The sequence below is a fragment of the Rhizobium sp. CSW-27 genome (assembly GCF_018760785.1).
Taxonomy (GTDB): domain Bacteria; phylum Pseudomonadota; class Alphaproteobacteria; order Rhizobiales; family Rhizobiaceae; genus Neorhizobium.
This window is the reverse complement of record NZ_JAHHZO010000007.1, coordinates 1-114,982: the sequence shown is the minus strand read 5'-3', so window position 1 is coordinate 114,982 and position 114,982 is coordinate 1. Positions and strand designations below refer to the sequence as shown.

The window sequence follows — 114,982 nt, the reverse complement described above, 5'->3', positions numbered from 1 at the left end:
CCCGGTCTTCTGGTTGTCGAAAAAGCCGAAGGAGAGCTTTTGCAGATGATCGAAGGCCTTGCGGCGCATCTCCGTCTCGATCTTCAGGCCGAGCATATGCCCCCAATAGGTGACGATGACCTGCAGGCCGGCATTGGCGATATAGATGAGGAGCAGGCCGAGTGATGCGAGCGCGATGAGGCCCAGCCGGTTCGTCGGCAGCAGCCTGTCGATGAACAGCGTCACCGCCACGGGAAAGGCCAGTTCCAGCAGCCCGGCGGCGACAGCGGAGGAGAAATCGAGCGCAAACAGGCCGCAATGCGGACGATAGTAGGCCGCAAAGCGCTTCAGAAGACCACTCACGATGCCGTTTCCTTCATTTGACCCTCCTGCCTTCCATGACGAAGGAGAGGCTCTGATCCGGAAATATTTCCCGCTTTCGCGTCGCGGGGCATCGATCTTTCCTTCTGCAAGATCAGCGGCGTTCCGGCCACCGGGCCGGGAACAAGGACGAAGGGCAGACGCGTTAAAACATGTCGACAAAATTCCCGTTGTTCCGATGGAGATGCCGGGCGCCTGCCGGATGGCGGATTGACCGGGCGCCCGACTTTTGCCGCTCCCCTGTTGCGGAGCGACCTTTTGCGTGAGCCGGAACAACCGCCTCTTGCTGCCAGGCATCACCCTTCAGGCGCGTTCGGCGCCGGCATGGATGACGGCCCGCACGAACAGGGTGACGGTGGTTGCGATCCTGTGGGTGGGCATGACGCTTTCCTGCACCAGCAGGCCGTTCGACATCGCCATGATGCCGGCCACCAGCTGGTCCGGCGGCGCCGGAAGGGCCTTGCCGAAGCGCTCGAACAGACGGGTGAGCAGCACCGCGCCCCGCTGCAGATGCTCCTGCCAGACCCGCGCATAGCTTTCGGCGAAAGTCTGACTTCTCAGCGCATGCAACTGAAATTCGATCGACAGGATGGACAGGTCCCTGTCCTTGACGAGTTCCTGCAGCCAGGCTTCGATTTCTGCCAGGATCTCGTCGGCGGAACATCCCTCCTTGTCGACGATGACGGCCAGATGATCGTCCTGCAGGGCAATCTGCCGTGTCAGGAGTTCAAGCAGGACGGCCTCCTTCGACGGGAAGTTCGAGTAGAACGCCCCCTGTGAATAGCCGGCTTCCTCGGCGATTTCCCGCAGCGACGTGCCGCTGAAACCGCGCACCAGAAACAGTCCGCGCGCTGCCTCTATCAGCCGCTCACGCGTCTGGATCTGCGATTCCAGCCGGCTCAGCCTTTTTCGTCCCGTCGTGCTCATGCACCCCCCGTGCCGCAAAATTCAAATATCAAACGATATCTGAATATCGATTGATCTCCCTCAATGAGAGCCTCGGCGAAAGCGCTCTACTGACCCCGCTGCCGCACCGCAAAGGTGAGGCCGGATTATTGTGGAGCCGAGGCATGGCGATCAACATAGCAATCCTTAAGGAACGCAAAATAGGTGAAAAACGCGTTGCAATGGTACCAGAAGTGGTGCCGCGCGTAACGCGTCTTGGTGCGACGCTTGCGATGGAAAGCGGCGCGGGAACTGCGGCAACCTTTGCCGACGAGGTTTACAAGCAGGTTTCCATCTCTTCCGCCGCCCAGACGCTTCTGGCCGACGCCGATATTGTGCTTGCCGTCCAGCCGCCGACGGCGGATCAGATTGCGGCGATGAAACCGGGTGCCCTGCTGGTATCCTTCCTGTACGGCGCGGCAAATCCGGGCCTTGTCACGGCGCTGAAGGAACGGGGGATCACGGCGCTTGCCATGGAACTCATTCCCCGCATCAGCCGGGCGCAGTCGATGGACGCCCTGTCCAGCCAGGCGGCCCTTGCCGGCTACTATGCGCCGCTCCTGGGCGCCGTCCACATGCCGTGCATCCTGCCGATGATGACGACCGCCGTCGGTTCGCTTCGGGCAGCCAAGGTTCTGGTGATGGGGCTCGGCGTCGCGGGGCTCTCGGCGCTTGCGACGGCGCATCGCCTGGGGGCGATCACCGAAGGCTATGACGTGCGGCCGGAAACGGCGGAGCAGGCACAGTCGCTCGGCGCAAAATTCGTCGATACCGGCATCGATGCGCGTGGCCAGGGCGGCTATGCCCGCGAACTGACGGCAGAGGAACAGGCACAGGTCCGCCAGGTGCTGTCACGCCACATCGCCGATGCAGACATGATCATCACCACGGCGGCCGTGCCCGGCAAGCGGGCACCGATCCTGATTGCCGCCGATCAGGTGGCGGCCATGAAGCCGGGTGCGGTGATCATCGATCTCGGCGCCGAAAGCGGCGGAAACTGTGAAGGAACCCGGCCGGGTGAAACCGTGACGGTCGGACCGGCGACCATTGTCGGGCCGCTCAACGTTCCCTCGGCGATCGCCCGCCACGCCAGCGAGCTTTACGCCAAGAACCTCCTCAATCTCCTGATGCTCATCGTCAAGGACGGCGCCCTCACCCTCGATCTCGAGGACGAGGTGATTGCCGCAACCCTTGTCAGTCACGCGGGCGAAATTCGCAACGCAGCAGCGCGCAAAGCCATCGAAGACGCTGCGTCAACCAAGGAAGGGGCAGTGCAATGACGATCGATACATCCATGACCTGGCTGATCGCGCTTTACATCTTCATGCTGGCGGCATTCACCGGCTACGAGGTCATCAGCCGGGTTCCGTCCATCCTCCACACGCCCCTGATGTCGGGGTCGAACTTCATCCACGGCATCGTGGTGGTCGGCGCGCTGCATGCGCTGCTGAGCGCGACAAGCCTTTCTGCTGAGATCCTCGGCTTTCTCGGGGTCATCCTCGGCGCGGCCAATGCGGCCGGCGGCTATGTCGTGACGGACCGGATGCTCGCCATGTTCAAAACGAGCGACGAGAAGGGCAAGTGACATGGTTGCGCAGCATATCATGGGGCTGAGCGGCCTTGCCGCCGCAGTTCTCTTCATCTTCGGCCTGAAGCGCATGTCGTCTCCGACGACGGCCCTGTCCGGCATCGTCGTGGCAGGCGTCGGCATGCTTCTGGCAATCGCCGCAAGCTTCCTCACCGTTGCCGAACTGCTCCAGAGCGGCAATGCACGGCTGGAGACCAACATCGCGCTGGCGATCGCAGCACTCGCTCTCGGCAGCGGCTGGGCCTGGTGGCGCGGCAGCAAGGTCGGCATGACGGAAATGCCGCAGATGGTCGCGCTCTATAACGGCATGGGCGGCGGTGCGGCAGCCGCCATCGCCGCAGTTTCGATCTTTGGCGCGCAAGCCGATACGAGCCTTATCCGGGCGGTCACCGCCATCGGCGCGCTGATCGGCTCGGTTTCGCTCACCGGCTCGATCATCGCCTGGGCGAAGCTTGACGGAAAGATCGACAAGCCCTGGCGGTTTGCCGGCCAGCGCGTCGTCAACGGTCTCGTCTTCCTGACGGCGCTCCTGCTCGGCCTCGGCCTGATCGTGACCCCGGGCACGGCAGCCGGCCTTCCGCTCGCCATCCTGTTCTTTGCCGCAGCCCTTGGCTTTGGCGTGATGATGACGCTGCCGATCGGCGGCGCCGACATGCCGGTGGTCATTTCGCTCTACAACGCCTTCACCGGCCTTGCCGTCGGACTGGAAGGCTATGCGCTCCAGAACCCGGCCCTGATGATTGCCGGCATGGTCGTCGGTTCGGCCGGTACGTCGCTGACCGTGCTGATGGCCAAGGCAATGAACCGTTCGCTGGCAAACGTGCTGTTCTCGAACTTCGGAGACGCTGCCGTGCAAGGCGGCGCGGGTCCGCAGGGCGAGATGAAATCCTCCAGCGCCGGCGATGCCGCCATCGCCATGCGCTATGCCTCGAGCGTCATCATCATCCCCGGCTACGGGCTTGCCGTGGCACAGGCGCAGCAGAAGCTCTACGAATTCGTGAAATTGCTGCAGGCCGCAGGCGTCGACGTCAAGTTCGCCATTCATCCGGTTGCGGGACGCATGCCCGGCCACATGAACGTGCTGCTGGCCGAAGCCGGGGTGCCTTATGACGTCATCTACGACATGGACGACATCAACAGTGATTTCGCCAATACGGACGTGGCCCTCGTCATCGGCGCCAATGACGTGGTGAACCCCGCCGCTCGCACCGACAAATCCTCCCCCATCTACGGCATGCCCATCCTCAACGCCGACCAGGCCCGCCAGGTCTATGTCGTCAAGCGCGGCCAGGGCAAAGGCTACTCGGGTGTCGAGAACCTGCTCTTCTTCGGCGACAACTGCGCGATGGTCTACGGCGATGCGCAGGCAGTCCTCACGCAGATGGTTCAGTCCGTCAAAGATCTCGGCGCCTGATCGACGCCCCCTTACCCCAACAGTGTTGAAAATGGAGAACCGAAATGTCCTATGCAACGATCTCGCCCTATACCGGAGAAACGCTGGCAACCTTCGCGGATGCGACGGATGCGGAGGTGTCCGCTGCTCTCGACCAGGCGGATTCAGCCTTCCACGCCTGGCGGCAGACGAGCTTTGCGGAACGCGGCCGCATTCTGCAGAATGCCGCTGATCTTTTGCGCCGCGACTGCGATGCCTATGCCAAGCTGCTGACGCTGGAAATGGGCAAGCTGTTCAGCGAGGCCAAGGCCGAAGTGCAGTTGTCCGCCCGGATCTTCGAATACTACGTCCGTCACGCCGAAGCGCTGCTCACACCCGAGACGCTGCCGGTGCTGGATCCGGCGGAGGGCAAGGCGGTTCTCGTCTGCGAGCCGCTCGGCGTTCTGCTGGCCATCGAGCCCTGGAACTTCCCCTATTACCAGATTGCCCGCATCCTCGCACCGCAGCTTTCGGCCGGCAATACGCTGATCCTCAAGCACGCCTCCAACGTGCCGCAAAGTGCCGCTGCCTTCGAGAAACTGATGGCGGAGGCCGGCCTGCCGGAAGGTTGCTTCAAGAACCTCTATGCGACGCGCGACCAGGTCAACCGGATCATCAACGATCCGCGCGTGCATGGGGTGGCCCTGACCGGCTCCGAAGGCGCCGGCGCGCTGGTGGCGGCCGAAGCCGGCAGGGCGCTGAAGAAATCGACGATGGAACTCGGCGGCGCCGATGCCTTCGTGGTGCTGGCCGATGCCGATCTGCAGAAGACCATCGACTGGGCGGTGTTCGGCCGCCACTGGAACGGCGGTCAGGTCTGCGTCTCCTCCAAGCGCATGATCGTCGTCGACGCGGTCTATGACGCCTTCCTCGACGGCTACCGCAAGGGCGTCGCCGGGCTGGTCGCGGGTGACCCCTTCGATCCGAACACCACGCTGGCGCCGCTTTCCTCGCAGAAGGCGGCCGACGAAATCAAGGAGCAGATCCGCAAGGCGGTTGCCCTTGGCGCCAAGGCGGAAGAGGTTGGTCCGCCGGTTCCCAATCAGGGCGCTTTCGTGCAGCCGACGATCCTGACCGAGCTTGGCGACGAAAATCCCGCCCGCCATTGGGAATTCTTCGGCCCGGTCTCGATGCTGTTTCGGGCGAAGGACGAGGACGATGCGGTGCGCATCGCCAATGATTCGCCCTTCGGGCTCGGCGGCTCGGTGTTCACGACCGATGAGAAACGCGGCTTCGAGGTTGCCAAGCGGATTTCGACCGGCATGGTCTTCGTCAATCATCCGACGAAGGTGGAGGCGGACCTGCCCTTCGGTGGCATCCGGCGCTCCGGTTACGGCCGCGAATTGCTGGGGCTCGGCCTCAAGGAATTCGTCAACCACAAGCTGATCGATATCGTCGATATCGACGCACGGTTCTAGGCGCCGGACATCCGGGCGGCGGAGCGCAGAACGCCCGCCGCCCGGATATCTCATTCACCGCCTGCTTCGGCGGGCCGATGAGAGCAAGCGACCCTGCTCACCAGCGCGCCACCCGGGGGCCGAGGATCGCGCCAAGCAAGGCAAGGCCTGCAATCGCAATGGAATACCAGGTGGCAACGAAGAGCGGAGAATCGTCCGGGCAGTGCGCGGCATAGAAGGTTGCGGACAGGCCGCCGGCAAGCAGTCCGGCCACGGCGCCGGCAACCGCCGGGCGGGTGGGCGCCCCGTGACGAAGTGCAAGGAGAAACACAGCCAGCGGCGCAAGCCCGATCACCGGAATGAAGGTCAGGCAGGTGGAGATGTTTGTGCCCCACCAGACCGTGCGCCACTGGTCGGAGGGCACGGCGACGAGTTCCGCTAAGACGGCAAGAGCAAGGACGACAGGCGCTGCGGCCAGGAACAGTGCCGGCCGCACAACATTCGAGCCAGGCCGCGACAGCGCCCGCACCAGTTCGAAGGCGGCCGATGCCAGCATGAGCGTCGCCACGAACTTGAACAGGAAACGCGCGGTATGGGCCGCCGCAAGAAAATCCGGGCGCAGACCGAGCGAAAGCCAGAACACGACGGCGGCGGCAAGCGTCGCCCCCGCCAGGGCCACCCGCCAGGTGCGACCGAGGGACATAGGCTGTCGCGCATTATCCGCCTTCAGCGCATTGATCAGGTCTTCGGTCTGCATGTCAGCTCCGTCCAAATTTCTTCGCGATTGCGCGCAGTCCCCGATGCAGCGTCACCCGCACCGCCGTTTCCGTCATGTTGTATTTCGCGGCCGTCTCTCCGATCGAATGGCCCTCGATGGAGATTGCCGCAACCACCGACCGCTGGCCCGGCGTCAGCGCGTCGATCACCCGGCGCATGTCGCGTTCGCTCACCCTCTCCGTTTCCTGCTGGGCAACGGTGTCGATGATATCGTCGATTTCGATTTCCACGCGGCGCCCGCGCTTGCGAAAGGCGTCGATCAGCTTGAAGCGCGCAATCGCGAAAACCCACGGCAGAACAGGCGCATCACTCCTCCAGGTATGCCGCTTGGTATGGATCGCCAGAAGCGTTTCCTGCACGATATCCTCCGGATCGAGGCTACCGTCGATGATCCTGCGTCGGGCAAAGCCCCGCACGAGAGCCCCGGTTCGCCTCAGAAACGCGGCATAGGCCTTCTCGTCTCCGGCGATCGCGGCCTGCAGCAACATGGCGAGCTCTTCTTCGTCCTGGCCGCTCAACGCATGTCTCCTGTTCGTGCAGACCGGCCAGATTGTTACGCGCCGGCCGGGATCTTGTCCAATCACCCACGAAAGCCGCTCACGAACTCGTGTTTGCCGCCGGCCGTAACAGGAGGAATGCCGGAACGAAGACGTAGATACGCAGCCGACAACCGGCCTGCGGACGTCAAAGAGGAGATCATCCATGAACCGTTCCACGCTTACGCTCGCGCTTGCCGGCTCGCTCGCCAGTGCCATCGCATCCACCGCCTTCGCGGCACCCCTCGCCCCGGAAAAGATGGCCGGCAACGAGAAATGCTATGGCATTGCCCTGAAGGGTCAGAATGATTGCGCAGCCGGCCCCGGCACCACCTGCGCAGGCACCTCGACCATGGATTACCAGGGCAATGCCTGGAAGGCCGTGCCGGCCGGCACCTGCACCTCGATGAACGTCAACGGCCACAAGGGCATGCTGGCACCCGTGAAGAGCTGAACCTCGATCGGAGGCCCGGCCTGCCGGGTCTCCGTCTCATCCACGACCCTCGGGGAAACGCCAATGTCCATGTCGAAAGATCGCACCGCAGCCCTGCCGCAACGCGCCGGCCTTGGCCTGAAGCCGGAACATTACGCGACCATTCTCGCCGACCGGCCGGATGTCGGCTTCTTCGAAGTGCATGCCGAAAACTACATGGGTGCCGGCGGGCCGCCGCATCGCTATCTCGAGGCGGTCGCGGATCTCTATCCCCTGTCGCTGCATGGCGTCGGTCTGTCGATCGGCGCCGCGCGACCGCTCGACAGGGAGCACCTCAAACGGCTTCGCATGCTGGTGGACCGCTACCGGCCGCAGAGCTTTTCCGAGCATCTGGCCTGGTCGACCCACGATAGCGGTTTCCTCAACGACCTTCTGCCCCTGCCCTATACGGCGGAAACCCTGGCGCGGGTCATCGACCATGTCGATGAGACCCAGCAATGGCTTGGCCGGCGGATGCTGCTCGAAAATCCCTCGACCTATCTGCTGTTTTCCGAAAGCACCATCGACGAGATCGACTTCCTCGCGGCCGTCGCCAGCCGAACCGGCTGCGGGCTGCTGCTCGATGTCAACAATGTCATGGTTTCGGCCGTCAACCACCGTCTCGATCCGGTTGCCTATATCGACCGCTTTCCGATCGAACGGGTGGGGGAAATCCATCTGGCCGGCTATGACGAGACGTTCGATGGCGCCGGCGACCGGCTGCTGATCGATGCCCATGGCAGCGCCGTGAGACCCGATGTCGTGGAACTTTTCCGGCATACCCTCTCACTGAGCGGCCCCCTGCCGACCCTGATCGAGTGGGACAATGACGTGCCGGATTTTGCCACGCTTCACGCCGAGGCGGTTCGCGCGGATGCCATGCTGTCCGCTGCGGCCCCGCGCCGCAGTGTCACGCGGGCCGCATGACCATGACCTTCCAGGACAGCCAGAACGCCTTTGCGGCCGCCCTTCTCCATCCGGACCTGCCGCTGCCGCACGGCATCACGACTGCGCGCGGCACAGCCGATCCCCTGCGCTTCGCCGTCTATCGCAACAATGTCCATTTCAGCCTGACGACGGCGCTTGCGCAGCGTTTCCCCGTCACGCAGCGGCTGGTCGGGCCTGACTTCTTCACCGGCATGGCGCGCGCCTATGCGGCCGACCACAAGCCGGCCTCGCCGCTGATCATGCATTACGGCGACGATTTCCCCGCCTTCATCGCGGCATTTCCGCCGGCAGCCTCCGTCGCCTATCTGGCCGACGTGGCGCGGATCGAGGTTGCCTGGAGCCAGGCCTATCATGCGGCAGACGGCCCGCCGCTCGAAGTCGCGCAGCTTGCCGCCATTGCGCCCGAACGCATCGCCGATCTGGCGGTGACACCACACCCTTCGACCCGGCTGGTGCGTTCGGATTTCCCGGCGGGCTCCATCTGGAGCGTCCATCAGGGCGAGACGGTGGTGCCGGTCGGCGAATGGCGGGCGGAAGCGGTTCTCATCGTCAGGCCGCAAATGCAGGTGGAGATCCGGATCCTGCCGGAAGGCGATGCTGAATTCCTCGCCTGCTTGCTTCGTGGCGCCGCCCTCGGCGAGGCCGCAGAGGCTGCGTTTGCCGTGGCTGCAGATTTCGATTTCGGGTCGGCGCTGATCGGCCTGACCACACTTGGCGCCTTCAGCGCCTTCGAACCTCTGGAAGGGGAAGTTTCATGACCACCGACATCGCCTCCTCCCGCAGGCGCGGCGCAGCACTCGTGCAGCTTCATGACCGCGCCGAAGGCCTGCTTGCCGCCATTCCGCCATCGCTGCCGCTGCTGGCCCTGCGTATCGCCCTCGCGATCCCGTTCTTCAATTCGGGGCTTACCAAATGGGATGGGTTCCTGACGCTCTCGAACGGCGCCAGATATCTGTTCGAAGAGGAATTCAGGCTGCACCTGTTCGGCGGCGAATTTCCCTATCCCCTGCCGCTGACCATGGCGGCGGCAGCGGGGATCGCCGAACTCGTGCTTCCCGTTCTGCTGGTGCTCGGCCTGTTCACGCGCTATGCGGCCCTTGGCCTGCTGGCGATGACGGCCGTCATCCAGCTGACCATTCCGGATGGCTGGGCCAATTTCCATCTTCCCTGGGCGGCCATGGCATTGGCCCTCGTCGTGTACGGCAGCGGCCGGATCGCGCTGGATCCTCTCGTCCCGCGGCACCGGATCTGATTGAGATCGGCAGGCGACGGGACGGAGCCGGTTCGGAGGCCGAAGACGCCGGAACGCTTCATCGGGCGAGGTTTCCACCGCCCGGAGCGCCACCTCTGCCTTAGATAGACTTTTGCCTTCAGAGCGGATTGTCCCGATGCATCTGCTCCAGATATGGCATCAGCCGGTCGATCATCGCCCTTGCCTCCCGCTCCGCAGCGCTTTCAGGCCCGGCCAGCCGTTCGGCAATCTCCTGCATCACGCCATCGCGATCAATGGAGATGACGCGTCCATCGTCCACCAGCCTGTGCCCCTCCACGAAGACCTGGTGAATGGCGTCCTTCATCGCGCGATGCAGGATCGCCTCGCTGAGCGGCGTGTCGGGATGCAGCCAGGGCCGCGCCAGCCTGTCCTTCTTCAGCAGTACGATGTCGGCGCGCAGCCCTGGCTCCAGACGCCCCACCATGCCGTCATATCCGGCGCTGCGGGCGCCATGTTCTGTTGCCATCTGCAGCACGGCTGCCGCGTCCGGCCTGTCATTGAACAGGTCGGTGCCCCGATGCAGCGCCCAGACGAGCTTCATCTCGATCAGCATGTCGCGATCATCGGCCAGATTGGATTGGTCGATCCCCAGCGCAACGGGAATGCCGCGCTTGCGCATGGCGTTGACAGGCGCGACGCCGCTGCCGAGCCTGAGCCCCGAGCTGGCATTGTGGCAAAGGGTGCAGCCGCAATCGGCTATCAGGTCGAGATCGCTGTCTGAGGCCCAGTTGCCATGCCCGATCGTCAGTTCCGGACCGAGGCAACCGAGCGCCGCCAGATGCTCGACGGCCGAACGGCCGTAATGGGCACGGGCAAACGCCGCCTGCCGTTTCGTCTCCAGGAGATGCATGTGTACATTCGCACCGGAGGATCGCGCCGTCTCGAAGATCATCTGCAGGCTGTCATCGCTGCACCAGTGAAGGTTGGCCGGCGCCAGATGGTGCCGGACCCGCAACGGGTTGCGGTCCTGCCATTTGTCACGGCTCGCCTTGAAGAAGGCCATGTAATCGGCGGTGGGAACATCCGCCGCAGACAGCCTCGGCTGCAGCCATTGCTGCAGGTCTTCCGGCAAGCGGGCAAGAACGGCGCTGTCCGGTTCATAGGCGAGGATGTTGCGGTCACGCATCATGAAGGAATAGCCGACGCGCATGCCGATATCCCGGTAGGCGCCGAGCACGGCATCGGTGGCGCTGTCCCAGTCGTCCGGCGAGCCGGTGAGCCCGCTTGCAATGTGATGCACGGTGGTGGTGCCGCTTTCCAGCATTTCGATGGCCGAATAGAGCGTGTCGAGCCGCGGCCCGACCGAGCGCATCGCCCGGAACTGCGGCAGCCACAGTTCCAGCGGCACGAAGGGCACCCCCATCATCAGCGGCGTGAGACCGAAATGATGATGACTGTTGACCAGCCCCGGCATGGCGATCATCCCCGGCGAACCGTAGCGCGGCAGATGATCGTTGCCATAGCCGACCGCTTCCATCGGGCCGATCTGCGCGATCATGCCGTTCTGCACGCGGATCGCAACGTCATGACGCATCTGCATCCGGCCGTCTGCGGCAAGTCCGGTGAGTACCGTGCCCGCCTGGATGATGCAGTTGGCGCCGGCCGTGTTCACATCCTCATTCATTGCGGTAATCTCCGATGAGGCCGAGGCGCCTGGCTGCAGCGACACGATAGAGCGGATCGCCGTAAACCTTCATCTCCTCGAAGGCCGAGAAGGCGAAGCTGATGTCATGCTCGTCGAAACTGGCTGCGGCAGCGGCATGGATATCGTCCCAACCGGGCACATCGAGCTTGCGCCACCGGTCGACCATGCGCTCGTCCGGAAGGACCGGAAATCCCATCTCCGGTATCAGGGCGGCAATCGCCTGCCAGAAGACGCGCAGCATCACGTCGAGCGTCGGCCGCTCGCAGAAAGGCGCCACAAGACGGATCCAGTGCAGGCCGGTGACGACGTGCAGGGCCGCAAAATGCTGCGTGGCGGCAAAGGCGCGAATGGCAACGCCGGCCATCCGTTCCATCGCATCCGGCCCGATATCGAGCCAGTCCACCACGGGCCGGAATTCCTCCGTTGCCGTGGCGTCGCGGATGTTCTGCCAGAGGAGTTCGTGGAGAACAAGGTTATGCAGCGCCTCGATACCGGCCACCCGCCGCAGCACATCCGCCGGATCATCGGTGAGCGGAGCCGCACCTGTTGCCGGCGGCAGGGCCAGATAGGTGGCAGCCCAGTAGGCAAGGGCGACGGTAATGTCGGTATCATTCGCCCGCAACACGCCATAGGCGGTGCGCATCAGGGCGTGAAAGGCACTCGCCGCGATGCCCGGCGCAAGAATGGGCAGGAAGTGCCGCAAGGCACCGTCAATGCCGCGTTTCGCCACCTGACGGCTGAAGAAGAGGCGAAGATCCGGCTCACGGTCACGGTGCCCGATGGCGGATTGCCAGTCATCATCACCCAGCATCTGCGTCGGCACGGCAAAGGGGCGCAGGTTCTTGTAGGCGCGGTAATGGTCGAAGAAGCGGCGCATCTGTTGCGGGCTGCCGCCGATCCGGGCCAGCGCCGTCAGCACCATGGGGGCATGATTGGCAAAGGTCCGGTCGAATTCCGATCCCCAGCCGGGCATTTCAGCCAGCAGGGCCTCAGCCTCCAGCGGAAGGGGCGAGGAGAATGCACTCATGACGGCTGCTCCCAGGCTCCCCGGTGAATCGCGGCGGCCTCTTCATCGAGGCAAGGCCCTTCGACATGGATCGCCTTCTGTCCGGCGGCGAAAACTTCGCGACAGGGCATGTCCATCGTCGGGTTGTCGGGATGATCGCCGGTCAACTGCCGCAACCGCTTTTCCGAGAGGCCGTAGACCACACGGCCAATGCCCGTCCAGTAGATGGCGCCGGCGCACATGGCGCAGGGTTCTGCGGAACTGTAGAGGGTGCAGGAGGCAAGATAGCTCTCCGGATAGGCTTTCGAAGCCTCGGTGGCCACCAGCCGCTCGGCATGCGCCGTCGCATCCCGCTCGGGATAATAACCGTTTTCCCGTTCGATCAGAATCTCGCCCTCCGGCCCCGCCAGCAGGGCGCCGAACGGCATGTTTCCATGCCGCCGCGCCGCCTCGGCCAGTTCGAAACTGCGCCGCAACAGGTGCATCTCCCAGTCATTCATGTCGCTGTGCTCCCTTCCTTCACTGTGACACTGCACGCCATGACCTTGCTGACTCCGGCGCCGGCGGGGCGATGGACATCCGCCACCAGTTCGGTGCCGTCCGCCGTGGCGGTGCGGATCGTGGCTGGCTCAGAAACCGGCAGCATCATCGGATGCGGCGCGGCTGAACCGCGTGACTGGCGCAAGATGCGCGAGGTCAAATGCCCCGGTCGCCTCGATCAGCCGCACAAGATCGTCTGCGGCACGCTCCAGCACCCGCTCGCCCTTTTCGGCACTTGCGGCAGCGGCATTGCCGCAGACGCCGGCTTCGTGCAGATCCTGCGCCTGCCAGCCGAAGCCGACGGCGCCCTCTGCCGTCAGGGGACTGCCACTTCGCTCGATGGCAACCGTCAGCGGCACGAAGTCTTCGGCTTTGTCCATATCCACCAGATGCGGGGCGATGGCGAGCATCATGCTGGTTTCGATATCGCCTCCATGAATCCCGTGCGCAATCTCGCTGCCTGAAAAGAGATCGTCCACCGCCGTCAGGCGAAACCAGGAGCAGGAGATCGCCAGCATGCCGAAGCGAATGCGAATGTCGCGGCAGACGATATCCATCAGGGCCATCTGTCCGCCATGCGAGTTGAAGAAAACAAGGCGGCGAATGCCCGCGCGGTGCAGACTTGCGGCCATATCCAGCCAGACCCGGCGCAGCGTCGCGCCATCAATGGCCAGCGTACCCGGAAACGCCAGATGCTCGTCGGATTTGCCCACCGTCAACGCGGGCAGCACGAGAACATCATGCTCCGGCTGAAGACGGCCGACGCAGCGCTCGACAATGGCGCGGTTGATGAAGGCATCGACCCCGAGCGGCAGGTGTGGGCCATGTTGCTCCACGGCGGCGATAGGCAGAACCGCCACCGTCCTCGTCAGATCCCGCACCGCAAGTGCAGCAGTCGGGTGATCGGCCCAGTAGAAGGATCGCATCAGGAAGCCCTCGCGGCAGATGCCGTCGAACCTGTCGGCATGGTGGCAAAGCGCGTCTCGAAATCCTCCGGAACCGGCAGATCGTTGGAGGCATAGGCTTCGAGGCGGGCCACCAGCCCGCTTTCCTGATCGAGCAGCAGGCGGCGCTCGACGCCGCGAACCAGGCGCGGAAGCGCGTGCCGGTGACCGCTGATCGAGGTGGAATGCGGCCCCTGGCTGACGGCACTCAGGCTGTTGAAGGCAAAGATGCGCGAGAGCCATTCATCGGCCGGATCCTTCGGCTCGAAGGCGAAATGCCGGTCGAGATAGGGCAGCCGCCCCAGACGTTCGTCCTCCTCGCCGGCGGGCGGCTGGAAGCAATCGGCCCAGGTCCTGACGCGTCCGGCGATGCTGCGAAGTTCCGGCCTGAGTGACGGATCGACATGAAGGCCGGTTGCCAGGAGCAGATGGTCGAAGATCAGCTCACCCTGTGGCGTTTCCACCTGCACGACGCCGTTGCGCTCGCCGACCGCCAGCCACGGGGTGGCAGGCCGCAAGCGGAAACCGGGCATGGAGAGTGCCGTTTCGAAACTGCGCAGCGGCGGCGGCTGGTCCGATTTGCGGAAGAAGCGGGCGATCTGCCAGCGCGTCAGGTCCGAGAGTTCGGCAAAATGCGTCATCAGCGCCGGCGTCTCCAGCGCCCGATGCGGGTTTGTCCGCGGCAGCCTTTCGCGGCGGAAGCACAGATCGACAGAGGCGGCACCCGCCTTCAGCGCCTGAATGGCATTGTCGAAGGCAGAAGCCCCATGGCCGAGCACACCGACGCGCCGGCCCTTCAGGCGGTCGAAATTCACCGGCCCGTTGGTATGGTCATAGCGATGCGGCGGAAGCGCTTCGGCGATAAAGGATGGCACCTGCCACGCGCCAGCCCCATCGAAGCCGGTGGCCAGCACCACCGCTCGCGCCAGCCGACGCTCGGTTCGGCCTCGGCATTCAAGCGTCAGGGCCAGAAGCTGGCCTTCCGGGGCGATGTCGATGATCTTCGTTTCGTTTTCGATCCGGATGCCGAAGATGGAGGCATACCAGTCAAGATAGGCCTTCCAGTCGGTACGAGGAACGCGCGGCAGGGCCTGCCAGGCGGTCTCGCCGTGGCGGGCTTCGAACCAGCGGCGGACGGAGAGGTTTGCAACGTTGAATTCATTGCCGACGAGCGTCTTCGGTGTTCGCAGTTCCTCCATGCGGGCAAAGGTGGTCCAGGGCCCCTCGTCGCCGGCGGGGGCAGCATCGAACAGGCCGACGGAAAACCCGTCCCAGATCAGTTGGGCTGCAATCGTGATGCCGGACTGACCGCCGCCGACGATCGCAACATCATCGACCGGCACGCCGGGCGCTACAGACACGGGATCGAGCCATGGCGCGGCCGGGAAACCCAGCAGCGCAAGGTCGGCGCGGGCGGCTTCTGCCAGCCTGGTCAGGGCAAGATCGGCACGAGGATGAGGGTCAGACATGGGCAGTCTCCTTGCGCGGTGCCGGTGCGTGCACGCGGCGCCGACGGCGAAAATACTCGCCGATGAAAACGATGAGGCCGGTCAGAAACAGCACGACGACCTGCATGGCATTGAGATCGGGCTTCAGTTCGCGGCGGAACTGCGAAGCGACGATGAGCGACAGGGGCTGCGTGCGTCCGGCGAGGAACATGGAAATGGTCAGGTCCGCGAGAGATAGGATGACGCCGATGGAATAGGCGGCCCCGACGGCGCCCCTGATCTGCGGAAAGGTCACGCGGCGGAAGGTCTGCCAGGGTGTCGCGCCGAGGTCGCGGGCAGCCTCCTCCAGCCGGGGATCAAGCCGCACCAGCACGGCCGCGATGATGGTGGTCGTGAACGGGATGGCAACCAGCGTCTGGGCGGCAATCAGGGCGGTGGCCCCACGGCCCAGCCCCGCCCAGTTGAGAAGCATGGCCTGTGCGATGGAAAGCACCGTCTTCGGCACGAGAAAGGGCAGCACCAGCAGGGCGATGAAGACCGAGCGTCCGCGCAGACCGGGCGATGCCAGGGCAAGAGCCGCCAGCAATCCGATCAGTGCGGAGAGGATGCCCACCGGTTGCGACACCAGGAAGCTTGTCACGAAACCGTTCAGAAAGGCGGTATTGCCGGACAGTTCGCGGTACCAGTCAAGCGTGAAGCCATCCAGGGGGAAGGTCATCAGCGCCGAACGGTTGAAGGAGAACAGCGACAGAACCGCGATCGGCAGATAGAAGAAGGCCACGGCAAGCGTCAGCGTAATGGCAGCGGCGCGCTTCATCGCATGCCTCCGCGAAACACGGCACGCGCACCCTTCAGCCGCAGGACAAGCCAGGACATGACGGTGGCGCAGGCGAGCAGCACCAGAAGGAGACTGAGCGACAGAGCCGAGGCGAGTGGCCAGTCGAAGGCCGTGCCGAACAGATTGTCGATCATGCTCATCGGCGTGACACCCGAGGGACCGCCCAGCAGGCTCGGGGTCAACATGTCGCCGGCAGCCAGCGCGAAGACGGCAAACAGGCCAACCGAAAGGCCGGGCGTCGTCAGAGGCAGCGTCACTCTCAGGAAGGCGTGCAAGGGACGCGCCCCCAGATCGCGCGCCGCTTCGATCAGCCGCCGGTCCACCAGTTCGATCGACAGCCAGATCGGCAGAACCATGAAGGGCAGCGTGTTATAGAGAAGCACGAGGTGGGTCGTGAATGGCGTGAACAGCAGGAACTTGAGCGGTGCATGGATGACGCCCAGCCACATCAGCAGCGTATTCACCAATCCTTCCGAACCCAGAACGATCCGCCAGGCATAGATGCGCACGATTTCGCCGGTATAGAGCGGCGTCAGCAGAATGACGCTGGCGATCCCCTTCCATGCGGGTGCGAGCGAGGCGATGGCCAGGGCGACGGGATAACCGGCAAAGGCCGCCAGAACCGCCGTTCCAAGCCCGAACATCACGGCCTTGCCGATCAGAAAGGCGAAGACCGGCTTGGTCAGCATTTGCGCCCAGGCCTGCGGGGAAAAGGCCGGCACCATGACAAAGGCATCCATATCAACGGTGAAGACGCTGAAGACCAGCAGCAGGATGAGCGGCAGAAGGCATCCGAGAAACAGCAGGAAAGCGACGGGAATGGCGAGATGCGCGCGGCTGAGAGGCAGTTTCATTCGCCCGGCCTCGTGATGAAGGCGCGCGCGGGATCGAGGCCGATCGCCACGCTTTCACCGATCCGGGGCGGCATCAGGGCAGAAAGGCGCAGCAGAATGCCTGCGCATTCCGCCTCGATCATGTAGCTGCTGCCCTGGTAGACGACGTGACGGACAATCCCCGGCCATTCGGCGGGGAAATGGCGATCCGGCCCCTCGCGACGAAGCGCAAGATGTTCAGGACGCAGCACCAGCAACGCAGGATCGCCGGGGCTGAGGCCCTCGACGACCGGTGCCTGAATGATCCCGAGAGCGGTCTCCATTGAGGCCATGCCCTGGCCGGCGCTGCCGGACATCACGGTTCCGGCGACAAGCGTGGCCGATCCGATGAAATCCGCGACAAATCCGTTGGCCGGTCGCGCATAGAGCGTGGCTGGATCCGCCCGCTGGACGATCCTGCCACGATTCATCACCACGACGACATCCGACAGGGCAAAGGCCTCTTCCTGGTCGTGGGTCACATAGACGAAGGCGATACCCAGGCGCCTCTGCAGATCCTTGAGTTCGATCTGGAGGTGGCTGCGCATCTTGCGATCGAGCGCCGAGAGTGGTTCGTCGAGCAGCAGAAGATGCGGCTCGGCGACCATGGCGCGGGCAACGGCGACGCGCTGCTGCTGTCCGCCGGACAGCTGGTGCGGATACCGGTTGCCAAATTCGGACATGTGTACCGTCTCCAGTGCCCGCATCACCCGTGGCGCAGGATCGGGCGATCTTCGCCGAAGCGTGAGCGAGAAGGCGACATTCTCGAACACCGTCAGATGCGGGAACAGGGCATAGTTCTGGAACACCGTGTTGACCGGGCGCCGTTCCGGCGGCACGTCGATGAGCGAGCGGCCGTCGAGCACCAGCGAACCGCCATCCGGCTTCTCGAAGCCGGCGATCATCCTGAGGATCGTCGTCTTGCCACAGCCGGACGGTCCCAGAAACGTCGTGAAGGCACGTTCGGGAATGTCGAGATCCACGCCGTCAACGGCCCGGCTCGATCCATAGGCCTTGACTAGCCCCCGCGCCATCAGAAGCGGCGGCGGGGACATCGTTTCGGTCACAGGCAAGGCACCATGCATGGCTCAGCTTGCCTTGACTTCGTTCCAGATCTTCAGCCAGTCCGAGTAATTGTCCGGCGCCACCGGCCACATGAAGCTCTTCATCACATCCATATCGTCGATGAAGATGGTCGCCTGCTCTTCCTTGCTCAACTGATCGCGGATGACGGAGGAGGTCGTAGCATAGTGGCCGATCTTGGCAACGAGGCTAGAATAGGTGGGGCCGAGCAGGTAGTCGATGAACTTGTAGGCAACAGCGGCCTTGTCGTCCGGAAGGCTGGCGGGCATGGCGAAGCAGTCGCACCATCCCATCACGCCGGCCTTGGGCTTGGCCATGCCCATGGCCATCTTGCCCTGAAGCTCGTCATAGGGAACGCGCCAGGAGAAGGCGCAGGTGACTTCACCGGTGGCAAACAGGTTGGTGAGATCGCCGATCGTCTGCCAGTAGGCGCGCAAAAGCGGCTTCTGGGTGATCAGCAGCTTCTTTGCCTCTGCCAGTTCCTTGGCGTCCATGGTGAACACCTTGTCACGCGGCACACCCACCACCAGGCCGGCAATCGCGATGGATTCCAGCGCATAGTCGCGCATCGCCAGCTGGCCGGCATATTTCTTGTCGAAGAGCGTCGTGTAGTCGGGCTCCTTGTCCAGCTTGTCGGTGCGGTAGACGATCGGGTTGAGACCCCAGAGATAGGGAATGGCGAAGGTATCGCCGGCATCGTTTTGCACCTTTTTCGTGGTCCTGAACACGTCGTACATCTTCGCGACGTTGGGGATCTGCGAAAGGTCGAGCTTTTTCAGAAGGCCGGCCTTGATATAGCGCCAGCTTCCGTTGAGCGACGGATTGATCATGTCCCAGTCGGCGGCAGATCCCGTCTTCAGGGCTGCGAACTGCGCATCCTCGCTGGACAGATAGGATAGCTTGATGGTCGTGCCGGTGTCCTTCTGGAAGGGGACAACATATTCCGGGTGGCCGTTGGAGTCCCAGGTCGCCCACACCATCTCCGGGACGGCGGCCGAAGCGGTTCCCGCCCGCCCCAGCAGGCCCGCGGCAGCACCGCCAGCCATCGTCGCCAATGCATTGCGTCGTGTCATCGTGAAGGCCATCGCACTGTTCCCTGTTATGCTTGTTGCAGTGCACAGAGTGTGCGGAATTCCGGGCGCGATGCCTATAACGCAGACACAATAGTCTATATTGCCTTTCCGGATGTCATCGCCTCGGAGGCCGTGCGCGATGCGCTGTGCCAGATCTGCTGCGACGACGGCGGCAGGGGCGGCAACACGATCTCCTCCAGCACGCGCATGCGCATGGCAACCGCTTTGATCATGCCGCGCAACCAGATCTGTGCCGGCGAATGGTGCTTCCGGTCGTGCCAGAGCATGTAGAAATGCATGCGCCCCAACTCTTCCGGCGCATCGAGAACGGCAAAGGGAAATGTCTGCGCCACCTGTTCCGCAAAATGCCGCCCGGTGGTGAACACGAGATCCGATTGTGCCAGCACGTAAGGGGCGATGGCATATTCCGGAACCGTCGCCTTGATCCTGCGCTTCTTGCCGAGTTCGATCAGCCGGCCGTCGATCGGGCTCAGATGCGCATGGCGGTCGGAAGTCGGCGACAGATGGCCTTCCTCCAGATATTCCGAAAGCATCACGCGGTCGCGACGGTTCGCAAACCGGTGGTTCGGCCGGACGAGACAGACGATGTCCGTCGTCAGGATCGGCGAGAGCCGCAGATGTTGCGGCGGACGCGGCCAGTTTCCGATCACCGCATCGATGGTGCCGTCGGCAAGGCCCGCAAGCAGGTCATCCTGTTCCGGCATCGGCGAAAGATCGAGGCTGATCTGGGGCGCCACTTCGGCGATCGCGCCGACGAGCGGCGGCAGAAGGACGGTGCCCAGACAATTGGTGGCGACGATGCGGAACTTCGTTTGCGCCGTCTTCGGATCGAACCTTGCCCGCTCTCCTAGGCTGCTGTCGATACTGGTCAGGATGCCCTCCAGCGCATCCCGCAAGGCCAGCCCGCGATCGGTCGGCACCAGCGCGCTGCCGGAACGTACCAGAAGCGGATCGTTGAACATGTCCCGCAATCGCTTGAGCGTCAGGCTGACAGTCGGCTGCGCCTGACCCAGCAGATCGGCCGTGCGCGATACGCTGCATTCGGTAAGCAGAAGGAGAAGTGTCCGCATCAGACGGACATCAAGGCTGCCGATATCATGCGCAGTCATGTCTTGCCTCCACATCGTGGCCATGTGGATTGATAAAACGCAAGTCTCGTGCCAAGCGCCTGCTACGCGGTCACGATGCACGGGGGCAGATGCCGTCAGCCGTGTCAGACCGGATGGAAAACGGCGGGCCAGCCGTTCCAGAAGCTTTTCCTTCCCGCCTTCCAGCCGCCGACCACGCGGCTCACCTCGCGCACGGCGCCGGCGGGCTCGGGCGCATCCAGCAGCACGATGGTTGCCTCGCAACCGACCTCCAGCCTGGCAGGTCCTCGAGAGCGGCTGACGATCCGATCCGGCAGTGATGTCACCATGTTGAAGGCAAGCGTCATATCCTCCTCACGCGACAGCTGGGCGACATTGGCAAACAGATTGGCCATGCGGAGCAGCGAGGCGTCGCCATAGGGAGTGAAGGGGTTCAGCACGTTGTTGGTGGCAACGGCAGTGATGACGCCCTCTGCCGCGAGGCGATGCAGCGGTGCGACGCCGCGCGGCGTCAGAACCGGCGTCTGGCGTCCGGTGAGAAACAGATCCGTTGCCGGAAGCGCCACCAGTGCGATGCCTGCCTGCGCCAGTTGCCGGCCGATCGCCTCGACCCGTTCGGGCGGCATTGCGGAAAGATTGGTGACGTGGCCGATGGTGACCCGGCCACCCCAGCCCCGGCGCAACGTTTCGTCGATCACCGCCGGCAGATTGGTTGCGTCCGGATCAAGGTCGAAATCGAGATGAAAATCCACGTCGACATCGTGTTTCTCCGCCAGATCGAAAATCGACCGCACATGCCGGGCCGGATCGGGATCGGTATAGGGACAGCCGCCGACCAGATCCGCCCCCTCGCCAAGCGCGCGGTCGAGCATGGCAAGTGTCTCCGGCTCCTGCGTCAGACCTTCCTGGGCAAAGGCGCAGAGCTGAATGTCGAGGGCGAAGGCAAAATCCGCGCGGATGCGCTTCAGTGCGACGAAGGACCGGAAACCGGCACGCGGATCGATTTCGACGAAGCTGCGCATGGCGGTCGTGCCATGGACGATCGCCTTCTCCACCACGGCGGCGGCGCGACGATAGACGTCCTCCTCGGTGAAGCCCGCCTTGGCTTTCGCCGTCTCGCGCACGGCCTCGGCAAGCGTACCCTCGCAAATGCGGCAGCGACCGAGAATGCAGGCCTTGTCGAGATGCACATGCGCGTCGGTGAAGCCGGGAAAGGCAAGCGCTTTCCGCGCATCGACCTCTTCCACCGCCTCGCAGCGGAGATGTGACGCCATCGCGGCGATGCGGCCGTCGCGGACTGCGATGTCCAGCAGATCCGGCCCTGTTGCAAGACGTGCATTGCGGATGACGAGATCGAAGATCATGGAATGCCTATTGTTCAGGATGCGATGGCGCCGCCATCGCTGCGGGGATCGTGTGCGCCCTCGATCCTGCCATCGTCGTGGATGCGAATGATACCCGCCTGCCCGCCCAGCGGGCTGAGCGGCTCGAGATCGGAAACGACATGTCCCCTCGCCGCCAGGCTCCCAAAGACCGCCGCACCGGCATTGCGCTCCAGCTTCAGCGTATCGCGGCCGTCGGAGAAGGTCCTGCCGAGCAGGAAGCGCGGCCGCGACAGCGCCGCGGCGGGATCGAGATGATGGTCGATGAGCAGGCTGAGCAGAAGTGCAAGCGTCTGCGGCTGGCCATCGGCGCCCTGCGTGCCGTAGAGCAGATGCGGACGCCCGTTCTTCAGCGCAAGGCCGGGATTGAGCGTGTAAAACGGTCGCTTGCCGGGTTCCAGCCGGTTGGGGCTTGCCGGATCGAGGCTGAACGCCGCCCCGCGGTTCTGCCAGAGAATGCCGGTATCGCCCACAACGATGCCGCTCCCCCAATCAAAATAGATGCTTTGCAGCACACAGGCCACGCGCCCCTGCGCATCCACGGCTGCGAGGAAGGCCGTATCGCCGTGGCGATGGGCGTGCGGCCAGGCGAGAGCGTGAACGGGATCGATCGCGCCTGCCTTGGCGGAAAGCCGCATCGGGTCAAGGAGATCCTCCAGAGCGCCGGGGACGAGGAAATCCGGATCGGCGATCGCGCCGCGATCGAGAAAGGCCTGCTTCACCGCCTCCACCAGATGGTGATAGAAATCGGCGCTATCGCTCGCCATCGTGCCCGGCGCCAGTCGACCCAGCACCCCCATGATGCCAAGCGTGGTAAGGCCCTGCGTCGGCGGCGGCGGGGCGCAGAGCGTCAGGTCCCGGTAGGCGAGCTGCACGGGAGCTTCGAACCGTGCCTCGGTGGCCGCCAGATCCCGCGCCGTCAGGGGCGAGCCTGCGGCAGCAAGCCCCGCAGCAATGTCGGCGGCAAGCGCCCCCTCATAAAATTCCCGGGGTCCGTGCTCGGCAATCCGCCGCAGAGTGCGGGCCAGCGCCGGCTGCCTCTGCACCCCCTGCCCGCTGAAAACGGGCTCGAAGCCCCGCCATCCTGCACGCTCCGCCGCACGAAAATCCCACCAGAAGCGTTGGGACGGGCTGACGGTGAAACCGTCTTCGGCCAGTTGAACGGCGGGCTCCAGCAACTGTGCCAGCGACCGCCTGCCGCCCCATTCTTCACGCGACAGCGCCAGCAGCCTGCCCCAGCTTTCGACGAGGCAGGCGGATGTCAGCATGGAGGCGGCGCCGCGCGGCGGAAGCTCCTTGATGCCCGAGATATCCTGGGCCGACTGGCCGATGCCGAGCAGCGTCGTCACCTGACCCTTCGCATCCGACAGCATCCAGACCGCATCGCCCCCCAGACCGCAGAAATGCGGATAGACGACCGAGAGCGCCGCGCCGGCCGCAACCAGCGCCTCGATGGCATTGCCGCCCGCCTCCAGCACCGCATGTCCCGCCTCGCCGGCCTGCGCATGCGGAGCAACGATCATCGTGCTGCTGCCGCGGGCATCTCGACCGCCCTGCCGCCTGTCCGTGCCGTCCTGCCCGTCCGTCATCGTCCTCGATCCATCACTCTGCCCCGCTCGGCAGCGAGCTGCCACGCCCGAAGACGCGCCGAGTCTCTCGCACTGCAACAAACACTTGTGGAGCATGCAGCGCAGCCGGAGACAAGAAGCCTGCGCTTGCACCGACGGTGACGCCATCGCGCTCAAGACGCAAGACGCGCGCCAACATGGTCAGGATCTTGAAGATGTCTTCGTGCGGCAGACAACTTGTCTGGACAGAATTTGACAGAAATCCACAAACCTGTATAACAGAAATGACAACTAGGCAGTTGCCATAGCTGATTGCAGGTAGATTGATGATCATCACAGAGGTTTCCACGCGCGTTTTCCGCACGACGACCCGCCGCCACTCCGACAGCGCGGGCCACGCCCATCCCGGTCCGCCGCATCAAGTGGAGCAGGCAATTCTGACTGTCCGGACAGAAGATGGCCACGAGGGCCATTCGTTTACGGCACCGGAAATCGTGCGCCCTCACGTGATCGACAAATTCGTCAAGAAGGTTCTGATCGGGCAGGACTGCAGGGATCGCGAACGCCTGTGGCAGGATCTCGCCCATTGGCAGCGTGGCTCCGCTGCGCAGCTGACGGACCGGACTCTGGCGGTGGTGGACTGCGCGCTATGGGACCTTGCCGGCCGCGCGCTCGGGACACCTGTATACAAGTTGATCGGCGCCTATCGCGACAAGGTTCTCGCCTACGGGTCGATCATGTGTGGCGACGAATTGCCGGGCGGTCTGGCGACACCCGAAGACTACGGCCGTTTTGCGGAAACGCTGGTCAAGCGCGGCTACAAGGGTATCAAGCTGCACACCTGGATGCCGCCGGTCAGCTGGGCACCGGACGTCAAGATGGATTTGAAGGCCTGCGCCGCCGTCCGCGAGGCGGTTGGTCCCGACATCCGACTGATGATCGATGCGTTTCACTGGTATTCGCGCACCGATGCGCTGGAACTGGGCCGTGGGCTGGAAAAACTCGGCTTCGACTGGATCGAGGAGCCGATGGATGAACAGTCGATGTCGTCCTACAAGTGGCTTGCAGATAATCTGGACATTCCGGTCGTCGGGCCGGAAAGCGCGGGGGGAAAACACTGGCACCGCGCGGAATGGGTCAAGAACGGTGCCTGCGATATCCTGCGCACCGGCGTCAACGATGTCGGCGGGATCACGCCCGCCCTGAAGACGATGCGCATGGCCGAGTGCTTCGGCATGGAATGCGAGGTGCACGGCAACACGGCCATGAACCTGCACGTGGTCGCCGCCTCGAAGAACTGCCGCTGGTATGAGCGCGGATTGCTCCACCCCTTCCTGGAGTATGACGACGGGCATGATTACCTGAAATCCCTGTCCGATCCGATGGATGCGGATGGCTATGTGCATGTGCCGGACCGCCCGGGCCTCGGCGAAGACATCGATTTCGACGTTATCGAGAACAACCGCGTTCGGTGAGGGTCGCAATGAAGACGATCCTGGCCTTCGGAGACAGTCTGACCTGGGGTGCCGACCCGGTGACGGGCCTGCGCCACCCGCCGGAATTCCGCTGGCCAACGGCGCTGGAAGACCGGTTGGGAGATGGCTTTGACGTCATCAGCGAGGGTCTCGGAGGCCGGACCACCTGTTTCGATGATCATACCGGCCCGGCAGACCGGAACGGCGCGCGCAGCCTCGAAGTAGCGCTTGCCTCGCACATGCCGCTCGATCTCGTGATCATCATGCTGGGAACAAACGATCTGAAGCCCGTCCATGGCGGGCGCGCCGAGGCTGCGTTTTCCGGCATGCGCCGCCTTGCGCAGATTGTCGATGGCTTTCCCTACAAGCCGCGCAACGCACGGCCGAAGCTTCTGATCGTCGCGCCGCCGCCGTGCGTGCCGGGGCCGGAGGGCGCCCCGGCGGGAGGCCGCAGCATTCGTGAGTCCGAACGGCTCGCGCCACTCTTTCGCATGGTCGCGGAGGAAAGTGGCGCCTTCTTCTTCGATTCCGGCACGGTCGCCAGGGCGTCGGCCGCGGATGGGGTTCATCTCGACGCACAGGCCAGCATGGCAATCGGTCACGCCCTGGCTCAGCCGGTGAACAGCATTCTTGCATGAGCGGATCAGGTCCGTGGAGGAACGGATGGCCTGCCGCATGATCAACGGTCGCGCCATCAGCGCGCACATGGGAGGTAACATGAAACATTTCTTTGCAACTGCCGCATTGGGCGCGCTTCTGCTCGGAGCCGTGCCGCTTCCAGGCTTTGCCGAAACCCCGAAGGACCAACTGGTGGTGGCGACCACCATGAACAACATCCTGACGCTGGACCCGGCCGCCATTACCGGCCGTGAAACGGTGCAAGTCCTGAACAACGTGTATGACACGCTGGTGATGCTTTCGCCCGAGGACCGCAGCGTGCAGCCGCGCCTGGCCGAACGCTGGGAGATCGCCGCTGACGGCCGCTCGATCCGGTTTCACCTGCGCAAGGACGCCCGCTTTGCATCCGGCAATCCGGTCACGGCAAAGGATGTGGCCTGGAGCCTGAAGCGCCTCCTCGTCCGCAACCTTGCGCAGTCGTCCTTCCTGAAAACGCGCGGCTTCAAACTGGATGCAGCCGACAAGCTGTTCGTCGTCGAGGATGATCATACCTTCGTGCTCAACCTGCCGCAGCCGGACGACCCCAATCTCATCCTGATGATCCTGGCGCAGAACGGACCGGGATCCGTGATAGACAGCAAGACGGCCCTGGAGCATGAGAGGGATGGCGATCTTGGCGGCGCATGGCTCACGCTGAATTCCGCGGGGTCGGGCCCCTACACGCTCGGGCAGTGGAAATCCAACGAATACATCATTCTGACCCGCAATGACGGCTACTGGGGCGAAAAGCCGGCCATGCGCCGCATCCTGATGCGCCATCTGCCGGAATCGCAGTCGCAGCGACTGATGCTGGACAAAGGCGACATCGACGTTGCCTATTCGCTGCAGGCACCGGATCTGGCCGCCCTGGAAAAGGACGAGAGCATCGTCATCCAGTCCACGCCCGGCTCCGGTTTCTACTACCTTGCGGTCTCCATGAAGGATGAACGCTTCGCCAAGCGGAAGGTGCGTGAGGCGCTGCGCTATCTCATTGATTACAAGGGCATCAACGAGGCCATAATGCCCTATTACGGCACGCTGCACCAGCGGCCGCTGAGCACGGGCGTGATGGGTCAGCTGCCCGATCAGGGCTATGTGCTCGACGTGGAAAAGGCAAAGGCACTGCTGGCGGAGGCGGGCTATCCCGACGGCTTCGAGACGACGCTGCGCGTTCTCTCCGAAGACCCGTTCCTGAAGGCGGCAACGGCCATCCAGAACACGCTCGCTCAAGCCGGAATCAAGGCCAGCATCATCAGCGGCTCCGGAGACCAGATTTACGGCGCAATGCGCGATCGCAAGTTCGAACTGCTCGTGGGCCGTGGCGGTGGCGGGCAGCAGCCGCATCCCGACAACAATCTGCGCTCCATGGCCTATAATCCGAACAATGCGGACGAAGCCAAGCTGACGAACTATCAGAGTTGGCGCACCAGTTTCTTCGACGAGAAACTGAACACCCTGATCGAACAGGCGCTCGTCGAGCGTGATCCTGCCAGACAGGCCAAGCTCTATCAGGGTATCCAGACCTACATGGATGAGCTTGTCATGCCGATCCAGCCGTTCTCGGAGGTGATCGACACCGCAGCCTATCGCGCCGACGTCAAGGGCATGATCGTGAGCCCCTGGCTATCCCGCTTCGAAAAGATCACCAAGACCCGTTGAGCCGTCAGATCCTTCCTCCCTGGCGGTCCAAGGCAGGGCGCGTGGCAACACGCGCCCATTCTTCATGATGGCCTTGTGCGCGAAGGTCGAAAGGCAAAAAGTGCCGATAAGGGCTGGTTTTTGCCCGGTCGATCCGACCGAACGGTCAAAAGAAGACAAAGAAGACCCGGCGCAAAGGCCGGGCAGGTCGTGAACAGAGGCGGGCGGACGTCCCGAACAGCTGAGGGCAAGCTTCGCCCCCGGTTGAGGATGCCCTTGACGCTCGGGTCAGCCCTGCGCCCGGCGGGTGCCTTCATAGGCCAGCGAGGCGCCGACAAGCTCCCGCGCATAAGGATGCGTTGCCTGATTGCCCGCAATCGCATCGCGCGGCAGAACCTCCGCCACCTCTCCCAGCAGCATGACGGCAAAGCGATCACACATATGATCGACGACCGCCAGGTCATGCGTGACCATGATGTAGGTAAAGCCGCGCTCGTCCCGCAACCGTTGCAGCAGATTGAGAATTTCCGCCTGCACGGATACATCGAGCGCCGAAGTCGGCTCATCGAGCAGGAGCAGCGATGGCTCCAGAATCAGCGCCCGGGCAATCGCGATCCGTTGCCGCTGGCCTCCCGACAGCTGATGAGGAAAGCGATCGAGAAAGGACACCGGCAGGCCCACGTCGGTGATGGCCCTGCGCATGCGGTCCTCCCGATCATCGAGCTTGTGGATCGCCAGCGGCTCATGAAGCACCGTGCGGACCGATTGGCGAGGATGCAACGACCCGTAGGGATCCTGAAAAACCATCTGCAGCGTGCGGCAGCGTTCCCCCAGAGGAATCTCGCGCACGAAGCGTCCGCCAATGCGGATCTCTCCCTGCCAGAAATCCGTCAGCATGGAAATGCAGCGCAATACCGTCGATTTTCCGGAACCGGATTCCCCCACCAGACCGAAGCATTCGCCCGGCTGCACCGCAATCGAAACGCCCGGAAGCACCCTGACGGCCTGAGGGCCGGAACCGAAAACGATCGACAGATCGTGCACGTCAACGGAGACTGACATCAGGCATTTTCCTCCAGCCATTCGGGCTTGCGGTCGAGAACCGAAAGCGGCGCGCGCGGTCCGCCGATACGGGGCTGGGCGGCCAGCAGTCCCCGCGTATAGGGATGCTCCGCCCTTTCCAGGTCACCTGCCTTCAAGGTTTCCACCACCTGGCCCGCATACATGATGAGCACGCGGTCGCAGAAATTGCGGACCAGATTGAGGTCGTGGCTGATCATGATCAGCCCTATGCCGCGGTTGCGCACCAGATTGTCAAGAATGTCGAGCACCTGAAGGCGAACCGTCACGTCAAGCGCAGAGGTCGGCTCGTCGGCGATCACCAGATCGGGATCGGCAAGCAGCATCATGGCGATCATGATGCGCTGGCCCATGCCGCCCGAGACTTCGTGCGGATATTGCCTGTAGACGCGCTCCGGATCGCGGATCTTGACCGCCTCAAGCATGGCAAGCGCCCGCTCGCGGGCTTCACGCCGGCTGCATCTGAAGTGCCTGAGGTAGGTTTCCGACACCTGATCGCCGACCCGGCGGATCGGGTTCAACGAGAATTTCGGATCCTGCAGGATCATCGACATGCGACGTCCCCTGATCTTCAGCATCTCGCGTTCCGAAAGAAGGGTCAGGTCGACATCCTCGAACCGCAGCCGGTCCGCGGTGATGGTCGCGCCCGGCAAAAGCTTGAGAAGCGCGCGGCCGACCGTTGACTTGCCGGAGCCGCTTTCGCCGACAATGCCCAGCCGCTCGCGCCCGAGGGTGAAGGAGACGCCGCGCACCGCCTCGCGCGCGGCTCCACCATAACGGATGCGCAGATTGCTGACGTCAAGAAGCGTGTCCATGGGCTCACCGCCTGTTCATCTGCTTGGGGTCCAGCGCATCGCGCAAACCATCCCCCAATAGGTTGAAAGCGAGGCTGACGCTCAGGATGGCCAGCCCCGGATAGGTCACCAGCCACCAGTTGTCCAACATGTAGCGACGACCCGTGGCGATCATTGCACCCCACTCCGGCAGCGGCGGTTGCGCGCCGAGCCCCAGGAAGCCGAGACCGGCCGCCGTGAGGATGACGGTTGCCATGTTGAGGGTGAGCCGGATCAGAACGGAGGGAAGACACATCGGCATGATCGACTTCACGATGATGCGCAGGCGTGACGCGCCCTGCAGCCGCGCGGCGGCAATGTAATCGGCGTTGCGGAAGGTCATGGCTTCCGCACGCGCCAGACGCGCGATCGGCGGCCATGAGGTCAGCGCGATGGCAACGATCGCGTTGTTCAGGCTCGGCCCGAGGGCAGCGACGAAGGCCAGCGACAGAATGAGGCTCGGAAAGGAGAGAAAGATGTCGGTGATGCGCATCATGACGGTATCGAACCTGCCGCCGAGATAGCCGGACGAGGTTCCGATGACGAGGCCGATCGGCCCAACCACGATGGAGACGAGGAAGATGATCGTCAGCGTGATGCGTGCACCGAAGACGAGACGGCTGAAGATGTCGCGGCCAAGTTCGTCCGTTCCGAACGGATGCCCCTGCCCCGGGGCCTGCAGCGTGTTGCCGAGGTCCTGAACATAGGGATCGTGCGTTGCAAGCCAGGGCGCGAAAACCGCGGCGAGAACAAGCAGGGCCAGCACCAGAAGGCCGAAGGCCGAGGTCGGACTGCGCAGGAGGAACAGCACAATGTTGCCGAGCGCCCGCAGGCTGGCGGGCATGCGAATGGAATGGGTCATGTCAGTCATGAACGGGTCCTCGGGTCTAAGACGCGGTAGAGGAGGTCGGACAGGAGGTTAAGCCCGATGAAGATGACACCAACGATGAGAACGCAGGTCATCACGGCATTCATGTCGCCGATGATGAGATTGCTGGTGAGATACTGGCCGAATCCCGGCCAGGCGAAGACGGTTTCAATGAGAACCGCGCCCTCCAGAAGGGAGCCATAGGCAAGCGCCACGATGGTTACGAGCTGCACCCGGATATTGCCGAATGCGTGCAGCCAGATGGTCTGCGCCTGCGAAAGGCCCTTGACGCGGGCGGTCGTCACATATTCCTGATTGAGCTGGTCGAGCATGAAGCTGCGCGTCATGCGAGTGATATAGGCCGCAGACGAATAACCGAGCAGGCAGGCCGGCAGGATCACGTGGTTGACGGCAGACCAGAAGACATCCATCTCTCCGGCCAGAAGGCTGTCGATCAGAAGAAAGCCGGTCCGTTCCTCGACAAGGCCGATGTAGAACTGGTCCATGCGCCCGCTGCCGCCAACCAGACCCAGATGGGCATAGAAGACGATCAGGGCAATCATGCCGGTCCAGAAGATCGGCATGGAATGCCCGGTCAGGCTAACCACCCGGATGGCGTGATCGGGCCATCGATCCTTGCAGACGGCAGCGAGAACGCCCATGGGGATGCCAAGCAGGGCCCCGATGATGATCGCGAAGGTCGCGAGCTCGATGGTCGCCGGCATCACATGCAGAATATCCTGGATGACGGGCTGGCCCGTCCGGATCGAGGTCCCGAAATCGCCCGACGCCACATCCCGGAGATAATAGAGGAACTGCTCCCAAAGCGGACGATCCAGCCCGAGGTCGCGATAGACCTGCTCATAGGTCTCCCGTGTGGCATCCTCGCCGACCATGGCCCGAACGGGATCCGCCGGCATCAGGCGACCGATGAAGAAGGTCAGCATCAACAGACCGAGAAGGGTCACGGCGACGCTGCCGATCTGCCCTGCAGCCCGCTGGATGCGTAGAGTAAGGAATGACATGGATCCTCCACATGGTCGACGCTCCTCATGCGGCAACCCGCTCCTGTCATACAGGTTAGAGCAAACCTGTCACAGGCTTAAGAAGGTGTCAAGTGAAGCGATCACCGAATGACGGCAGCGCATCCACAACGGCCTGTGCGGGCACGCGAATGGTACGAAGGCGCGGCGCGAGGACACAGGAGAGCGGCGGCCAAGCCGAACGGGCGGACCGTCCCGCGAGATCGGAACGTCGAAAAGAGATGCCGCCGATCCTGGATGACAGACGCCTGATCAGACAGAGGCAGCGCTGGCGCCGGTACTCTGCGATCTCAGAAGCACGCGATAGCGTTCCAGGCTGCCCTTCAGATGCGCGCGCATGTGAGACCGGGCCAGTTCCGGGTCACCTTCGATGATGGCATCGACAATCTGCGCATGTTCTTCTCGCAGATGCAGATTGTAGTCTTTCGGCCGGCTTCCGGGAGGCGAGCCCTGCAGATCGCCACGCGGGATGATGCCGGTTCGGATCAGTCGCAAGAACTCCGGAAAGCGCTTGTTCTGGGTGGCTTGTGCGATGGTGAGATGAAAATGGAAGTCCGCGTCGCGTGTGGGCGCTCCCGCCGCCAAACAGTCGGTCACGACGCGATGGGCCTCGACGATTGCCTCGATCTGGGTGGCCGACCGCCTGGACGCGGCAAGACCCGCCGCCTCCACCTCGAAGACCGTGCGCAGTTCGAGAAGTTCGATCACGGACGAAATGCGTTCGATGTTGAGGTCCTGGAACGGCTGTTCGACGGCAGCCTTCACGTCGAGCGCAAAGACCCCGGCGCCTTTGCGTGCCTCGACGAGGCCGTCTGCACGAAGGATCGCAATGGCTTCGCGCACGACGGTGCGGCTGACGGAATATTCTCGGGTCAGCGCACTTTCGCTGGGAAGCTTGTCTCCGGCCCGAAAAACGCCGGATGTCAGGTCTCGGCGCAAGGCCGAACTGATCCGGAACGCCAACGATTTGTTCGGCTGCACGCCCGCTGTTGCCGCAGTGTCCATCGCAGTGCTCTTCCCCGATTACCTGTCAGGCATGTTTACGCGAGACACGGGGAATTGCCTAGACCCAAATCGGTATGGCGAGCACCGCCTTCCATCCCGACGAGGCTATGACAGTCGCCGGCGACACCGGTGACGATGTGCAAAACGGATCCTGCAAGCCGGAGTGCAGACCCTCAGGATGGCGCAGGGCGCGGCGGAAGCGGGCGGTGTCGAACCGCGAGCCTCCGCCGCACCCATCAATCACTTTGCGAGGTTTTCCCGCATGAATTCAAGGATATCCGGGCCCAGGCTTTCATCCGCCGTGCCGAAATGCTCGATGATCGAAATGTGGTTGTGTCCAAGTGCCGTCTTGTAGACGGGCAGCTTCCCGTCCCGCTCGAAAAGGGCGTCGAGAAGCCGCTTGTTCTGCCGCTGGATCGAAGGCATGTCGTTTTCCGCCACCGCCATGAACACCGGCAGCTTGCGACCGCCGACGTGCCGGATGATCGACATCCGCGGGTACTGGCTGGCATCCTCCCCGTAATAGACCTTGTCCTGCGGGCCGAGATCTTCCGAATCCGCCGTCGGAATGGAAATGAGGATGAGGCCGCGCACCCCGTCATCGCCACTGGTCGCAGAGGTGATGAAGCCATAGGTCGCGGCATGGGTTGCCCCGGCCGAATTGCCGGAGACGAAGATGGATTGCGCATCACCGGCATGGAGGGACGCATTACCGCGCAACCACGAAACCGCCTTGGCAACATCCTCACCACCCGAGGGGAAGTGCGCCTTTGGCGCGAAACCGTAGTTCATCAGGGCAGTCACGATGCCGTGCTGCCCGAAGTAATAGCCGAAATGCGCCACATCCTGCTTGTCGCCCCGCACGAAGCCACCGCCATGGGCAAACAGCAGGATCGGCAACCTCGCGCCGGAGGCCGCGTTCGTCGGCACATAGAGGTCAAGCTTCTGCCTCTCGCCATCGCCATAAGCGATGTCCCTCGTAACGGTCACCCCATCCTTCGAGGCTGCCTCATGCAGCGGATGGTAGAGTGCGGTGACGCCCTTCACGACATCGGGGCCAAGCCTGTCGCCAAAGGCGCGAACACCCTCTCCCACCTCGGGCTGGTTCGCCGACATTTGCGCCCGGGTTGCCGGCGCAAGCACAATGGCTGCCAGAATGGTCAGCACGCCCAAAACAGATCGCATGTTTTCCTCCCTCATGCCTGAAACATGTCAGGGCCTGATGCGGATCTTCCGCAGCGCGCCAGCCTGTCGACGCGCCGCGAAGGACCGTGATCAAATGAGGCCCTTCGGTGCAGCCCGGAAGCCGGCCTTTTCAATGCCGGCGATGGCGCAGATCTCGTCATTGTCGCCGATGTCTCCGGAAATCCCGACGGCACCGATCACGATACCTTCCGCGTCGACCACGAGAACGCCGCCCGGCGAGGGCACCATGCGTCCGCCGCTGACGGTGGACAGAACGGTGATGAAGGCGGGGTTCTTCGCCGCGCGCTCCGTCAGTTCACGGGTGCCAAAGCCCATGCCGAGCGAACCCCAGGCCTTGCCATAGGCGATATCGAAGCGGACGATGCCGGCGCCATCCTCGCGCCTATAGGCAATGAGGTGGCCGCCGGCGTCGAGCACGGCAACGGCCAGTGGCGCCAGGGAACGGGCGCGCGCCTCGACAAGCGCGGCATCGATGATGGTGGTGGCATCTCTCAGTTTGAACACGTGTCTCTCCGATAATCAGTGAACGTTAACGCGCGGCGGCCTGCCAGCGCAGCAGCCGTCGCTCGGCCATCGAGAGCAGACGGCTGCCGACCAGGCCGATTGCGCCGAGAATGACGATGCCGGCAAACAAATCCGCCGAACGGAAACTGCGGCTGGCCAGCAGAATGCTCTGGCCAAGCCCCTCGCGGCTGGCCAGCATTTCGCCGACGACCGCAAGAATCAGGGAAATGGTGAGGCCGAGCCTGAGGCTGGCAAGGATCATCGGCAGGGCGCTCGGCAGGGCGAGTTTCCAGATCACCTGCAGACGGTTGAGGCCAAGGACGGCACTCACCTCGTAAAGCCGGGGCTCCATCGCCGAAAAGCCGTGGATCGTTGCAAGCAGCATGGGCCAGAGCGCGCCAAAGGCGATGACCACTAGCACCATCTGGTCGGAAAAGCCGAGAAAGGCGATGGCGATCGGGATCATGGCGGAAGCTGGCAGCGGTCGCAGCAGTTCCAGCGTCGGTGCGATGAAGACACGCGCGCGGCGTGATATCCCGATCAAGGCGCCCAGCATGATGCCGACGAGCGAGGCGAGAAGCCAGCCGAGCAGCATGCGCTGGATCGTCTCGACGGTCTGGGCCAGAAGCGGGCCGCCGGCAAGGCCTTTCACCAGCGCGGCCCAGGTCCGTTCAGGGCTTGGAAAGAAAATCGGCGAGACGAGCTTCGCATCGGTGACCGCCTTCCAGACGAGGATAAAGGCCGCAAGGCCCAGAATCCCCAGCACCAGCTTGCGCATGGAAAGATGACTCATCGTGTTTCTCCCCTGGAAAAGGCCGGGAAGAACCGGCGCTGCACCGCGTCCAGCATCAGGCTGACCAGCCAGCCGATCGCCCCGATCCAGATGAGATAGGCAAACATTTCCGCCGGTCGCAGCGCCTGCTGCGCCATCATGATGCCGTATCCGAGACCGAAGGGGTTGGCGGTGATCTCCACCGTCACCGCGACGACGAGTGCATAGCCGGCGGCAAGCTTCAGCGACATGAAGAGTTGCGGCAGGATGGCGGGCAGCACGATCTTCGTCAGTCGGGCAGAAAAGCGAAGTTGCAGCACGGCGGAGACCTCCATCAGCCTCGGCTCGACGTCCTTGACGGCGGCTCTCGCCAGGACGACCGAGGGCCAGAGCAAGCCAAGGGCAATGATGACGATCTCCATGCGCGCGCCAAAGCCCAGCAGCATCATCACCACCGGAATGAGCGCGACCACGGGCACGGGCCGCAGCAGTTCGATCGTGAGATCCAGCAGGTCATCGGCCAGACGAAAGAGCCCCAGCACGACACCGAGCAGCGAGCCGGCGCACACGCCCAGCACGCAGCCGCAGAAGGCAGCCATCAGCGTGTCCTGTGTGGCGCGCATCAGCGATCCATCCGCCAGGATGGAGAAAAAGGCCGAAACGATGGCAAGGGGGCTTGCCAGACTGTCGCTTTCCAGTTGCGTGACGGTGGCGGCGATCTGCGCGACCAGTATAACGGCAACGGGAAGCAGGGCGGCCCGCCAGCTGTTCCTCAGCACCGCTTTCATTGGTGATCATCCTTGATGAGATCATAGAGTTCGCGCCGGAGACGCAGGAATTCCGGATCCTCCCGGGTCACGAGTTGGTCCCGCGGTCGCGCCAGCCGCACATCCACCATGCGGCCGACGCGGCCCGGATTGGGCTGAAGGCAGACGATGCGGTCTCCCAGATAAATCGCCTCCTCCAGATCATGGGTGACGAAAACCATGGTGGCACCGGTCGTGGCAACCAGCGAGAGCACTTCGTCCTGCAGCGCCTGGCGGGTCATCGCGTCCAGCGCGCCGAAGGGTTCGTCCATCAGAAGAACCTTCGGCTCCTGCGCAAGGCACCGGGCAATCTGAAGGCGCTGCTGCATACCGCCCGACATTTCCGAAGGGTATTTGTCCGCATGGCGGCCGAGACCGATCTTTTCCAGAAGCTCGCGGATGATCGCCGGCCTCTCCTTGGCCGGGCAGCCGCGCGCCTCGAGCGCCAACGACACGTTTCCGGCCGCCGTCCGCCAGGGCAGAAGCGCCTTGCCGTAATCCTGAAAGACGATTGCCACCGAACGATCCGGGCCGCCGAGCACCGATCCATCCAGCTCGACGGCACCGGAGGTTGGCCGCGCCAGGCCCGCCAGCATGCGCAGCAGGGTTGTCTTGCCGCAGCCGGACGGGCCGATCACGCAAATGCTTTCACCCGGCGCAATATCGATGCTGATGCCGCCGATGATCTGCAAGGCGCCATAGGAGAGGGTGACGTCCCGGATACGGATGCGGGGCTCATCGGCGCGCAAGACCGAACCTGCCATCTCATTCCGTCCGGCCTGAAGGATCGCCTGGGTCATGGCCATGTCAGGCTCCTTTCACGAGCGCGGCATGCGGACCGGCGCCCGTACCTTTTGGATAACCATAGGCATTCATCCGCGCGAAATATGGCATGCTGGGATGCGCCTCGAAACGGACGCGGCAATCGATCACCGCCGGAAGGCCGGACCGCATGGCCCGCTGGAGCGCCGGCTCCACCTCGTCCACCGCCGTCACCACCTCGCCATGGCAGCCGAAACCGCGGGCAATCGCCGCGTAATCGGTGCCCTCCAGATCGCTGCCGAAGGAGAAGTCGAAACTCTTGCGCTGGCCCATCTTGATCACGCCCCAGGAGGCGTTGTTGTGGATGATGTTGATGATCGGCAGGCCGTAACGCCGTGCCGTATCGAGTTCGGAGAGGGTGAAGCCGAAGGCGCCGTCGCCGCAAATGTTGAACACGGGTCGTTCGGGATGGAGCAGCTTCAGGGCCACGGCATAGGGCGTTCCAAAGCCGAGCTGGCACATGCCGGGCTCGTGAAAGCGCGTCCGCTCCACCACGGCCGGCGTCAGATCATTGCTCCAGAACGAGGTATGGCCGCCGTCATAGGCAATCAGGGCATCCTCCGGCAGCAGTTTGCCCAATGCGAGGCCAAGGCGTGCCGGGTGCATGACCGCGCCCTCGTCGCGGGCCATTGTCTCGAGCTTTGCCAGATATCCGGCATGGACACCGCGCAGGTGAGCGAGCCAGCCGGAGCAATCCGTCCTCGGACGGGCGGTAAGCGCCGCGATCAGGTCCTCCAGCGCATCGGCCGCATCGGCCCAGATGCCGAGCGCGTGGGGGCTGTTGGCGCCGAGGCTCATGGGATCGATATTGACATTGATGAGCGCTGCATCGCCCTTGCTCAGCGCACCGCCGTCGTCCCACAGCCAGGACGAAAACCGGCAGCCGATCGCCAGGATGACATCCGCCTCCCTGAACGCCGCCTGGATGGCGTCCCCGCCGATGATGCCGCCCTGCCCGATGAAATAGGGCGAGTTTGACGGCACGGTGCCGATGCCCATCTGCGTCGTCAGCGCCGGCGCCTGGACGAGGTCCATCAGCGAACGGAACAGATCGCCGCCATTGGCCGACACCACGCCACCGCCCGCCACCAGCAGCGGGCGCTTCGCCATAGCAAGCATCTCGGCGGCGCGGGCGATCTGTGCCGCCGGCGCACGCGGACCTTTGACCGACCGATACTGTTCCGGCGCAAGGGCAAAAGCAGCTTCGTCGAACGGGAAGCGACCGCCGAGGATCTCCTGCGGCACGTCGAGGTGAACGGGTCCCTTTCGCCCCGTCAGCGCCTGACGGAAGGCATCGCGCACCAGATCCGGCAGCCTGCGCCCATCGTGAACCACCGCACTCCATTTGGTGAGCGGCTTCAGCAGTGCATGGGTATCGAGATCCATGAACATGCCGCGGTTCGGATAGGAGGCGGCGAGATGATTGTTGGAGGTGATCAGCAGCAGCGGCAGATTGTTGTTGAAGGCCGTGCCGAGCCCCCCGACCAGATTGGAGGATCCCGGTCCCATCTCGCCGAGCGCCACGCAGACCCGTCCGCTTGCGGCGGCTACCGCGGCCCCCATCAAAGGGCCTGCCGCTTCGTGGCGAACGCCCAGATAGCGGATCGAAGGCTCGCGGGAGATGGCGTGCAGCAGCGGATTCAGCTTGCCACCCGCAATCCCGAAGACGAAGGGAACGGCTTCCGGAACAAGCAAACGGGTCAGCGCCTCGGCGCCGGTCATCTCAATCATGATACCACCTGTCTAAGGAAAGAAGCGCGGGCAAACGACCAGTCCCGCCCGCGGGGGAGCCATGTCCTGTCAGGGTGCGATCAGGCCCGCGGTGTCGATCTTGCCGCTCAGCATACCGCCGTCCTGCATCGCCTTCTCCAGATAGTCGAGCGCTGCAACCGTCGGAACCGGCTTGCACTCGGGCAGTTCGATCTTGCTCAGAACCTCGACCGGGAGACGCGTATATTTCGAGACGATCTCGCGCGTCCTGTCCGGGTTCTTGCCGATGAAATCCGCCGCCTGTGCAAAGGCCGTGCGGAACGAGGCGATAGTCGCCGTATTCGCCTTGGCCCAGTCGCGGGTTGCCACGAAGGTCGTGTAGGGCAGATCGGCCGGAAGTTCCGACATGAAGTGGAAAGCCACCTTGCCGTTCGACTGGCTGACCGCGCGTCCGAGCGACGGCTGTCCGGCGATGATGGCGTCGATCGTGCCTCCCTTCAGCACGTCGGCGGTGTTGGGGATCGGCACCTCGATGAAGGTGATGCTCTTATCGGACACCTTCTTCTGCTTCAGCCACTGGCGGAACAGGATGTCGAGCGTGCCGCCGATGCTCGGCGTGCCCACCTTCTTGCCGACGAGATCCTCCGGCTTATCGATTGCCGCGCCTTCACGCACGGCAAGGCCTACATTCTTGGCGGTGCGCGGTGCCGTGACGCCGCAATTGGCAACGACGACGAGATCAATGCCGCTATCCACCGCCTGCAGCAGGACGGTCGGCGAGACGGCCACGATCTGGTGCGAGCCGGCGACCAGGGCCGCGACCAGCGTCTGGTTCGAGCCGGTGGGCAGAAATTCGATATTCAGGCCGTTCTTGTCGAACAGTCCCTCGTCCTTGGCAACGAAAGCCGCCTCGACCTCGGCGATCGGGGGCGTGCCGATGGCGATCTTCGTTTCGGCGAGAGCCGGAATGGCAGCGAGCGCGAACGTGCCCGCGATGATGAATGCGCGCTTGAACATGGTGTCCTCCTCGAATGCGGGCTCCTCAACCCTTCGATCTACTATCCCCACCGGCTTGACTTTCATCAATAGACAGAACGGCAGTTCAGCTATAACTTCAATTGCATATCGATGAGGCGGAGGAGGCTCTCGTGAACCTGCGCAAATGGGAGTATTTCCTGAAGGTCGCCGAATTCGGCAATCTGTCGCGGGTGGCAGAAAAGCTCGACATCTCCCAGCCGGCGCTCAGCCGCCAGATCGCTGCCCTGGAACAGGAGATCGGCACGTCCCTCTTTCACCGCACGGGTCGTGGCCTGACCCTGACGCCCGCGGGCGAAGTGTTTCGCGCGCGCGCCGAGGCGATCCTGGAAGAGATTGCCCGTGTGCCCGGCGAAGTCACCCATGCCGCCAACACGCCCTCCGGCCGGCTCGCCTTCGGCGCCCCGCCCTTCATGGGGCGTGTGCTGACGGGGGAGCTCGTGGCGACCTATGTGGAGACCTATCCGCATGTGCGGCTTCGCGTGCGCGGCGCGCATTCCTTCCAGCTGCGCGAGGCGATCTTCTTCCGGGACATCGATATCGGCATCCTGGCCGCACCGCTGACGGAACCCGACCTGCACACGGAACCGCTGCTGACGGAGCAGCTCTATCTCGTCGGTCCGCTCGACAGCGGGCTTTCGACGGATCAGCCGATTTCGATCGACAGGGTGGCCGACTGCCCGCTCATCCTCACGCCGCGTCCGGATGGGCTGCGCACCCTGATCGAAGGGGAATTCGCCCGCATCGGTCGCCGCGCCAAGATTGCCGTCGAGACGGAATATGCGCCGATGGACGACCTCATCCGCCGGAAGGTGGGATACGCCATCATGCCCTATTGCGGCATGGTGAACTCGCCGCTGACCCGGTTTTCCTGGGCACCGATCGAGGGGCTCTGGGTCACCTGGCTGATCGCGACCCTCGACAACACGGAGCGCACCCTGGCCGCCCGGCGCTTCATCGACATGCTGCACAGCTCCGCCCGCGACAACATCCAGGCAGGGCGCTGGACGGCTCGCTATCTGGGACAGATCAGCGAACCGCCCCGTTGACGGGATTGGAACCGCCGCGATCCAGAGCGGAGGTGCTGCCGCTCGACTGGTCTTGTCGGCATCGTCGCACCTGGCGTCCCGTTGATGCTCCCGTACGCACTGCCGGCGCCGACGTCGATCCCGATGAAAGACTGCCGGGCGATCATGCCCCTCCTCCCGGTTCTGCGCGTCCGCGCGCCTCACAGATCCACGCTGTTCAGCAGGATCACCAGATCACGCCATGGCGGGGTCTCGTCAACATGAAGACGGCGGCTTCGGCCACCTCCTGTGGCTACATCAGGCTGCCACTCGCCAGAACCTGTTCCATCTCGGCCTTGGGCCAGTCGTCGAGCAGGGCCGTTGCGGTGGGGTGCCGTTGTCAGCCGTGTGCGATCATCACATGGCGGACGACCGTGTAATCCTCCAGGGCATAAATCGACATGTCCTTGCCATAGCCCGATTGCTTGAGGCCGCCATGCGGCATCTCGTTGCACAGCATGAAATGTGTGTTGATCCAGGTGCAGCCATAGCGAAGCTCGGCGGAGGCCTGCATGGCCTTCGAAAGGTCCTTGGTCCAGACGGAGGAAGCCAGACCGTAGTCGGACTCGTTGGCCCAGCCGACGACATCGTCATCATCGCCAAACGGCGTGACGGAGACGACAGGGCCGAAAACTTCGCGGCGGACGATCTCGTCGGTCTGCAATGCACCTGCCACCACGGTCGGCTGGTAGTAGAAGCCCGGACCGCTGGGGATCGCCCCGCCGGCCGTGACTTCGACATGCCCTGTCTCAGCCGCGCGCTGGACGAAACTTGCTACCCGGTCGCGCTGGCGCTGCGAGATCAGCGGGCCGATCTCGTTTTCGGTGTCGTCGGCAAGCCCGTAGCGGATCGAGGAAACGGCGGACGAGAGGTCGGCGACGAAGCGGTCATAGACCGACTTGTGTGCATAGATGCGGCAGGCGGCGGTGCAGTCCTGGCCGGCGTTGTAGAAGCCGAAGGCGCGGATACCGGAGACGGCCGCATCGATATCGGCATCGCCATAGACGATGACGGGGGCCTTGCCGCCGAGCTCCAGATGCGTGCGCTTGACGGTCCTGGAGGCTGCCTGCATCACCTTCTTGCCGGTGGCGATGTCCCCGGTGATCGACACCATGTCGATGCCCGGATGGTTGATCAGGGCATTACCGACGCTTTCGCCGCGGCCGAGGATGACGTTGACGACGCCTTCGGGCAGGATATCGGCGAGAAGCTTCGCCATCTTGAGCGCCGTCAGCGGCGTCTGCTCGGAGGGCTTGAAGACGACCGTATTGCCGCCGGCAATCGCGGGTGCCAGCTTCCAGGCCATCATCATCAGCGGATAATTCCACGGGGCGATCGAGCCGATGACGCCGACGGCGTCGCGGCGGATCATCGAGGTAAAGCCCGGCAGGTATTCGCCGGCAATCGCGCCGTGCTGGTTGCGGATGGCGCCGGCAAAGAAGCGGTAGCAGTCGACGATGGCGGAGATTTCGTCATTGCGCACCGCGTTGATCGGCTTGCCGCAATTGAGCGCCTCCAGGGCCGCGAACGCATCCGCATCGGCCTCGATGGTGTCGGCGATCTTCAGCAGGTAGCCTGCTCGCTCGGCCGGCGTCGTGCGCGACCAGGACTTGAAGGCACCTCGGGCGGCACTCACGGCTGCGTCGATCTGCTGCGGCGAGGCCTCCGGCAGGTTGAGGATCGTTTCGGCGCTGCGCGGATTAAGGATCTTTTCCTCCTGGTCCTCGCCCTTGGCGAAGGTGGCGCCGATGAGCATTTCGGTGTTCATGCCGATATTCATGACAGTTCCCTTTCCGTCTTTCATTTCCCGCCGCCGGCGGTCTCGGCGCCCTCGCGGGTGAGATAATAGGCGCCGAGGATCGGCAGAAGCGTGACCAGCACGACCGCCATGGCGACGACATTGGTGACCGGCCGCTCATGCGGGCGGATGAGTTCTTCCAGCATCCAGATCGGCAGTGTCTGCTGCTGTCCGGCGGTGAAGGTGGTGACGATGACCTCGTCGAAGGAGAGCGCGAAGGCCAGCATGCCACCGGCCAGAAGCGCCGTGCCGATATTCGGCAGGATGACATGCCGAAAGGTCTGGAAGCCGTTGGCGCCGAGATCGTAGGAGGCCTCGACCAGCGAAGGCGACATGCGCCGGAAACGGGCGACCGCATTGTTGTAGACGACGACGATGCAGAAGGTGGCGTGACCGAGCACGATCGTCCAGAACGAAAACGGGATGTTGATCAACCCGAAGGCGGAGCGCAGCGCAATCCCGGTCACGATGCCCGGCAGGGCGATCGGCAGGATGACGAGCAGCGTGATCGCCTCCTTTCCGAAGAAGCGCGCCCGGGCAAGCGCTGCGGCGCATAGCGTACCGAGGATCAGTGCCAGAGCCGTGGCGATGCTGGCCACCTGGACGGAGAGCGTCAGCGCCTGCCAGACATCGCGCCGCTCCCAGGTGACGGCGAGCCAGCGGGTTGTCAGCCCCGGTGGCGGCCACTGAAAGCTCTTTGCCTCCGTCGTGAAGGCATAGGCGAAGATCAGCAGGATAGGCAGATGCAGGAAGAGGAGACCGCCGATCGCCGCAAGCTTGAGCGCAACGGGTGCGCGGTGGTGATCAGAGCGCATCGAAGGCTCCCCGTTTCTTGGCGCCCCAGAGATAGAAGGCCATGATGACGACCGGCACGACCGAGAAGGCGGCGGCGAGCGGAATGTTGCCCGCCGTTCCCTGCTGCGTATAGACGGCCTGTCCGATGAAGAGGCGCGAGGTGCCGATAATGCCCGGCACGATATAGTCGCCCAGCGTCAGCGAGAAGGTGAAGATCGAGCCTGCGGCGATGCCGGGCATGGCGAGCGGCAGCAGCACGTGGCGGAAGGTCCTGCCCGGTGAGCCGCCCAGATCGTGGGAAGCCTCGACCAGATTGGCTGGCACCCGCTCCAGTGCGGCCTGGATGGGCAGGATCATGTAGGGCAGCCAGATATAGACGAATACGAGGAAGGTACCGGTTGCGCTGACCGAGAGGGAATTGCCGCCCACCACCGGCAGCGAGAGCCAGACGTCGAGAAGCCAGCCCAGATGCAGCTTGTCGGCAAACCAGCTGATGATGCCCTCCTTCGACAGGATCATCTTCCAGGCGTAGATCTTGACGAGATAGCTCGACCAGAGCGGCAGCATGATGCCGATATAGAAGAAGGCCTTCAATCGGCCTTTTGCATAGCGGGCGGCATAATAGGCGATCGGGAAGGCGAGAATGGCCGAGGCGATCGTGACCAGCGCGGCCATGACGATCGTGCGCTGGATGATGTCGAAATTCGACGGGCGGAAAAGTTCGGCATAGGTCGAGAGGGTGAACTCATAGACGACCTGCGCCGTGAAATCGTCGAAGGAAAAGAAGCTCTGCAGGAGGAGTGCTGCCAGTGAGCCGACATAGACAATGCCGAGCCACAGCAGCGGCGGGGCAAGTAGAAAGATGACGAGCAGGCGCGGACTGCGCCAGAGTGCACCCGAGAACCTGGAGGCGAGACTGTCATACGTGGGACCCGCGGTCATGGCACATCCTCCAGCAGGTTGAGTGCGGAGGATGCAAAGTAGACCGTAACCGTGCCGGCATCTGCCGGGACGGCGACAGATGCCGGCAGATTGGCATGGATGATGGTATCGCCGGCCCGCAGTGCAATGCGCCGGACCGGGCCCATGAAGCTCGACGCTTCGACCACGCCCGAAAGAGACAGCATGCCCGCACCGCCCTTGAGGCTGAAGGCTTCCGGGCGCAGGCTTAACCAGCCCCTGCGCCCGATCAGCCGACCGGTGAGGTCTGGAGGCAGGATATTGGCGGAACCGACGAAATCCGCGACGAAGCGCGTTCGCGGCCGATCGTAGATTTCCTCCGGAGAACCTGCCTGAACGATGCCTCCCTCGTTGAAGACGGCAACGCGGTCGGCCATCGAGAGCGCCTCGGCCTGATCATGCGTGACGAGGACAAAGGTGATGCCGAGCCGCTTCTGCAGGCCCTTCAGCTCTTCCTGCATGGCTTCCCGCAGTTTCAGGTCGAGCGCACCGAGTGGCTCGTCGAGCAAGAGCACGCTCGGCTTGTTGACCAGCGCGCGGGCGAGCGCGACTCGCTGCCTTTGCCCCCCGGAGAGTTGACCGGTGCGCCGATTGCCATAGCCGGAGAGCTTCACCAGCTCGAGTGCTTCCTCGGCCGCCTTGTGCCGGGTCGCCTTGTCGACGCCGCGCACCATCAGGCCATAGGCAACATTGTCGAGGATCGTCATGTGGGGGAAAAGCGCATAGTCCTGGAAGACCGTATTGACGTTGCGCTTCCACGGCGGAATGCCATTGGCGCTCTCGCCGAGGATGGAAATCGCACCCTCATCGGGCTGTTCGAAGCCGGCAATCAGCCGCAGACAGGTTGTCTTGCCTGAACCGGACGGGCCGAGCATGGCGAAGAATTCGCCCTCGGCAATGTCGAGGTCGACACGGTCCACCGCCTTGACCGCACCGAAATGGCGCGACACGGAGCGGAAGGTGACGGCTGCTGGCATGATGGTCTCCGGTCTTCTATTTTTCGCCTGTGGCGCATGGAAAGGTCTGCGCGTGTAGCACCCCGGCAGTCCTACAGGACATCCCCCGCAAGGGAGGAGATCGGCAAGACGCGCCCCTGCTGGCACTCGTCGCTAATGGCGTTCCATGTAAATGCGTCGTTGGAAAAGGTGGGAGCTGTGGCACAGCCCAATCTCCCCCTTGCGGGGGAGATGCCCGGCAGGGCAGAGTGCGGTCTCACACATGCGTGCCTGACCTTACTGCCCGCCCATCACCGCGATATAATCGCTGACCCACTTCGAATAGGGGACGCAGGTGCCCTGAGCGCATTTGGCGGTCGGCGTCTTCCAGAAGGAAATCTTCTCGAAGTTGTCGAAGCCGTTGGTGGCACAGCCGCCCTCACCGAGAAGCTCATTGCCCTTGCAGGCGGCCGGTACGGCAGGCACCGAACCGAACCAGGCGGCGACATCGCCCTGTACCTTGGCCTCGAGCGAGTGGTTCATCCACATGTAGGCGCAGTTGGGGTGCTTGGCGTCCGCGTGCATCATGGTCGTGTCGGCCCAGCCGGTGGCGCCTTCCTTCGGAATGGTGGATGCGATCGGCTGCTTGTCGGCCTCAAGCAGGTTGACCTGATAGGGCCAGGAGCCGGAGGCGACGACGCCCTCGTTCTTGAAGTCGTCGGTCTGAACGGTCGCGTCGTGCCAGTAGCGGCCGATAAGCGCACGCTGGCCCTTCAGGAGTTCAATCGCCGCGGCATATTGCTGTTCGTTGAGCTCGTAAGGATCCTTAATGCCCAGCTCGGGCTTTGTCGTTTTCAGGTAAAGCGCCGCATCGGCGATGTAGATCGGGCCGTCATAGGCCTGAACGCGACCCTTGTTGGACTTGCCGTCGGGCAGCGTCATTTCCTTGAACACGACATCCCAGCTCTCCGGCGCTTTGCCGCCAAAGGCCTGCGTATTGTACATCAGCACGTTCGGTCCCCACTGGTAGGGCGTGCCATAATGCTTGCCGTCCACCGTGTGCCAGGGCACGTCCTGCAGACGTTTGTCGACGGCCGACCAGTTCTTGATCAGGCTTGTGTTGATCGGCTGGACCTTCTTGCCGGCGACGAGGCGCAGCGACGCGTCGCCCGAGGCGGTGACGAGGTCGAAGCCGCCCTGGTTCATCAGGGTGACCATTTCGTCGGAGGTGGCCGCGGTCTTGACGTTGACCTTGCAGCCCGTCTCCTTCTCGAAGCCGGTCACCCAGTCATAGGCCTTGTCGGTTTCGCCGCGTTCAATATAACCGGCCCAAGCGACGATATCGACTTCGCCCTCGCCCTTGCCGATTTCCTTCATCTCCGCCGAAAACGCCGGCAGCGTGGTGCCGAGAACGAGGGTAATCGCAGTCGTGATGTTCAGAATGGACTTCATGATGTTCCCCTTTGCGGTCATGCCGGGATTTTTCCCTTGGCGCTGAGGGGATGATAGGCGGGCGTTTTGCTTTCGCAATTTCTTTTACCAGAATTCCGGTTTCGGAAATTCCGATATCGAAACCTCAGCGAAGCCGGGGCGTCCGCTGCGCCTGAGCGAGCGCTATGAAATTCTTCAGCGGCTGCGAGAGTGAGAGACCCCGCCGCCAGACCAGCCCCACATTGATGGCGGGTAGCGATGCCGAGACGTCGCGGGCTTCGATGCGGTCGCCTTCCAGCGACCAGGGGCGATAGATCATGTCGGGCAGGATGGCGACACCGGCGCCGGTGGCGACCAGCGAGCGCACCGCTTCCACCGATCGGGTTCGGAAGGCAACGCGGGGGCGTGCGCCGAAGACGCCGAGCAGCTTGCGCGTCGCCTCCTCGATCTCATCCGTCGTCAGCATGATGAGGGGCTGGCCGACAATGTCCTCGACAGTGATCGATTCCTGAGAGGCGAGTTCGTGCCCGGCCGGAAGCCACAGGCTGAAGGGCGACATTTCGAGCGTTTCGACCTGCAGTGCCTGTCGGTCACGCAGGTTGTTCAGAAGGACAACGGCAACATCGAGCTCGCCGCCGACGAGCAGGTGTTCGAGATAGTTGCCGTCATCCTCGATCGTGCTGACCTCGACGCCCGGGAAGGCCCGGCGATAACGGGCGAGAAGGTCTGAAAGCACATAACCGGCCACCAGCGAGGTGACACCGAGTTGCAGCGTGCCCTTCGTCATTTCCGGGTCAGTGTCAAAGACCTGGCGGGCCTCGGAAACGCTGGAAAGGATCTTCGTCGCGTGTCGGAGGAACTGGTGCCCCTGCTGCGTGATTGCGAGCCCACGCGGGTGGCGATCGAACAGTTGCACGCCGAGGTCCTGTTCCAGTTCCTTCACCGCCTCCGTGATGGAAGACTGCGAAATCGACATGACATGGGCGGCACCCGACACGGTGCCCTGCTCCGCCACCGCCACGAAATACTGCAACTGTCTGAAGGTAAACGCCACACCACATCTCCGATGTTGACTCGATCGGACCACAGCCCTGTTGTCATCGTCAAGCGGTCCATCGGGCGCTGACACTTTCTCTGAGTGCTGCCGAGGGGATCACGTTGCTTCCCGCTGAACACCGCGTGCTGCGGCAACAGCCTCGGTGTCGGCGGGGGCGGCTGCGCATGCGCGCCCCGCCGAGCCCCTGCCGAACTAGCCAATAATGAGGGCGCGCTTGCCCTCCGGGTCGAACAGGTTCGGTGCCGCGGCTTCATCCTCGTGTTTTCTCTCTCGACAAGCCTCGAATGATTTGCATAGGTTATCGATAACAATCAGAGATCAGGCATTCCTTGGGAGGCACTGTGCGGAGCCGGATATCGTGCGGAGGAGACCTTATCCAGATTGGGATCAGGTGCCGTTGGAGCCGAGCTTCCACATACGCTGCTCCTTCGAGGCGACCGACAAGGCGGCGTGCTGGCCGAGGTCGCGTAGCAGCCTGAAGGCGAACAGGCATTGAGGGAGGAGCTTCAGCCATGTCGTTTTTCGAAGTGATGGATCCGGTCTTTGCAACTTACGTTCTCGGCAATGCGCCGGTGAAGCGGCTGGCGACCGGGTTCGACTGGACGGAAGGCCCTGTCTGGTTCGGCGATGCCGGATGCCTGCTGTTTTCCGACATTCCCAACAACCGCATCGTCCGGTGGAACGAGGAGGGCGTCACGACCTATCGCCAGCCATCGAATTACGCCAACGGACACACCCGTGATCGCCAGGGTCGCCTGATCAGTTGCGAGCACGGCACCCGCCGGGTCACGCGGACCGAATGGGACGGATCGATCACGGTGATTGCCGACAGCTATCAGGGCAAGCGGCTCAACAGCCCGAACGACGTGATCGTGGCTCCGGACGACGCGATCTGGTTCAGCGATCCGCATTACGGGATCATGACGGATTATGAGGGGTCCAAGGCCGAACAGGAGCTGCCCTGTACGGTCTATCGGGTGTCGCCGGCCGGTGGTATCGAGGCCGTCATCACCGACATGCAGGCACCGAACGGCCTTGTCTTCAGCCCGGACGGAAACCGGCTCTATGTGGCTGATACCGGACGCATGTTCTCGTCCGATCCCCAGCATATCCGCGTTTTCGACATGGTCGATGGCTGTCCGGTCAACGGCCGCATCTTCCATGTCATCACGTCCGGGTGCGCGGATGGCATGCGGGCGGACAGCGACGGAAATCTCTGGTCATCGGCGGCAGACGGTGTCCATTGCATCGCGCCAGACGGGCACCTGATGGGCAAGATCCTGGTGCCGGAACTGGTGTCCAACCTTTGCTTCGGCGGGCACGCCAAACATCGGCTGTTCATCACTGCGACCACCAGCATCTATTCCGTGGTCCTCAACCGTCGCGGTATCCAGACGCCCTGACGCCTCTTGCCGTGTTTAGACGGTCTCGCCCGGAACAAGCCGTGTAGCCACCACGGTGACGGCCTGCACCGGCCCGCCCTTCAGCTTGGTAACAAGCGCCTCTGCGGCCGCCTTGCCGATGCTGGTCGTCGGCACGACGGTGGTGGTCAGGCGTCTTTCCAGGATGGATGCCGCCTCCATCCCGCCCCAGCCGGCGATTCCGAGATCCTCGGGCACGCCCAGCCCGCGCGACCGACAGAAAGCGAGGCCGCCGATCGCCATCTCGTCATTGTGGAAATAGACGACGTCGAAGTCATTCTTCCGGCTGAGCAGGGTCTCCAGCCCGTAATATCCGGCGTAGAAACCCGGCGCATCGTGCAGCATTTCCGCATCCACCAGCGGGTGGCCTGCGCGGGCAAGCGCGTCACGAAACCCTTCGAAGCGCGCCTGTCCCATGACGTCGGACCGGGCGAGCGCACCGACATAGCCGGCCTTGCGCCGACCGCGCGCCAGAAGATGCCGGGCCATTTCGGCGCCGCAATCAGAATGGGAGAAACCCACAGCCATATCGATAGGGCTGGTCGTCAAATCCCATATTTCGACAACCGGAATGGCGGCACTGCGCAAAATCTCGATCGTGCCCGGCGTATGATGGCGGCCCGAGAGAATGAGGCCGGCTGGACGCCAGCTGGCGACCTGCCGGATCCAGGCTTCCTCCTCGGTTGTCGAATGATCATTGGCGCCGATGATCAACTGATAGCCGAGACGTCCCAGCGCCCGGTCCACCCCATCCAACACATGGCCGAAGAGGCCCGACGTGAGGCGTGGCACGCACATGCCGACGAGTGTTTCCGCCTGGTCGGAGCCGAAGGCGGCGGCCAGGCGGTTGGGGACATAGCCCACTTTCTCGGCGATCTCCATCACCCGTCGGCGTGTCTCATCAGAAAAGCCGGAGCCGTCGCGAAGGACGCGGCTGACCGTCATCTTCGAAACGCCGGCGGCGCGCGCAATGTCTTCCAGATTGGCCTTCATCGGCGTTGCTGCCCCGCCGGCACACAACTCGGAATGGTGGTCATGTTATCGATAACTTTCTTCTTGACTTGGCTTTGGTTCGCGATACCCTGCATACGTTACCGGTAAACCTGACGCAAGATCTAGGGCCGGCATCATGGGAGGAGAACCATCATGCAACCGTCCCTAGACGGACTGCTGTTCGATCGTATCGTGAAATCCTTTGGCGGCACGCAGGCGCTGAAGGGTGTGTCGCTGAAGATCGAACGCGGCGAGATTGTCGCCCTGCTGGGCGAAAACGGAGCAGGCAAATCGACACTCATCAAGGTGCTCGGCGGCATCCACAAGCCTGACGAGGGGGGCGTCTTCATCGGCGGCGTTCCCTATGCCCACGAGGCCGGCAGGGCCGGTGGCCAGAAGGTCGCCTTCATCCATCAGGACCTTGGCCTGATCGAATGGATGAGCGTCGCCGAAAACATTGCCCTTTCACTCGGCTACGTGCAGAAGGGCCGGCGCATCGACTGGCCGGCGACCGAAGCGTCTGCCGACCGGGCGCTGTCGCTTGTCGAGGCGGATTTTTCGGCGACGGCGCGGGTGTCCAGTCTGACCCGGACACAGAAGTCGCTGGTGGCGATAGCCCGGGCACTTGCCGCCGATTGCGACTATCTCGTTCTCGACGAGCCGACGGCCAGCCTGCCCGCCGATGAGGTCGAACGTCTTTTCGCCGCCTTGCGTCCTTTGAAGGCGCGCGGGGTTGGCATGATCTATGTCAGCCACCGGCTCGATGAAATCTTCCGGATTGCCGATCGGGTCGCCGTCCTGCGCGATGGCCAGATGGTCGGGATGCGGGCAATCGAACACACGACGCCGGAAGAACTGGTAGGGCTGATTGTGGGCAGAAAGGCGCGCGAAATCGCAAGGCCCGCCACTCTGGAAGGTCCGGCCATCCTCAAAGTGGACGGCCTGGTGACGGCTGCCGTCGGTCCCGTCAGCTTCGAGATCCGCCGCGGCGAACTGCTTGGTCTCGCCGGCCTTCGCGGCGCCGGGCATGAGGATGTCGGCCGCGCGCTGTTCGGTCTCATTCCGCATGCCGGCAGGATTACGCTGGATGGTGCAGCGCCGGATCTAAAGAATGCCGGGGCTGCCATGCGCTCGGGCATCGGCCTCGTCGCGCGCGATCGTGTGGCGGAAAGTGTCGCCCCGGGCCTCAGCGTCCGCGAAAATGCATTCATCAATCCCTCCGCCACAGGACGGCGTCTGTTGAGCCTGCTGTCGCCCAAGGCGGAAGATGCCGTCGCCCATGAACTCGGCCGGCGGGTGGGCCTGTCACCCAACGATCCGACGCTTGCCATTGAGGCACTCTCCGGCGGCAACCAGCAAAAGGTTGTGGTCGGGCGCTGGCTCGATGCCGGCCGTCGCCTGCTGATCACCGAAGATCCGACGGCCGGTGTCGATGTCGGCGCCAAGGCCGAGATCTATCATCTTCTCTACCAGGCTCTCGCAAGCGGCATGGGCGTCCTCGTGGTGTCCACCGATTTCGAGGAGACCGCAAACATCTGCCATCGCGCCATCGTCTTCAGCCGCGGCCTACCCGTGGCGGAACTGAGCGGCGTCGAACTGTCAACCGAATCCCTGATCCAGGCCGCATCGGCCGGTGAAGCAGCCTGAGGACGCCATGCCCGGTATTCAATCCAACGCCGTAGAGCCTACCAAGGATGAACTGCGGGGTCTCTCCACCGGTCGCAAGCTCATAAGACTTGCGCCGACCTACGGTCTCGTCATCCTGATGTTCGGCCTGATCCTTCTCTTTTCGATCCTGCTGCCAACCACATTCCCGACCATGCTGAACCTGAGGGCCATCCTCTCGGACAAGGCGATCATCGCGCTACTGTCCCTGGCCGCAATGATTCCGATGGTGGCCGGACGCATCGATCTGACGGTGGGCTACGGCATCGTGCTGTGGCATATCCTGGCGATCAGCCTGCAGACGCTTTATGGCTTGCCCTGGCCGGCTGCCGTCGCCATCGTGCTGGTACTCGGTGTCGCGATCGGCGCCCTCAATGGACTGCTGGTGGAGGTCGCGCGCATCGATAGCTTCATCGCAACGCTTGGCACCGGCACGATCCTCTATGCAATCGCACTCTGGCACACGGGTGGCCGGCAGATGGTCGGCGCCCTGCCTGCCGCCTTCTATGCGATCAACGGCACCTTCGTCTTTGGTCTGCCAGTTACGGCAATTTACGTCCTCGTCATCACGGTTCTTCTCTGGATTGCGCTCGAATACACACCGATCGGCCGCTATCTCTATGCCATCGGGGCAAACCAGCGGGCTGCCGAACTGAACGGTATTCCGACCCGCAAGTTCGTCATCGGCGCCTTCGTGACCTCCGGCCTGATGACGGCTTTGGCCGGCGTCCTGCTCGCATCGAAACTTCGGATCGGGCAGGCCTCTGTCGGCCTCGAATTCCTGCTGCCAGCGCTGGTCGGCGCCTTCCTCGGCTCCACCACCATCAAGCCCGGACGGGTGAATGTCTGGGGCACCATCGTCGGCGTCATGATCCTCGCGGTCGGCATTTCCGGCATCCAGCAGTTCGGCGGCAGTTTCTGGGTGGAACCGTTGTTCAACGGCACGACGCTTTTGATTGCAATCGGCATCGCCGGTTACGCGCAGCGCAGGAAAGGCGCGAAATCCAAGTAATTCATTCAGCTTAATCTGGGAGGAAACCATGCTGAAGAGAGCAATTGCCGTATCCGTCGTGGCGCTGACGGCCGCCATGCCCGCCTTTGCCGACGCGATTTCGGATGCGAAGGCCGATGTCCAGAAATATGCTGGCGAGAAGAAGACCTGGGATGGCCCGACCAGCGGCCCGACGGCTGCCGCCGGCAAGAAGATCGTGGTGCTCGCCGCCGACATGAAGAATGGCGGCATTCTGGGTGTCACCAACGGTATTCGCGAAGCCTCAGCCAGGATCGGCTGGCAGGTGACGGTTCTCGATGGTGCGGGTTCGGTCCAGAGTCGCGCCGGCGCCTTCGGCCAGGCACTGGCGCTGAAGCCGGACGGCATCATCATCAACGGCTTCGATGCCGTGGAACAGCAGGCCGCCCTGAAACAGGCCTGCGACGCGGGCATACCGATGGTCAGCTGGCATGCCGGCCCGGTGATTGGTCCGGACCCGGCCAATTGCCTGTTCGCCAATGTCTCGACCGATGCCATGGAAGTCTCGGCTGCGGCCGCCAAATGGGCCTTCGCCGATGCCGGCGGCAAGCCCGGCGTCGTGATCTTCACGGACTCAACCTATGCGATTGCCATCGCCAAGGCGAACAAGATCAAGGAAACGATCGAGAAACTCGGCGGCAAGGTGCTGGAATATGTCGACACCCCGATTGCCGACACCTCCAACCGCATGCCAACGCTGACCACCTCGCTTCTGCAGAAATATGGTGCAAGCTGGACGCATGCGCTGGCGATCAACGACATCTATTTCGACTTCATGGGGCCGAGCCTTGCCGCGGCTGGCATTCCGGGAGACGGCGCCCCCAAAGCGGTTGCCGCCGGCGACGGCTCGGAATCCGCCTACCAGCGCATCCGCTCCGGTCAGTATCAGGCAGTGACTGTCGCCGAACCGCTCAACCTGCAGGGCTGGCAGTTGATCGACGAGTTGAACCGGGCCGTCAGCAAGGCCAAATGGTCCGGCTACACCTCCCCGCTGCATGTCGTCACCAAGGCGAACATTAACTCCGATGGCGGCGACAAGAACATCTTCGATCCGGGCAACGGCTACCGCGACCAGTATGCCAAGATCTGGGGCAAGTAAGCCTTCAGCCCCGCGGCCGGCGCAGGCTCCTTTGCGCCGGCCGCAACCTTCTGTCCGCGTGAACTGGAAGGGCGTGGTGAGTGAGTTTATGAAACCCCGTCGCAGCGGACTGACAAGGCGCGCTTGACATACTGCGAGCCGCAATGGAGGCGGCGTCGGCCATGGGCCAGCCGCAATGCGTCATCCTCCTTGACCGGAGCGGCGGCGTGTTCCGGTCGTTCCCGCAGCCGCATTTCCGTCTGGCTGCGTCCGACAACGGGCGGCTTGGCCGTCGGCACACTCGCCTTGATCACGCCGGCGGTTCTGTCTTCGGGACATTGAGAGATCCGAGCCTCTCCGGCACCGAGGCCGGGGATGGAGCCCCCCTCCCCTTTGTCCCGCTGACCCGTGAGCCTATGGAAGCGGTGCGCCGATCCTTTCGAAGGTCTCGAAAAAGGCTTTCGAAACGCCATCCGGTGCCTTGCCGACGCCCCAGCGCATCAGCGTCGAGGCGCCCGGGGAAAAGCACCAGTACTGGCCGACAATGACATCGCCGTTCAGCAGTTCGAGCACCTGGAACTCGTGGGCGGAAAGCTGGCGGATGCGGATTTCGTTGTAACGGGCATTGCCGGAGATGGGGCCGGTGACATCATCCAGCGTCGCATCGAACTGGTTGATGTAGAGCTTGTCGACATGCGTGTCGTTCACACCCTTGTAGGCAAGAAAGTTCGGCTCGAAACGCATGGTGAGTGTGAGGCGGAAACCCTTTGGGAAAAGGCCGTTGCTCCAGTAGCTACGGGCCTCGACGGAACGATAGACGCCGCTCAGATGCCCGTTGTCCCAGTGTCCGGCGGATGGTTCCAGAAGCGGAGCGCCCGTCGCCAGGCTTTCGATCAGGAAGTCGGTGTGGTTCATGATGAAGATCCCATCGGTTGGTGGTCGTGGTGGTGCCGTCGCGCCTGTCATTCCCAGCGCGGCGTTCATTCGACGGATGGAGTGGAAGCGTTCAGCCGGTGCGTGCTCCGGCACTGCGCAATGTCGGATCGAGCTGATCGCGCAGCCAGTCGCCGAGGATGGAGACACTGAGCGCAAGGCAGAAGATGATGCCGCCTGGAAACATCGTCAGCCACCAGGCTGTCGTCAGGCGGTCGCGGCCATTGCTCATGATCTCGCCAAGGCTGGTCATCGGCGGCTGGACGCCGAGTCCCAGGAAGCTCAAGCCTGTTTCCAAAAGCACGGTCAGCGGCAGGTTGATGGTGAACTGCACAAGGATCACACTGAAAATATTCGGCAGGATGTGGCGCAGATAGATGCGGCTGGTGGATGCCCCCAGAACGCGCTCGGCGGTCACATAACCGCGTTCCCTGACCGAAAGGGTCGCTGCCCGCACGAGACGCGCATAGGTTTCCCAGCCGGCAAAGCCGATCATGATGATCAGGAGTGTCAGGCTGCTCTTGAAGATTGCCAGAACAAACAGGGCAATGATGATGATCGGGATCGATGCCTGGACATCGACGGCCATCATGATGATGCCTTCGGCCCGTCCCCGCCTGCCGCCGGCTATGAGGCCGAGAACTGAACCGAGCACTGCGCCGATCAGCGTTCCAGTGACGGCGACCAGTAGGGTGACCTGCGCGCCTGCGGCAAGCCTTGCCACCAGATCGCGGCCGCGATCGTCGGTCCCGAGAAAATGGTCGGGAGAACCGCCCAGGAAGCTCGGCGGCTTCAGGCGCGCCAGAAGCGAGGTCTGGCGAAAGTCGAAATTGGTCAGCAGAGAGCCGAACAGCGCAAACAGCACGAACAGCCCGATGAAGGTGATGCTGATCCGCACGGCTAAGGGCATGGCGGACCAGATGATGGAAATGCGCTTCATGCCGAAGCCCTCCGGATTCTCGGGTCGAGGACCGTGTAGAGAATATCGACCAGCAGATTGGCGATCGTCATCGAAAGCGCCACCATCAGCACCAGGAATTGCACGACCGCAATGTCGCGCGTGGCAACGGAGCGGACGAGCAACTGCCCGACGCCGGGCCAGGCAAAGACCTGTTCGGTCACTACCGCACCGGCCACGATCCCGCCCAGACTGAGGCCCAGCATCGTCACCACCGGAATGGCGGCGTTCGGTACGGCATGACGCAGCAGTCGGCGTGTCGCCGGGACGCCGCGCGCCTTCAAGGCCCGCATGAAGGGCTGGTTGAGCGTCTCCAGCAGCGAAGAGCGGGTGAAGCGCGCGAAGGCGCCCATATGGGCAAGCCCTAGCGTTGCCGCTGGTGGCAGCAGCGTCAGAAGCGACATGCTGTTGCCCGCCGCTGCGCCAAAGAAGATGCCGAAGCCGAACGCGCCGACGAGAATGACGATCAGCCCGAAAAAGAAGTTGGGCATGGCAAAGGCAAAGACGGAAAAGCCCATGACCAGCCGGTCGATGACGCTGTTGCGCTTCAGCGCTGCGGCGGTGCCGATCGCCACCCCGCACACAAGCGCAATAAGAAGCGCCGTTCCGCCCAGCGCAAGCGTTGCCGGCAGGCGATCGAGGAAGATTGCCGCCGCCGACCGACCCGTGTGGATCGAATAGCCGAAGTCGCCGTGCGCCAGATTGCCGAGATAGCTCATATATTGCACCGGCAGGGGCTGATCGAGGCCCATCTTCACCCGGTAGGCTTCGACCACTTCGGGGGGCGCATCCGGGGGTGCCAGCGCCTCCGCCGGATCGCCGGACAACCGGATGAACATGAAGACGATCGTCACGACGATCAGCAGGGTGAGGATGGACCGGCCCACGCGAAAGAGGATCATGCGCGTCATGCGGGTTCTCCCACCGTTCCGGTTCTGTGGCGACGCTCAATAGCAGTCCGGGCAAGGCCCGCCTTGTCCGGAAGGCAGTCGAGCAGCATGTGTGTGTAGGGGTGTTGTGGATCGCCGAACACGGACTCTGCCGGCCCCTGTTCCACGGCCTCGCCCTTCAGCATCACCGTCACCTCGTCGCAGATCGCCGCCGCAACGCGCAGATCATGCGTGACGAACAACATCGCAAAGCCGAGCTTTCGCTGCAGTTCGGCAAACAGGCCCAGAATCTGTGCCTGGATCGACACATCGAGTGCCGAGAGGGCCTCATCGGCGATCAGGATTTCCGGCTCGACCGCAAGCGCGCGGGCAATGCAGATGCGCTGTTTCTGTCCGCCGGAAAACTCGTGCGGGAAGCGATCATAGGCCTGCTGCGGCAGGCCGACCAGATCCAGCATGCGGCGCGCTTTCTCCTCGGCATTGCGCGGAGAGGTGCCGTGGATGATTGCGCCTTCCGCGATGCTGTATCCGGCGGTCTGGCGCGGATCGAGTGCCCCGGCCGGATCCTGCTGGACCAGCTGGATGCGCTTGCGCATCGCGCGCGACAGACCGGAAGTGACATCGACGCCATCCAGCAGGACGGTGCCGCCCGACAGTGGCTCCAGTTGCAGCAGCCCCTTGATGAAGGAGGATTTTCCTGAACCGCTCTGCCCGACCAGGCCATGAGTCTGCCCGCGTGCAAGCCGCAGCGACAGGCCGCGCACCGCATGTACAGGACGCTTCTTGAAGAGGCCGACGGGCTGCTGATAGGTCAGCGAGATATCTCGTGCTTCCAGCAGCACATCACCCCTCCCCGCGTGCCGCGGCCGGTCATGGCTGCCGGGCAGGCTTTCCAGCAGCTGGATCGTGTAGGGATGCCGCGGGCGGGCGAAGATGGCATCCCGCGTTCCGCTTTCAACCACCCGCCCCTGCTGCATGACCATGACACGATCGGCGATATCGGCGACGACGGCGAGATCGTGGGTGATGAAGATCAGTCCGGCCTGGGTCTCGGCCTGCAGAGCGCGTATCAGGCGAAGGATTTCCGCCTGTGTCGTCACGTCAAGCGCCGTCGTCGGCTCGTCGGCAATCAAGAGCGAAGGATGCAAGGCCAGCGCCATCGCAATCGCGATGCGCTGCGCCTGTCCGCCCGACAACTGGTGAGGGAAATAGCCGTGGATACGCTCCGGATCCGACAGCTGCACCGCGGCGATCATCTCGAGTGACCGTGCGCGACGCAGGCGGGCGTCCCTGATGCCATGGACCAGAAGAAGCTCCTCGATCTGGCGCCCCACCGACATCACCGGATCAAGGCTTGTGCCCGCTTCCTGAAAGATCATGCCGATACGGCTGCCCCTCAGCTTCTGCATCAGGGCCGGCCTGCTACGGGGAAGCGCCTCGGCCTCGAAGCGGATCTCGCCGCCAGTCTGCGTCAGGCCGTCTGGCAACATGTCGAGGATGGCCTGGGCCGTGATCGATTTACCGGACCCGCTTTCCCCGACGATGCACAGGCACTCACCGTGCCGGACATCCAGATCGAGATCGCTGACGGCAAACGGGCGGTCGGCCTGTGGCGGAAGGCTGACCGTCAGTCCGCGAATGGAGAGCAGGCAGGGATCGTGCGTTTCCACACTCGGCCTCCGCTATTTGACGGTCATGAAGCTGCTGTCGAAGATCGTCAGCTGCGAGCCGCCCGGGTTCCACTTGAACTTGTCGGAGATTGCGAAAGTCTGCACGTTGCGCCACAGGTAGAAGCCGGGGGTCACGTCCTCCCAGTCCTTGACCAGATCGAGATAGGCGGCTTTCTTCTCCTCGAAAGTCTGCGCCCGTTCGAACCGTTCACCGTCCTTGATGAAGGGCTCGCTCGGAACCCATGTGCGATGGCTCGCCGTCACGCGGCTGGAGGATGGCCCCCAGTCCAGCCAGAGTGGCCGATAGGGATCGCCGGTGAATTCCGAGGACATCGACATGTTCAGCAGGTGGAAGGGCCGCTTGTAGGCAAGCGAGAAATTGTCGACGACGTTGAGCTGGACATTGATGCCGATCTCGCGCCACATCTCGACCATATATTCGGCCGCCGTCTCGTAATTGGGATAGAAGCCGCGCACGATGTTCCAGATCAGCGTCTCGCCGTTGTAGTTCGTCTTTGCGAGCAGGGACTTGGCCGCTTCCTGATCATAGGCGTACCGAGCCTTGCGTGACGGATCATAATAGGCGCCGTATTCCGGGAAGTTGAAGGGAGCCAGCGTGATCGTCAGGTCCCCCCACAGCGCCTTGGTGATTGCCGGGCGATCGATCGCCATGACCATGGCCTTGCGAAGATTGGCATCGACCAGGGGATTGGCGTCCATGCCGTCGATGGTGAGCGTGTTGAAGGCCGCCATCGGATAATTGCCGATCTGCGCGACGATCAGCGCCACATCCTTCATGGCCCGGACCTCGTTCAACTGATCAACGGGGACATCGACGATCATGTCGTAATCGCCGGAGGCAAGGCCGGCAAGGCGCGTGGAATATTCAGGCACGATCTGCCAGGTGACGCTCTTCAGTGGCGGCTTGCCTGCCCAGTAGTCATCGAATGCCACGCCCTTGGCATGGCTGGAGGGGTCGAATTCAGTGATCTTGTAAGGGCCGGTACCGATCGGGTTCTGGCCGAAGGCGTCGGTACCGGCCTGCTCGTAATAGGCCTTCGGCAGGACATAGCCGATCGGTGTCGTCAACCGGTTGACGAAGGTCGAATCCGGGAAGGCAGTCTCCAGTTCGACGGTGAAGTCATCTATGGCTTCGACACGCACAAGGCCGCGGGCATAGTTCTTGCCACGCGGCGCAAGCGGCTTGTCGCCCCACAGGCGTTCTGCCGACAGCGAGAAGGCCACGTCGTGCGCCGTCATGGCATCGCCGTTCTGGAACTTGACCCCCTTGCGGATATGCAGGGTCCAGACATTCGGCTTGGTCTGCTCCCAGCGCTCGGCAAGCCAGGGGACAAGCGTGTTGCCTTCCGCGTCCTTGTCGTAGTTTCGCCGGATCAGCGTGTCGAACACGTTGCCATAGACACGCCCGCCGGTCGTGGAAATGCCGATCACCGGGTCGAGCGTGGTCCAGAGGTTGTCGACGGCGAAGGTGAAGTCCGGCCGCTCGCCCTCTGCGGCGCGGACCGCCCCGAGAGGCAGCGCCGCACCGATGGGAGCGGCAAGGCTGAGAGCAACGAAGGTTCTACGTTTCATCATGGCATGCTTCCCTCTGAAGGTGTTTATACGACCGGTCATGAGCCTGACCGTTGATGTTGCGCCTGGTCAGGCGGCAGAAACGGGTTGCGTCTCCTTGTCATCCGGATGGAATGCGTAGCTGCGTTCATTGGCCAGCGACGGGACGGAGCGACGCGTGGCCTCGACCTGGGCAAGGTCAAGGTCCACGATGGACAGGCCGATCTCCTTGTCCATGTCGATCAGCACCCTTCCCCAGGGGTCCACCACCAGGGACTGGCCCCAGGTCTCGCGCCCATCATCGTGCTGGCCGCACTGGGCGGCCGCCACCACGAAACATCCGTTTTCGATTGCGCGGGCGCGCAGCAGCGTTTCCCAATGGGCGGCACCTGTGGACATGGCAAAGGCGGAGGGTACAAAGAGCACCCGTGCCCCCGCTTTTGCATAGCCCCGATAAAGATGCGGGAAGCGGACGTCATAGCAAATGCTCATGCCGAACGCCCCCCAGGGGGTGAGTGCCAGAACGGCCTCTCCGCCTGGCGCATAGCGGTCCGATTCGCGGCTCGGAGCCTGACCGGGAAGGTTCACGTCGAACAGGTGGATCTTGTCGTAGCGCGCGACTGTTGCACCCGACGGATCGATCAGATGGCTGCTGTTCGAGAATCGCTGGTCCGCTCCACGCGAGAGCGGCGTGGAGCCCGTATGGATCCACAGCCCGTAGCGGGCCGCGAGCCGCCGCGCGGCAGCCAGGAAGGGATCGTGTGCCTCGTCCGTCACCACCAGCCGGGCCGCGGCGACATCTCGGTTGAGAAGGCCGGAGGCCTCGGGCAGTGCCAGCAGTTCCACCCCGTCTGCATGCGCCTGCGCAGCAAGCGCTTCCAGCATCTCGATATTGCGCTGATGCGTGTTGGACGAGCACATTTGCGCCATGCCGAGTTTCAGCATCGCCCTGTCGTGCGATGCACCGGTTCCCACGTCACCCATTCTTCACCTCAGCCATATCTGCCCCAAAAAGCGGCGCGCCGAATTTTGCGTCACAAGCAGGCTAAGTCGAGAAATCCGGCAAAAAAAGTATAAAATTTGCGCTGTTCGTCTATATTGCTCACATGAATTCTGGTTTCTGAGGTAAATCCGTTGGCTAGGGATCGTCTGCCGCCTTTGCGTGCTCTGCGCATGCTGGAATCCTTCCTGCACAGCGGTTCCGTGACCGCGACCGCGCGGGAGCTCAACGTGTCTCATTCGGCGGTCAGCCACCAGTTGAAGCAGATCGAGGATTGGGCGGGGATACGGCTGGTGCGCCGGGACGGACGGCAGGCCGTGCTGACGGAGGCGGGCGAAAGCCTGTCCCGCGTCATCAATGAAAGCTTCGGGGCCATTCGCCACGAACTTGACCGGCTGACCATGCGCGAGGATCTGCCGGTATCGGTCGCCGCACTCAGGATCGTCTTCCCCAACTGGCTGCTGCTGGCCGTCAACGATTTCATGGCCGCGCATCCCGGCCACTCCGTCTATCTTCAAGAGCAGATATCGGACCAGCCCGTTTCTCCCGAGCCGGACATCGCCATCGGTTTCTCCCTGAGCGGCGAGATTCCGCAAGGCACAAGCCGCATCATTCCCGGCCGGGCCGTGCCTGTGTGCTCTCCCGCATTCCTGGCCCGCCATCCGATCGAAAGTCATGCCGACATCGCATCCTCGACACTCCTTCAGGATGAGGACAAGCGCATGTGGCGCACCTGGTTCGAGATGGCAGGACTTGACGGCGGTCCAGCGGGCCCAAGGGGAAGATGCTATCTCTCCGGCTCGGCGCTTGCGGTGGAAGCCGCCCTTGCCGGCCTCGGCATCGCGCTTTGCCGCGAGGCCCTGATCCGCCCGCATCTCGAAAGCGGCAGCCTCGTCGCCCTCTCCCGTCTCGGTATCGACGACCAGGCCTGCTACTATCTCATCGTGTCCCAGCGTGGCGAAAGCCGCTCATCGACTGCCAGACTGGCGCAGTGGCTGAAGGACGGTGCCGTCCGAAGTTTTGGCCGGTTGTCTGCCTGAAGGGGTCAGCGGGCAGCGCGAAGCCCGCTTCACACGACTGCGGAACACCTATCTGTCGGATCTGGCCCGGCGGTGTGCAGGCGGCACTTACGCGCCCGTGATGCTGGCCGGGCGGACGCTGCCGCGCCAGACCGGGGGGACGGCGAACAGGTGGTGCGCCTCGGTCCGCTCCGCCTCGCCGGATCGCTCCAGCAGGGAGGCGATGGCCTCGGCCATCTCGGCAAGCGGTTGGGCGAAGGTGGTCAGCCGGTAGCTCGACCAGCCGGCCATCTCGATATCGTCGAAGCCCACGACGCAGAGGTCCTGCGGGATGGAAAGGCCGAATTCCTGGCGGGCAGCGTCCATGAAGCCGCAGGCGATCAGATCGGTCGCGCAGAAGATGCCGTCCGGCCTGTCGCGGGCCGCCAGCAGCCGGCGGGCCGCCTCCACACCGGTGGCATAGCTGGTCGGACCGGCGCGCAGCACGCGGCATTCGTGACCCGCCGTCTCTGCTGCGGCCTCAAACAGGCGCTCGCGTGCCGTCAGGCTGGGCGAGCCGATGGTGGAGGAGATGACCGCCAGCCGCCGGCAGCCGGCGCGCGCCAGCATGTGATGCGCATCCGCCATGGCGCCGGCATGGTCGACGGAAATATGGTCGGCGCCTGCAAACTGGCCGGCGCGGTTGACCAGGATGACATGCTGGCCGCTCTTGACGCAGGTATCCACCAGCGAGGCGGGCGGCGTGCCGGACAAGACGATGGTGGCGGAGGCGCGGTAGTTCAGCGTCTGGCGGAGTGCTGCACTGGCGGTCGCCTCGCCGCCTGCCGTGTTGATCAGCATGACGGCGCGGCCGGCCAGTTGCAGACGCTGCGTCAGCGCATCCAACAGCTTCGACTGGTAGGGGGCGTTGAGATCGGCGCCGAGAATGCACACAGGCCGGCTGCGTTCGGTGGAAAGACCGCGTGCCAGATGGTTGACGTGGTAGTTCAGCTGCTCGGCTGCCGCCAGCACCCGTTCGCGGGTTTCCTCCGACACGCTTGCACCCGGCGTAAACGTGCGCGAGACGGCGGAGCGGGACACGCCGGCAAGGCGTGCCACCTCGGCGGCGCTGGCAATGGTCTTCGGCGTCTTTCCGGTCATCCGCAGTCCGTCTCAGAGGCCGTAGCCTGCCTGTTTCAGAAGCTTTGCCATGGCGGCGGCCCGTTCGGCAAGATGCACCAGTTCCGGCTTCGGCGTCTCATGCCATTCATCCGGATGCAATGATCGGGCCTGCCGCACATGCGCGATGGCATCGGCGAGCGCCGGATAGCGATCGGGAAATTCCAGATGCAGGAACAGCGCGACGAGCGAGACCGAGCGGCTGCGTCCACCCCGGCAATTGACCAGCACATGGCCCTTTTCGCGCAGCGGATAGGACGGCTTGTCCGGCAGTTCCTGATCGAGGAGGGAGCGCAGCAGGTGGTAGCCGGCCAGCATCATCACCTCGGGATTGCCGGGACCGTCGACGAGGCCGAGCTTGTAATAGCGGACATGGCCGGCGCCGTGCCGCAGAAGGTGGGTCGAGACGCCGGTCTTCGCCACATCGACCAGGTCGATGTCGAGATTGACGGCACAGTTCAGCACCACCTTGATGCCGTGTTCGGCCAGAAGCTCCGCATCGGCCGCGCCATCGGAGCCGCCGACATAGAGATTGATGCCCCAGCCGGGCAGGTTTTCGGCGATCAGGCTGATCGGCGGGCGGGGATAGTGCTTGGTGGCATGCGCAGACATTGTATTGTCGGCCTTTCGATTGGGTCAGGGAGCAGACGGAGCAAGCGGCATGGCTATTGCCGCTGAAAGCGCTTCCGCGATGGCGGGGGCCGCAGCAATGATCGGGCCGCCTTCGGCAATGGCGGCATGCGAGGCCGGAAACAGCCCGATGCGGCCGCCGGCCTCGTGCACCATCAGCAGGCCCGCCAGACAATCCCAGGCGTTCATATGGGCTTCGATATAGGCATCCGTGCGGCCCTCGGCGACCCAGGCCAGCGCCAGCGCGCCCGAGGCGCCGCGGCGGATGTTGGCGCCGGTTTCCAGAATGGCCGCGAAGGTTTTCATGTACGCGGCGTTGCCGATGCGCGGCGACCAGCCGAGCTCGATGGTCGCCTGGGCCAGGTCCGGCGTCGCGGCGATGGAGAGCTGTCTGCCGTTCTTGGTCGCGCCATGGCCGCGCCTTGCAAGATAGAGTTCGTCCGTCACGGGATTGAAGGTGGCGCCGAGTTCCATCACACCTTTCCGGACGAAGGCCATAGAGACGCAGAAATGATCGATGCCGCGGGCGAAATTGGCGGTTCCATCGATGGGATCGGCGACCCAGAGGTTCGACCTCTCCACCGTGCCGCCGGTTTCCTCGCCGAGCAGCCCGTCGTCCGGCAGAGCCATCGCCAGTTCGGCGCGGATATGCGCTTCCACCAGACCATCGGCCTCGGTAAGAAAATCCTGCCGGCCCTTCAGGCTGAAATCGCCCGGCTTGCGGCTGCGATAACAGGAGAGCGCGAGCGCTCCGGCCCTGTGGATGATGTCACGCAGCACGGTCTCGCGTCGGTCCATCTCGTGCTCGGCGCTCTGGGCATGCACCAGGATGTCGGTCTGGGTATGGGTCAAGGGAATGTCTTTCCGGATTTTGAAGGGCCGCCCGAAGCGTTCCGGACGGCCCGTCCCTGAAGGGGATCACTTTTTGTAGTTCAGGCTCCACAGGTCCTGCCAGTCCTGCCGGCGCTGCCAGTCGTCTGCGGCAGTCGCGGCGTCATAGCCCATGATCTGGTTGCTGATCCTGGCGATGCCGGAGGGTTCGTCGGCCGGCAGCGTCACCTTGACATTGGTGGACATCTTGCCGTCGTCGGCCTGGGGCGCAATGCCCTCGGCGGTCATCATGTAGTGGATGAACAGCTTTGCCGCATTCGGGCTCTTCGAGCCGCTGGCAATCAGGCCGAGCGAGGGATAGCTCCAGCCGGCAAAGGGCTGCAGGCCGGCGCAGATGCCGAGCTTCATGCCGTTCTTGTTCTCGCGGTACTTGGCGGTGCTGACGAGGCCGACAAAGGCCTCCTTCACATCCGGGGCACCGACGGCATCGGCTGCCGCACCATCGGAATCTGTCAGCAGCGGGCCATTGGCGGCGAGCGCCTTGACGAAGGCGGCGGTGGCGCTTTCCTCGCCGGCCGGCAGCGGCTTGCCGAATTCGGCCTCATAGGCCTTGGCCAGGTCCTTGTCGTGATGCTTGGCCATCTGGTTGAACCAGTCCGTATAGGAAGGCTTGCCCACCGGGTCCTGCATCGAGACCTTGCCCTTCCACTTCGGCTCCGTCAGCTGCCAGATGTTGGTGACCGGGCACGACGCGTTCAGCGCCGTGTTGTAGGTCCAGACATTCGGCGCCAGGATCACGGTCAGCGGGTTCTGGTAGGTGGCCGGAATGTCGGCGGCGAGATCACCGGGTACCCAGCTCGTCGCATAGCCCTTGGCGATCAGCTGTTCCTGGGCGGCCGGGGCATCGGAGATGATTGCGACATCGGCCTGCACGTTCTTGGCCTGCGCCTCGCGGCTGACGATTTCGAGGATATCCGGCGCCTTGGCTTTGGTGCCGATCGCCTGCACGCCATACTTGGCGGAAAAGGCCTTGGCCTGTTCGACGATCTTGCCGGTGGAGTCGTAGACATGGATCGGGCCTTCCTTGCGGGCGGCGGCGATCAATGCGTCGAGATCGAAAGGTTCGGCGGCCGTTGCGCCGGAAACGGCGGAAAGGCAGGCCGCGAATGCCAGAAGGCTGGTCTTCATGGAAAAGGTCATGGTCGTCTTCCGTTGAGGTTGAAAAGGGGACTGACCGGATGTTCGGCCAGGCATGCTGGCGACCGCGGCCTGCCGCGGCCACCGTGTCAGGCGGCTTCGCAGAGGCCGTAGCCGGGAATGGCAAGACGCCGGCCCTCGGCGTCGAACAGGTGCAGCGCCTCGTCGGGCAGCAGGCAGCCGATCCGTTCGCCGGGCTTCACCTTCGGGCGGCTCTGGGTGGAGAAAAACAGGCGATCGGCGCCATGCGCCAGTTCGATCACCCAGCTGCCGCCGGTCGGCATGATGCCGGCGACGGTGACGCACAGCGCATCGCCGGAAACTTCAGGGACGAGCCGGATTTCCTCCGGGCGGATGCCGCAGACGCTTGCGCCCGCGGCCTGCGGAAGGCGCGCGGCAAGATGGGCCGCAACGCTCTCCCCTGCCCTTGCCGGCGTGTCCGCGAGGTTCACCATGTTGATGCGCGGATTGCCGATGAACTCGGCGACGAAGCGATTGGCGGGACGGGCATAGATCTCGTCAGGCGAGCCAACCTGTTGCAGGCGGCCGCGATCCATCACGGCAATGGTGCTCGCCAGCGTCATTGCCTCCCACTGATCATGGCTGACGAAGATGATCGTCGTGCCGAAGGTTTCGTGAATGCGCCGCAGTTCGGCGCGCATCTCCAGGCGCAGGGCCGCATCAAGATTGGAGAGCGGCTCGTCAAGCAGCAGGACATCCGGGTTGATCGCCAGCATGCGGGCAAGCGCCACGCGCTGCTGCTGCCCACCGGACAATTGGGCCGGATAACGCTCCGCATAGTCGGCGATCTTCAGCTTGGTCATCACGTCGCGGCAACGCGCCTCGCGCTCGGCGGGCGAGACATTCTGCAGGCGCAGGCCGAAATCCACATTGCGCGCCACCGTCATGTGCGGCCAGAGCGCATAGTTCTGGAAGACGAGGCCAACGCGGCGGCGCTCCGGCGGCACGAAACGCGCCTGATCGACACTGTCGACCGCCTCGCCATCCATCAGGATGGTGCCGCCCGTGGCGTGCTCGATGCCGGCGATCATCCGCAGGATCGTCGTCTTGCCGCAACCGGAAGGGCCGAGCAGGCACAGAAATTCGCCGTGCGGCACGGTGAGGCTGACGCCGTCGACGGCAGGGGCCGCGCCCTTGCCATAGGTCTTGGTCAGGCCTTGAAGAAGGATGTCCGGCATGTCAGCTCTCCAGTCCGCGGGCAAGTCCCGTGCCGCAGATCCGCTGGATCAGCACGGTTCCAAGCCAGGCAATCAGGGCGATCATCAGCACCACCGCATTGGCGGCCTGATCGTAGTTGTAATCCAGCAGGCGCAGCGAATAGGTGGTCAGCACGTCGGTGGCCGGCACGGCCAGGATGACGAAGAGGCTGACGCCCTTGATGCCCGAGATGAAGGGCAGCAGGATTGCGGTTGCGAGCGGCCCGGCCTGGATCGGGATGACGATGCGGCGCATGCGGGTGAGGAAACCGGCGCCCGCAACGCGCGCCGCCTCTTCCGGCTCGCGGCCGAGCTGGGTCATGGCCGCAATGCCGGAACGGCTGGCAAAGGGCATGTTTTCCGCCACCAGCGCCAGGATCAGGATGAAGGGCGTACCGTAAAGCGCCGGGATCGGTCCGCGGCTGACGGCAAACAATGACAGGAAGGCGGCGGCAAAAGCGATGCCCGGCACCAGATAAGGCAGGAAGGTGATCTGCCGCAGCACCTGGCCGATCAGCCGCACCGGGCTTCTGAGCACCGCATAACCGACCAGCAGGCCGAGCGTGCCGGAAATGGCCGCGGCAATGCCGACGATGCGCACGGTATTCCAGGCGGCAGCCCAGAATTCCGGTGTCAGCAGGATGCCATTGCGCAGCGCGACCGTATGCAGGTTGCTGCCAATCCAGAAGTCGAGGGTGAAATTATCCGGCGTGAAGCGGCCGGGCAGGATCATCACGGTGGAAAGAAACAGCGTCAGCAACGGCAACGCCACGCCGATCAGCACCACGGCGGCCGGCAGCAGAGCCGCCAGATGCCGCAGCCGGCCGAGCGACTGGCGGCGCTGCAGGCCGCCCTTGCCGCCGACGGTGACGAAACGGCGCGCCTCGCGCATCATCCGCAGGTCGATCATCAGCGTGACGACACCCATGATCATGATCGCGCCGGCGAGCACCGCGGCGACCCCTGTCTGGCGTGAGGAAAGCGCCCGGTAGAGCCCGGTCGACAGCGTGTCGTAATTGACCGGCAGGCCGAGAATATAGGGCACCGCGAATTCGCCGATGCAATCGGCAAAGATCAGCAGCGCCGCGGACAAAAGCGCGGGGCGAACCAGCGGCAGCACGATGGAGAAGGCGATCATTCGCGGGCCTGCGCCGAGGATGCGGGCGCATTCCTCCATCTGCACGTCGAGCCGGTGCAGCGCATTGCCGACGATCAGGACGACCAGCGGCGTGTAATGCAGCACCAGGATCACAATGATCGGCAGCGTGCCATAGGCCAGCCAGTTGGGCGTCGCAAAACCCATGGCCTGCAGCCAGCCCGGCTGACCGCCCACGACGCCGTTCTTGAAGATGGTGGTCCAGGCCAGCGCAAAGGTCCAGGTGGGCAGCATGAAGGGCACGACGAGGGCTGTGGCGAACCAGCCGCGGCCGACGAGATCCGTCCGGTTGACCAGCCAGGCGAGCACGACGCCAAGGCTGACCGACAGTGCCACGGTGCCCGCGGCAATGGTCAGCGTATGGACGAGCGGTCCCCAGAGCAGGATGCCGGACATGCGCGAGGCAAAGGCGCGGGCGAGATAATAGAGGGTGAATGCCCCCTCCCCCTGATGCAGGCGGGCCGAATCCCCCGGCTGCACCACGACCGCCTGCAGCAGGATCGAAACCACCGGCGCAACGATCAGATAAGCAAAGGCAAGGGTCAGAACAGCGCCGATGGCCAGTGCCGGCTCGTGCCGCATGACGGCGACCATGCGTGCAAGACGTTGAAGCGGTGCCGGATGGCGAGCGGTGGGTTCCAGCGCATGTACCATCCTCCGGCTCCTTCTCTTCGTGTCAAACATCTCGAGCGGCAGGGCGTCTTCCTTCGTCCGCCGGTCGAGGGACGGTTAAGGCCGCGAGATGACAGGGCGATGACAATTTGCACCTATGTGCAAAATTTATCCGCCATCTGGATCTCTTACATGGGCTGCACACCAGGAGTTCTGCGACTGTCTCGCAGGATATCAGTCGGATTTGAGGCTATCTTCTTGCATGCGTGTGCACGGATGTTGTGCAGCAGATGCCCGTTACCCCCGCCGGTCAGTTGCCGTCTCGCGGTGCGCGGGCCGCCTCCAGAATGGCGCCGCGCAGCCAGCGATGCGACGGGTCCTCGTCCAGGTAGCGCGGCCACACCATCACTTCGCAGACAGGCTGCATGTCGAAGGGGGCTGCAAACAGCCGCACGGGAAAGCGCCGCGCCATCTCCTCGGCCATGCGGCGGTGCATGGTGACGATGCGCTCGGTTCCCATCACCAGAAGCGGTGCGATGCTGAACTGGTCGATGGTGCATTCAACACGGCGCTGCCGGCCATAGCGCGGCAGGAACCATTCCTCGAAGGCCAGGCTCGTTTCGTCGCCCAGCCGGATCGACACGTGGCCGCGATCGAGATAGGCGTCCATCGTCAGGGCGGCGATGTCGCGGGCCGCCTCGGCGCACATCATGCAGACATGCTCGTCGCGCAGCACCTCCACCTGCGGATGCTGCAGGCGGCTGGCATATTGTTCCGGAATGATCAGCACGTCGATCATGCCCCGTTCGAAGACCTCGATCACCTCCAGCGGCGCGCGGCGGATATCAAGGCGCATGCCGGGCGCGGTGGCGGCAAGCCCGCGCACCACTTCGGCAAGCAGCACGTCCATCATGTAATCCGAGGCGGCAACCGAGAAACTGCGCGACACCGATGCCGGCTCGAAGACCGGCCGAATGGCGATCGCCGAACGCGCCCGCATCAGGGCATCGCGCACCGGTGCCACAAGGCTCTGTGCCAGCGGCGTCAGTTCCATGCGCCGTCCCACCTGCACCAGTAGGCTGTCGCCGAAATAGTCGCGCAGACGGCCCAGCGCCGCGCTGGTGGCCGACTGGCCGATATGCAGGCGTTCGCTCGCCCGCGTCACGTTCCGTTCCTCCAGCAGCACGTCGAGAACCACCAGAAGGTTGAGATCAAACCGGTCCAGCCGCATGCCTGCCTCCTCTTCCGCCTGGTATCGATACTATCAATGGTTTGGATGAATACAATCTGTTTCCTTGGTTATTTGACGAAAGCTAAGTTTGCGACAGGTCACGGGCCGGCGGGAGGAGAAGCCGGACGGGCCGGAGTTTCGTGCACGTGAGGATCGCCAGGTCGAAGGTCGATCCGCCGTCGCCGCAGCCCCATCGGTCAACGGAGGAGCACATGAACAAGCTGAACAGCATGGCCAGCTACACGACGCTGAGCCTCTGCCACATGGCAGGCATGATCGATCTGGCGGCACTGCCGCTGTGGGTCGGCAGCCTGATGAATTTCTACGGTCTGACGGCACCCCAGGCGGGTCTGGTCGTCACCACCTTTCTGGCTGGCGTGGTGGCGGCGAGCGCCATCTTTGCGCCGCGGTTCAACCGCCTGCCGCACCGCATCGTCGTGCCCGGCGGCTTTGCCGTCTCGGCCTGCGCCTTTCTGGTCGCATCCTGGCTGAAGGCGCCGGCCGTCGACGTCTATCCCTTCCTGCTGCTGCATGCGATTGCCGGGCTTGGCGCAGGCGCGGCCCTCTCCGTCACGCACGGCACGATCGGCCTGACGACCAATCCGCACCGCCTGTTCGGGGTGGTCAACGTCACGCTCGGCCTGCTTGCCATTGCCATGTTTGCCGTCCTGCCGGGGCTGATTGCAAAGCTGGGCGGACAGGTTCTGTTCCAGGGCATGGGTGCGACCATGGGGCTTGCCGCCCTCGTTTCCCTGGCGCTGTTTCCGAAGGTGACGCCTCCGGCGGCAACCGACAGCGGGGCGAGCCGCGAGACCGCGCGCCGACCGCTGCCCAGGGCCGCCTGGCTGATGATCCTCACCGTCATCTGTCTGACACTCAACCAGTCGACGGTCTTCTCCTTCGTCGAGCGGATCGGGATGGACAATGGCTTTGGCATGGAGCGCGTCCAGTTGATCCTGGTGGTGATGGGGTTCGTCAACCTCGTGCCGGGCGTGCTGGCGGCTGTCTTGCAGAAGCACCTGTCACCGATTGCGGTGGGCGTTGCCGGTCCGCTTCTGCAGGCGGTCTGCGCTCTCAGCATGACGGGTTCCACGGCCTTCGCATCCTATGCGGTGCCGGCGGTATTTTACGTGTCGCTCGTCATCTTCACGCACACCTTCCTGTTTGGCCTGCTGTGCCGCATCGACACGACCGGCCGGGCCGTGGCGGCGACGCCTGCGATGATGATGTTCGGATCGGCCATGGGGCCGGTGCTTGGCGGCATGATCGTTGCGGCTGTCGGCTACCGCGGCCTTGGCCTTTCCGTCACCTGCTTTGCCGCCATTGCCATCACTGCCGTGCTCCTGGTGCGTCGGGACCTGGCGCGGACGGCGGCGAAGCCGGCCATGGCAGCGGCCTGACATCACCCTCTCCGATAACCTGATGGAGGATCATCATGAACCAGCATGTCAATCTGCCCCCGGGGCTGCAATTCCCGGATGACGTCGTATTCAACGGTTATGCCGCGCCGGTGCGCATCGAAGGCGAAGTGCACGATCTTGAAGTAATCGGCCGCATTCCCTCCGAGCTTGAAGGAATGTATATCCGCAACAGCGCCGACCACACCTATCCGCCGCTGCACGGCAAGGACATCTTCCTGAACGGCGACGGCATGGTGCATTCCGTGCGCATCCAGAACGGTCATGCGGACCTGACGATGCGCTATGTGCGCACCCGCAAGTTCCAGCTGGAGCGGGCTGCCCGCCGTGCTCTTTTCGGCGCCTATCGCAATCCCTTCACCGATAGCCCGGAAGTGAGCGGCGAGGATGCCAACACGGCCAATACGTCTGTACTCTGGCATCACGGCAAGCTCTATGCGCTGAAGGAATCCGGCCGTCCCTACGAGCTTGATCCCAACGATCTGACCACGCGCGGCGAAGTGGATTTCGGCGGCCAGCTGAAAAGCCGCACCTTCACCGCCCATCCGAAAATCGACCCCGTGACCGGGGAATGCGTTGCCTTTGCCTATAACTGTGAGGGCATCGCCAGCGACGAGATCGAGGTCTATTCCATAGACAAGGAAGGGCAGTTCACCCGCACCGAACGCTTCAAGGCCCCCTATTGCTCGATGGTGCATGACTTCCTGGTGTCGCGCAATTTCATCGCCTTCGTCATCTGCCCGATGGTCTGCGAATGGGACCGGGTGAAAAAGGGCGAATCCTACTGGCACTGGGACAACCAGAAGCAGACCTATATCGCGGTCATCCCGCGTGACCAGGGTGTTTCCGCCATCCGCTGGTACACGGCGCCCAAGATCGCCATGCAGACGCATACCTTCAATGCCTGGGATGACGGCAGCCGGCTGGTGCTCGATCATTTCGTCAACGAATCCGGCTGGCTCAGCCAGTTCCCGGATATTCACAACCCGCATGCGCACGAACTGCCGCCGTTTGGCGAACGCTGGATCGTCGATCTCTCCACCAAGGGCGGCGACGTCACGGTGGAGCGTTTCATCAACCACATCGGCGAGATGCCGGTGGTCGATCCGCGCTTTTCCATGCGCCGCACGCGCCATTTCTGGTTTGGCACCAATCATCCGGCCCGCTGGCCGATGCTGCCGCCCGGCCCGAAGGGCCCGCCCTTCACCTGCCTTGGCCATTTCGACGAGGAGACCGGCAAGATCGAACTCTTCTACGCCGGACCGGATTCCTCGCCCGAAGAACCCTGCTTCGTGCCGCGCAGCCCGGATGCGGAGGAAGGCGACGGCTGGCTGATGACCATGGTCGGCCGCCGCGCGGAAAACCGCACCGATCTCGTCATTCTCGATGCCCGCAACCTCGCGAAGGGGCCGGTCGCCATCCTGAAATTCCCCTGCCGCGTGCATGAAGGCTTCCACGGCATCTGGGTGCCGGGCAACGCTTTGGGTTCGGACCGCGGTTTCTGACGACAGATCAGCCGGCCGTGCCACTCGGCACGGCCGGATCATCAGGGAGGAAAACACCATGATAACCTTGTATGGCGACGTCACCCGCACCCGTGCCAACCGCTGCAGCTGGATGCTGAACGAGACCGGCATCGAGTATCACCGCGAGCCGGTCTGGTTCCATCCCGGCGCGCCCAAGCCAGAGGCATTCCTGGCGCTCAATCCGAACGGCAAATGCCCGACGCTGGTGGATGGCGAAACGGTTCTGTTTGAATCGCTTGCGATCAACCTCTACCTGGCCAAAAAATATGGTGGCCTTCTGGGGCCGCAATCGATCGAGGAAGATGCCCTCATGACGCAGTGGTCGTTCTGGGTTGCCACCGAAATCGAGAAGCCATTGCTTCTGACATCGGCGGTCCGCTACCTGTTCGAGCCGCACGACCCGTCTGGTGACGAGACCGAGATAACCTTGCGCAAGCTTGCCCGGCCGTGGGCGGTGCTCGATGCGCATCTGAAGAACCGGGATTTCATGGTTGGCGACCGCTTCACCGCTGCCGATCTGAATGTCGCTGCCGTCATGCACTTCATCCCGATCGCCGGGATCGACATTTCAGCCTGGCCTGCCATGCAGCGCTGGCTCGACGCCTGTCTCTCCCGCCCCGGCGCCATCGATACGCGAAGCGTGGCCTTCCGTGTTCCGCGTCCCTCCACATCCCGCGATATTTTCGCGATGTTCATCTGATCGTCGCCTTGTCACACATTGGAACCAGAGCTCATCATGCTGTCACTCTCAATCGCATCCGCCATCATCGACGAAGCGCTGGCCGAGGCCCGCAGACGCAGCTTTCAGCCGCTTGCCGTTGCGGTGCTGGATGCCGGTGGCCATCTGATCGCCTACAAGCGTGAGGACGGTGCCGGCATCGTCCGCTTCGACATCGCCTACGGCAAGGCCTGGGGCTCGCTCGGCATGGGCTTTGGTTCGCGTGAACTCAGCCAGCGGGCGGCGAAGAACCCGACCTTCATCACCACGCTGACCTCCGTCAGCGGCGGGCGGATGATCCCCTCCCCCGGCGGCGTCCTGATCCTTGACGCCGACAAAAAAGTGCTCGGCGCCATCGGCATCTCCGGCGACGTGGGCGACAATGACGAGATTGCGGCCCTGGCGGGTATCGCCAAGGTCAACCTTTTCCCCGCGCCCTGACCCTCACCTCCCGGGACAGGATGCGAAGAAGCCCCCTGCGGCCGTGAACGATCCGGCTGCAGGGGGCTCATTTATTTCGGCATACCGAAACAGTTCGCGAATGCGTCGGCAAGTTGGCCGAACAGAGCGCACACCGACTGTTTTTGATGCTGGAGTGATTGCCGTTCTTTCTGCCAGAGCTTGGAGCGAGAATTCGACCGCGACAACGGAGCCACATGATCGTGCGGCCCCGCTGCGCTGTCGCTCTGTCTCAGGTCAGCCCTGCTCGTCCGTGATCGGATTGCGCAGGACACCGAGCCGGTCGATCTCGACCTCGACAATGTCACCCGGCTTCATCCAGAGCGGCGGGGTGCGCTTGGCGCCGACGCCACCGGGCGTGCCGGATGCGATCACGTCGCCGGCTTCCAGCCGTGTGAAGCTGGAGCAATATTCGATCTGCCGGGCGATATCGAAAATCATCTGGCTGAAGGTTGCGTCCTGCACCACCTCGCCGTTGAGGCGCGTCTGGATGCGCAGTGCATCGAGCGGGCCGAGTTCGTCCGGCGTCATCATCCAGGGGCCGAAGGCGCCCGTGTCGGGGAAATTCTTACCCGGCGTGAACTGGTGCGTATGGCGCTGGTAGTCGCGCACGCTGCCGTCATTGTAGCAGGCAAAGCCGGCGATGTGGCCAAGCGCATCCGCGCGGGAGATGTAGCGGCCCGGCTTGCCGATGATGACGGCGAGTTCCCCTTCATAGTCCAGTTCGGTCGAAACCTTCGGCCGGATGATCGGCTTCAGGTGACCCGTCTGGCTGTTGGAATAGCGCGCGAAAATGGTCGGGTTCTCGACTTCGGCGCGGCCGGTTTCCTTGCGATGCATCTCGTAGTTCAGCCCGACGCAAAGGATCTTGTCGGGGTTCGGAATGACCGGCAGCCATTCGATCTCCGAGAGGGGGAACGCGGCGGCCTTCCCCGCAGCCTCGGCAACACCTTCGAGGCCTGAGGTCACGGCCGCCTTCAGGTCCGCATACCGGTCGGCCAGGACGGCACCGGCATCGCGGAAGGTCTCGCCTTCGATCACGCCCCAGGTGGTGCGTCCAGCTAGTCTGACGGTGGAAAGTCTCATGCGGTTACTCCTTCAAATCGGTTGAGCGGATGCCGGGTGTCTCAGGCGAGACGCGCACCGAGATCCTGTATCTGTTGGTGAAGAGCATCGAGGTCGGCAGCGGCCCCGAAGACGTAATGATCCGGCCGCACGAGCGCGGCGACGGCGCCATGCCGTTCAAACCAGCCGGTCAGGACGCCATCCTTTTCGTGCAGCGCCGCGCCGTCGGCCGTATCCGCGCCCTCGGGGGCGACGGCAACAACCCTCAGCCCTTCGATTGCGGTCGCAAGCGCCTTGCCCTGCGCCTGCGTGACCCGGCGACCGTCCAGCACCAAACGCCAGGTCGGGCCGGTGAAGTGATCGAGAAGGCGGCTTTCGCCGTTCTCGAGGATCGCCGGCTGCGGGAAGAGCAGGCCGCGTGCCGGCGTGCCTTCCGCGGCGATCAGACCCGCCTCGATCGGCGGCACGATCTCCTGGCGGGTGATCACCAGCGGCTTTCCACCGCCATCGGCAAGGATACGAGCATCGCGGGCAGCCGCAGCCTCGGGGTCGCGTTCGCAGATCGCCTGACCGATGGCCTTGATCCGGCCCGTCAGCGTCTCGACATGGCGCTTGCGCTCCTGCGTGTAACTCGCCAGCAGGCTTTCCTCCGACTGGCCTTTCAGGATGCGGTCGAGCCGCCAGATCAGGTTGGACACATCACGCAAGCCCTGGCACATGCCCTGGCCGATGAAGGGCGGCTGCTGGTGGGCGGCGTCGCCGGCAATCACCACCCGGCCCTTTGTCCAGTCGTCTGCCACCAGGGCGTGGAAGCGATAGGCGGCGGCACGCCACAATTCGCCATCCTCAGGCGTCAGCCACGGCGACAGAAGCCGCCAGACATTCTCCGGCAGGGCCATTTCCCGTGGATCTTCACCCGGCAGAAGCATGATTTCCCAGCGGCGATGGTTTTTCGGCCCCATGACGAAGCTTGCGGGACGGGCGGGATCGCAAAACTGCGCAGAGGTCTCCGGAAGCTTGGCAAGCCCCGCCTCATTGACCAGCACGTCGATCACGAGCCACGGCTCGTCGAACACCAGATCCTCCAACTTGATGCCGGCAAGCTCGCGCACCCGGCTCGATGCGCCATCGCAGCCGATCAGGTAGCGTGCGGCGACCATCCGGGTCTCGCCCGTGGCCTCTTTCAGCGTTGCGACGACCTCGTCTTCGCGGATGTCGAGGTCGATCATCTCGACGCCGAGCGAAACCGTGACGCAATCGAAACTCTCGGCATGGCTGCGAAGCACCGCCTCGACGGGCGGCTGGGTGAAGACCATGCTCGGCGTGTAGCCGAGCGGGTAGGGTTCCGGCACCATGTCGATGCGGCGGATGAGCTGGCCCTTGGCGCCGAAATGCTGCGAGGCGGTGAAGGGAGCGATGTAAGGCATCACCTGATCGGCAACGCCCATATTGTCGAAGTGGCGCAGGATCTCATGGTCGATCGCGATGGCGCGCGGTTTGTCGTAGATGTCGGTCAACCGGTCGACGACCAGTGTGGAGTGACCGCGCGCGCCCAGCATGCCGGCGGCAACGGCGCCGGCGGGGCCGAAGCCGACCACCAGCACATCATAACGGTCTGTGATTGCAGTCTCTTTCGTCACGGATAAGCCTCTTGCATAACGGGGACGGCGGCCTCAGGCGCCGGAAAATCCGATGGAAATCTGGGCCTTCTTGCAGGCCTCGCTCTTCGGCGGCGCAATGCCCCAGTGGTCCGTGCGGCCGGGCGGCCAGACCCACTCGTCCGGCCCCTTCACGCGGTAGCTCTCGTCCACCTGCAGGACTTCCGCCGTGTATTCGATGACGACCCCCATCGGATCGACGAAATAGGCAAACACATTGTCGCCGGGGCCGTGGCGGCCAACACCCCAGCCGATCGGAGTGCCATGATCGATCACGCGGCCGGAGCCACGCATCACCGATTCCAGATCCGGCATCAGGAAAGCGATATGGTTCAGCCCATGTGCCGCGGCTTCGGCCAGCACCACGGCATGGTGATCGCTGTTGCAGCTGAGAAACGCCATCATCTTGGAGCGGTCGGTCAGGCGGAAGCCGAGCACCGCGCGGTAGAAGTCCGACAGTGCCTCAACGTCGGCGCTGTTGATGTTGACATGCGCCAGTCGCAGCACACGATTGGGCATGACAGCCGTTTCCTTGCGCCGGTCACCATGCACGAATTCCAGAACCGAACCCTGCGGTTCGCGCACGACGAACCTGCGCCCGCCGGTCAGCGGATCGGCAGCGCCCGGCGCGCGCAGCACCGTGCAGCCAAAGGCCACCGTCCTTTCGTAAAGCGCGGCGAGATCCTCCGCCGAGCGGACCCGAAAGGTGATCTTGCGCAGTTCAGAGCGGTCGCTCTGCTTCAGTTCCAGCACGTGGCAATCATCACCCGTCGCGGCCAGGAACACCTTGTCTCCGGCTTCAGCGACCTTTTCCAGTCCCCAGACGCGGGTGTAGAAATCCACCGATGCCGCCAGATCCGGCGTTCCCAGTTCAACGCTGCGCAGGGCAGTCACGGGAAAGTCCGTCATGTCCATCAAATCTCCTCATCGAGCGCAAGGAAGGCCAGCGCATTGCGGAACGTCAGGCGTTCGCGCAGGGCAGCGTCATCAAAGGCCTGTTCGATCCGGGAAATCGGCGCCTTTTCCCGGAAGTTGAATGGGTAGTCCGTGCCGATCATGACCCGGTCCTCACCGAAGACGGAGACGATGCGCTTCAGCATGTCCTCGTCGAAAACGAGAGCGTCCACATAGAGCTTGCGGGCCTGATCGACCGGCGTCTGCGCCAGGCTGTCGCGCACCGCCGGAAAGGTGTGGTAGCCCTGTTCGAGACGTGGCAGCAGGGCTGCAAATGTTCCGCCGCCGTGGCTGAAGGCGATGCGCAGTCCTGGAAATTTCTGCAGGAGCCCGCCGGTGATGACGGAGGCGGCTGCCAGCCCGACATCGGTCGGATAGGCCAGGATCTGCTGCAGGGGAGCAGGGCCGACCAGCCGATCCATGCCGGTGGGGCGCACCGCATGCACAAAGATTGCAGCACCCAGCCGTTCGGCTTTCGCGAAAAAGGGATGGAAGTGCGGATCGCCAATAGTGGTGCCATTGATATTGCTGCCGATCTCGACGCCCCGAAATCCGGGCAAAGCCATGAGCCGCTGCAGTTCCACAATGGCGAGATCGATATCCTGCATGGGCAGGCCGCCGAGGCCGATGAAACGCCCCTGCCCTTCCTGCACCAGTGCGCCGATGACATCGTTGACATGCCGGCAGAGTTCCGCCGCTGCCTGCGCTTCGATCCAGTAGCCGAACAGCTCCGGCATCGGAGACAGAGCCTGGACGGCGATGCCGGCGCGATCCATTTCCTCGATGCGCCGCTCGGCCACCCAGCAGGCATCATTCACTGTGCGGTAGGGCTTGTCGTCGATCACCACGGTCGCATGGCAATCCTGCGCAGGTGTCATCGACGGCCATCCGGAAAGCGAACCTCCGCCGGGCGCTGCCGGAAAGCTGGAAGGGACCACATGGCAGTGGACGTCGATGCCGACACAGCCACAACCGCTCCTGAAGCGCCCTGCCCTGTTCAAGCCTGTGCTCATGCTGAACTCCTCCGCTGACCTTGTCGTAATATACAAACTTTTTGCGGTAAAGGCATAATTTATAAATTTTGCGTGTGCGCACGATGGTGTATATAAAACCGGACGAAAGCGGTGGAGCCACATGAACATCGACCTGCCGAACAGAGCGGCCGACAGTCCCGCCACGCGGGCAACCAGCATCTATGAGCGCCTGAAGGCGGATATTCTGTCGGCGGCACTCGAGCCGGGCCGCAAGCTGCAACTTCGCTTCCTGATGGAACACTACGATGCGGGTCAGACGCCGCTGCGCGAGGCGCTGAACCGGTTGACGACCGAAGACCTCGTGATCGGCAGGGAGCAACGCGGCTTCTTCGTAAAGCCGATCAGCCTTGAGGAACTCGGAGAACTGACGAAGACTCGCTGCTGGGTCGAGGGGCTGGCACTCAGGGAATCGATGGCCAATGCGAATGCGGCCTGGGAGGAGGCGCTGCTTGTGGCGCATCACCGGCTGGAGCGTGCGCCACGCTCGCTCAATCCCGAGCGTTTCGAAAGCAATCCGGAATGGGAGCGTCTGCACCGGGCCTTTCACGCCAGACTGATCGACGGCTGCGGATCACGCCCGCTGATCGGCTTCTGCGAGCAACTGGCCGACCGGCTCAATCGCTATCGGGCGCTCTCCAGCCGCAAGGCGTTTCGTGTGCGCAAGGTGAGCCAGGAACATGGCGAGATCCTCAAGGCGGTGCTGGATCACGCGACGGATGAAGCGGTGCACCTGCTTCAATGTCATTACGAGCAGACGGCAGCTTTCATCCGTGCGGATCTGGATGGAACCCAGGCTGCGAGCCCCCCTCCCCCATCCTCGCCGTGAGGGTCTGGACACCAGGCTGACACGGCTGCACGACGCGTCCGTGTTGCGGGCAATGCCCACCCTCACCGCGGCCACCTGCTGCGGGTGCAAAGCGCTGTCACTGTCTGGAGCTCATTGCCGCTGACTGACGGAGCGATGGCCTGGCCCGTCGGAGTTTACCAGCAATCCGCCTGCGGACGCACGCGTTTCGCAGGGGGGCTCGGCCGCTGCGCGTCAAGGTTCCGTTAACCAAGTAGTGTTTGACGAAAGGGCAAATTTCAGCAACAGTGCCTTCGACGGAAATTTGCTGATGATCGAGAAAAAACCGTCGCGAGGAAAAAATGACAAGCCATCCGTTACGCTCCGAACCCGCAGAATCGTCCGCGATCAAGATCAGCCGGCAGTCCCAGCTATTGTCCGCACAGCTTCAGTCGATCCGCGAGCGGCTGTACGAGCCGGAATCCGCCAAGACGCTGAAGACCTTCACCTCGCGCGAGGTCGCAGCGCTTCTCGGCATCGCGGAATCGACATTGCGGCAGATGTCGCTGGACGGGGAAAGTGTGATCCCCGACCGGCAGGACAATGGCCGGCGCATTTATACGCTCGCGCAGGTGAACGAGATTCGGGAGCATCTGGCAAACAAGCGGCCGGCCGAAGCGCTCGACTTCCTTCCGCGCCGGCGCGGCGACGAAAAGCTGCAGATCATTGCGGTCGCCAACTTCAAGGGCGGCTCCGCCAAGACCACCACCACGCTGCATCTGGCGCATTACCTCGCCATCCAGGGCCTGCGCGTTCTGGCGATCGACCTCGATCCCCAGGCCTCCCTGTCGGCAATGTTCGGCTACCAGCCGGAATTCGACATTGAGGAAAACGAGACGGTCTATGCCGCCATTCGCTATGACGACCAGCGTCGTCCGGTACGGGAGGTCATCCGCAGGACCTATTTCGAGGGCATCGATCTCATTCCCGCCAACCTTGAACTGATGGAATACGAGCATGAGACGCCGCAGGCCATTGCCGAGGGCTATGGCCGGGGTGACGAGATCTTCTTCCGCAGGCTGTCGGCCGTGATTGCCGAAGTGGAGGCGAATTATGACGTCGTACTGATCGACGCACCGCCGCAACTCGGCTACCTGACGCTTGCGGCGCTGTGTGCGGCTACGGGGCTGCTGATCACCATTCATCCGGCGATGATCGATGTGGCCAGCATGAACCAGTTTCTCGCGATGATGAGCGATCTGATGGGCGTGATCGAAGAGCGCGGCGGCACGCTCAGCCACGATTTCATCCGTTATCTGATTACCCGCCACAACCCGAATGACGGGCCGCAGGTGAATGTCGTCACCCTGCTGCGCTCCCTTTTCAAGGAGGATGTGCTCGCCCCGGCCGTCGTCGAGACGACTGCGATCGCAAGTGCCGGGCTTGAGAAGAAGAGCCTTTACGAGCTGACGCGCGGCAGCGTCGGGCGCGATACGCTGAGCCGCGCGCTCGAATCCATGGATGCGGTCAACCGCGAGATCTTCCTTCACATCAAACACGTGTGGGGCCGGTAATGGTCAATCCGAAAGAACGAAATCAGCGAATGAGAAGCCTGTTTGCCAATGTCGACGCGCAGGCGCTCGAAAAGCAGACTCCCCCCTCCCCCCAGGAGCTGGAACGGCGGCGGGTCGGCTCCTCCGCCGTCAAATCGATGGACCGCGCCTTTGTCTCGATCGAGGACGAGAACAGACGGCTTCATGACCAGCTGCTCTCGGCCGAGTCGGTCGTCGAACTCGATCCCGAGCGCATTGTCCCGTCCTTCATCAGCGATCGTCTGGATATCGAGGGCGACGAGAGCTTCCAGGCCTTCGTGGAGGGCATCCGCGAGGCGGGACAGAAACTTCCCATTCTCGTGCGCCCGCTTGCGGGCAAGCCGGGCCATTATCAGGTGGCTTACGGACACCGGCGCCTGCGGGCCTGCCAGATCCTCAAGAGACCGGTGAAGGCGATCGTTCGCGACATGAGCGACGAGGAGCTTGCGGTTTCGCAGGGTATTGAAAATTCGGCGCGCCTCAACCTGTCCTTCATCGAGCAGGCGCTGTTTGCCCTGAAGCTCAAGGAACGGAAGTATTCGCGGGAAACCATCTCGGAAGCGCTTGGCCGCAAGGATGGCCAGCGCCTCGCCTATATCTCCATACTCACCAACACGGCCTCGCTCATTCCGGAGGACCTGATCCGGCTGATCGGTCCCGCCCCTTCCATCGGTCGTCCGAAATGGGAGAAGCTGGGCGCCTTCATCAAGGAACGCACGCTTACCGACCGTCAGGCACGCGCCGTGGCGGATGTAACGGAATCGCCGGAATGGTCCGTGAGCGGCAGTGACCGGCGGTTTTCGCTTGTGCTGAACGCACTCGATCAATCCGTTCGCCTTCCGGCTGACGTGAAGGACCTGACGCTGGCGGAGGGTGTGGTGATCGGCGTGAAGCGGACCGATGGCGCAACCCGCCTGTCCATTCCCGACAAGCGCCTGCCCGGCCTTTCGGACTGGCTGCTGCAGCGACTGCCGGAACTTGTCGAGGAGTTCCAGCGTCAGCGCAACAGCTGATCGGGAGCGGGGCTTCCCGAAGAGATGCGAGGGCCTGTCGGCAGCAACCGGCAGGCCCTTTTTGCTGGCGCCTCGCTGTCGCCCCTGCCCGGTTTCGTCGTTCTCAGACTGGCTCGGTGACTGCCCTCTCCGCCTCGCTGCCGGCGGAGCAGGGTAACAGCTGTTACTTTTTGCGTGGGTTGATGTCTGTTGCAGCAGCCGGTTCCGGCTTTCGATGCGCAAGCGGTGGCCTGTCGGATGACGTGGTGCGGATCCGCGCACGGCGCTGGTTCTGCGGTTGCCGAAGGCGATGCGGATGGACCGGATCGCGAAAGGTAACAGCTGTTACCCTTTCCTGAAGCCGATTCCGATGCAGGGTTGCCGGGGCTTCGTCCATATCGCCCGCTTGCTGGCGACGGACGTGTGGACTTGACAGCAGGCTGCAGCGACCGTGAAGAAAAGGGTCAACGCCGCGTCGCGGAAAATCCGGAAAAAAGGGGAGGCCTGCATGCCGACCGCTCACGACCTTTACGGCCTGATGAAGTTTCTTGCGCGGCCGGAATGGCGCGCGTGCTTCGAAGAGGTGTTTCGTGACCATTTCGGCCCCGCCCTGGAAGCCGCCGACATGGACTTCGAGGATCTTGCCGACCTGCTCGGTGACGGTCTGGCCATGACGCTCTGGGGCTGCGCCTTCGAGGATTTCCTGACCCGGGATTTCGAGGTCGAGGGCGGCAATATTGTCGACGAATATCTAAGGCGCCGTGGCTGGAAGGAAAGCGCCCAGGCGAAGGCCTACATGGCCGCGCTGCGTGGTTCGGTCATGAGCCTTTACGAGGTCAGCGAGATCGTGCCCGGCACCTCCCTGGTTGCGCGTGACCTGCTGCGCGGCGGCCTGCCGATCGCCGTCAGTGAAGGAACCGCCACCAGGTCGCTCAAGCAATGGGACCGGATCGCGGCCCGCATCGTCCCGGTGATGGGCAAGCACGTGCTGGCCGGCGGCTTGCTGCCGTTCACGCCGGAAGCCACCGATGCGCTGCTTGACGGACTGCGGCAGATCTTCGGAAACAAGCGCGCCAGAAAGCTGCCCGCCATCAAGGACGAGGATCTGCAGAGTGCCGCCTGCATGTTCACGCTGTCATGGCTGTTCGATGCGCTCGAGCGCGCAACACAGATGCCCGTGATGCACAACAGCGACGGGGACGAGCTCCTGTTTCACCACATGCATTTTCCGCTGGCTTCCGGCGTGACCCAGAATGAGATCGCCGCGCGCCTGGGGCAGGTCGACGGTCTGTCGCAGGAGAGCGCGAAATTCTGGAATTGGCTTGAACCTCCGCCGAAGCGGCGCGGGGGCAGGGGGCAGCGTTGTCTCTCGACAGCACGATGGACGCCGGGGCGAGGGTACTCGGAACCGTCGAGTTGAAGGGGAGGGTGCTGTACCTCGCGACCAATTCGGCGGAGCGGGCACAGAGAGGCCAGGTCCTCCTCGAACAGGTTCTGGGCAATCTGCTTCGAACACCTCTGACAGAAATCCGCACCGTCGAGCAAATTGTCCGACATCAGCGCCGCGAGGGGATCGCCGAGAGCCTGTATTATAGCTGGTCCAAGGAATTCCTCGAAGCGGGCAAGAAGCGGCTTGCCGGTGACACCGCCCGCTCGGCGACCAGTGACGAGGTCAAGGCGCTGCGTAAGGAGAGCCGCGAGCTGAAGGAGGCGCTGGCCGACCTCACCCTGGAAAACCGCCTGCTCAAAAAAAGCATGATCGGGCATGGGGGCGACGAAGAATGAGATATCCCGCCACCGAAAAGCTTGAAATCATCCGGTTGGTCGAGCAGTCACATCTGTCTGTCCGGCAAACCCTCGACAAGCTCGGCATTCCCAGGCCAACATTTTACAGATGGTATGATCGGTTCCAGACCCACGGTGTCGAGGGACTGAAAGACCGGACGTCCGCGCCGCCACGGGTGTGGAACCGCATCCCCGACGATATCAGGGGCAGGATCATCGAGATGGCTCTCGACCACACCGATCTGTCGCCGCGCGAGCTGGCGGTGAAGTTCACCGACACGGAAAGCTATTTTGTGTCAGAGGCTTCGGTCTATCGCCTGCTGAAGGCTCAGGACCTGATCACGTCGCCAGCCTAAATTGTCATCAAGGCCAACGACGAGTTCAAGGGCAAGACCACGCGACCGAACGAGATGTGGCAAACCGACTTCACCTACCTGAAGGTCATCGGCTGGGGATGGTTCTACCTGTCGACCATTCTCGATGACTTCTCGCGATACATCATCGCCGGTATTGCCAAGTTGTTTGAGGCATGCGTTTGAGGTATCGGGACCCGATGAAATTGCCGAGCGCTTTTCCCCGTCTGAAGGGTTTTCGTTTTCCACGTGAGATCGTTGCCTATGCGGTTTGGGCCTACCATCGCTTTGCCCTGAGCACGGCCGATGTGGAGGATCTGCTCGCGGAGCGCGGCGTGATCGTCAGCCGGGAGACCGTTCGTCTTTGGATCAATCGCTTTGGCCGCCATTTTGCCACCTGCATTCGCCGGGACCGGCCAAAGCCGAATGACAAGTGGCACATGGATGAGGCTGTCATTGTGATCGGCGGCAAGAAATTCTGGCTCTGGCGGGCAATCGACGCTGACGGTGATGTGCTCGACATCCTGGTTCAGCCACGTCGCAAAACCAAGGCCGCCAGACGCTTCTTCTCCAGGCTGGTCAGGCAATTTGGCGCGCCACGCGTCGTCGTGACGGATAAGCTCGGCAGCTGCTTCAAGCCGATACAGGCCATCGCGCCAAATGCCGATCATCGTGCGCACAAGGGCCTGAACAACAGAATTGAAAATTCGCATCGCCAGACACGGAAACGCGAGAAGATCATGGGGCGTTTCAAATCACCTCGCCAGGCGCAACGCTTTCTGTCAGCACACGACCAGATCAACACGATCTTCCGCCCACGTCGCTACAATCTCTCAGTCATGTCATACCGCCAGGCGCGGATTGATGCATTCGGCCTGTGGGCCGAGTATACCGCTGAAATGGTCGCCTAAAATACTCGCACCGTGGTCGCGCGCGACCTGCCTCAAACAACTTGGCAATAACTGTAGCAAACCAGCTTTCCGATTGGCGACGTCAGGTGCGCGACGGTATTCTGGCCCTGCCGCTTGCGGCGGCCACGACTTTGTTGTCGCATGATGGTGGCGAGCCGGCATTGTGCCTCTGGCAATCGCTGCGGAGAGCCTTGAGCCTGCCGATCCTTTGCCGTTGCCAAAGCTGGCGTGCGAAGTACCGCAGGCGGGATCATCGGTGTTGACGTTGGAGATTGGCTCAGACGTTGTGATGCGTATTCCTTGCGATGTGCCGGTTGACCGGGTCGCTGCTCTGGTTCGCGCTGTGCGAGGAGCCTCATGATCGTCGCTGGCCAACGCCTGCCGATCCTGATTGCAACGCGGCCGGTAGACTTCCGCTGTGGACATCAGGCGCTGGCTCTGATGGTGCAGACCGAGTTGAAGCTCGACCCGTATTCCGGGGTGACGGTGATCTTCCGTTCGAAGCGTGGTGATCGTCTGAAGATCCTGGTGTGGGATGGCACAGGGCTGGTACGCATCTACAAAATCCTCGAACAGGGAAGCTTTGCCTGGCCCAAGGTTCAGGATGGGACGATGCGTCTTTCCAGGGGTCAATATGAGGCTTTGTTCGAAGGTCTTGACTGGCGACGGGTGATGGCACGACGGGTTACCGCGCCGTCGGCGGCAGGGTGAATGTCCGACCGTCTTTGCATTGTTTTATTTGGATTTTTTGTGCTGCCTTGCTATAAGGGGGCATGTCATCGCCGCTTGATCTCAGCCAGTTTCCGGACCTTCCGCCAGAGGTGGTGAAGGCGTTTGCCGCGATGCAGTTCGAGCTTTCCGTCGAGCGTGCCGCCCGTCAGCATGAGCAGGCTGTGGTAGCTGAAAAGGACGCCTTCATCGCTGAGTTGAAGGGCCTGGTCGAGAAGCTTGAGGGGCAGGTTCACGACTATCGACGCACGAAGTTCGGGCCGAAATCGGAAAAGCTCGATCCGGCGCAGATGGAACTGGCGCTGGAAGACCTTGAAACGGCGATTGCCGAGACACAGGCGCGGATCGCCGCCGTCGAGGAAAAGATCGACGCGGGTGCATCCGATCCGGAAAAAGTCGCTCCTCGCAAGGAGCGCAAGGCCCGTGCATTGCCTGAACACCTGCCGCGGGTCGAGCGTGTGATCGAGCCCGAGAGCATCGCTTGTCCCTGCGGTTGCGGCAACATGGTGCGGATCGGCGAAGACCGGACGGAACGGCTCGACCGGGTGCCGGCACGCTATGAAGTGATCGTCACGATCCGCCCGAAATACGCCTGCCCCAAGGGGCGCACGGGCGTCGTCCAGGCCAGGGCGCCGGCGCATCTTTTGGAGGCAAGCTGGCCGACGGAAGCCCTTCTGGCGGAGATTGCCGTCTCCAAGCATTCCGAACATATGCCGCTCAACCGGCAGGCCGAGGTCATGGCGCGACACGGGGTGCCGATCGACCGCACGGTACTTTCCGATTGGATGGGGCGCACGGGCAACGAAATCGCACCGGTGGTCGAGCACATGGCCAAGCGGTTGCTGTGGGACAGCACCAGGCTCTATGTCGATGAGACAACAGCTCCGGTCTTGGATCCGGGACGAGGCAAGACGAAGACCGGCTATCTCTGGGCTGTGCTGCGCTATGATCGCGGCTGGAATGGCTCTGCTCCGTCGGGCGCGGTGTTCCATTACCGGCCCGGACGGAAAGGCGAATATGCCGCAGAGATCCTCGATGGGTTCAACGGCACAATCCAGGTGGACGCCTATGGCGGTTACTCTCACCTCGCCACGCCGGACCGGGTGGGTGGAGATCCCTTGAAGCTGGCATTCTGTTGGGCGCACGGACGCAGAAAGCTGATCAAGGCCGCGCCGAAGAGCGGATCACCCATTGTCGACGAGGCGCTGGTGCGAATCGCCGCGCTCTACAAGATCGAAGACAGTATCCGCGGTTCCGATCCCGAACATCGCCGGGCTGTTCGACAGGACTTGTCCCTTCCACTGGTGGACGCGTTTTTACCTGGCTCGCGGCCCAGGCTTTGCGTGTGTCACGCAAGTCGGACCTCGGAAAGGCACTCGCATATATGCTGACGCGACAGGAGGGCTTCCGGCTGTTCCTGGATGATGGCCATGTCGATATCGACTCCAACCTGGTGGAAAACGCCATCCGCCGCCCTGCCATGAACCGCCGCAATGCGCTCTTTGCCGGGCACGACGAAGGGGGCCGTAATTGGGCCCGGTTTGCCAGCCTGATCGGCACGTGCAAAATGAACGGCGTCGAGCCCTATGCCTACCTGTGCGACCTCTTCACCCATCTCGCAAACGGCCACCTCGCCAAGGACATTGATGCCCTGATGCCATGGGCCTACGCCGCCCGCATCAAGGCCTCTCACAATGAGCTCGTCAGATACTATCCGGTGAGCTCGCATCAGGCCCCCAGCTTGCCTTACCTTCTATCCGAAATTGTAAATCGATGGGGCGTGGACGGCGCATACCGTCCAGCAGGCATCGGAATACTACAACAATGCAACTAGGCGCAGCGGCAGAGCAGCAAGATTCATGGACTGAGAAGCGAACCAGCTACAGGCGACCACACATCGTACCCCAAAACTTCGGAAGATACGAAGCAATATCGCTTCCTAATTCTGAGCGGAAATACAGAGAGTGGAGTGCTCTGTAATCCTCTCCTTTTTTCACTGGCTATTCATCGGTGCAACGACCGTGATGCGTTCTGCCCGCTGTGAAAGATTGACCTTGGCAGGCGTGAGGTTCAGCAGTTCGATGTCGGATGCGAGACCGTCCGGACGGTCGGCTCCATAGTTGTCAAGCTTCCCGAGAAAGCCCCTGTTCGTTGCAAACTCTACGACCATTGCTGCTGGCACAAATTTGGCTTGGCTACTATGGAGCGTCACCCGATGTTGGCTACCGTTGATCTGAGCCAAGAGATCGTTGCCGTTTCCACCGCGGCTATCCAGGATCTCAAGCTCGACCCGTGCGCCTTGATAGCTGTTTTGCGCAATACTCAGCGCTTCGCTGTATTTGGCATCCGCCTTGCCACCAATCACAATGTCACCGCTGCCAACATGGAAACCAGCCTGAATGGTATCGCGGACGGTGGAGTTGACGATCAGGTTTCCACCCACTCCGAAGCCAGTGCAAATTCCTCTGCGCATTCCCACCACGGTGGCGTTGCGAATGGTTGTCTTGCCGGTTCGTGTCGTACCGCTCTTGTCATAAAGACGAATGCCGTCTTCACTGAGCGAAACCATATCGCCGCGCGGGATGCGCCCGTTGGCATCGGGCAGAACCCCCTCTCCACTGCCTTTAATCTTGAAGTCGCGCTCGGCCGCAAAGCCAGTGGTTTCTGCCAGAATGTCGTTGGTCGAACGCAGAAGACCATCAATCTTGCACCCATCAATCAAGGTGTCTGCTGCTCCCTGAATGAAGATCCCGTGCCCCATTGCACGCATGTGGACGGTGCAGTTGCGCAGGATGACGCGATCGGCCGGCGCTCCAACGCGGATCCCATTCATCTTTCGAACAGGGTCGCCGCTGATACCGAAAAGACTGCCATAACCCCATGGAACGGAGCCTGATGTCTGAATCGTCGTGCCGTTTAGCGTGACGTCGTCTCCAGTGATGTTGAGGATCTTGTTGCGTGGCTGGAGACCTGGCTTGTCCCCGTAGGTTTCGAAATATCCACCCTCAATCCCAACCCGATCACCGGTCAAGTCAATGACGCTGTAAAAGCCGCCGACGCCTGGAATGACGCCAAACGGCGAGAATAGCTCAGTATTGGCCTGGATCCGGACACCGGTCATGTCAAACTGGCTGTCATTCCCGCTGAACTCGACGAAATGCTGGTAAAGTGCTTTGTCAAGCCGGTAAGTTCCGGGCTTCAGACGCACCCTGACGTTATCGAGACGTGCATAGCCCCGCAACGCATCGAGAGTATCGACAAGTGTGAAGCCATCCGGTGCAATCACTGGCGGGGTCACGTCAGCCGCGGTTTCAATGCCGGAAATGGTATAAGCTGCGCCAGGTGCGCCCTTGCCGCGAAGAATCCTGAAGACAATTTCGCCGTTTAGGTGCAGCCCCGTCAGTTCAATCGCGGTTTTTGTGAGTGCTCCCTGATGGCGCCACAGCTCATTGGCTGCCGCATCATAAAGAATGATTGTGTTTTCGGAGAGATCGCCCTCAGCGTCTAAGATAAAGCGGAGAGCTGAAACGGATGTGTCGAGCTTGCGATGAACAGAGATATGGGCCGGCAAAGTTGCGGAATTCGCCGCAGTCACCACCTTGAAGCCCGATCCTGTCATGTCAAAGTCGAATGTCTTTGCATTGTCAGGGTGATTCAACCGAACCATCCACCCATTCTCGATGACCTGCGGAATACCAAGTTGCGGCTCCGAAGCGGCTGCAGGTGTATGTGCCACGGCCGCCACGACGAATAGGGCTGCCATGACATAACCGGCTCGCAGTCCATGGCTTAATGCTAAACGGACACAATACATCATTGCTTCCTCCTCCGGAAACACAAGGTAGTTCGGAAAAGTCTAAAAGAGCGGCTCTCAGGTGCCGGGATGATCGGCGACCTGCATCGCGCAGTCGTCTCTCAGTTATCTCGGCAGCTGCAACTCAAGCAGGTGCACGAAGTGGCGTCACCGGGCTGAGAGACAGTCGGGTATTCTAGGCGTCTTTGGATACTTCATGGCTTCCCTCCCAGAAGAGCCGGAAATCGCAACTGATTGGCTATCTCGCCAGAAGTTTAGGCCCGATCGTACCGCGCGGTCAAGAAAATTTCTTTTTATGGAAAACTTTCGCAGAATAAGAAAGTCACTAGATTGCAACCGTCGTGTACGGTCTGTCGCCAAGCTTCAATAGCTTTGCAATCCCCCCACAGTGCGTCTGCATGGTGATTGGGAATGACCTCTTTAAAGGTGATCACCTGCGGTCCCCCAAGGAACCACGGTCATTGACTGGTGCGCACGCTTTCTACGGCTTGCCGCAACACCTCAAGAAGAGATGCGCGGTGCTCCGAACTCTGAGAGTTGCACCTATCGGCAGGACGTTCATCACATGTGCACCAGCATAGGAGTTCTGTTTCGCCAGCCGGGATGTTTCCGAGCAGTTGCGGCACCCAGATCCGTGGATAAGCGAGGTTTATGCCAGATGCCGGTGCGTGGATGCGCGGCAGGCGGAGGCTATTAAGATCGACGATGCAACTGGCATGCCCCCCCAAAACCCAACTTGAATCTCGCCCGATTTCACAAACCTCGGCTTGCCCGTCGGTTCGCTCAACGGCAAAGCCACCTTCAACAGTGACCAAAGGTACAGGCGTTAAAATCCTGTGTCGGCGAATGTGCCCGTTGCCATGCGGGCATAACAACGTCTCGATCTCGACATCGGGATACGGGTGCCAGATGGATATGAGCGCAGCATTGGAAGTTTGCATCGAAGCGCAACCATGTCGTGTCACCCATGGCCGTCCCTCCGCCTGAACGCCGAGCGCTCCGTCCAGCGCCGCCGTGAGCAGACTTGCCTCCCGCATTTCAACACTCAAGGGTGACTGGGTTGAATAGGCAAACTTCGCGTATTTCTCGGCGCCGTGGCGGAACTGAGGACCTTCTTGTCCTGCTGAGAGGGCTACCGTGTGGGTCGCGCTCCGCTGCAGAAGGAAACCCGGCGCCTGCTGCATGAGCGGCAGATCTTGCGGAAGAGGTGCTTCCTCAGACGTCCAGAAGGGGTGATCTCGGGGCAGTGCCAGCGGCAGAAATGCCTTTAGCGCCCAATAGGGTGAACAGGCAGAGTTGTAATCTTCCGCCATCATCGGGTTCGGGTAGACATAGCCAACGGAAAGGACACCGTCCCGGTCGGCAATCGGTTGGCGTGACCACCACCTGATATTGCGCAGGATAATGCCTTTCAGGCATCCCCAGGGTAGCGCAGGATCCCCATCTTCCGCGAGCGCATAGGCCCCGAAGAACGCTGTCATGGCGAAACGATAGGTCATGGATCGGCCATAGGCGAGACCTCTGCCTTCCGGGTCGAACCAGGCAGCAAAGTTCGGGGCGAACAGGCGCGCTCGTGCCAGGTGGTCAATCGCCGGTTTTTCCGGCGCGAAGCAAGTGAGCAGGAGAGCGTAGGTGTGGAACGCAAAGCCATTATAGTGATCGACGCGTCGTCCGGGGCCGTCCCGATACCAGCCTTCCCCCAGATAGAGAGCTTCTATCTCCTGAACATAGCGTCCTGCATCATCCACCGGGTTATCCGGTTCCACACGCGCCAGGCCAGCAACGATCAGCAGCCGAAAGAACATCCAGTTGTTGGGCGAAAAGATCTGTGCCGCGCATCGTCGCAGATAGGAGGAGACAAGCGCCTTGCTCCTCTCGGGCAAAGGATTCCAGATCCTTTCAGGAACGGCCAACAGGGCAAATCCGATCGCCGCCATTTCCACGAGCCGCTGGTCTTCTGAGCCGGGCCAGCCCCAGAATTCCTCATGTTCCGGATCGCATCCGTTGCTCAGTCCCTCTCGCACGCGTGCCCAGTCCAGCACGTCCGAACCACCGAGTGCTGCAGGCACCGCTCCCCAGAGCGGGCGGGCGAAGCCTTCGAGCTCTGCGGCTGCCCGGTCGAATATCGCTGCACCCGCCGAGAGCTGCAGACGGGCGCCGCCCGGAGATTGAAACGCTGCAAGTGGATGGAGCAGGGCACGCAGAGCATTCAGCAGATCCTCTCTGCTGAAGATCGGCAGACCGAACAACGGATTCCATCCGTGCCCCGCCCGCGGTGTCATAGGCCGAACAGCCTCGGCAGGAACAGCGTGATTGCCGGCACATAGGTGATCAGAAGAAGCCCGGCGATCTGGAGGGCGAAGATTGGCAGCAGCGGCTTGGTGACGGCTCCGATGCTTTGGCCACTGATCGAACAGGCGACAAAGAGGATCGTCCCGACCGGGGGGGTCACGATGCCCATGGCCAGGTTGTAGACCATGATGATGCCGAAATGCACGGGATCAACACCCAATTCGGTGACAATCGGATAGAAGATCGGCGTGAAGATCAGCATGGCGGGTGCCATGTCCATCGGAATGCCGACGATCAGCAGCACGATGTTGATGATCAGCAGCACGAGGAACTTGTTATCGGCCACGGTCATGATGAGGTTCGCGACGGTTTCGGGAACCGATGCAAAGGTCATCGACCACATCATCATCGCCGAGCAGGCGATCAGGAACAGGATCGATGCGGTCATCAAGGCGGTATCGACGAGGATCTTGCCGAGCTGCTTCAAGCTCAGGCTGCGATAGGCGAAGCCGAGGATCAATGCATAGACAGCCGCCACGCCTGAGCCTTCGATGGCGGTGAAGGCACCTCCGAGAATGCCGGCGATTACGATGATAACGAGAAGCAGGCTGGGCACAGCTCTCAACACGATCCGGAGTGTTTCGGAGAGACCGTGCCGCTGCCTGTCGGCCTCGTAGCCGTGTTTTTTCGCGTACCAGCCCGCATACAGCATGACGGCCAGGCCCATGATGATGCCGGGCACATAACCGGCCATGAAGAGTGCTATGATTGAGGCACTGCCGCCGGTGATGAGTGAATAGACAATCAGAGCGCCCGAAGGCGGAATCAGCAGGCCGACCGGTGCAGATGCGGCGTTGACAGCGGTTGTCACCGCCATGTCGTAGCCTTTTTCCTTCGCCACAGGATTGATGATGCCGCCGATGGCTGACGCTGCTGCAATGCCCGAACCTGACAAGGTTCCGAACAGAATATTGCCAAGAATATTGGTCTGCCAGAGGCTTCCGGGAAAACGGGCTCCGAGCAGCATGGCAAGATCGATCAGGCGTCGCGCAAGACCGGTAACATTCATGATGTTGCCAGCCAGGATGAAGAAGGGCAGCGCGAGAAAGCCGAAACTGTCGAGACCGTTGAACATGGTCTCGCCCACCGTCGGCAGCACGCGAGAGATATTCATTTGCAGCGCGAGCGTGAGGACGCCGGCCAGGGCCAAGCCGATGGATATCGGCGTGCCGATGGACAGGAGCAATGTTGCGACCAGGAAGAGAACAATGGTTGAGGTCAGCTCCAGATAGTCATTGGTCAGCGCCTGCATCCAGGACGAGGTCCAGATCAGCCATATCACCGCACAACCGGTCGCGAGCAGGGCCAATGCACTCAAAAAGAGACGGAGATCGCCTTGATCCGAGCGTATACGCTGCAAGATATCTCTACCCTGGATCAAAACGATCATCAGGCCGCAGAGTGCGATCACGGACATGATCAGGCCCATCGAGATTTGCAGCATGGGGCTGACGGTTGCAGCATTGACCATGACGCTCTTCCAGCCACCCCAGATCAGCACGCCGCCAAAGAGGATGTTGATCAAGGCATTCAAGTGGAACAGCACTTGTTGTCCGGCTGGGGGCATGCTGTCCGACATCATCGGCAGGTTCATGTGATATGTGCCGAAAAAGCATACGCCTGCGCCGAAAAGTCCCAGCCAGATCAAGGAGAAGCGAAGAAACTCCTCTGTCAAAAGGCTCGGGGTTCCCAGGACATAACGCGAAACCACCTGCCAGGCGATTGCGGCGACCATCAGCGCCAAAAGCACCGCCATGATCGAGGACAGCCCCTTCAGGAGAAAGGGACCGATACCTCCACGGGAGATCCGGACTTCGGCAACAGCAAACTGCTCATCCATGACACGTCTTTCTATAGGCCTGCGGGAGCCGGGCTCGCAGCCCAACTCCCGCTCTGCGACAGCTAGTGAAATCAGCGACCAGTAAGGGCGAAGATGGCTTCAATCATCGGCTGCTTGGCCGCATCTGCGCGAGCCTTTTCGTACATGGGTGCTACAGCGGCCATGAACGGTGCCAGATCGGTTTTCGTGACGGTGACGCCGAGTTTTTCAACCGCCTGCGCCAGCTGGTCGGCCTCGTTCTGGTCGGCGAACTGGATCGACTTCAGGCTGACTTTCTGGAATTCCTCATGCAGGAGAGCCAGATCCTGTTCGCCGACTTTGTCGGCGAATTCGGCCGAAGTCACGATGAAATCAGTCAGCCGCGTGTGGTTCGTCACCAGCGCGTATTTTGCCACTTCACCGAACTTGGCGACCCAGAGACCTGCAAGACCGCCCTCGGCGCCGTCAACCACACCGGCCTGGAGACCTGGATACAGTTCACCAAACGGGAGCGGCGTTGGCACGGCACCGAAAAGGGTGACCATTTCGGTATAGGTCGGGCTCGCGATCGAGCGCAGCTTCAGCCCCTTCAGGCCGGCAAAATCCGATACCGGCTTGGTGGTATAGATCGACCGGAAGCCGGATGACAGGAAGCCCAGAACGTTGATTTTTTGGGCCTGCGCTGCCGTCTCCAAGGTCTTGAGTACGGTCGGATCCGTCATCACCTTGGCATATTCTTCCGACGTCCGGAATACGTAGGGCAGGTTCATGACGCCGACAGCCGGAACCACAGTCTCCAGCGTTCCCGAATTCACCAGACCCGCATCGATGGCGCCTGTCTGGATCTGTTGCAGATATTGTGCCTGTTCGCCCAGGACGCCGTTGTGAAACATCTTGAATTTCACACGGCCTTCGGTGCGTGCGGCCACCGCATCCGAAAACTCCGCCAGGAGTTTTCCGGCGGTGCTGTCTTCCGTCACATTGGTAGCGATGCGGAACGTCGCTGCATGGGCCGATACTGCAGATACCGCAACGGCAAGCGCGGCGGTGATAAGGCGAAGTTTGATAGCCATTGTCATTCCTCCTGTTTTCCAGTGCCTGTTCGCAGGCAGCGGTCCTCGTCGACGCTCGCACCCTCACGCTGATGGGGCGCCGTAGCGCCATTCAGGTCAGCCATGGGTGTGCTGCGCCGATCCTCCTGCGCTTTTTGCTAAGGCCAGATTTCAATTGCGTCAAGAAAATTTCTTTAATTGACGAAACTTTCTTTTTGTGAAAGAGAAAAACAGAGGAGAAACCTATGCAAACTTCCCAACTGACATCCTACTTTGCTAACAGCCCGAAGCCTGTTGGAGGTGCCGTCTATCAGGCCGCTCTTGACCGGTCGATCGACCGGTTGCGTGAGCTTCTCCCCATTGCCGGTTTAAGAAATCCCAAGATCGGACACCCTGACAACAGGTGGAGCTTCTGTGACGGCCCCGATTGGGTGATGGGCTTTATGCCCGGGCAATTGTGGCTGGCGCATCAATTGACCTCAGATCCTGCCTTCCTGGCGGCGGCACGGGCGCGGCGACCACAGTTTCGTGCTGTTCTGGATGACCGGAAGGCTCGCGATCACGATCTGGGTTTTATCTTCTCGCTGTCCAGTGTCGCAGAATGGCTGTCGACGGGTGATGATGTTGCCCGAAACATGGGCCTTGAGGCGGCCCGCTGGCTGATCGGCCGTTTTCGCGAGGAAGGGCAATACATCCAGGCCTGGAGCCCTGTCGGCCCGCAGGACCGTCAACAGGCGCGCTTTGCCAATGGACGAATGATTGCGGATACGATTCAAAACCTCGCGCTGCTGCATTGGGCCCACCGCGAAACCGGGATTACGGATTTTCGTGAAGTTGCGGAACTGCATGAGGCGACCACGCTGCGTCATCTCGTGCGCCCGGACGGAACGACCTTTCACACCTTCCTCTTTGATCCCGCCTCTGGAGAGCCGCTTCGGGGCGAGACGCACCAGGGTTTTGCCGATCATTCGTGCTGGGCGAGAGGGCAGGCCTGGCTCATTCACGGTTTTGCCAATTGTCATCGCGTGACGGGAAACCCCGTATCGCTTGATGCCGCCTTGCGCCTTGCTGCCAAGGCGGAAGAATTGATGGGAAACAGCAAGGTACCTGTCTGGGACTATAGTCTTCCGGCAGATGGCAGTCATCCAGTGGATTCGTCTGCCGCAGCCGTGACCGCAGCAGGGGTTTTGATGCTCGCGGACCACGTGCCTGAATTCGAGGCGCGGCGATGGCGAGACTTCGGTTGCCGGCTCCTGGATGGCTTGCTCGATACCTGTGATCTCACCGGCACCCCTGGCGCCCAAGGCCTGCTTGCGCATGGCGCCGGGCATGTTCCGGCTGGTCGATGCGATGCCATGTTGCCCTATGGCGACTACTACTTCATGGAGGCCCTGATGCGCGCCCAGGGGCACAGAGACTTCTTCTGGTAATCCAGTCGCTGAGATCTTGCGCGAGACGTGTTGCAGCATCATGTTTGCTAGACTATCGACAAGGGACAAATCGATTACGTTCGCGAAAACGGAACCAAGCACTTGCAGATTCAACTGCCTCCAGAGCCGACGCTCAAGGATATTGCCGCCGCTGCCGGCGTATCGATCGCTGCGGTTTCCAAGGTCCTGAACAACCGTGGAGGTGTTGCAGGTGCGACACGGGACCGGGTCCTGCACATTGCTGACCAGCTTGGCTATCGCGGTCGTGCCGGCAGGCAAGTCGGGAGCATATCGGTTCTGACGCTGGAGCAATATGTCAGCCACGACGCCTTTTACGGCGACGTTCTCGCAAGTATCGGGACAACGGGCTCGGCCCTAGGGCTTGATGTCAGCGTAACCGTACAGCGAGATCTGGCGGAAATGCTTGCGCCGGGGGGCCTGCCCCAAGCCCAGGGCTTCCTGCTGGTTGGCGTTGACCATCCCGAACTGGTTCAGTCCATTGCGGGACTGCACGTGCCTGCGGTCATCGTCAATGGCATGGACCCGTCCATGCGCTTGCCGAGCGTCGCGCCTGATTATCTTTATGGGGCCTGGGCTGCTACGAAGCATCTCCTCGAGCTCGGACACCGTGACATTGTGCATGTCACACATGCCTGGAGAGAAACATTCCGTCGCCGCGTCGCAGGCTTCCGCAGCGCCTTGGAAGAGGGGGGGCTTACTTTCGATCCTGTCCGTAATCTCTTGGACCTTGGCGCACCGCAGCACATCAACCTGTCGGCGCGCGATATCGTCGAACGTTGGCTGGATGACGGAAACGTCATGCCAACGGCATTCTTCTGCGTGAACGACATGGTGGCGCTCGGCGTCATTCAAGCCGTGGAGCGGCGTGGCCTGTCTGTGCCTGAAGATGTTTCAGTCGTTGGGTTTGATGGTCTGGCGCTTGGCGGCTTCGGGACGCCCCCACTGACAACTGTGAGTTCGGATCGGCATGCGCTGGGTAGGATCAGTGTCGAGCTTATTGCAGCGCGGATGGCAGATACGACCGGCCCCGTGCAACGGGTCAGTGTCGGGGTGGATCTTCTTCTGCGGCGTTCGACGGCTGCTCCTCGGGGTCAACCCGAACTCGAACCTCAATGATTGCGTGCAGTCTTTCAGGCGGCTATCGAGCCAGCGATTTGACACCAGATCGAGATGGCGTGAGTGCGAAGCCATACGGCGTGGGCAATGATCTCAGCGGGAAAGCGGTGGCGTCTGAACTGAACACGAACAGCTTCGGTCATGACAACCCGAATACCAAATCGAACCCAACCAAGCCGTTAAGGCGACGCCACCTTCGCCTGAAACTCCAGGAACATCGGGCACTTCTCGGCCTGACAAACTTCATGTGACAACATCCATATCGGCACATAATTTTTCGTTATTTACGAAATTTTCGTGATGTGGAAAGTGCGTACTGCGAGGAGGCAATGCAATTGCAATCCAGAAGATCTACTGTGTCGCCTCTGATGCTTGGCCCGGTTTTCGCGAAGTCGCATCAGAGCGTGGAGCGGCCTGTTCTCGCGACCATGTGCGACAACGCAGACCTCGTTTTCAAACACGCGTCTATCATCCTTAGACAGTCGCGGGTTCACTGTGAACTGAACCGAGGACAAGCCGAGGATCTGTGCTGCGTTGCAGTCAGTGCCGCCCCCCCTCCTTCGAGTTGCACGATGCCCCGAACCGATAGGTAGCCAAACCTTCACACAACCGATTTCGGAAGCTTTTTGAGGAAATGATGACCGCCTGGATATCTGATCAACGAGACGGGACTTACCTCAATCCGGTGCTCAACGGCGATTACTCCGATGTAGACGTCGTTCGGGTCGGCGATGATTACTATTTGACTTCCTCGAGTTTCACGAACGTGCCTGGGCTGCCAATCCTGCATTCGCGCGATCTGGTAAATTGGACGATCATCGGCTATGCCCTTTCGCGGCTTGTGCCAGAGGCACATTATTTGGTGCCTCGCCGGGGCGGAGGCGTCTGGGCCCCGACGATACGACACCGCAACGATAAATTCATGATCTACTACGCAGACCCGGATTTCGGCACTTACGTGGTCACCGCGATCGATCCCACGGGCCCCTGGACGCCGCCGGTTCTCGTTGATGCGACTAAAGGGGCGATCGACCCCGCGCCACTTTGGGACGAAGACGGGCAGGGCTATCTCGTCTACGCCTTTGCAAAGTCGCGCTCGGGTATCGACAACATCATTGCCCTGAAACGACTTAATGCTGACGGAACGGCAACTGTCGGCGAGGAGATCCGCATCATTGAAGCTGGAGCCTTTCCGCCGGTTGAGACCTCACAGGGTCTGATGCCATGGTTCACCGTCGAGGGACCAAAGCTCTACAAGCGCGGCCGTTACTACTATGTCTTCGCCCCCGCAGGGTCAGTCAAGGGAGGGTGGCAAGGAGTGTTCCGCTCTGAGGCTATAGAGGGACCATACGAGGGCCGCTCGGTCATGGATCAAGGCGCAACCGAGATTAACGGTCCCCACCAGGGTGCTTGGGTCGACACACCAGACGGCAATGAGAACTGGTTTCTCCATTTTCAGGACACCGATGCCTACGGACGCCGCGTCATGCTCCAGCCAATGATCTGGGATGATGACGGTTGGCCTCTGATCGGCGAGCGGCAAGAGGGTAAGCACTACGGACAACCTGTGCAGAGCTTCAGAAAGCCAGACTTGCCGGTCCACCCAGTCGCAGCCCCCGTAGCCGATGACGACTTCAAAGATGGCTTTCATCTGGGCTGGCAGTGGAGCGCCAACCCCGCCAGCGATTGGTTTGACGCCTCGATCAAAGGCAAGCTGCGGCTGAAGTCGGTCTCTTCTTCCGCCAACCTTTGGGAAGCAGGCAACTTGCTGACCCAAAAGCTGCCCGGAATGGCGTTCAGCGTCACGGCGACACTGTCGCTTGCACCCAACCTTGAGGGAGAAAGGGCCGGACTGCTGGTCTTTGGCGCCGATTATGGCTGGATAGGGTTGGAGAACACGGCGGATGGAGTGAAACTCGTCCAAGTCACCCGCTTGAAGGCAAGCGCCGGTGGCGCTGAGACAGTCCTCAGCGCGCCTCTGAAGGTTGCAGGCCCGGTTATTGTGCGGGCCATCCTTGAGCCGGTGACCGTGCCCCAACCGGTGCCGCCATTCCCAAATTACTGGCCCTCAATGCTGCGCGCCACAATGGCCAGTGTGCGGTTCTGTTACAGCACCGATGGTGAGACATTCGTGCCGATCGGCAGCGGTTTCCTCGCGCCTCCTGGGCGATGGGTAGGAGTCCAGATCGGGATTTTCGCCCAGGCACTCATCGGAACGCCCTCCAATGTTGCGACGCGCGTGGGTTACGCCGAATTCGAGCGGTTTACGATCGCTGCCGTCTGATGCCTGATTGATTAGCCGCCAAGCGGCGTTGGCTGGCAGCACCTTGCGTCAACGCGAGAATCATCTCGGAGTAATCTGGGCAAACGGAACTGCATATCGGCCTTTCACGTACAGCTACGGGAGCAATCAATGCTCCGTTTGGGGAGATGAGCTGGACGGAACGAAAGTTTCGCAAAATAAAGAAAATATCTTGTTTTGGCGATAATTTTCGCATACATCCAGTGTCGAGGATCTTCAAAGGCGGCCGTATCCGTCAAGGGAGAGCACTGACGGTTTGAGGGAAGCAGGAGGCGACCTCAAGGCGCCATTCAGAATATGTAAAGGAGGACATATGACGACCTTGCCCAAAATCAGTGCCGTACTCGGCTTACTTGCACTCTGCTCAGCTGCTCAGGCGAGTGCCGAGGAGTTGGAAATATGGATGCTCACGCCTGCTTCTCAGGCGGGCATAGAGGCGCTCAAGAAAGTCGAGGAAGGATTCGAGGCAAAGCATCCCGGCGTCGAGGTAAAAATCGTCAAACGTGGAACGGATGACCTGAAGACAGCCCTGCGCGTGACGGCCGGTTCTGCCACGGGTCCTGATATATATTTCAGCTGGGCGGGACGAGGCTTGGGTGGCGAGTATATTCTTGCAGGCATGTCCAGGTCGCTCGATTCCTACTACGAGAAGTACAAATGGAACGACCGCTTCGTTCCAACCGCCGCAGCCTTCGCAAAAGGCGTAGGCGAGGGTAAGCACGGGGTGCCTTACAACTTTCGCGGCGAAGCCCTCTATTACAACAAGCAATTGTTTGAGCGGGCGGGCATTACGAGCGTGCCGCAGACCTATGGTGAACTTAAGGCTGCAGCCCAAGCGCTCTCGGACGATGGGATCGCCGCGATCGCCTTTGGAGGCGGCGTCGGCTGGCACATCATGCGTTTGATGGATACCATCATGGAGACGACCTGCGGAACCGAAACCCACGATGCCCTTAAGGCTATGAAGGCAAGCTGGTCGGCAACGCCGTGCGTCACTGAAGCCTTCAAAGAGTATCAGTTCTGGACCGAAAACTATGTGCTGAAGCCCTTCATGGGGCTCGACCAACAGCAGGCCTTCAATCTGTTCACAGCTGGACGTGCAGCGATGGTTCTTGAGGGCGATTGGCTGGTCGGGATGCTCAAGGATTCCGCCATGAAGATCGACAATGTCGGCGTCTTCCCATTCCCAACCGGAACCGATCGCCTCTTCGGCTTCGCTAACTATCTCTATGTCGCGTCCACTGCGAAAAATCCGGATCTCGCTGCAGAGTTCCTGGACTACTTCACCTCGGCCGAGGTCCAAAAAAGCGTCGTCGGTATACTGTTCACGAACTCGGTTAACACCGCTGTGACTGTCTCTGAGCGGTCCGCGATTGAAGATGAATGGCAGAGGTTCTTCACCAAGTACGATGCTCTGTACACAAATGGCGATCTCGCCATGCCGGCGAATGTTGGCAACGAGTATTCCCGCGTCGTTCAGGCCGTTGCGGCGGGAGATATGACACCTGAGGCGGCTGCCAAAACGATGCAGGCCTTTATCGACAACAAGAACTGAAGCGTCTCGGCGATCAGCTGTCAGAGGGCCGGTGCAGCAGTGCGCCGGTCCGCATGCTCCAATAATTCGAAAGGCTCGGGACCCCTCCATGGCAAGGTTGATCGACAGAATGGCAAATTCGTCGTGGCTCTTCGTGGCTCCGGCACTTGCGATCTACCTCATCTTCGCGATCTGGCCGATGATCGACGTGACGTTGATGAGCTTCCAGCGCTGGAACGGACTTGATCCGGAACGGCCTTTCGTCGGGCTCTCGAACTATGAACATATACTCTTCAGGGACCCGGTTTTCTGGACAGCCTTCGTCAATACGATGGTGTGGACCGTCCTCTCTATGGTCTTTCTGCCAATCATAGGCCTGCTGCTGGCGTTGGGGGTCAATTATCCTCTTTATGGCCGCTCGGCTATGCGGGTCGTCTTCTACCTCCCGGTGATCATCGCCTCTATTGCAGTCGCGACGATGTGGCGCTGGATGTACGATCCATTTTTCGGGCTTTTTTCGCAGATCCTGGCTGGACTCGGCTGGCCGGTGCCGGACTTTTTGGGCGACCGGGATATAGCGCTTTATTCGGTTTTCCTCGCGCATGTCTGGCAGCATGTGGGGTTCGCGATGGTGCTCTTCCTGGCGGGCCTTCAGAACGTGGACAAAAGTTTGCTGGAAGCGTCCGCGATTGACGGTGCTGGGCGCTGGAACCGCTTCCGGTATGTCACGCTGCCCGCTCTCATGCCGACGGTAACGATCGTACTGGTACTGACACTCATCCAGTCGCTGAAATCTTTCGACATCGTCTATGGCTTGACCGGGGGCGGGCCTAATCAAGGCACACAGATGTTGGCGTTGTGGGCGTTCACTCAATCGATGAAGGTATTCGATTTCGGTCGTGGAGGGGCGAACTCCGTCGTCCTGCTCGTGGTCACGTTTGCCATCGTAATCCCCTATCTGCGCTGGTCGCAGGCACGTGAGGAGGCAGCGCAATGATCAGGCCTGTACATGCACTGCGGCGCGACCCTGTCTTGACCGCGCTTTGGGCAGCGCTCGTCATCTTCGCCGTCATCTGGTTGTCCCCATTCATATTCATCGTCTTCACCTCGCTGAAGACGGTTACCGAGGTTATGACGACCGGTGCTTTCCTGCCTCCGCAAAATCCAACTTTCGAGAATTACCGGGGAGCCTGGCGGCTTGGCAATTTCGAAGCCACCTTCTTCAATTCGGTGCTGATCAGCTTCATCAAAGTGCCATTGGCGCTGATCGTGTCCTCTGTTGCTGCATATGCCCTGGCGAGGATGCGAAACCGCTGGAACAAAGCTTTGCTGCTTTTCATCGTCTTTGGCACGATGATCCCTTTTCAGGTGATGCTGGCACCGATCTTCACCCTCGTGAACAAGCTGGGCCTGATCGACACCTATCTTGGCCTGATCCTGCCTTATCTGGCCAATGGCCTACCGTATCAGATATTCATTTTGAACAGCTTCTTTCGCAGCGTCCCGAAGGAACTGAGCGAGGCGGCTTTGATTGATGGTGCTAGTCACTTCACCACGTTCCGCCGCGTGTTTCTCCCCATCATGCTGCCCGTGCTTGCGGCGCTTCTGATCCTGGACTTTGTGGCGACTTGGAACGAATTCGCCATGGCGCTTGTCATCCTTCAGGATCCGGACAAGTGGACGCTTCCCCTCGGGCTAATGGCATTTCAGGGGCAGTTCTCCAACGATTACGGCCAACTCAACTCCGCCATCATCATTACCGTTATTCCGGCGGTGCTCGTGTATCTGATTTTTCAGCGCTACTTCGTGTCCGGCCTGACCTCCGGCGCTGTAAAGGGCTGACCGGATGCCATGCGCATACGTCGTCTTGAGGCGGAACGAGGTGGACGCCCATCGTTCCGGCCTCTCCGCTCATGGCAGCTCTCAAGAGACATTGGCGTCTTGCGCTGACCGAATGTCGCGGATGACGGATGCGTTGCCGCTGGACATCAATTTTCCGGAAACCAACGAGCGCGCAGAGGCTGCCCGTTCAGGCAAATGCCGCATTCGGCGTGTGTCCGGCGTGCAAGACACGCCTTTCAAGACGCAGCTAAGGAGGACTTGTTTTGGCAAAAGTTTCAATTGAGGGCTTGAAGAAGTCCTACGGTGCTGTCGACGTCATCCGTGGTGTCGATGTTGAGATAGAGCACGGCGAGTTCGTGATCCTGGTCGGCCCGTCTGGCTGCGGCAAGTCCACGATGCTGCGAATGGTTGCGGGCCTTGAGGACATCACCTCCGGTACGATCGCCATTGGCGACCGAGTGGTGAATGATGTCGCGCCAAAGGACCGCGACATCGCAATGGTGTTCCAGAATTATGCCCTCTATCCGCAAATGACCGTTGCGCAAAACATGGGCTTCGCGTTGGAGATGGCCGGGTGGAAAAAGCCCGCGATTGAAGCCAAGGTTCAACAGGCTGCCGCGATGCTCGGCCTTGAGCCACTCCTTGGGCGCAAACCCGCGCACCTTTCTGGCGGTCAGCGCCAGCGGGTTGCAATGGGCAGGGCGATTGTACGCGATCCGGCGGTCTTCCTCTTTGACGAGCCGTTATCAAACCTCGATGCCAAGCTGCGCGTGCAGATGCGGGCCGAAATCAAGGCGCTGCACAATCGGCTCGGAAGCACCATTATCTACGTCACGCATGATCAGGTCGAGGCCATGACGATGGCAGATCGGATCGTCGTCTTGAATGGTGGGCACGTTGAACAGATCGGCTCGCCACTGGAGCTCTACGATCATCCCGCTAATTTGTTTGTGGCGAGTTTTCTCGGTTCACCTGGCATGAATTTTTTCGACGTCACAGCGGTACCCGGCGGTGTCCGCCTTGCCGATGGCACGGTGCTGCCGGTGCCTGCACGCTATGGTCCAGTCGAGGAAGGCTGCAGCCTGAAGCTTGGGTTGCGTCCAGATAGTCTGGTTCTCGATGATCAAGGGCCGATTGCCGGACGCGTCAAGGCCGTGGAACCTACGGGGCTTGACACCTATGTCGCCCTTGAAGTCGCAGGCCAGGAAGCGATGATCGTTGTCAAAGAAAGGGTGACTGCACCGCCAGGCTCAAGCTTGCGTTTGTCTGCGGATAGCCAGCGTGCACATCTGTTCAACCAAGACGGCGTCGCGCTCTGACGGAGAAACGTGAGAGTCGCGGCGCCTCACAATATGAACTGCCTGCGCAGCATTGTCGATCAGGGGCAAAGCATCTCGTTCTCAATGGGCAATGCAGACGATGTCCTTCAGCAGCGGTTCAAGAGCTATGCGGACCTGAAAACCAATCTGCCAAATGCCGAATCCTTCTCGAGCACCTACCAGTCCTGGTCAGACACGAACCGGGACACGATCGGCAGCACGCTCAAGGCGGCGAGCCTGACAGCGGATCAGTTCGACACGGAGGAAGGCACGATGAGCTCGCTGCGATCGATGTCGGAGTCGGCCGACGGTCAGATGAAGGCGCTGCAGGTCGGCCACCAGATTGCCGCCCAGCAGGTTTCCCAGATGCAGAAGCTGCGCGGCCTGGTTTCCCAGCAAATGACCATGATGGGGACATGGCTCCAGACCGAGCAGACGGACAAGGACCTCGCCCAGGCGCGCCGTGAAGAGTTCTTCAAATCAACTGCGCCCTCAACATCCGGCGGCGAGAAAATGAAGGTGGAATGGTGAGAACAAAGCTGATCCTGGCCATCGTCGCTGCAATCATCTCTGTTGGAGGAACAGGCCTGTGGTTCCTGATCTCAGAGAGACAGGGAGCGCGAGAGCGGCACGAAAAGTTCTTTGGGTCGACGAGGGAGTATCCGACGTCGGGCGGCGAGAAGATGAAGATCGAGTGGTGATCGCATGACCTCTGAACTCAAGAAGATCAGGGGCATTGCGGTGCTCGTCGCATTCATCGTCGTGTCGGTCCAGCCCGCGATAGCGCAGGAGGGGTCGGTCCTGACAGCCCTCCAGAACGAGATCACCACTGCCGCCAAGGGTTGGGAGACCACCGTCATGGATGCGGCGAGATCCCTGTTCTGGATTCTCGCGGGGATCGAAATCGGTATTGCTGCCGTCTGGCTGGCGCTTCAGGCCGCATCCCTTGACAGCTGGTTTGCTGAACTGGTCCGGCGCATCATGTTCGTGGGCTTCTTCTCATTCGTACTCGCGCAGGGACCAACCTTCGCGAAGGCGGTCGTCGATAGTCTATTTCAGATCGGCGCTAGTGGAGGCACGGCTTCGCCAGCCGATGTGTTCAACGCAGGTCTGACCGTCGCGACCAAGATGTCAGAGAAAGTGCAATTCGGGCTGTTCGAGGACAACGCGCTCGCCATTTCGGCGGCCTTTGCGATGGTCGTAACGGTGATCGCATTCTCGCTCGTTGCCGCGATCTTCGTATCCGTGATGGTCGAGATGTATCTCGGTCTGCTCGCGGGAATGATCATGCTCGGATTGGGAGGCTCGTCCTTCACCAAGGACTTCGCCATCCGCTATCTCATCTATGCATTCTCAGTCGGCATGAAGCTCATGGCTCTGGTCATGATTTCCCGGATCGGCTCCGAAGTCTTGATAGGCCTAGCGAACCGGCCCGACGTCGGGGACCAGTTTCAGACCGCATTGGCGATCGCCGGGATCGCGGTCGTGGTCTTCATTATCGCCATGTATGTCCCGAACATTATCCAAGGCGTTGTTCAAGGAGCATCGGTCACAGGTGGAATGGAAACCATCCGTCACGGTGGACAGGCTGCATCATTTGCACTTGGAGCAGCGTCGCTCGCAGCGGGGGCAGTCGGAGCTGGCGCCGCGGCGGCTCAATCCGCACGCGCCGCGGGATCCTCTATTGCAGGCGCAGCACTTCGCGGGATGGGAGCCGGTATCGGGTCGGCTGGGAAGGCGGCCGGCTCGGCCGCCAAGGAAAAGGCGATCGGTTCGCCCGGAGCCTATGCCGGCTCGATCATGGGACTTGCCAACGCCAAGCTCGATCAGAGCCGCACCGGTCAATCCGGCCCCAAGACGCCACCCGAACGAAACGACAAGTAATCATCAGAAATGCGACAAGCGATGGCAGCAAACCGGCCGCCCGACAGCCCTTACCTTGCCGCGCGGCAGGAATGGACGGAACGATATGGATCCTATGTCCAGGCCGCACGCGCATGGAGGATCGTCGGCATTCTTGGGCTATCGATGGCCGTGATTGGCTTCACCTATGCCATGTATCTCAGCACGCAGGTCAAGCTGGTGCCCTACATCGTCGAAGTCGATAAACTCGGCACGTCGGTGACAGCAGGCTTCCCCCAGCAGATCGAGTACGCCGATGCCCGGGTCGTTCGCGCAACGCTCGGCAACTTCATCACCAGCCTGAAATCGATCACGCCGGATGCCGTGGTGCAAAAGCAATACATCGATCGGACCTATTCGCTGCTCAGGACATCCGATCCTTCCACCCAGAAGATCAATGCCTGGTTCCGCGGCAACTCGCCGTTCGAAAAGGTGAAGACATCGACCGTCGCCATCGAGGTCAACAACATCGTCGCCCTTTCCAAACAGACCTATCAGATAGACTGGACCGAATACGAGCGCGACCGCAAGGGCAAGGAGACCGGCACGAGGCGGTTCCGCGGCATCGCGACGGTCGCGCTCACCGCGCCACAGGACGAGGCGATCATCCGCCTCAACCCGATCGGTCTTTATGTCCAGGACTTCGACTGGACTGCACAGCTTTAAGGGCAGGGGAATTCACATGCACAGAACAGGATTGATCGCCGCCGTCGGCTGCATGGCCGGGCTCGCCCTTGCGGATTGGGCAATCGCGCAAAGCATGACGTCGAACGAGGTGAAGGGGACCAACATCTCGCGGAAGTGGCGGGGAACGCCGGGTCTGGTCACGACTGGACCGAATGGCAAGGTCATCTTTCTGTTTGGCGAGACCCAGCCCTCCGTGGTTTGCTCGCCGCTTCAGGTCTGCGACATCGAGCTGCAAGGCGGAGAGATCGTCCGCGACGTGCTTGTCGGTGACACGGTCCGGTGGAAGGTCGAACCTGCGACGTCAGGGGCAACCGGCGGGCAGGCGATCCACCTTATCGTCAAGCCGTCCGAGGCCGGCCTCATCACGTCTATGGTCGTGACGACGTCCCGACGGACCTACCATATCCAGCTCAAATCCCATCCCAGCCAGTACATGGCCCGGATCGGTTTCGAGTATCCGGAGGATGTGTCGACCAAGCTGGCCGATATTAATGCCCGCCTCGAGACCGGCGGCATTCCCGGGACAGCTCCGGACAAGCTGAACTTCTCCTATTCTGTCAGTGGCGGAGCTTCTTGGCGGCCAAAGCGCGTCTATTCCGACGGCGCCAAGACCTATATCCAGTTTCCACGGTCCATCTCCGGGCAGGACGCTCCGGTGCTGTTCGTCGTCAGCGGCGGCCAGAACCGCATCGTCAATTATCGCATGAAGAACGACATGATGATCGTCGACTACGCCGTCGACAAGGCAGTGCTCATCTCCGGGGTTGGCTGGCGCCAGCAGAAGATCACGATCCGGCGGGGAGGCTGACCGATGAACAAGACCATCGCCGCCATCATCATCACCGCCGTTCTTTCCGGTTGCCAGACTGCGGATGAAACGCTGACCACCAGTTCCACGCCGATTTCTGTCACTGGCTCCACCGCAAGCGCGATCGCCGGCGACATGGCAAGCCGCCTTGCCGAACAGGTCGGCCCGGCTGGCGCCACGACCCTCAAAATGGACAAGGACAAATCAGAATACGCCGCCGCGCTCGAGGCCGCGCTGAAGGGATGGGGATACACGGTCATCGCCGATGGAAAAGTCGGCAAGGATCAGAAGCCGGTCGAGATCGCGTGGGCGATCGACAGTTTCGAAGGGCAGGTCCTTGCGCGGATCAGCACGCCGAGCATTGCGCTCGGGCGCGCCTACACGGCGACGTCAGTCGGCGCGACGCCCGCCAGTCCGCTTTCCATCATGCAGCGAAACTGAGGGGAGGGGAGAACATGGTTCAATCGCTTCAGCTCGGCACGGCGGGAAATGCTGACGATCAACAGAGCATGCGACGCCTTAATCGCCTGCCGATCATCGTCGCGATCGTCATCATCGTTATGTTCTTCGGCGTCGTCATCATCGGCCTGTCGTGGCGCGGTCTCTCCTTTAACCGTGGAAATGAGCTCGACAACAGCTCCGCGTCTCCGGCGACCACGTTTGGCGATCAGCTGAAACGAGGCGTGACGGACGGGATCATAGGCGAACCGGAGCAACGCGAAGTGTTTCAGCCGACGCCCGTCGTTGTGGAGCGCGAGCTGTTGAGAGAAGCCGTCGTGGAGCCGCAGAGGGAGGTCCCGGCGGAACGACGCTCGCGACTCGAGCCAGAAGCCGAGTGGAAGGCCCGGCTGAAGCGGGAACAGGACGAGCAGATTCTCCGCGAAGCGCAGCGTCAGAGAATGGCGAGCCTCCAGGCGCGGGCGACTGCGCTCGATTCCCCGCTCAAGGTGGACGTTTCCGAGGTGCAGAAGAACGCTTCCGAGAAAGGGACTGACGCCCGTCAACCGCTGAATGCCACGACGAACAATGCATCCGATCTGTACAGTGCTGCGATGAAGTCCGGACTGCTCGGTCAGAACGTCGATCAGAACGGTCAGACCTCGAAGGAAGACTTCTTCAATCAGGACATCAAGGATCTTGGTTATCTGCCGAACCAGGTCGTCCCGCAGCTCTCGCCTTACGAGTTGAAGCGAGGATCGGTCATCCCTGCCACGATGATCACCGGCTTGAACTCGGATCTTCCAGGCAGGATTTCCGCACAGGTTAGCCAGAATGTCTATGATAGCGCCACCGGCTACCGGCTGCTCATCCCCCAGGGAGCGAAGCTATTTGGTCGCTACGATTCCAAGGTCTCGTTCGGGCAGGAGCGCGTGCTAGTCGTCTGGACCGACCTGATCTTCCCAAATGGCTCGACACTTCAGATCGGCGGCATGTCCGGCACGGATGCCGAGGGGTATGGCGGTTTCAAGGACAAGGTCGATCGGCATCTCTGGCGAACGTTCGGCTCTGCCGCGCTTGTTGCCATCATCGGCACAGGCATCGACTTGTCGATACCTGAAAGCTCGACGCTCGCGACGCAGGATACCGCGTCCGACGCGGCTCGTCGGAATTTTGCCGAGAGCTTCGGCCGAGTGGCCGAGCAGAGCATCTCGAAAAATCTGAACGTCCAGCCGACGGTGAGGATCCGACCGGGCTACAAATTCAACGCGTTGGTCGATCAGGACATCGTCTTTCCAGCCGCGTATAGCAACTAGCCGACCAGTCCTGCCCTGCAAATGCCACAGAAAGATTGAATCGTTACGGCCTAATGCAATCTTGCATAGCTGAAATCTTTCATTTGACAGTCAACTTTAACGCCGCATGCTCCTGTGCGGCGACTTATCTCGGAGCCATCGCGCCCTCAGCCCAGGGCATTCCTACACGACTGCAACCTTGCTGTAGTCATACCCTCAGTCGAAGGAGGCTGTGAATTGAATCAATGGTTTGAGCGCATGACCGAACAGGTCGCCCTGGCTCATGACGAAGCCGCAGTGAGGGCCACCCTGGAAAAGCTCAGTCAGAAAGCGGGTTGTGGCGCCTATGCGTATCTGAACCTTCAGGCAGAAACCCACACGGCAATCTCAAACTATGACATCGAGTGGCAGCAACGGTATCTCGAAAGAGCATATGCATCGATTGATCCAGTCGTGCGAAACGCGCGCGACAAGCTTGAGGCCTTCGCTTGGTCCAATGAAGCATCACTGCGAATGAGCAAGGAGCGCAGGGCCTTCTACGGAGAGGCCGGCGAGTTCGGAATCCGCTCAGGGATTACAATTCCGATCAAGGCGGGCTTCGGGCGTATGGCGATGCTTACACTTGCCTCAGCAGATGCGGACTTCGCCCAAGGACAACAGCTGAACCCGGTCCTTGCGGCTTCGGCAGTCGCGCAACTGCATGCGAGGCTAGAAGGCCTGGGAGCGAAGCCAACCTTTCGAACGCCAATTCGATTGAAGTCGGATGAGTTGACTTGCTTGCGATGGTCCGCCGAGGGTAAATCGATGCGTGCGATCGCGATCATCGAGAACACCACCTATGCTAATGTCGCCTTCTTCATTCGCAATGCCAAGGCTGCATTGGGTGCGACGACCTTGCCGCAGGCGACAGCCATGGCCACGAAATTCGGCCTTATTTGAGTTAGTGTCCCTTTGATCTCGGCATGTCCGGAATATAGCCCAGAATGTCGAGAAGCGTGGACACGACCGTCTGCTGGGCATGCACCGCAATCATCGCCTGGATGTAGTCTTGGCTCGCCTCTCGCACCGACTCTGAGTCGGTTGCGGCATCGACTTTCGCTTCGAGCATCACTGCATCGTTGCGCAAGCGGCGATGTTTCTCAATCTCCCGCACAACATGGCGCTCGATCTCCTCAGGCGGTTGATCACTCATTAAACCGATGAGTGGACGCAATATGAGTTTCTTGTCAGACACAGGCCCGGCTGCACTTGTTTTTAACATGATCGATCCAGTTACTGCCCATATGCGGTCGGTGTAAACCGTCTTAAAAATCTGACGTGCGGCGGGGCAAGCCGGTATAGAAATCAGTTACATACTATAGTTGATAAACTTAAAGTATGTAAACGGTGATCTTCCGCGCATGGATATGCGCAAGCTGGTCGGCCGAAATTTCGCCCGCCTCCGTCGGGAAAAAGGCCTGACGCAGGAGGACGTCGAAGCGCGCTCAGGCTTCAGCCAGCAATATCTGAGCGGTCTCGAACGGGGTAAGCGAAACCCGCCCATCGTCACGCTTTATGAAATCGCCCAGGCCCTCGGGGTCAGCCACGTCGAACTGGTCACGCCCGACCAAGTAGACTGAATTTTGAAGATTGACACGGCACCCTATGTCGCCGCCGCTGCGGTCGGCATCATCTTTCTCTTCGCGGCGGCAGGATCGGCAAGCATCCGGCTTGTTGGCTGGAGCGCGGCTGCTGGTAGTGGCGGTACCATTCTGATTGCGGCGGCGCGCGAGATATGGCGCCTCGCTGTATTTGCTGACAAGGTTCCCGAGGGAAAATCCATCCTTACCTATCTCGATCCAGCAACGATGATCGGAGCGGCTGGTGTGCTGACAATGGGATGCTTCGCACTTCGTGTTGCGCTGATCGGGAACGCGGCTTTCGTGCGGCCCGAACCCAAGCGGATCATCGGCAAACGCGCGCTGCACGGAGAGGCCGCGTGGATGAAACTGACCGAGGCCGAGCGGCTGTTCGGTGAAGCTGGCGGCATCGTGATTGGCGAGCGATACCGTGTCGATCGTGATGGCAGAACCATTCGTGGGTTTCGCGCCGATGACATGGAAACCTGGGGTGAAGGAGGGAAAGCGCCGTTGCTTTGCTTCGATGGCTCATTCGGTTCATCCCATGGGATTGTCTTTGCCGGCTCCGGCGGCTTCAAAACGACGTCGGTGACAATCCCGACCGCGCTCAAATGGGGTGGTTCGTTGATCGTGCTCGATCCTTCGAACGAGGTCGCGCCGATGGTGTCGCAGCATCGCGAGCGTGCGGGGAGAAGGATCCGGATCCTTGATCCCCGCAATCCAGCGATCGGCTTCAACGCACTGGCCTGGATCGGAAAGTTCGGTGGCACGAAAGAAGAGGACATAGCCGCTGTTGCGTCCTGGATCATGAGCGAGAGTGGACGCGCGAGCGGCGTTCGCGACGACTTCTTTCGGGCGTCCGGTCTTCAGCTCCTGACGGCGATGATCGCCGACGTCTGCCTTTCCGGCCACACACCCAATGAGCAACAGACGCTTCGTCAGGTGCGGGCCAACCTGTCAGAGCCGGAACCGCAGTTGCGCAAGCGGCTGCAGGACATCTACGACAATTCAGAATCCGAGTTCGTGAAGGAAAACGTTGCCGCGTTCGTGAACATGACGCCGGAAACGTTCAGCGGCGTCTATGCCAATGCGATCAAGGAGACGCATTGGCTATCCTACCAGAACTATGCAGCTCTGGTGTCCGGCTCTGCATTTTCCACCGACGATATCGCGTCGGGAAAGACCGACGTGTTCATCAATATCGACCTGAAGACGCTTGAGACACATGCGGGGCTGGCGCGCGTCATCATCGGTTCGTTCCTAAACGCGATTTACAATCGGGATAGACAGATCGAAGGCCGTGCCCTTTACCTTCTCGATGAGGTGGCGCGGCTAGGCTACATGCGCATCCTGGAGACAGCGCGCGATGCCGGCCGCAAATACGGCATCACCCTGACCCTGATCTATCAGTCTATAGGCCAACTTCGCGAGACATACGGTGGTCGGGACGCATCGAGCAAATGGTTCGAGAGCGCGAGCTGGATTTCGTTTGCTGCCATCAATGATCCGGAGACGGCGGAATACATATCGCGCCGCTGCGGCATGACGACGGTCGAGATCGACCAGGTTAGCCGCAACTATCAGGCACGCGGCTCGTCGCGAACGCGATCAAAGCAACTGGCTGCTAGACCGCTGATCCAGCCGCATGAGGTGCTGCGAATGCGAGCCGATGAGCAGATCATCTTTACCGCAGGCAATCCGCCGCTCAGATGCGGTCGCGCCATATGGTTCCGGCGCAACGATATGAAAAGCTGCGTCGGGGAAAACCGGTTTCACCAACCGGCTGCTCGATCGGGCCATCTCTTGAGGAAGGATCAATCGGAGTAGCCAATGTGCAACCCGATCTGACACTTGGGGGAGGATCGTCACCGGAATCGGCGAAGACCACTTATGGGCTTCGTTCGCGCTAGCGAATAGAGCCGTGCGCCGGAGGCGGACCGCCCAGCCTGATCGCGATCCATTCTTCACAGAACTGAATCGATCCCGCGCGATCGATTCATAAGTCTCGTTGGACGCAGGGCGCGGGTCACGCGATTCTTGTCGTATGATCACCCAACCCTATCACCTCTATGTCGAACGCAAGGATGCCAGTAAAAACCTGGGCCGCTTCTACGCGATGTCGATCGACCCGAACCTGTTCGGAGAGGCATGCCTGACCCGGCGATGGGGACGGATTGGGACGAACGGTCAGGTGAAAACTCATCAGTTCGAAAAGGAACAGGACGCGGTTGATCTCTTCCTTGATCTTCTGAGGCAAAAACGCCGCCGGGGATATCGGGCAATTGGCTCTGTCGCTTCGCAGTAAACACCCGACGATACCGCCGCTGGCGAAAGAGAATGTGAGGGCGGACCTTGGTCTTCTCGAACGGAGACCCTGCTGTCCACACTCCGCTATCTCGATCGGCTAACTTCCGCAAAGGACTTTCGACGGGCAATAAATTCGCGCAGAAGCGGCAAAAAGAATGCCTTGCTGAAGTGACCAAGCGGAGGCTCAGGCTCCAAATAGAATGACCGGCCTATGATATCGCTGTTGAACTCATCCAGGATGAGCCACAGCGGAAGATCTGCATCAAGACCCGCGCGTCGCTTTTCGATGCTCGGAATCTCGACGGCAAAACGATTTCGGTCGGGCATCTTTGTCGTTATCGGAAAAAACAAAACAAAATCGCCACCCGACCTCGCGATCCGCACGCCGACAGCCACAGGACGGTTCTTGCGCCCTTCCGTTTCTCCCTCGTTTGCCTCATGGCTCCACAGATATGGATATCGAACGACCGCAGCCGTCTGGACCTTGTCATATACGCTCATCGACTCGTCTCATCAGACTGAGCGTAGACATCGACGGCCTCTTCAAATTCAGCAAACAGCTCGTCGGACATTGTCTCCAGTCTGCCTACAGAGCGACGATCCGACTGGCGCATAAGACGTTCGTAATCGTCTATGTTCAGCAACACCAATCGCGGCTTGTTGCGTTGGGTGATCGTGACAGGGTGTCGAAGTGCCTCGGCGATGATATCTCCGGATTTCCGAGAAAGGTCGCTTGTCGTGTAGGAGCCGTTCCTGCTTGTCATGTGGCCAGCCTCAATACGATTAGGGTGAAAGGGTCTCAGTGTTGTTTATACAGCATATACAGCATTGGTGTAAATAATGTATTCGTGGTCGCACGGTGGAGAGGTTGGTAGAGATCACCGCCGTCAGAAAGGCGGCTCTGCCTCAGCCAGGCCCTCCATCTCGGCAGCCGCGACGATCAGCTCCGCCTGGACGATTTCGAGTTCAGCCTGTATCTGGCGACGCTCGGCGCCATCAACAGCGTTGCGCAGCTCGACCCGCAGTTCTTCGATCTGGATTTCGAGTTCGTAGGTCATCTTCGTCTCCTTGACGTTTGTGAAAGATGACAGGCGGGTCCGAGAGGGGATGGCGGGGTCAAGGATCGCATGCGCGACCGGCAGAGCCGGTGAGTGGGGGAGCCGATTTGCGGAAGCTGCCCTTGAGGGCAGGTGGAGCAAATTGGGGGGACCGCTCATCCTTGAGGCCGGCGTCGCCGCTTGGCACAATCATGCATTCTGAGCAGCTTCCCCGCTCACCGTATGCCACCAAAAAAGCCGGGCCTGGCTCGATGCCGGGTCCGGCTTTGATCTCTTGGCAGGAAGGTGGGCTCCGCCGGTGGCGGAGCCTTGTGATCCCGATCAGTCGCGGTTCGGGCGGAACCAGATGAGCTGGAGGCCTTCCTCGCCTTCGACCTCGGCGAGCGTTGCGTAGATCGGGGCAGGGAAGCTCGGATCGTCTAGCTTGACCGAGAGGTAGTCGCGGCCCTGCTCGGAGGTCTTCTGCCAGGCGGCGCCGAGTTCGACGCTTCCGGCATAGACGCGGAACTGCGGACCCTTGTCGGAGGGGTTGTCGACCCGGGTAATGCGGGCTTTGACGTTGAGGGCGAGAGTGCGAATGGAGCCGGTGAAGCCGTTCTTTTCGGAAGTGAAGGTGCCGATAGTCGCCATTGTCGTATTCCTTTTCTCGTGTTCGGGCCGCGCCCATCGCGGCCTCGATGGCAGTCGCAAAGACTGGGGACGATCGGACCGCACCCAGCCGGGGTCCCCAGCGCGCCTGCGCGTTGGGGTGGCGATTGGGCCGCAATGCAATGGAGGGCGACAAGTCGCAGATTTGTTAGTGAGAGAGGAGGAGCCCGTGAGGGATCCGGGGTAAGAAATCTTAAGCCTTGTCGTTGCGGGAAGACGATCGAGGCGCAGCCGGTCTCCGGTCAGACATGCCCCATCGAGCCCGTAGATGGGTTGCCGGAAACTCTGTCGTGAAGGGATATGGCAATAGCGCTCACCGCATTTGCCCGTGGGAAGAATGGCAACCTGGATCATGCTCCGCTTGTCCCGTCGTCGGAGCCTGCTTCGATTGGGGAGTGGGTCACGTGCAACCTTGGTCCGGCTTGCCTGCCATGCGTGGTGCGATATCGTTGCGCTCGCGAATCGCAGCCTGGAGGATCAATGCGTCAGCAGACCAAGCCGTTCATCATCGAACGCAAACCGTCCCGCAAACCGAAACCCGACGCTCTGAAACCGTCGATCTGGGGAAAGCTGGAGACTAACATCGCACAAGGTCTCCAAGATCAGCGTGATATGGAAGAAGCGGCCGCCAACGGTGGTGACGACCG

Annotated in this window: 106 protein-coding genes and 5 pseudogenes (1 of these 111 cut by a window edge); 48 read left to right on the top strand and 63 right to left on the bottom strand. The window is 62.0% G+C overall.

Annotation, left to right across the window (positions count from 1 at the left end; translation table 11 throughout):
* Together KLP42_RS15050 and KLP42_RS15045 are read right to left on the bottom strand one after the other, a co-directional pair.
* Positions 1–342: the start of an ABC transporter ATP-binding protein gene (locus KLP42_RS15050; protein WP_215567564.1), read on the bottom strand. 1,440 nt of this gene lie to the left of the window's left edge; the window shows 342 of its 1,782 coding nt (coding positions 1–342); the start codon lies at positions 340–342; its stop codon lies off the left edge, out of view.
* A 321-nt stretch (positions 343–663) separates the two neighbouring features.
* Positions 664–1,287 (bottom strand): TetR/AcrR family transcriptional regulator, encoded by a 624-nt coding sequence (locus KLP42_RS15045; protein ID WP_215567563.1) that lies wholly within the window; start codon positions 1,285–1,287, stop codon positions 664–666.
* Positions 1,288–1,430: 143 nt separating this feature from the next.
* On the opposite strand from KLP42_RS15045, the gene KLP42_RS15040 reads away from it, so the two are divergent.
* From KLP42_RS15040 to KLP42_RS15025, 4 genes are read left to right on the top strand one after another with little or no spacing between them, the layout of a single operon-like run.
* Positions 1,431–2,585 carry an NAD(P) transhydrogenase subunit alpha gene (locus KLP42_RS15040; RefSeq protein WP_215567562.1) on the top strand — a complete coding sequence of 385 codons (1,155 nt, stop codon included), beginning with the start codon at positions 1,431–1,433 and terminating at the stop codon, positions 2,583–2,585.
* Positions 2,582–2,890, top strand: coding sequence for an NAD(P) transhydrogenase subunit alpha part 2 (locus KLP42_RS15035; protein ID WP_215567561.1), 309 nt, complete (start codon positions 2,582–2,584; stop codon positions 2,888–2,890). The genes KLP42_RS15040 and KLP42_RS15035 overlap by 4 nt, the downstream gene beginning before the upstream one ends.
* Before the next feature lies 1 nt (position 2,891).
* Positions 2,892–4,307 carry an NAD(P)(+) transhydrogenase (Re/Si-specific) subunit beta gene (locus KLP42_RS15030; protein ID WP_215567560.1) on the top strand — a complete coding sequence of 472 codons (1,416 nt, stop codon included), beginning with the start codon at positions 2,892–2,894 and terminating at the stop codon, positions 4,305–4,307.
* Between the two features lie 44 nt (positions 4,308–4,351).
* On the top strand, positions 4,352–5,743 hold the full coding sequence (locus KLP42_RS15025) for an NAD-dependent succinate-semialdehyde dehydrogenase (protein WP_215567559.1): 1,392 nt from the start codon (positions 4,352–4,354) through the stop codon (positions 5,741–5,743).
* 97 nt (positions 5,744–5,840) lie between these two features.
* On the opposite strand, the gene KLP42_RS15020 is transcribed toward KLP42_RS15025, so the two are convergent.
* Together KLP42_RS15020 and KLP42_RS15015 are read right to left on the bottom strand one after the other, a co-directional pair.
* Positions 5,841–6,479 carry an NrsF family protein gene (locus KLP42_RS15020; protein ID WP_215567558.1) on the bottom strand — a complete coding sequence of 213 codons (639 nt, stop codon included), beginning with the start codon at positions 6,477–6,479 and terminating at the stop codon, positions 5,841–5,843.
* A 1-nt stretch (position 6,480) separates the two neighbouring features.
* On the bottom strand, positions 6,481–7,017 hold the full coding sequence (locus KLP42_RS15015) for a sigma-70 family RNA polymerase sigma factor (protein WP_215567557.1): 537 nt from the start codon (positions 7,015–7,017) through the stop codon (positions 6,481–6,483).
* Between the two features lie 184 nt (positions 7,018–7,201).
* Here KLP42_RS15015 and KLP42_RS15010 point away from each other — a divergent pair, with 184 nt between their 5' ends.
* The 4 genes from KLP42_RS15010 (at position 7,202) to KLP42_RS14995 (ending at position 9,707) form a co-directional block, all read left to right on the top strand.
* A complete protein-coding gene (locus KLP42_RS15010; RefSeq protein WP_215567556.1) occupies positions 7,202–7,489 on the top strand; it encodes a BufA1 family periplasmic bufferin-type metallophore in 288 nt (95 codons plus the stop codon).
* Positions 7,490–7,552: 63 nt separating this feature from the next.
* Entirely contained in the window at positions 7,553–8,434 is an 882-nt protein-coding gene (gene bufB, locus KLP42_RS15005; RefSeq protein WP_215567555.1) for an MNIO family bufferin maturase, read from the top strand.
* Positions 8,431–9,213: an HvfC/BufC family peptide modification chaperone gene (locus KLP42_RS15000; protein ID WP_215567554.1), complete on the top strand. Its 783-nt coding sequence runs from the start codon at positions 8,431–8,433 to the stop codon at positions 9,211–9,213. Before bufB ends, KLP42_RS15000 begins: the two co-directional genes overlap by 4 nt.
* Positions 9,210–9,707: a DoxX family protein gene (locus tag KLP42_RS14995; RefSeq protein ID WP_215567553.1), complete on the top strand. Its 498-nt coding sequence runs from the start codon at positions 9,210–9,212 to the stop codon at positions 9,705–9,707. The genes KLP42_RS15000 and KLP42_RS14995 overlap by 4 nt, the downstream gene beginning before the upstream one ends.
* 118 nt (positions 9,708–9,825) lie before the next feature.
* Here the strand turns inward: KLP42_RS14995 and KLP42_RS14990 are convergent, their stop codons facing one another.
* The 13 genes from KLP42_RS14990 to KLP42_RS14930 all read right to left on the bottom strand — a co-directional run bounded on the left by KLP42_RS14990 (position 9,826) and on the right by KLP42_RS14930 (position 23,570).
* Positions 9,826–11,352: an amidohydrolase family protein gene (locus KLP42_RS14990; RefSeq protein ID WP_215567552.1), complete on the bottom strand. Its 1,527-nt coding sequence runs from the start codon at positions 11,350–11,352 to the stop codon at positions 9,826–9,828.
* Positions 11,345–12,400, bottom strand: a complete 1,056-nt coding sequence (locus tag KLP42_RS14985; protein WP_252193015.1) for a questin oxidase family protein — start codon at positions 12,398–12,400, stop codon at positions 11,345–11,347. Before KLP42_RS14985 ends, KLP42_RS14990 begins: the two co-directional genes overlap by 8 nt.
* The gene (locus KLP42_RS14980; protein ID WP_252193014.1) at positions 12,397–12,879 is read right to left on the bottom strand and encodes a nucleoside deaminase; all 483 of its coding nucleotides are present in this window, start codon (positions 12,877–12,879) and stop codon (positions 12,397–12,399) included. The genes KLP42_RS14985 and KLP42_RS14980 overlap by 4 nt, the downstream gene beginning before the upstream one ends.
* Before the next feature lie 129 nt (positions 12,880–13,008).
* Positions 13,009–13,848 (bottom strand): creatininase family protein, encoded by an 840-nt coding sequence (locus tag KLP42_RS14975; protein ID WP_215567824.1) that lies wholly within the window; start codon positions 13,846–13,848, stop codon positions 13,009–13,011.
* On the bottom strand, positions 13,845–15,332 hold the full coding sequence (locus tag KLP42_RS14970; RefSeq protein WP_215567551.1) for an FAD/NAD(P)-binding protein: 1,488 nt from the start codon (positions 15,330–15,332) through the stop codon (positions 13,845–13,847). Before KLP42_RS14970 ends, KLP42_RS14975 begins: the two co-directional genes overlap by 4 nt.
* Positions 15,325–16,128, bottom strand: coding sequence for an ABC transporter permease (locus KLP42_RS14965; protein WP_215567550.1), 804 nt, complete (start codon positions 16,126–16,128; stop codon positions 15,325–15,327). Before KLP42_RS14965 ends, KLP42_RS14970 begins: the two co-directional genes overlap by 8 nt.
* A complete protein-coding gene (locus tag KLP42_RS14960) occupies positions 16,125–17,003 on the bottom strand; it encodes an ABC transporter permease (RefSeq protein ID WP_215567549.1) in 879 nt (292 codons plus the stop codon). The genes KLP42_RS14965 and KLP42_RS14960 overlap by 4 nt, the downstream gene beginning before the upstream one ends.
* Positions 17,000–18,088 (bottom strand): ABC transporter ATP-binding protein, encoded by a 1,089-nt coding sequence (locus tag KLP42_RS14955; protein ID WP_353844882.1) that lies wholly within the window; start codon positions 18,086–18,088, stop codon positions 17,000–17,002. The genes KLP42_RS14960 and KLP42_RS14955 overlap by 4 nt, the downstream gene beginning before the upstream one ends.
* A gap of 21 nt (positions 18,089–18,109) precedes the next feature.
* The gene (locus KLP42_RS14950) at positions 18,110–19,189 is read right to left on the bottom strand and encodes an ABC transporter substrate-binding protein (protein ID WP_215567547.1); all 1,080 of its coding nucleotides are present in this window, start codon (positions 19,187–19,189) and stop codon (positions 18,110–18,112) included.
* Positions 19,190–19,272: 83 nt separating this feature from the next.
* Positions 19,273–20,307, bottom strand: a complete 1,035-nt coding sequence (locus tag KLP42_RS14945) for a LysR family transcriptional regulator (RefSeq protein ID WP_252193012.1) — start codon at positions 20,305–20,307, stop codon at positions 19,273–19,275.
* A 104-nt stretch (positions 20,308–20,411) separates the two neighbouring features.
* A complete protein-coding gene (locus KLP42_RS14940) occupies positions 20,412–21,650 on the bottom strand; it encodes an amidohydrolase family protein (protein WP_215567545.1) in 1,239 nt (412 codons plus the stop codon).
* 14 nt (positions 21,651–21,664) lie between these two features.
* The gene (locus KLP42_RS14935) at positions 21,665–23,191 is read right to left on the bottom strand and encodes a gamma-glutamyltransferase family protein (RefSeq protein ID WP_215567822.1); all 1,527 of its coding nucleotides are present in this window, start codon (positions 23,189–23,191) and stop codon (positions 21,665–21,667) included.
* A 79-nt stretch (positions 23,192–23,270) separates the two neighbouring features.
* A complete protein-coding gene (locus tag KLP42_RS14930; protein ID WP_215567544.1) occupies positions 23,271–23,570 on the bottom strand; it encodes a hypothetical protein in 300 nt (99 codons plus the stop codon).
* Between KLP42_RS14930 and KLP42_RS14925 the strand changes: the two genes are divergently transcribed.
* The 3 genes from KLP42_RS14925 to KLP42_RS14915 all read left to right on the top strand — a co-directional run bounded on the left by KLP42_RS14925 (position 23,563) and on the right by KLP42_RS14915 (position 27,027).
* Positions 23,563–24,711, top strand: a complete 1,149-nt coding sequence (locus tag KLP42_RS14925; protein ID WP_215567543.1) for a mandelate racemase family protein — start codon at positions 23,563–23,565, stop codon at positions 24,709–24,711. The two genes, KLP42_RS14930 and KLP42_RS14925, sit on opposite strands and share 8 nt — an antisense overlap.
* 8 nt (positions 24,712–24,719) lie before the next feature.
* A complete protein-coding gene (locus KLP42_RS14920; protein WP_215567542.1) occupies positions 24,720–25,349 on the top strand; it encodes an SGNH/GDSL hydrolase family protein in 630 nt (209 codons plus the stop codon).
* Positions 25,350–25,428: 79 nt separating this feature from the next.
* Complete coding sequence (locus KLP42_RS14915; RefSeq protein ID WP_215567541.1) at positions 25,429–27,027, top strand: ABC transporter substrate-binding protein; 1,599 nt, start codon at positions 25,429–25,431, stop codon at positions 27,025–27,027.
* A gap of 267 nt (positions 27,028–27,294) precedes the next feature.
* Here KLP42_RS14915 and KLP42_RS14910 read toward each other — a convergent pair whose 3' ends face one another.
* The 12 genes from KLP42_RS14910 to KLP42_RS14855 all read right to left on the bottom strand — a co-directional run bounded on the left by KLP42_RS14910 (position 27,295) and on the right by KLP42_RS14855 (position 38,672).
* On the bottom strand, positions 27,295–28,068 hold the full coding sequence (locus KLP42_RS14910; protein ID WP_215567540.1) for an ABC transporter ATP-binding protein: 774 nt from the start codon (positions 28,066–28,068) through the stop codon (positions 27,295–27,297).
* Positions 28,068–28,901: an ABC transporter ATP-binding protein gene (locus KLP42_RS14905; RefSeq protein WP_215567539.1), complete on the bottom strand. Its 834-nt coding sequence runs from the start codon at positions 28,899–28,901 to the stop codon at positions 28,068–28,070. The genes KLP42_RS14910 and KLP42_RS14905 overlap by 1 nt, the downstream gene beginning before the upstream one ends.
* 4 nt (positions 28,902–28,905) lie before the next feature.
* Positions 28,906–29,790, bottom strand: a complete 885-nt coding sequence (locus KLP42_RS14900) for an ABC transporter permease (RefSeq protein WP_215567538.1) — start codon at positions 29,788–29,790, stop codon at positions 28,906–28,908.
* Complete coding sequence (locus KLP42_RS14895) at positions 29,787–30,812, bottom strand: ABC transporter permease (RefSeq protein WP_215567537.1); 1,026 nt, start codon at positions 30,810–30,812, stop codon at positions 29,787–29,789. The genes KLP42_RS14900 and KLP42_RS14895 overlap by 4 nt, the downstream gene beginning before the upstream one ends.
* Positions 30,813–31,082: 270 nt before the next feature.
* Positions 31,083–31,835, bottom strand: a complete 753-nt coding sequence (locus KLP42_RS14890; protein WP_215567536.1) for a FadR/GntR family transcriptional regulator — start codon at positions 31,833–31,835, stop codon at positions 31,083–31,085.
* A 240-nt stretch (positions 31,836–32,075) separates the two neighbouring features.
* Positions 32,076–33,020, bottom strand: coding sequence for an alpha/beta hydrolase (locus tag KLP42_RS14885; protein WP_215567535.1), 945 nt, complete (start codon positions 33,018–33,020; stop codon positions 32,076–32,078).
* A 90-nt stretch (positions 33,021–33,110) separates the two neighbouring features.
* A complete protein-coding gene (locus KLP42_RS14880) occupies positions 33,111–33,545 on the bottom strand; it encodes a GlcG/HbpS family heme-binding protein (protein WP_215567534.1) in 435 nt (144 codons plus the stop codon).
* Between the two features lie 25 nt (positions 33,546–33,570).
* Positions 33,571–34,338, bottom strand: a complete 768-nt coding sequence (locus KLP42_RS14875) for an ABC transporter permease (protein WP_215567533.1) — start codon at positions 34,336–34,338, stop codon at positions 33,571–33,573.
* The gene (locus KLP42_RS14870; protein ID WP_215567532.1) at positions 34,335–35,105 is read right to left on the bottom strand and encodes an ABC transporter permease; all 771 of its coding nucleotides are present in this window, start codon (positions 35,103–35,105) and stop codon (positions 34,335–34,337) included. The genes KLP42_RS14875 and KLP42_RS14870 overlap by 4 nt, the downstream gene beginning before the upstream one ends.
* Positions 35,102–35,887: an ABC transporter ATP-binding protein gene (locus KLP42_RS14865; RefSeq protein WP_215567819.1), complete on the bottom strand. Its 786-nt coding sequence runs from the start codon at positions 35,885–35,887 to the stop codon at positions 35,102–35,104. Before KLP42_RS14865 ends, KLP42_RS14870 begins: the two co-directional genes overlap by 4 nt.
* A 43-nt stretch (positions 35,888–35,930) precedes the next feature.
* Positions 35,931–37,676, bottom strand: a complete 1,746-nt coding sequence (locus tag KLP42_RS14860; RefSeq protein WP_215567531.1) for a thiamine pyrophosphate-binding protein — start codon at positions 37,674–37,676, stop codon at positions 35,931–35,933.
* Positions 37,677–37,745: 69 nt separating this feature from the next.
* On the bottom strand, positions 37,746–38,672 hold the full coding sequence (locus KLP42_RS14855) for an ABC transporter substrate-binding protein (protein ID WP_215567530.1): 927 nt from the start codon (positions 38,670–38,672) through the stop codon (positions 37,746–37,748).
* 131 nt (positions 38,673–38,803) lie between these two features.
* Here KLP42_RS14855 and KLP42_RS14850 point away from each other — a divergent pair, with 131 nt between their 5' ends.
* Entirely contained in the window at positions 38,804–39,739 is a 936-nt protein-coding gene (locus tag KLP42_RS14850; RefSeq protein ID WP_215567529.1) for a LysR family transcriptional regulator, read from the top strand.
* Between the two features lie 179 nt (positions 39,740–39,918).
* Here KLP42_RS14850 and KLP42_RS26950 read toward each other — a convergent pair.
* The 7 genes and pseudogenes from KLP42_RS26950 to KLP42_RS14820 all read right to left on the bottom strand — a co-directional run.
* Positions 39,919–40,088, bottom strand: a pseudogene (locus KLP42_RS26950) (glucose dehydrogenase); the annotation flags it as partial.
* Positions 40,089–40,097: 9 nt separating this feature from the next.
* Positions 40,098–41,525, bottom strand: coding sequence for a gamma-aminobutyraldehyde dehydrogenase (locus KLP42_RS14845; protein WP_215567528.1), 1,428 nt, complete (start codon positions 41,523–41,525; stop codon positions 40,098–40,100).
* Positions 41,526–41,557: 32 nt separating this feature from the next.
* Positions 41,558–42,370, bottom strand: a complete 813-nt coding sequence (locus KLP42_RS14840; protein ID WP_215567527.1) for an ABC transporter permease — start codon at positions 42,368–42,370, stop codon at positions 41,558–41,560.
* Positions 42,360–43,292, bottom strand: coding sequence for an ABC transporter permease (locus KLP42_RS14835; protein ID WP_215567526.1), 933 nt, complete (start codon positions 43,290–43,292; stop codon positions 42,360–42,362). The genes KLP42_RS14840 and KLP42_RS14835 overlap by 11 nt, the downstream gene beginning before the upstream one ends.
* Positions 43,289–44,287 (bottom strand): ABC transporter ATP-binding protein, encoded by a 999-nt coding sequence (locus tag KLP42_RS14830; RefSeq protein WP_215567525.1) that lies wholly within the window; start codon positions 44,285–44,287, stop codon positions 43,289–43,291. The genes KLP42_RS14835 and KLP42_RS14830 overlap by 4 nt, the downstream gene beginning before the upstream one ends.
* A 255-nt stretch (positions 44,288–44,542) precedes the next feature.
* Positions 44,543–45,697 carry an ABC transporter substrate-binding protein gene (locus tag KLP42_RS14825; protein ID WP_215567524.1) on the bottom strand — a complete coding sequence of 385 codons (1,155 nt, stop codon included), beginning with the start codon at positions 45,695–45,697 and terminating at the stop codon, positions 44,543–44,545.
* 124 nt (positions 45,698–45,821) lie between these two features.
* Positions 45,822–46,730, bottom strand: a complete 909-nt coding sequence (locus tag KLP42_RS14820) for a LysR substrate-binding domain-containing protein (RefSeq protein WP_215567523.1) — start codon at positions 46,728–46,730, stop codon at positions 45,822–45,824.
* A gap of 515 nt (positions 46,731–47,245) precedes the next feature.
* On the opposite strand from KLP42_RS14820, the gene KLP42_RS14815 reads away from it, so the two are divergent.
* Positions 47,246–48,136, top strand: a complete 891-nt coding sequence (locus tag KLP42_RS14815; protein WP_215567522.1) for an SMP-30/gluconolactonase/LRE family protein — start codon at positions 47,246–47,248, stop codon at positions 48,134–48,136.
* Between the two features lie 15 nt (positions 48,137–48,151).
* On the opposite strand, the gene KLP42_RS14810 is transcribed toward KLP42_RS14815, so the two are convergent.
* Positions 48,152–49,147, bottom strand: a complete 996-nt coding sequence (locus KLP42_RS14810; protein ID WP_215567521.1) for a LacI family DNA-binding transcriptional regulator — start codon at positions 49,145–49,147, stop codon at positions 48,152–48,154.
* A gap of 153 nt (positions 49,148–49,300) precedes the next feature.
* Here KLP42_RS14810 and KLP42_RS14805 point away from each other — a divergent pair, with 153 nt between their 5' ends.
* The 3 genes from KLP42_RS14805 to KLP42_RS14795 are packed head-to-tail and all read left to right on the top strand — an operon-like array spanning position 49,301 to position 52,941.
* Positions 49,301–50,794: a sugar ABC transporter ATP-binding protein gene (locus KLP42_RS14805; RefSeq protein WP_215567520.1), complete on the top strand. Its 1,494-nt coding sequence runs from the start codon at positions 49,301–49,303 to the stop codon at positions 50,792–50,794.
* Positions 50,795–50,801: 7 nt separating this feature from the next.
* Positions 50,802–51,824 (top strand): ABC transporter permease, encoded by a 1,023-nt coding sequence (locus KLP42_RS14800; protein WP_215567519.1) that lies wholly within the window; start codon positions 50,802–50,804, stop codon positions 51,822–51,824.
* 28 nt (positions 51,825–51,852) lie between these two features.
* On the top strand, positions 51,853–52,941 hold the full coding sequence (locus KLP42_RS14795; protein ID WP_215567518.1) for a substrate-binding domain-containing protein: 1,089 nt from the start codon (positions 51,853–51,855) through the stop codon (positions 52,939–52,941).
* A 393-nt stretch (positions 52,942–53,334) separates the two neighbouring features.
* On the opposite strand, the gene KLP42_RS14790 is transcribed toward KLP42_RS14795, so the two are convergent.
* The 6 genes from KLP42_RS14790 to KLP42_RS14765 all read right to left on the bottom strand — a co-directional run bounded on the left by KLP42_RS14790 (position 53,335) and on the right by KLP42_RS14765 (position 59,927).
* Positions 53,335–53,835, bottom strand: a complete 501-nt coding sequence (locus tag KLP42_RS14790) for a hypothetical protein (protein WP_215567517.1) — start codon at positions 53,833–53,835, stop codon at positions 53,335–53,337.
* A 91-nt stretch (positions 53,836–53,926) separates the two neighbouring features.
* A complete protein-coding gene (locus tag KLP42_RS14785; protein WP_215567516.1) occupies positions 53,927–54,793 on the bottom strand; it encodes an ABC transporter permease in 867 nt (288 codons plus the stop codon).
* Entirely contained in the window at positions 54,790–55,722 is a 933-nt protein-coding gene (locus KLP42_RS14780; protein ID WP_215567515.1) for an ABC transporter permease, read from the bottom strand. Before KLP42_RS14780 ends, KLP42_RS14785 begins: the two co-directional genes overlap by 4 nt.
* Positions 55,719–57,371, bottom strand: a complete 1,653-nt coding sequence (locus KLP42_RS14775; RefSeq protein WP_215567514.1) for a dipeptide ABC transporter ATP-binding protein — start codon at positions 57,369–57,371, stop codon at positions 55,719–55,721. The genes KLP42_RS14780 and KLP42_RS14775 overlap by 4 nt, the downstream gene beginning before the upstream one ends.
* A 12-nt stretch (positions 57,372–57,383) precedes the next feature.
* A complete protein-coding gene (locus KLP42_RS14770) occupies positions 57,384–58,967 on the bottom strand; it encodes an ABC transporter substrate-binding protein (protein ID WP_252193010.1) in 1,584 nt (527 codons plus the stop codon).
* A 66-nt stretch (positions 58,968–59,033) separates the two neighbouring features.
* Positions 59,034–59,927, bottom strand: a complete 894-nt coding sequence (locus KLP42_RS14765) for a carbon-nitrogen hydrolase family protein (protein WP_215567513.1) — start codon at positions 59,925–59,927, stop codon at positions 59,034–59,036.
* Positions 59,928–60,077: 150 nt separating this feature from the next.
* On the opposite strand from KLP42_RS14765, the gene KLP42_RS14760 reads away from it, so the two are divergent.
* Entirely contained in the window at positions 60,078–60,983 is a 906-nt protein-coding gene (locus KLP42_RS14760) for a LysR substrate-binding domain-containing protein (protein ID WP_215567512.1), read from the top strand.
* Between the two features lie 87 nt (positions 60,984–61,070).
* Here the strand turns inward: KLP42_RS14760 and KLP42_RS14755 are convergent, their stop codons facing one another.
* The 7 genes from KLP42_RS14755 to KLP42_RS14725 form a co-directional block, all read right to left on the bottom strand.
* Positions 61,071–62,102, bottom strand: a complete 1,032-nt coding sequence (locus KLP42_RS14755; protein ID WP_215567511.1) for a LacI family DNA-binding transcriptional regulator — start codon at positions 62,100–62,102, stop codon at positions 61,071–61,073.
* Positions 62,103–62,114: 12 nt separating this feature from the next.
* Complete coding sequence (locus tag KLP42_RS14750) at positions 62,115–62,732, bottom strand: dual specificity protein phosphatase family protein (protein WP_215567510.1); 618 nt, start codon at positions 62,730–62,732, stop codon at positions 62,115–62,117.
* 24 nt (positions 62,733–62,756) lie between these two features.
* A complete protein-coding gene (locus KLP42_RS14745) occupies positions 62,757–63,602 on the bottom strand; it encodes an inositol monophosphatase family protein (RefSeq protein WP_252193009.1) in 846 nt (281 codons plus the stop codon).
* A 66-nt stretch (positions 63,603–63,668) separates the two neighbouring features.
* A complete protein-coding gene (locus KLP42_RS14740) occupies positions 63,669–64,781 on the bottom strand; it encodes an ABC transporter substrate-binding protein (protein WP_502941306.1) in 1,113 nt (370 codons plus the stop codon).
* Positions 64,782–64,867: 86 nt separating this feature from the next.
* Positions 64,868–65,977, bottom strand: coding sequence for an ABC transporter ATP-binding protein (locus tag KLP42_RS14735; RefSeq protein WP_215567509.1), 1,110 nt, complete (start codon positions 65,975–65,977; stop codon positions 64,868–64,870).
* A gap of 1 nt (position 65,978) precedes the next feature.
* Positions 65,979–67,805 carry an ABC transporter permease gene (locus tag KLP42_RS14730; protein WP_215567508.1) on the bottom strand — a complete coding sequence of 609 codons (1,827 nt, stop codon included), beginning with the start codon at positions 67,803–67,805 and terminating at the stop codon, positions 65,979–65,981.
* 268 nt (positions 67,806–68,073) lie between these two features.
* Positions 68,074–68,994 carry a LysR family transcriptional regulator gene (locus KLP42_RS14725; RefSeq protein WP_215567507.1) on the bottom strand — a complete coding sequence of 307 codons (921 nt, stop codon included), beginning with the start codon at positions 68,992–68,994 and terminating at the stop codon, positions 68,074–68,076.
* 212 nt (positions 68,995–69,206) lie between these two features.
* Between KLP42_RS14725 and KLP42_RS14720 the strand changes: the two genes are divergently transcribed.
* The 4 genes from KLP42_RS14720 to KLP42_RS14705 are packed head-to-tail and all read left to right on the top strand — an operon-like array spanning position 69,207 to position 73,097.
* Complete coding sequence (locus KLP42_RS14720; protein WP_215567506.1) at positions 69,207–70,394, top strand: MFS transporter; 1,188 nt, start codon at positions 69,207–69,209, stop codon at positions 70,392–70,394.
* Between the two features lie 35 nt (positions 70,395–70,429).
* Positions 70,430–71,917 (top strand): carotenoid oxygenase family protein, encoded by a 1,488-nt coding sequence (locus KLP42_RS14715; protein WP_215567505.1) that lies wholly within the window; start codon positions 70,430–70,432, stop codon positions 71,915–71,917.
* Positions 71,918–71,975: 58 nt separating this feature from the next.
* Complete coding sequence (locus KLP42_RS14710) at positions 71,976–72,638, top strand: glutathione S-transferase family protein (RefSeq protein WP_215567504.1); 663 nt, start codon at positions 71,976–71,978, stop codon at positions 72,636–72,638.
* 36 nt (positions 72,639–72,674) lie between these two features.
* On the top strand, positions 72,675–73,097 hold the full coding sequence (locus KLP42_RS14705; protein WP_215567503.1) for a GlcG/HbpS family heme-binding protein: 423 nt from the start codon (positions 72,675–72,677) through the stop codon (positions 73,095–73,097).
* A gap of 255 nt (positions 73,098–73,352) precedes the next feature.
* Here KLP42_RS14705 and KLP42_RS14700 read toward each other — a convergent pair whose 3' ends face one another.
* From KLP42_RS14700 to KLP42_RS14685, 4 genes are read right to left on the bottom strand one after another with little or no spacing between them, the layout of a single operon-like run.
* Positions 73,353–74,201 carry a fumarylacetoacetate hydrolase family protein gene (locus tag KLP42_RS14700; RefSeq protein ID WP_215567502.1) on the bottom strand — a complete coding sequence of 283 codons (849 nt, stop codon included), beginning with the start codon at positions 74,199–74,201 and terminating at the stop codon, positions 73,353–73,355.
* A 41-nt stretch (positions 74,202–74,242) separates the two neighbouring features.
* A complete protein-coding gene (locus tag KLP42_RS14695; protein ID WP_215567501.1) occupies positions 74,243–75,820 on the bottom strand; it encodes a bifunctional 3-(3-hydroxy-phenyl)propionate/3-hydroxycinnamic acid hydroxylase in 1,578 nt (525 codons plus the stop codon).
* A 33-nt stretch (positions 75,821–75,853) separates the two neighbouring features.
* Positions 75,854–76,747, bottom strand: coding sequence for a VOC family protein (locus KLP42_RS14690; protein ID WP_215567798.1), 894 nt, complete (start codon positions 76,745–76,747; stop codon positions 75,854–75,856).
* A 5-nt stretch (positions 76,748–76,752) separates the two neighbouring features.
* Complete coding sequence (locus KLP42_RS14685; RefSeq protein ID WP_215567500.1) at positions 76,753–77,805, bottom strand: amidohydrolase family protein; 1,053 nt, start codon at positions 77,803–77,805, stop codon at positions 76,753–76,755.
* 121 nt (positions 77,806–77,926) lie between these two features.
* On the opposite strand from KLP42_RS14685, the gene KLP42_RS14680 reads away from it, so the two are divergent.
* The 9 genes and pseudogenes from KLP42_RS14680 to tnpC all read left to right on the top strand — a co-directional run.
* Entirely contained in the window at positions 77,927–78,652 is a 726-nt protein-coding gene (locus tag KLP42_RS14680; RefSeq protein ID WP_215567499.1) for a GntR family transcriptional regulator, read from the top strand.
* Positions 78,653–78,972: 320 nt separating this feature from the next.
* A complete protein-coding gene (gene repA / locus KLP42_RS14675; protein ID WP_215567498.1) occupies positions 78,973–80,184 on the top strand; it encodes a plasmid partitioning protein RepA in 1,212 nt (403 codons plus the stop codon).
* 29 nt (positions 80,185–80,213) lie between these two features.
* The gene (gene repB, locus KLP42_RS14670) at positions 80,214–81,215 is read left to right on the top strand and encodes a plasmid partitioning protein RepB (protein ID WP_252193008.1); all 1,002 of its coding nucleotides are present in this window, start codon (positions 80,214–80,216) and stop codon (positions 81,213–81,215) included.
* A 430-nt stretch (positions 81,216–81,645) separates the two neighbouring features.
* The gene (locus KLP42_RS14665) at positions 81,646–82,614 is read left to right on the top strand and encodes a DUF7986 domain-containing protein (protein WP_252193007.1); all 969 of its coding nucleotides are present in this window, start codon (positions 81,646–81,648) and stop codon (positions 82,612–82,614) included.
* A pseudogene (locus KLP42_RS14660) lies at positions 82,611–83,485 on the top strand (helix-turn-helix domain-containing protein); the annotation flags it as partial. The gene KLP42_RS14665 and the pseudogene KLP42_RS14660, both read left to right, overlap by 4 nt.
* A 47-nt stretch (positions 83,486–83,532) precedes the next feature.
* On the top strand, positions 83,533–84,243 hold the full coding sequence (locus KLP42_RS14655; protein ID WP_215567496.1) for an IS6 family transposase: 711 nt from the start codon (positions 83,533–83,535) through the stop codon (positions 84,241–84,243).
* A gap of 53 nt (positions 84,244–84,296) precedes the next feature.
* Positions 84,297–84,604 (top strand): annotated as a pseudogene (locus tag KLP42_RS26945) (IS66-like element accessory protein TnpA); the annotation flags it as partial.
* The gene (tnpB, locus tag KLP42_RS14650; RefSeq protein ID WP_215567495.1) at positions 84,601–84,954 is read left to right on the top strand and encodes an IS66 family insertion sequence element accessory protein TnpB; all 354 of its coding nucleotides are present in this window, start codon (positions 84,601–84,603) and stop codon (positions 84,952–84,954) included. The pseudogene KLP42_RS26945 and the gene tnpB, both read left to right, overlap by 4 nt.
* Before the next feature lie 62 nt (positions 84,955–85,016).
* Positions 85,017–86,662, top strand: a pseudogene (gene tnpC / locus KLP42_RS14645) (IS66 family transposase); the annotation flags it as partial.
* Positions 86,663–86,965: 303 nt separating this feature from the next.
* On the opposite strand, the gene KLP42_RS14640 reads toward tnpC, so the two are convergent.
* The 4 genes from KLP42_RS14640 to dctP form a co-directional block, all read right to left on the bottom strand.
* Positions 86,966–88,789 carry a right-handed parallel beta-helix repeat-containing protein gene (locus tag KLP42_RS14640; RefSeq protein ID WP_215567494.1) on the bottom strand — a complete coding sequence of 608 codons (1,824 nt, stop codon included), beginning with the start codon at positions 88,787–88,789 and terminating at the stop codon, positions 86,966–86,968.
* A 455-nt stretch (positions 88,790–89,244) separates the two neighbouring features.
* The gene (locus KLP42_RS14635) at positions 89,245–91,035 is read right to left on the bottom strand and encodes a DUF2264 domain-containing protein (protein ID WP_215567493.1); all 1,791 of its coding nucleotides are present in this window, start codon (positions 91,033–91,035) and stop codon (positions 89,245–89,247) included.
* A 29-nt stretch (positions 91,036–91,064) separates the two neighbouring features.
* Entirely contained in the window at positions 91,065–92,978 is a 1,914-nt protein-coding gene (locus KLP42_RS14630; RefSeq protein ID WP_215567492.1) for a TRAP transporter large permease, read from the bottom strand.
* Positions 92,979–93,049: 71 nt separating this feature from the next.
* Complete coding sequence (dctP, locus tag KLP42_RS14625; RefSeq protein ID WP_215567491.1) at positions 93,050–94,036, bottom strand: TRAP transporter substrate-binding protein DctP; 987 nt, start codon at positions 94,034–94,036, stop codon at positions 93,050–93,052.
* Between the two features lie 218 nt (positions 94,037–94,254).
* On the opposite strand from dctP, the gene KLP42_RS14620 reads away from it, so the two are divergent.
* The 15 genes and pseudogenes from KLP42_RS14620 (at position 94,255) to KLP42_RS14550 (ending at position 109,642) form a co-directional block, all read left to right on the top strand.
* Positions 94,255–95,439 (top strand): glycoside hydrolase family 88 protein, encoded by a 1,185-nt coding sequence (locus tag KLP42_RS14620; RefSeq protein WP_215567490.1) that lies wholly within the window; start codon positions 94,255–94,257, stop codon positions 95,437–95,439.
* Positions 95,440–95,541: 102 nt separating this feature from the next.
* A complete protein-coding gene (locus KLP42_RS14615; RefSeq protein ID WP_215567489.1) occupies positions 95,542–96,576 on the top strand; it encodes a LacI family DNA-binding transcriptional regulator in 1,035 nt (344 codons plus the stop codon).
* A gap of 634 nt (positions 96,577–97,210) precedes the next feature.
* Entirely contained in the window at positions 97,211–98,860 is a 1,650-nt protein-coding gene (locus KLP42_RS14610) for a glycoside hydrolase family 43 protein (protein WP_215567488.1), read from the top strand.
* A 331-nt stretch (positions 98,861–99,191) separates the two neighbouring features.
* Entirely contained in the window at positions 99,192–100,433 is a 1,242-nt protein-coding gene (locus KLP42_RS14605; protein ID WP_215567487.1) for an ABC transporter substrate-binding protein, read from the top strand.
* 88 nt (positions 100,434–100,521) lie between these two features.
* A complete protein-coding gene (locus KLP42_RS14600; protein WP_215567486.1) occupies positions 100,522–101,409 on the top strand; it encodes a carbohydrate ABC transporter permease in 888 nt (295 codons plus the stop codon).
* Positions 101,406–102,254, top strand: coding sequence for a carbohydrate ABC transporter permease (locus KLP42_RS14595; RefSeq protein WP_215567485.1), 849 nt, complete (start codon positions 101,406–101,408; stop codon positions 102,252–102,254). The genes KLP42_RS14600 and KLP42_RS14595 overlap by 4 nt, the downstream gene beginning before the upstream one ends.
* A 263-nt stretch (positions 102,255–102,517) precedes the next feature.
* Complete coding sequence (locus tag KLP42_RS14590; protein ID WP_215567484.1) at positions 102,518–103,573, top strand: ABC transporter ATP-binding protein; 1,056 nt, start codon at positions 102,518–102,520, stop codon at positions 103,571–103,573.
* Positions 103,574–103,603: 30 nt separating this feature from the next.
* A pseudogene (gene trbJ, locus KLP42_RS14585) lies at positions 103,604–104,104 on the top strand (P-type conjugative transfer protein TrbJ); the annotation flags it as partial.
* The gene (gene trbK / locus KLP42_RS14580; RefSeq protein ID WP_215567483.1) at positions 104,098–104,274 is read left to right on the top strand and encodes an entry exclusion protein TrbK; all 177 of its coding nucleotides are present in this window, start codon (positions 104,098–104,100) and stop codon (positions 104,272–104,274) included. The pseudogene trbJ and the gene trbK, both read left to right, overlap by 7 nt.
* Positions 104,275–104,278: 4 nt before the next feature.
* The gene (gene trbL, locus KLP42_RS14575; RefSeq protein ID WP_215567482.1) at positions 104,279–105,457 is read left to right on the top strand and encodes a P-type conjugative transfer protein TrbL; all 1,179 of its coding nucleotides are present in this window, start codon (positions 104,279–104,281) and stop codon (positions 105,455–105,457) included.
* Between the two features lie 21 nt (positions 105,458–105,478).
* Positions 105,479–106,141, top strand: a complete 663-nt coding sequence (locus KLP42_RS14570) for a conjugal transfer protein TrbF (RefSeq protein WP_215567481.1) — start codon at positions 105,479–105,481, stop codon at positions 106,139–106,141.
* 16 nt (positions 106,142–106,157) lie between these two features.
* Positions 106,158–106,970, top strand: coding sequence for a P-type conjugative transfer protein TrbG (gene trbG, locus KLP42_RS14565; RefSeq protein ID WP_215567480.1), 813 nt, complete (start codon positions 106,158–106,160; stop codon positions 106,968–106,970).
* A 3-nt stretch (positions 106,971–106,973) separates the two neighbouring features.
* Positions 106,974–107,411 carry a conjugal transfer protein TrbH gene (gene trbH, locus KLP42_RS14560; RefSeq protein WP_215567479.1) on the top strand — a complete coding sequence of 146 codons (438 nt, stop codon included), beginning with the start codon at positions 106,974–106,976 and terminating at the stop codon, positions 107,409–107,411.
* Between the two features lie 14 nt (positions 107,412–107,425).
* Positions 107,426–108,724, top strand: a complete 1,299-nt coding sequence (gene trbI, locus KLP42_RS14555) for an IncP-type conjugal transfer protein TrbI (RefSeq protein ID WP_215567478.1) — start codon at positions 107,426–107,428, stop codon at positions 108,722–108,724.
* A 216-nt stretch (positions 108,725–108,940) separates the two neighbouring features.
* A complete protein-coding gene (locus tag KLP42_RS14550; RefSeq protein ID WP_215567477.1) occupies positions 108,941–109,642 on the top strand; it encodes an autoinducer binding domain-containing protein in 702 nt (233 codons plus the stop codon).
* Between the two features lies 1 nt (position 109,643).
* Here KLP42_RS14550 and KLP42_RS14545 read toward each other — a convergent pair whose 3' ends face one another.
* Positions 109,644–109,964 carry a transcriptional repressor TraM gene (locus KLP42_RS14545; protein WP_215567476.1) on the bottom strand — a complete coding sequence of 107 codons (321 nt, stop codon included), beginning with the start codon at positions 109,962–109,964 and terminating at the stop codon, positions 109,644–109,646.
* 139 nt (positions 109,965–110,103) lie between these two features.
* Between KLP42_RS14545 and KLP42_RS14540 the strand changes: the two genes are divergently transcribed.
* From KLP42_RS14540 to KLP42_RS14530, 3 genes are all read left to right on the top strand, one after another.
* Positions 110,104–110,322 carry a helix-turn-helix domain-containing protein gene (locus KLP42_RS14540; RefSeq protein WP_215567475.1) on the top strand — a complete coding sequence of 73 codons (219 nt, stop codon included), beginning with the start codon at positions 110,104–110,106 and terminating at the stop codon, positions 110,320–110,322.
* Positions 110,323–110,325: 3 nt separating this feature from the next.
* A complete protein-coding gene (gene traG / locus KLP42_RS14535) occupies positions 110,326–112,149 on the top strand; it encodes a Ti-type conjugative transfer system protein TraG (protein WP_252193006.1) in 1,824 nt (607 codons plus the stop codon).
* A 217-nt stretch (positions 112,150–112,366) separates the two neighbouring features.
* Complete coding sequence (locus KLP42_RS14530) at positions 112,367–112,627, top strand: WGR domain-containing protein (RefSeq protein WP_215567474.1); 261 nt, start codon at positions 112,367–112,369, stop codon at positions 112,625–112,627.
* 86 nt (positions 112,628–112,713) lie between these two features.
* Here the strand turns inward: KLP42_RS14530 and KLP42_RS14525 are convergent, their stop codons facing one another.
* The 4 genes from KLP42_RS14525 to KLP42_RS14510 form a co-directional block, all read right to left on the bottom strand.
* Positions 112,714–113,130, bottom strand: coding sequence for a hypothetical protein (locus KLP42_RS14525; protein ID WP_215567473.1), 417 nt, complete (start codon positions 113,128–113,130; stop codon positions 112,714–112,716).
* Complete coding sequence (locus tag KLP42_RS14520; RefSeq protein ID WP_149747991.1) at positions 113,127–113,393, bottom strand: type II toxin-antitoxin system prevent-host-death family antitoxin; 267 nt, start codon at positions 113,391–113,393, stop codon at positions 113,127–113,129. The genes KLP42_RS14525 and KLP42_RS14520 overlap by 4 nt, the downstream gene beginning before the upstream one ends.
* Before the next feature lie 123 nt (positions 113,394–113,516).
* Complete coding sequence (locus KLP42_RS14515) at positions 113,517–113,687, bottom strand: hypothetical protein (protein ID WP_215567472.1); 171 nt, start codon at positions 113,685–113,687, stop codon at positions 113,517–113,519.
* Between the two features lie 321 nt (positions 113,688–114,008).
* Positions 114,009–114,317, bottom strand: a complete 309-nt coding sequence (locus tag KLP42_RS14510) for a DUF736 domain-containing protein (protein ID WP_215567471.1) — start codon at positions 114,315–114,317, stop codon at positions 114,009–114,011.
* Between the last annotated feature and the right edge of the window lie 665 nt (positions 114,318–114,982).

Coding starts and splice junctions, on each gene's coding strand:
- KLP42_RS14990 (WP_215567552.1), bottom strand. CDS start 11,352: ATGAATGAGGATGTGAACACGGCCGGCGCCAACTGCATCATCCAGGCG.
- KLP42_RS14600 (WP_215567486.1), top strand. CDS start 100,522: ATGGCAAGGTTGATCGACAGAATGGCAAATTCGTCGTGGCTCTTCGTG.
- KLP42_RS14825 (WP_215567524.1), bottom strand. CDS start 45,697: ATGAAGTCCATTCTGAACATCACGACTGCGATTACCCTCGTTCTCGGC.
- KLP42_RS14530 (WP_215567474.1), top strand. CDS start 112,367: ATGATCACCCAACCCTATCACCTCTATGTCGAACGCAAGGATGCCAGT.
- KLP42_RS14860 (WP_215567531.1), bottom strand. CDS start 37,676: ATGATTGAGATGACCGGCGCCGAGGCGCTGACCCGTTTGCTTGTTCCG.
- KLP42_RS14905 (WP_215567539.1), bottom strand. CDS start 28,901: ATGGACACGCTTCTTGACGTCAGCAATCTGCGCATCCGTTATGGTGGA.
- KLP42_RS14690 (WP_215567798.1), bottom strand. CDS start 76,747: ATGACGGACTTTCCCGTGACTGCCCTGCGCAGCGTTGAACTGGGAACG.
- KLP42_RS14700 (WP_215567502.1), bottom strand. CDS start 74,201: ATGAGACTTTCCACCGTCAGACTAGCTGGACGCACCACCTGGGGCGTG.
- KLP42_RS14605 (WP_215567487.1), top strand. CDS start 99,192: ATGACGACCTTGCCCAAAATCAGTGCCGTACTCGGCTTACTTGCACTC.
- KLP42_RS14835 (WP_215567526.1), bottom strand. CDS start 43,292: ATGACCGCGGGTCCCACGTATGACAGTCTCGCCTCCAGGTTCTCGGGT.
- KLP42_RS14925 (WP_215567543.1), top strand. CDS start 23,563: ATGATCATCACAGAGGTTTCCACGCGCGTTTTCCGCACGACGACCCGC.
- KLP42_RS14960 (WP_215567549.1), bottom strand. CDS start 17,003: ATGAAACTGCCTCTCAGCCGCGCGCATCTCGCCATTCCCGTCGCTTTC.
- KLP42_RS14525 (WP_215567473.1), bottom strand. CDS start 113,130: ATGAGCGTATATGACAAGGTCCAGACGGCTGCGGTCGTTCGATATCCA.
- KLP42_RS14715 (WP_215567505.1), top strand. CDS start 70,430: ATGAACCAGCATGTCAATCTGCCCCCGGGGCTGCAATTCCCGGATGAC.
- KLP42_RS15000 (WP_215567554.1), top strand. CDS start 8,431: ATGACCATGACCTTCCAGGACAGCCAGAACGCCTTTGCGGCCGCCCTT.
- KLP42_RS14805 (WP_215567520.1), top strand. CDS start 49,301: ATGCAACCGTCCCTAGACGGACTGCTGTTCGATCGTATCGTGAAATCC.
- KLP42_RS14910 (WP_215567540.1), bottom strand. CDS start 28,068: ATGTCAGTCTCCGTTGACGTGCACGATCTGTCGATCGTTTTCGGTTCC.
- KLP42_RS15035 (WP_215567561.1), top strand. CDS start 2,582: ATGACGATCGATACATCCATGACCTGGCTGATCGCGCTTTACATCTTC.
- KLP42_RS14620 (WP_215567490.1), top strand. CDS start 94,255: ATGCAAACTTCCCAACTGACATCCTACTTTGCTAACAGCCCGAAGCCT.
- KLP42_RS14840 (WP_215567527.1), bottom strand. CDS start 42,370: ATGCGCTCTGATCACCACCGCGCACCCGTTGCGCTCAAGCTTGCGGCG.
- KLP42_RS14570 (WP_215567481.1), top strand. CDS start 105,479: ATGGCAGCAAACCGGCCGCCCGACAGCCCTTACCTTGCCGCGCGGCAG.
- KLP42_RS14595 (WP_215567485.1), top strand. CDS start 101,406: ATGATCAGGCCTGTACATGCACTGCGGCGCGACCCTGTCTTGACCGCG.
- KLP42_RS14610 (WP_215567488.1), top strand. CDS start 97,211: ATGATGACCGCCTGGATATCTGATCAACGAGACGGGACTTACCTCAAT.
- KLP42_RS14725 (WP_215567507.1), bottom strand. CDS start 68,994: ATGCGGCTGGACCGGTTTGATCTCAACCTTCTGGTGGTTCTCGACGTG.
- KLP42_RS15010 (WP_215567556.1), top strand. CDS start 7,202: ATGAACCGTTCCACGCTTACGCTCGCGCTTGCCGGCTCGCTCGCCAGT.
- KLP42_RS15020 (WP_215567558.1), bottom strand. CDS start 6,479: ATGCAGACCGAAGACCTGATCAATGCGCTGAAGGCGGATAATGCGCGA.
- trbG (WP_215567480.1), top strand. CDS start 106,158: ATGCACAGAACAGGATTGATCGCCGCCGTCGGCTGCATGGCCGGGCTC.
- KLP42_RS14750 (WP_215567510.1), bottom strand. CDS start 62,732: ATGTCTGCGCATGCCACCAAGCACTATCCCCGCCCGCCGATCAGCCTG.
- KLP42_RS14705 (WP_215567503.1), top strand. CDS start 72,675: ATGCTGTCACTCTCAATCGCATCCGCCATCATCGACGAAGCGCTGGCC.
- KLP42_RS14790 (WP_215567517.1), bottom strand. CDS start 53,835: ATGAACCACACCGACTTCCTGATCGAAAGCCTGGCGACGGGCGCTCCG.
- KLP42_RS14730 (WP_215567508.1), bottom strand. CDS start 67,805: ATGGTACATGCGCTGGAACCCACCGCTCGCCATCCGGCACCGCTTCAA.
- KLP42_RS14515 (WP_215567472.1), bottom strand. CDS start 113,687: ATGACCTACGAACTCGAAATCCAGATCGAAGAACTGCGGGTCGAGCTG.
- KLP42_RS14815 (WP_215567522.1), top strand. CDS start 47,246: ATGTCGTTTTTCGAAGTGATGGATCCGGTCTTTGCAACTTACGTTCTC.
- KLP42_RS14510 (WP_215567471.1), bottom strand. CDS start 114,317: ATGGCGACTATCGGCACCTTCACTTCCGAAAAGAACGGCTTCACCGGC.
- KLP42_RS14930 (WP_215567544.1), bottom strand. CDS start 23,570: ATGATCATCAATCTACCTGCAATCAGCTATGGCAACTGCCTAGTTGTC.
- KLP42_RS14895 (WP_215567537.1), bottom strand. CDS start 30,812: ATGTCATTCCTTACTCTACGCATCCAGCGGGCTGCAGGGCAGATCGGC.
- KLP42_RS14810 (WP_215567521.1), bottom strand. CDS start 49,147: ATGAAGGCCAATCTGGAAGACATTGCGCGCGCCGCCGGCGTTTCGAAG.
- dctP (WP_215567491.1), bottom strand. CDS start 94,036: ATGACAATGGCTATCAAACTTCGCCTTATCACCGCCGCGCTTGCCGTT.
- KLP42_RS14640 (WP_215567494.1), bottom strand. CDS start 88,789: ATGATGTATTGTGTCCGTTTAGCATTAAGCCATGGACTGCGAGCCGGT.
- KLP42_RS14855 (WP_215567530.1), bottom strand. CDS start 38,672: ATGTTCAAGCGCGCATTCATCATCGCGGGCACGTTCGCGCTCGCTGCC.
- KLP42_RS14800 (WP_215567519.1), top strand. CDS start 50,802: ATGCCCGGTATTCAATCCAACGCCGTAGAGCCTACCAAGGATGAACTG.
- KLP42_RS14780 (WP_215567515.1), bottom strand. CDS start 55,722: ATGACGCGCATGATCCTCTTTCGCGTGGGCCGGTCCATCCTCACCCTG.
- KLP42_RS15025 (WP_215567559.1), top strand. CDS start 4,352: ATGTCCTATGCAACGATCTCGCCCTATACCGGAGAAACGCTGGCAACC.
- KLP42_RS14940 (WP_215567545.1), bottom strand. CDS start 21,650: ATGATCTTCGATCTCGTCATCCGCAATGCACGTCTTGCAACAGGGCCG.
- KLP42_RS15045 (WP_215567563.1), bottom strand. CDS start 1,287: ATGAGCACGACGGGACGAAAAAGGCTGAGCCGGCTGGAATCGCAGATC.
- KLP42_RS14540 (WP_215567475.1), top strand. CDS start 110,104: ATGGATATGCGCAAGCTGGTCGGCCGAAATTTCGCCCGCCTCCGTCGG.
- trbH (WP_215567479.1), top strand. CDS start 106,974: ATGAACAAGACCATCGCCGCCATCATCATCACCGCCGTTCTTTCCGGT.
- repB (WP_252193008.1), top strand. CDS start 80,214: ATGAGAAGCCTGTTTGCCAATGTCGACGCGCAGGCGCTCGAAAAGCAG.
- trbL (WP_215567482.1), top strand. CDS start 104,279: ATGACCTCTGAACTCAAGAAGATCAGGGGCATTGCGGTGCTCGTCGCA.
- KLP42_RS14770 (WP_252193010.1), bottom strand. CDS start 58,967: ATGATGAAACGTAGAACCTTCGTTGCTCTCAGCCTTGCCGCTCCCATC.
- trbI (WP_215567478.1), top strand. CDS start 107,426: ATGGTTCAATCGCTTCAGCTCGGCACGGCGGGAAATGCTGACGATCAA.
- KLP42_RS14875 (WP_215567533.1), bottom strand. CDS start 34,338: ATGAGTCATCTTTCCATGCGCAAGCTGGTGCTGGGGATTCTGGGCCTT.
- KLP42_RS14865 (WP_215567819.1), bottom strand. CDS start 35,887: ATGGCAGGTTCGGTCTTGCGCGCCGATGAGCCCCGCATCCGTATCCGG.
- KLP42_RS14545 (WP_215567476.1), bottom strand. CDS start 109,964: ATGTTAAAAACAAGTGCAGCCGGGCCTGTGTCTGACAAGAAACTCATA.
- KLP42_RS14970 (WP_215567551.1), bottom strand. CDS start 15,332: ATGTCTGACCCTCATCCTCGTGCCGATCTTGCCCTGACCAGGCTGGCA.
- KLP42_RS14795 (WP_215567518.1), top strand. CDS start 51,853: ATGCTGAAGAGAGCAATTGCCGTATCCGTCGTGGCGCTGACGGCCGCC.
- KLP42_RS14755 (WP_215567511.1), bottom strand. CDS start 62,102: ATGACCGGAAAGACGCCGAAGACCATTGCCAGCGCCGCCGAGGTGGCA.
- bufB (WP_215567555.1), top strand. CDS start 7,553: ATGTCCATGTCGAAAGATCGCACCGCAGCCCTGCCGCAACGCGCCGGC.
- KLP42_RS14735 (WP_215567509.1), bottom strand. CDS start 65,977: ATGCCGGACATCCTTCTTCAAGGCCTGACCAAGACCTATGGCAAGGGC.
- KLP42_RS14720 (WP_215567506.1), top strand. CDS start 69,207: ATGAACAAGCTGAACAGCATGGCCAGCTACACGACGCTGAGCCTCTGC.
- KLP42_RS14950 (WP_215567547.1), bottom strand. CDS start 19,189: ATGGCCTTCACGATGACACGACGCAATGCATTGGCGACGATGGCTGGC.
- trbK (WP_215567483.1), top strand. CDS start 104,098: ATGGTGAGAACAAAGCTGATCCTGGCCATCGTCGCTGCAATCATCTCT.
- KLP42_RS14520 (WP_149747991.1), bottom strand. CDS start 113,393: ATGACAAGCAGGAACGGCTCCTACACGACAAGCGACCTTTCTCGGAAA.
- KLP42_RS14765 (WP_215567513.1), bottom strand. CDS start 59,927: ATGGGTGACGTGGGAACCGGTGCATCGCACGACAGGGCGATGCTGAAA.
- KLP42_RS14710 (WP_215567504.1), top strand. CDS start 71,976: ATGATAACCTTGTATGGCGACGTCACCCGCACCCGTGCCAACCGCTGC.
- KLP42_RS14830 (WP_215567525.1), bottom strand. CDS start 44,287: ATGCCAGCAGCCGTCACCTTCCGCTCCGTGTCGCGCCATTTCGGTGCG.
- KLP42_RS14995 (WP_215567553.1), top strand. CDS start 9,210: ATGACCACCGACATCGCCTCCTCCCGCAGGCGCGGCGCAGCACTCGTG.
- KLP42_RS14885 (WP_215567535.1), bottom strand. CDS start 33,020: ATGCGATCTGTTTTGGGCGTGCTGACCATTCTGGCAGCCATTGTGCTT.
- KLP42_RS14935 (WP_215567822.1), bottom strand. CDS start 23,191: ATGATCGTTGCTCCGCATGCGCAGGCCGGCGAGGCGGGACATGCGGTG.
- KLP42_RS14845 (WP_215567528.1), bottom strand. CDS start 41,525: ATGAACACCGAAATGCTCATCGGCGCCACCTTCGCCAAGGGCGAGGAC.
- KLP42_RS14785 (WP_215567516.1), bottom strand. CDS start 54,793: ATGAAGCGCATTTCCATCATCTGGTCCGCCATGCCCTTAGCCGTGCGG.
- KLP42_RS14655 (WP_215567496.1), top strand. CDS start 83,533: ATGAAATTGCCGAGCGCTTTTCCCCGTCTGAAGGGTTTTCGTTTTCCA.
- KLP42_RS14630 (WP_215567492.1), bottom strand. CDS start 92,978: ATGGATGAGCAGTTTGCTGTTGCCGAAGTCCGGATCTCCCGTGGAGGT.
- KLP42_RS14965 (WP_215567550.1), bottom strand. CDS start 16,128: ATGAAGCGCGCCGCTGCCATTACGCTGACGCTTGCCGTGGCCTTCTTC.
- KLP42_RS15030 (WP_215567560.1), top strand. CDS start 2,892: ATGGTTGCGCAGCATATCATGGGGCTGAGCGGCCTTGCCGCCGCAGTT.
- KLP42_RS14890 (WP_215567536.1), bottom strand. CDS start 31,835: ATGGACACTGCGGCAACAGCGGGCGTGCAGCCGAACAAATCGTTGGCG.
- KLP42_RS14920 (WP_215567542.1), top strand. CDS start 24,720: ATGAAGACGATCCTGGCCTTCGGAGACAGTCTGACCTGGGGTGCCGAC.
- KLP42_RS14685 (WP_215567500.1), bottom strand. CDS start 77,805: ATGAGCACAGGCTTGAACAGGGCAGGGCGCTTCAGGAGCGGTTGTGGC.
- KLP42_RS14915 (WP_215567541.1), top strand. CDS start 25,429: ATGAAACATTTCTTTGCAACTGCCGCATTGGGCGCGCTTCTGCTCGGA.
- repA (WP_215567498.1), top strand. CDS start 78,973: ATGACAAGCCATCCGTTACGCTCCGAACCCGCAGAATCGTCCGCGATC.
- KLP42_RS14985 (WP_252193015.1), bottom strand. CDS start 12,400: ATGAGTGCATTCTCCTCGCCCCTTCCGCTGGAGGCTGAGGCCCTGCTG.
- KLP42_RS14680 (WP_215567499.1), top strand. CDS start 77,927: ATGAACATCGACCTGCCGAACAGAGCGGCCGACAGTCCCGCCACGCGG.
- KLP42_RS15040 (WP_215567562.1), top strand. CDS start 1,431: ATGGCGATCAACATAGCAATCCTTAAGGAACGCAAAATAGGTGAAAAA.
- KLP42_RS14740 (WP_502941306.1), bottom strand. CDS start 64,781: ATGACCTTTTCCATGAAGACCAGCCTTCTGGCATTCGCGGCCTGCCTT.
- KLP42_RS14870 (WP_215567532.1), bottom strand. CDS start 35,105: ATGAAAGCGGTGCTGAGGAACAGCTGGCGGGCCGCCCTGCTTCCCGTT.
- KLP42_RS14945 (WP_252193012.1), bottom strand. CDS start 20,307: ATGACTGCGCATGATATCGGCAGCCTTGATGTCCGTCTGATGCGGACA.
- KLP42_RS14900 (WP_215567538.1), bottom strand. CDS start 29,790: ATGACTGACATGACCCATTCCATTCGCATGCCCGCCAGCCTGCGGGCG.
- KLP42_RS14980 (WP_252193014.1), bottom strand. CDS start 12,879: ATGAATGACTGGGAGATGCACCTGTTGCGGCGCAGTTTCGAACTGGCC.
- tnpB (WP_215567495.1), top strand. CDS start 84,601: ATGATCGTCGCTGGCCAACGCCTGCCGATCCTGATTGCAACGCGGCCG.